The 115343-nt window shown below is 43.1% G+C and carries 95 protein-coding genes and 2 pseudogenes (1 of these 97 running past the window's edge); 50 read left to right on the forward strand and 47 right to left on the reverse strand.

Annotated elements, in window-relative coordinates:
• Window positions 1-84: 84 nt before the first annotated feature.
• Together OCV36_RS18385 and OCV36_RS18390 are read right to left on the reverse strand one after the other, a co-directional pair.
• On the reverse strand, window positions 85-1563 hold the full coding sequence (locus OCV36_RS18385; RefSeq protein WP_054547077.1) for a peptide MFS transporter: 1479 nt from the start codon (window positions 1561-1563) through the stop codon (window positions 85-87).
• Between the two features lie 462 nt (window positions 1564-2025).
• Window positions 2026-3396: an L-serine ammonia-lyase gene (locus OCV36_RS18390; protein ID WP_135457533.1), complete on the reverse strand. Its 1371-nt coding sequence runs from the start codon at window positions 3394-3396 to the stop codon at window positions 2026-2028.
• A 357-nt stretch (window positions 3397-3753) separates the two neighbouring features.
• On the opposite strand from OCV36_RS18390, the gene OCV36_RS18395 reads away from it, so the two are divergent.
• Window positions 3754-4632 carry a YdcF family protein gene (locus tag OCV36_RS18395; RefSeq protein WP_135457535.1) on the forward strand — a complete coding sequence of 293 codons (879 nt, stop codon included), beginning with the start codon at window positions 3754-3756 and terminating at the stop codon, window positions 4630-4632.
• Between the two features lie 4 nt (window positions 4633-4636).
• On the opposite strand, the gene OCV36_RS18400 is transcribed toward OCV36_RS18395, so the two are convergent.
• Both OCV36_RS18400 and OCV36_RS18405 read right to left on the reverse strand, forming a co-directional pair.
• Complete coding sequence (locus tag OCV36_RS18400; RefSeq protein ID WP_135457537.1) at window positions 4637-5314, reverse strand: hypothetical protein; 678 nt, start codon at window positions 5312-5314, stop codon at window positions 4637-4639.
• Window positions 5315-5515: 201 nt separating this feature from the next.
• Complete coding sequence (locus tag OCV36_RS18405; protein WP_017075802.1) at window positions 5516-5776, reverse strand: putative hemolysin; 261 nt, start codon at window positions 5774-5776, stop codon at window positions 5516-5518.
• A 369-nt stretch (window positions 5777-6145) separates the two neighbouring features.
• On the opposite strand from OCV36_RS18405, the gene OCV36_RS18410 reads away from it, so the two are divergent.
• The 7 genes from OCV36_RS18410 (at window position 6146) to OCV36_RS18440 (ending at window position 14661) form a co-directional block, all read left to right on the forward strand.
• Window positions 6146-6664 (forward strand): NUDIX hydrolase, encoded by a 519-nt coding sequence (locus tag OCV36_RS18410; protein ID WP_135457539.1) that lies wholly within the window; start codon window positions 6146-6148, stop codon window positions 6662-6664.
• A gap of 555 nt (window positions 6665-7219) precedes the next feature.
• Window positions 7220-9331 carry an LruC domain-containing protein gene (locus OCV36_RS18415; protein ID WP_135457541.1) on the forward strand — a complete coding sequence of 704 codons (2112 nt, stop codon included), beginning with the start codon at window positions 7220-7222 and terminating at the stop codon, window positions 9329-9331.
• Between the two features lie 12 nt (window positions 9332-9343).
• Window positions 9344-9838 carry a hypothetical protein gene (locus OCV36_RS18420; protein WP_135457543.1) on the forward strand — a complete coding sequence of 165 codons (495 nt, stop codon included), beginning with the start codon at window positions 9344-9346 and terminating at the stop codon, window positions 9836-9838.
• A 252-nt stretch (window positions 9839-10090) separates the two neighbouring features.
• Window positions 10091-11854, forward strand: a complete 1764-nt coding sequence (locus OCV36_RS18425; RefSeq protein ID WP_135457545.1) for an ABC transporter ATP-binding protein — start codon at window positions 10091-10093, stop codon at window positions 11852-11854.
• Window positions 11848-13632, forward strand: a complete 1785-nt coding sequence (locus OCV36_RS18430; protein ID WP_135457547.1) for an ABC transporter ATP-binding protein — start codon at window positions 11848-11850, stop codon at window positions 13630-13632. Before OCV36_RS18425 ends, OCV36_RS18430 begins: the two co-directional genes overlap by 7 nt.
• Before the next feature lie 222 nt (window positions 13633-13854).
• Window positions 13855-14175, forward strand: a complete 321-nt coding sequence (locus tag OCV36_RS18435) for a hypothetical protein (RefSeq protein WP_135457549.1) — start codon at window positions 13855-13857, stop codon at window positions 14173-14175.
• A 51-nt stretch (window positions 14176-14226) separates the two neighbouring features.
• Window positions 14227-14661, forward strand: coding sequence for a hypothetical protein (locus tag OCV36_RS18440; protein WP_135457552.1), 435 nt, complete (start codon window positions 14227-14229; stop codon window positions 14659-14661).
• A gap of 137 nt (window positions 14662-14798) precedes the next feature.
• Here the strand turns inward: OCV36_RS18440 and OCV36_RS18445 are convergent, their stop codons facing one another.
• Window positions 14799-15266: a cytochrome b gene (locus OCV36_RS18445; RefSeq protein WP_237297911.1), complete on the reverse strand. Its 468-nt coding sequence runs from the start codon at window positions 15264-15266 to the stop codon at window positions 14799-14801.
• Window positions 15267-15591: 325 nt separating this feature from the next.
• On the opposite strand from OCV36_RS18445, the gene OCV36_RS18450 reads away from it, so the two are divergent.
• The gene (locus OCV36_RS18450) at window positions 15592-16431 is read left to right on the forward strand and encodes a tetratricopeptide repeat protein (RefSeq protein ID WP_135457554.1); all 840 of its coding nucleotides are present in this window, start codon (window positions 15592-15594) and stop codon (window positions 16429-16431) included.
• A 146-nt stretch (window positions 16432-16577) separates the two neighbouring features.
• Entirely contained in the window at window positions 16578-17834 is a 1257-nt protein-coding gene (locus OCV36_RS18455) for a peptidoglycan DD-metalloendopeptidase family protein (protein ID WP_135457555.1), read from the forward strand.
• A gap of 298 nt (window positions 17835-18132) precedes the next feature.
• Here the strand turns inward: OCV36_RS18455 and OCV36_RS18460 are convergent, their stop codons facing one another.
• Both OCV36_RS18460 and OCV36_RS18465 read right to left on the reverse strand, forming a co-directional pair.
• The gene (locus OCV36_RS18460; RefSeq protein WP_017075792.1) at window positions 18133-18453 is read right to left on the reverse strand and encodes a heavy metal-binding domain-containing protein; all 321 of its coding nucleotides are present in this window, start codon (window positions 18451-18453) and stop codon (window positions 18133-18135) included.
• A gap of 60 nt (window positions 18454-18513) precedes the next feature.
• On the reverse strand, window positions 18514-19440 hold the full coding sequence (locus OCV36_RS18465) for a LysR substrate-binding domain-containing protein (protein ID WP_135457557.1): 927 nt from the start codon (window positions 19438-19440) through the stop codon (window positions 18514-18516).
• A gap of 91 nt (window positions 19441-19531) precedes the next feature.
• Between OCV36_RS18465 and OCV36_RS18470 the strand changes: the two genes are divergently transcribed.
• A complete protein-coding gene (locus tag OCV36_RS18470; protein WP_135457559.1) occupies window positions 19532-20551 on the forward strand; it encodes a DMT family transporter in 1020 nt (339 codons plus the stop codon).
• A gap of 66 nt (window positions 20552-20617) precedes the next feature.
• Here the strand turns inward: OCV36_RS18470 and OCV36_RS18475 are convergent, their stop codons facing one another.
• Window positions 20618-23641 carry an HD domain-containing phosphohydrolase gene (locus OCV36_RS18475; RefSeq protein WP_135457561.1) on the reverse strand — a complete coding sequence of 1008 codons (3024 nt, stop codon included), beginning with the start codon at window positions 23639-23641 and terminating at the stop codon, window positions 20618-20620.
• Window positions 23642-24016: 375 nt separating this feature from the next.
• On the opposite strand from OCV36_RS18475, the gene OCV36_RS18480 reads away from it, so the two are divergent.
• The 5 genes from OCV36_RS18480 (at window position 24017) to OCV36_RS18500 (ending at window position 29166) form a co-directional block, all read left to right on the forward strand.
• Window positions 24017-25339, forward strand: a complete 1323-nt coding sequence (locus tag OCV36_RS18480) for a GGDEF domain-containing protein (RefSeq protein WP_135457563.1) — start codon at window positions 24017-24019, stop codon at window positions 25337-25339.
• A 157-nt stretch (window positions 25340-25496) separates the two neighbouring features.
• Window positions 25497-26243, forward strand: coding sequence for a phosphatase (locus OCV36_RS18485; RefSeq protein ID WP_017075787.1), 747 nt, complete (start codon window positions 25497-25499; stop codon window positions 26241-26243).
• Window positions 26244-26424: 181 nt separating this feature from the next.
• The gene (locus tag OCV36_RS18490) at window positions 26425-26820 is read left to right on the forward strand and encodes a cytochrome b562 (protein WP_135457565.1); all 396 of its coding nucleotides are present in this window, start codon (window positions 26425-26427) and stop codon (window positions 26818-26820) included.
• Window positions 26821-27165: 345 nt separating this feature from the next.
• A complete protein-coding gene (locus OCV36_RS18495) occupies window positions 27166-27516 on the forward strand; it encodes a hypothetical protein (RefSeq protein ID WP_135457567.1) in 351 nt (116 codons plus the stop codon).
• Between the two features lie 111 nt (window positions 27517-27627).
• Window positions 27628-29166: a PepSY-associated TM helix domain-containing protein gene (locus tag OCV36_RS18500; RefSeq protein ID WP_135457569.1), complete on the forward strand. Its 1539-nt coding sequence runs from the start codon at window positions 27628-27630 to the stop codon at window positions 29164-29166.
• 111 nt (window positions 29167-29277) lie between these two features.
• Here the strand turns inward: OCV36_RS18500 and gloA2 are convergent, their stop codons facing one another.
• Window positions 29278-29661 carry an SMU1112c/YaeR family gloxylase I-like metalloprotein gene (gene gloA2, locus OCV36_RS18505; protein WP_135457571.1) on the reverse strand — a complete coding sequence of 128 codons (384 nt, stop codon included), beginning with the start codon at window positions 29659-29661 and terminating at the stop codon, window positions 29278-29280.
• Entirely contained in the window at window positions 29661-30593 is a 933-nt protein-coding gene (locus OCV36_RS18510) for a LysR family transcriptional regulator (protein ID WP_135457573.1), read from the reverse strand. The genes gloA2 and OCV36_RS18510 overlap by 1 nt, the downstream gene beginning before the upstream one ends.
• Before the next feature lie 274 nt (window positions 30594-30867).
• On the opposite strand from OCV36_RS18510, the gene OCV36_RS18515 reads away from it, so the two are divergent.
• Window positions 30868-32112: an MDR family MFS transporter gene (locus tag OCV36_RS18515; RefSeq protein WP_135457575.1), complete on the forward strand. Its 1245-nt coding sequence runs from the start codon at window positions 30868-30870 to the stop codon at window positions 32110-32112.
• Window positions 32113-32152: 40 nt separating this feature from the next.
• Entirely contained in the window at window positions 32153-33007 is an 855-nt protein-coding gene (locus OCV36_RS18520; RefSeq protein ID WP_135457577.1) for a helix-turn-helix transcriptional regulator, read from the forward strand.
• Here the strand turns inward: OCV36_RS18520 and OCV36_RS18525 are convergent.
• Window positions 32981-33712, reverse strand: a complete 732-nt coding sequence (locus tag OCV36_RS18525; protein WP_017075779.1) for an EAL domain-containing protein — start codon at window positions 33710-33712, stop codon at window positions 32981-32983. The two genes, OCV36_RS18520 and OCV36_RS18525, sit on opposite strands and share 27 nt — an antisense overlap.
• A 384-nt stretch (window positions 33713-34096) precedes the next feature.
• Here OCV36_RS18525 and OCV36_RS18530 point away from each other — a divergent pair, with 384 nt between their 5' ends.
• The 3 genes from OCV36_RS18530 to OCV36_RS18540 all read left to right on the forward strand — a co-directional run bounded on the left by OCV36_RS18530 (window position 34097) and on the right by OCV36_RS18540 (window position 37503).
• A complete protein-coding gene (locus OCV36_RS18530; protein ID WP_017075778.1) occupies window positions 34097-35290 on the forward strand; it encodes a glycine C-acetyltransferase in 1194 nt (397 codons plus the stop codon).
• A gap of 110 nt (window positions 35291-35400) precedes the next feature.
• Complete coding sequence (tdh, locus tag OCV36_RS18535; protein ID WP_004730216.1) at window positions 35401-36432, forward strand: L-threonine 3-dehydrogenase; 1032 nt, start codon at window positions 35401-35403, stop codon at window positions 36430-36432.
• A gap of 210 nt (window positions 36433-36642) precedes the next feature.
• Complete coding sequence (locus tag OCV36_RS18540; RefSeq protein ID WP_135457579.1) at window positions 36643-37503, forward strand: hypothetical protein; 861 nt, start codon at window positions 36643-36645, stop codon at window positions 37501-37503.
• A 99-nt stretch (window positions 37504-37602) separates the two neighbouring features.
• Here OCV36_RS18540 and OCV36_RS18545 read toward each other — a convergent pair whose 3' ends face one another.
• The 3 genes from OCV36_RS18545 to OCV36_RS18555 form a co-directional block, all read right to left on the reverse strand.
• Complete coding sequence (locus OCV36_RS18545) at window positions 37603-38829, reverse strand: DUF819 family protein (RefSeq protein ID WP_017075776.1); 1227 nt, start codon at window positions 38827-38829, stop codon at window positions 37603-37605.
• A gap of 528 nt (window positions 38830-39357) precedes the next feature.
• A complete protein-coding gene (locus OCV36_RS18550) occupies window positions 39358-41280 on the reverse strand; it encodes a monovalent cation:proton antiporter-2 (CPA2) family protein (RefSeq protein ID WP_135457581.1) in 1923 nt (640 codons plus the stop codon).
• Complete coding sequence (locus OCV36_RS18555) at window positions 41280-41897, reverse strand: NAD(P)H-dependent oxidoreductase (protein ID WP_029225147.1); 618 nt, start codon at window positions 41895-41897, stop codon at window positions 41280-41282. The genes OCV36_RS18550 and OCV36_RS18555 overlap by 1 nt, the downstream gene beginning before the upstream one ends.
• Before the next feature lie 303 nt (window positions 41898-42200).
• On the opposite strand from OCV36_RS18555, the gene OCV36_RS18560 reads away from it, so the two are divergent.
• Complete coding sequence (locus OCV36_RS18560; RefSeq protein ID WP_135457660.1) at window positions 42201-43277, forward strand: threonine aldolase family protein; 1077 nt, start codon at window positions 42201-42203, stop codon at window positions 43275-43277.
• A gap of 122 nt (window positions 43278-43399) precedes the next feature.
• On the opposite strand, the gene OCV36_RS18565 is transcribed toward OCV36_RS18560, so the two are convergent.
• Window positions 43400-43525, reverse strand: a complete 126-nt coding sequence (locus tag OCV36_RS18565) for a hypothetical protein (RefSeq protein WP_017075772.1) — start codon at window positions 43523-43525, stop codon at window positions 43400-43402.
• A 294-nt stretch (window positions 43526-43819) separates the two neighbouring features.
• Here OCV36_RS18565 and OCV36_RS18570 point away from each other — a divergent pair, with 294 nt between their 5' ends.
• Window positions 43820-44254: a YccF domain-containing protein gene (locus OCV36_RS18570; protein WP_017075771.1), complete on the forward strand. Its 435-nt coding sequence runs from the start codon at window positions 43820-43822 to the stop codon at window positions 44252-44254.
• Between the two features lie 98 nt (window positions 44255-44352).
• Here OCV36_RS18570 and OCV36_RS18575 read toward each other — a convergent pair whose 3' ends face one another.
• The 3 genes from OCV36_RS18575 to OCV36_RS18585 all read right to left on the reverse strand — a co-directional run bounded on the left by OCV36_RS18575 (window position 44353) and on the right by OCV36_RS18585 (window position 47057).
• On the reverse strand, window positions 44353-45276 hold the full coding sequence (locus tag OCV36_RS18575) for a hypothetical protein (RefSeq protein ID WP_135457662.1): 924 nt from the start codon (window positions 45274-45276) through the stop codon (window positions 44353-44355).
• Between the two features lie 207 nt (window positions 45277-45483).
• Complete coding sequence (yiaY, locus tag OCV36_RS18580) at window positions 45484-46632, reverse strand: L-threonine dehydrogenase (protein ID WP_017075769.1); 1149 nt, start codon at window positions 46630-46632, stop codon at window positions 45484-45486.
• Window positions 46633-46871: 239 nt separating this feature from the next.
• A complete protein-coding gene (locus OCV36_RS18585) occupies window positions 46872-47057 on the reverse strand; it encodes a hypothetical protein (protein ID WP_017075768.1) in 186 nt (61 codons plus the stop codon).
• Window positions 47058-47270: 213 nt separating this feature from the next.
• On the opposite strand from OCV36_RS18585, the gene yjjG reads away from it, so the two are divergent.
• Both yjjG and yddG read left to right on the forward strand, forming a co-directional pair.
• Entirely contained in the window at window positions 47271-47945 is a 675-nt protein-coding gene (gene yjjG, locus OCV36_RS18590) for a pyrimidine 5'-nucleotidase (protein WP_135457584.1), read from the forward strand.
• Between the two features lie 123 nt (window positions 47946-48068).
• Window positions 48069-48998 (forward strand): aromatic amino acid DMT transporter YddG, encoded by a 930-nt coding sequence (yddG, locus tag OCV36_RS18595; RefSeq protein WP_135457586.1) that lies wholly within the window; start codon window positions 48069-48071, stop codon window positions 48996-48998.
• 51 nt (window positions 48999-49049) lie between these two features.
• Here yddG and OCV36_RS18600 read toward each other — a convergent pair whose 3' ends face one another.
• Window positions 49050-49946, reverse strand: coding sequence for a cation diffusion facilitator family transporter (locus OCV36_RS18600; protein ID WP_102554138.1), 897 nt, complete (start codon window positions 49944-49946; stop codon window positions 49050-49052).
• A gap of 281 nt (window positions 49947-50227) precedes the next feature.
• Between OCV36_RS18600 and OCV36_RS18605 the strand changes: the two genes are divergently transcribed.
• Window positions 50228-50578, forward strand: coding sequence for a hypothetical protein (locus tag OCV36_RS18605; RefSeq protein WP_102554139.1), 351 nt, complete (start codon window positions 50228-50230; stop codon window positions 50576-50578).
• A gap of 49 nt (window positions 50579-50627) precedes the next feature.
• On the opposite strand, the gene OCV36_RS18610 is transcribed toward OCV36_RS18605, so the two are convergent.
• Window positions 50628-51506, reverse strand: coding sequence for a LysR family transcriptional regulator (locus OCV36_RS18610; protein ID WP_017075763.1), 879 nt, complete (start codon window positions 51504-51506; stop codon window positions 50628-50630).
• Between the two features lie 161 nt (window positions 51507-51667).
• Here OCV36_RS18610 and OCV36_RS18615 point away from each other — a divergent pair, with 161 nt between their 5' ends.
• The 3 genes from OCV36_RS18615 (at window position 51668) to OCV36_RS18625 (ending at window position 55142) form a co-directional block, all read left to right on the forward strand.
• Window positions 51668-52267, forward strand: coding sequence for a class I SAM-dependent DNA methyltransferase (locus tag OCV36_RS18615; RefSeq protein WP_029225145.1), 600 nt, complete (start codon window positions 51668-51670; stop codon window positions 52265-52267).
• Between the two features lie 338 nt (window positions 52268-52605).
• On the forward strand, window positions 52606-54177 hold the full coding sequence (locus OCV36_RS18620; RefSeq protein ID WP_135457588.1) for a YjjI family glycine radical enzyme: 1572 nt from the start codon (window positions 52606-52608) through the stop codon (window positions 54175-54177).
• Between the two features lie 50 nt (window positions 54178-54227).
• Window positions 54228-55142 (forward strand): YjjW family glycine radical enzyme activase, encoded by a 915-nt coding sequence (locus tag OCV36_RS18625; RefSeq protein WP_135457590.1) that lies wholly within the window; start codon window positions 54228-54230, stop codon window positions 55140-55142.
• 81 nt (window positions 55143-55223) lie between these two features.
• On the opposite strand, the gene OCV36_RS18630 is transcribed toward OCV36_RS18625, so the two are convergent.
• The 5 genes from OCV36_RS18630 to yccS all read right to left on the reverse strand — a co-directional run bounded on the left by OCV36_RS18630 (window position 55224) and on the right by yccS (window position 60778).
• Entirely contained in the window at window positions 55224-56135 is a 912-nt protein-coding gene (locus OCV36_RS18630; RefSeq protein ID WP_135457592.1) for a LysR family transcriptional regulator, read from the reverse strand.
• A gap of 78 nt (window positions 56136-56213) precedes the next feature.
• Complete coding sequence (locus OCV36_RS18635) at window positions 56214-57473, reverse strand: hydroxymethylglutaryl-CoA reductase (protein WP_135457594.1); 1260 nt, start codon at window positions 57471-57473, stop codon at window positions 56214-56216.
• A 162-nt stretch (window positions 57474-57635) separates the two neighbouring features.
• A complete protein-coding gene (locus OCV36_RS18640; protein ID WP_135457596.1) occupies window positions 57636-57956 on the reverse strand; it encodes a hypothetical protein in 321 nt (106 codons plus the stop codon).
• A gap of 121 nt (window positions 57957-58077) precedes the next feature.
• Window positions 58078-58263, reverse strand: a complete 186-nt coding sequence (locus OCV36_RS18645) for a hypothetical protein (RefSeq protein ID WP_135457598.1) — start codon at window positions 58261-58263, stop codon at window positions 58078-58080.
• A 331-nt stretch (window positions 58264-58594) separates the two neighbouring features.
• Window positions 58595-60778 carry a YccS family putative transporter gene (gene yccS / locus OCV36_RS18650; protein ID WP_135457600.1) on the reverse strand — a complete coding sequence of 728 codons (2184 nt, stop codon included), beginning with the start codon at window positions 60776-60778 and terminating at the stop codon, window positions 58595-58597.
• A gap of 175 nt (window positions 60779-60953) precedes the next feature.
• Here yccS and helD point away from each other — a divergent pair, with 175 nt between their 5' ends.
• Both helD and OCV36_RS18660 read left to right on the forward strand, forming a co-directional pair.
• The gene (gene helD, locus OCV36_RS18655; protein ID WP_135457602.1) at window positions 60954-63029 is read left to right on the forward strand and encodes a DNA helicase IV; all 2076 of its coding nucleotides are present in this window, start codon (window positions 60954-60956) and stop codon (window positions 63027-63029) included.
• Between the two features lie 82 nt (window positions 63030-63111).
• The gene (locus OCV36_RS18660; protein WP_017072570.1) at window positions 63112-63462 is read left to right on the forward strand and encodes a VOC family protein; all 351 of its coding nucleotides are present in this window, start codon (window positions 63112-63114) and stop codon (window positions 63460-63462) included.
• Window positions 63463-63594: 132 nt separating this feature from the next.
• On the opposite strand, the gene OCV36_RS18665 is transcribed toward OCV36_RS18660, so the two are convergent.
• Together OCV36_RS18665 and torT are read right to left on the reverse strand one after the other, a co-directional pair.
• Complete coding sequence (locus tag OCV36_RS18665) at window positions 63595-64050, reverse strand: methylglyoxal synthase (RefSeq protein WP_009844869.1); 456 nt, start codon at window positions 64048-64050, stop codon at window positions 63595-63597.
• Window positions 64051-64110: 60 nt separating this feature from the next.
• Entirely contained in the window at window positions 64111-65202 is a 1092-nt protein-coding gene (gene torT, locus OCV36_RS18670) for a TMAO reductase system periplasmic protein TorT (protein WP_135457605.1), read from the reverse strand.
• A gap of 94 nt (window positions 65203-65296) precedes the next feature.
• Between torT and torS the strand changes: the two genes are divergently transcribed.
• Complete coding sequence (gene torS, locus OCV36_RS18675) at window positions 65297-68329, forward strand: TMAO reductase system sensor histidine kinase/response regulator TorS (protein WP_135457607.1); 3033 nt, start codon at window positions 65297-65299, stop codon at window positions 68327-68329.
• A 133-nt stretch (window positions 68330-68462) separates the two neighbouring features.
• Here torS and OCV36_RS18680 read toward each other — a convergent pair whose 3' ends face one another.
• The 3 genes from OCV36_RS18680 to OCV36_RS18690 all read right to left on the reverse strand — a co-directional run bounded on the left by OCV36_RS18680 (window position 68463) and on the right by OCV36_RS18690 (window position 73940).
• A complete protein-coding gene (locus OCV36_RS18680; protein WP_135457609.1) occupies window positions 68463-70817 on the reverse strand; it encodes a fatty acid cis/trans isomerase in 2355 nt (784 codons plus the stop codon).
• Window positions 70818-70961: 144 nt separating this feature from the next.
• Entirely contained in the window at window positions 70962-72623 is a 1662-nt protein-coding gene (locus OCV36_RS18685; protein WP_135457611.1) for a VRR-NUC domain-containing protein, read from the reverse strand.
• 78 nt (window positions 72624-72701) lie between these two features.
• Window positions 72702-73940 (reverse strand): L-lactate MFS transporter, encoded by a 1239-nt coding sequence (locus tag OCV36_RS18690; protein WP_135457613.1) that lies wholly within the window; start codon window positions 73938-73940, stop codon window positions 72702-72704.
• A 595-nt stretch (window positions 73941-74535) separates the two neighbouring features.
• Here OCV36_RS18690 and OCV36_RS18695 point away from each other — a divergent pair.
• Window positions 74536-74916 (forward strand): hypothetical protein, encoded by a 381-nt coding sequence (locus OCV36_RS18695; protein WP_017074076.1) that lies wholly within the window; start codon window positions 74536-74538, stop codon window positions 74914-74916.
• Window positions 74917-75518: 602 nt separating this feature from the next.
• Entirely contained in the window at window positions 75519-76043 is a 525-nt protein-coding gene (locus OCV36_RS18700) for a prepilin-type N-terminal cleavage/methylation domain-containing protein (protein ID WP_135457616.1), read from the forward strand.
• A 170-nt stretch (window positions 76044-76213) separates the two neighbouring features.
• On the opposite strand, the gene OCV36_RS18705 is transcribed toward OCV36_RS18700, so the two are convergent.
• On the reverse strand, window positions 76214-77329 hold the full coding sequence (locus tag OCV36_RS18705; protein WP_135457618.1) for a GGDEF domain-containing protein: 1116 nt from the start codon (window positions 77327-77329) through the stop codon (window positions 76214-76216).
• A gap of 10 nt (window positions 77330-77339) precedes the next feature.
• Entirely contained in the window at window positions 77340-77837 is a 498-nt protein-coding gene (locus tag OCV36_RS18710) for a hypothetical protein (protein ID WP_135457619.1), read from the reverse strand.
• 210 nt (window positions 77838-78047) lie between these two features.
• Between OCV36_RS18710 and OCV36_RS18715 the strand changes: the two genes are divergently transcribed.
• Genes OCV36_RS18715 through OCV36_RS25555 form a run of 3 tightly spaced genes read left to right on the forward strand, consistent with a single transcriptional unit; the run spans window position 78048 to window position 80995 of the window.
• Window positions 78048-78809 (forward strand): substrate-binding periplasmic protein, encoded by a 762-nt coding sequence (locus tag OCV36_RS18715; protein WP_017074072.1) that lies wholly within the window; start codon window positions 78048-78050, stop codon window positions 78807-78809.
• Window positions 78809-79435, forward strand: a complete 627-nt coding sequence (locus OCV36_RS18720) for a hypothetical protein (protein WP_135457621.1) — start codon at window positions 78809-78811, stop codon at window positions 79433-79435. The genes OCV36_RS18715 and OCV36_RS18720 overlap by 1 nt, the downstream gene beginning before the upstream one ends.
• Window positions 79436-80995, forward strand: coding sequence for an HD domain-containing phosphohydrolase (locus tag OCV36_RS25555; RefSeq protein WP_390903448.1), 1560 nt, complete (start codon window positions 79436-79438; stop codon window positions 80993-80995).
• 116 nt (window positions 80996-81111) lie between these two features.
• Here OCV36_RS25555 and OCV36_RS18730 read toward each other — a convergent pair whose 3' ends face one another.
• Both OCV36_RS18730 and OCV36_RS18735 read right to left on the reverse strand, forming a co-directional pair.
• Window positions 81112-81528, reverse strand: coding sequence for a TetR/AcrR family transcriptional regulator (locus OCV36_RS18730; RefSeq protein WP_017074070.1), 417 nt, complete (start codon window positions 81526-81528; stop codon window positions 81112-81114).
• A 29-nt stretch (window positions 81529-81557) separates the two neighbouring features.
• Complete coding sequence (locus OCV36_RS18735; protein ID WP_017074069.1) at window positions 81558-81902, reverse strand: YajD family HNH nuclease; 345 nt, start codon at window positions 81900-81902, stop codon at window positions 81558-81560.
• A gap of 276 nt (window positions 81903-82178) precedes the next feature.
• On the opposite strand from OCV36_RS18735, the gene yghU reads away from it, so the two are divergent.
• From yghU to OCV36_RS18760, 5 genes are all read left to right on the forward strand, one after another.
• Window positions 82179-83036: a glutathione-dependent disulfide-bond oxidoreductase gene (gene yghU, locus OCV36_RS18740; protein WP_135457623.1), complete on the forward strand. Its 858-nt coding sequence runs from the start codon at window positions 82179-82181 to the stop codon at window positions 83034-83036.
• A gap of 331 nt (window positions 83037-83367) precedes the next feature.
• Complete coding sequence (locus OCV36_RS18745; RefSeq protein ID WP_135457625.1) at window positions 83368-84504, forward strand: hypothetical protein; 1137 nt, start codon at window positions 83368-83370, stop codon at window positions 84502-84504.
• A gap of 16 nt (window positions 84505-84520) precedes the next feature.
• Entirely contained in the window at window positions 84521-85426 is a 906-nt protein-coding gene (locus OCV36_RS18750; protein ID WP_390903449.1) for a metal ABC transporter solute-binding protein, Zn/Mn family, read from the forward strand.
• Window positions 85427-85428: 2 nt separating this feature from the next.
• Window positions 85429-86226 (forward strand): metal ABC transporter permease, encoded by a 798-nt coding sequence (locus tag OCV36_RS18755; RefSeq protein WP_167853047.1) that lies wholly within the window; start codon window positions 85429-85431, stop codon window positions 86224-86226.
• Between the two features lie 151 nt (window positions 86227-86377).
• On the forward strand, window positions 86378-86701 hold the full coding sequence (locus OCV36_RS18760) for a DOPA 4,5-dioxygenase family protein (RefSeq protein ID WP_017074063.1): 324 nt from the start codon (window positions 86378-86380) through the stop codon (window positions 86699-86701).
• 109 nt (window positions 86702-86810) lie between these two features.
• Here OCV36_RS18760 and OCV36_RS18765 read toward each other — a convergent pair whose 3' ends face one another.
• The 5 genes and pseudogenes from OCV36_RS18765 to OCV36_RS18785 form a co-directional block, all read right to left on the reverse strand.
• Entirely contained in the window at window positions 86811-86963 is a 153-nt protein-coding gene (locus OCV36_RS18765) for a hypothetical protein (RefSeq protein WP_009844874.1), read from the reverse strand.
• Window positions 86964-87051: 88 nt separating this feature from the next.
• Entirely contained in the window at window positions 87052-88344 is a 1293-nt protein-coding gene (locus OCV36_RS18770) for a sensor histidine kinase (protein ID WP_135457630.1), read from the reverse strand.
• Complete coding sequence (locus OCV36_RS18775) at window positions 88344-89015, reverse strand: response regulator transcription factor (RefSeq protein ID WP_017074060.1); 672 nt, start codon at window positions 89013-89015, stop codon at window positions 88344-88346. The genes OCV36_RS18770 and OCV36_RS18775 overlap by 1 nt, the downstream gene beginning before the upstream one ends.
• 8 nt (window positions 89016-89023) lie before the next feature.
• A pseudogene (locus OCV36_RS18780) lies at window positions 89024-89935 on the reverse strand (sterol desaturase family protein).
• An 11-nt stretch (window positions 89936-89946) separates the two neighbouring features.
• Window positions 89947-90564: a hypothetical protein gene (locus OCV36_RS18785; protein WP_135457632.1), complete on the reverse strand. Its 618-nt coding sequence runs from the start codon at window positions 90562-90564 to the stop codon at window positions 89947-89949.
• A 180-nt stretch (window positions 90565-90744) separates the two neighbouring features.
• On the opposite strand from OCV36_RS18785, the gene OCV36_RS18790 reads away from it, so the two are divergent.
• Genes OCV36_RS18790 through OCV36_RS18805 form a run of 4 tightly spaced genes read left to right on the forward strand, consistent with a single transcriptional unit; the run spans window position 90745 to window position 97082 of the window.
• Window positions 90745-91632 carry an ABC transporter six-transmembrane domain-containing protein gene (locus OCV36_RS18790; protein WP_167853045.1) on the forward strand — a complete coding sequence of 296 codons (888 nt, stop codon included), beginning with the start codon at window positions 90745-90747 and terminating at the stop codon, window positions 91630-91632.
• Complete coding sequence (locus tag OCV36_RS18795; RefSeq protein WP_135457636.1) at window positions 91622-92800, forward strand: efflux RND transporter periplasmic adaptor subunit; 1179 nt, start codon at window positions 91622-91624, stop codon at window positions 92798-92800. The genes OCV36_RS18790 and OCV36_RS18795 overlap by 11 nt, the downstream gene beginning before the upstream one ends.
• The gene (locus OCV36_RS18800; RefSeq protein ID WP_135457638.1) at window positions 92797-96009 is read left to right on the forward strand and encodes an efflux RND transporter permease subunit; all 3213 of its coding nucleotides are present in this window, start codon (window positions 92797-92799) and stop codon (window positions 96007-96009) included. Before OCV36_RS18795 ends, OCV36_RS18800 begins: the two co-directional genes overlap by 4 nt.
• Complete coding sequence (locus OCV36_RS18805; RefSeq protein ID WP_135457640.1) at window positions 96006-97082, forward strand: helix-turn-helix domain-containing protein; 1077 nt, start codon at window positions 96006-96008, stop codon at window positions 97080-97082. The genes OCV36_RS18800 and OCV36_RS18805 overlap by 4 nt, the downstream gene beginning before the upstream one ends.
• A gap of 115 nt (window positions 97083-97197) precedes the next feature.
• On the opposite strand, the gene fruA is transcribed toward OCV36_RS18805, so the two are convergent.
• Genes fruA through fruB form a run of 3 tightly spaced genes read right to left on the reverse strand, consistent with a single transcriptional unit; the run spans window position 97198 to window position 101094 of the window.
• Complete coding sequence (gene fruA, locus OCV36_RS18810) at window positions 97198-98958, reverse strand: PTS fructose transporter subunit IIBC (RefSeq protein WP_135457642.1); 1761 nt, start codon at window positions 98956-98958, stop codon at window positions 97198-97200.
• Between the two features lie 15 nt (window positions 98959-98973).
• Window positions 98974-99951, reverse strand: coding sequence for a 1-phosphofructokinase (pfkB, locus tag OCV36_RS18815; protein WP_135457644.1), 978 nt, complete (start codon window positions 99949-99951; stop codon window positions 98974-98976).
• 9 nt (window positions 99952-99960) lie between these two features.
• Window positions 99961-101094 carry a fused PTS fructose transporter subunit IIA/HPr protein gene (gene fruB / locus OCV36_RS18820; protein WP_135457645.1) on the reverse strand — a complete coding sequence of 378 codons (1134 nt, stop codon included), beginning with the start codon at window positions 101092-101094 and terminating at the stop codon, window positions 99961-99963.
• Between the two features lie 373 nt (window positions 101095-101467).
• Between fruB and cra the strand changes: the two genes are divergently transcribed.
• The gene (cra, locus tag OCV36_RS18825; RefSeq protein WP_135457646.1) at window positions 101468-102472 is read left to right on the forward strand and encodes a catabolite repressor/activator; all 1005 of its coding nucleotides are present in this window, start codon (window positions 101468-101470) and stop codon (window positions 102470-102472) included.
• 83 nt (window positions 102473-102555) lie between these two features.
• Here the strand turns inward: cra and OCV36_RS18830 are convergent, their stop codons facing one another.
• The 4 genes from OCV36_RS18830 to nirB form a co-directional block, all read right to left on the reverse strand.
• Window positions 102556-104346, reverse strand: coding sequence for a bifunctional protein-serine/threonine kinase/phosphatase (locus OCV36_RS18830; RefSeq protein WP_135457648.1), 1791 nt, complete (start codon window positions 104344-104346; stop codon window positions 102556-102558).
• 183 nt (window positions 104347-104529) lie between these two features.
• Window positions 104530-105999 carry a NarK family nitrate/nitrite MFS transporter gene (locus tag OCV36_RS18835; protein ID WP_135457649.1) on the reverse strand — a complete coding sequence of 490 codons (1470 nt, stop codon included), beginning with the start codon at window positions 105997-105999 and terminating at the stop codon, window positions 104530-104532.
• Window positions 106000-106141: 142 nt separating this feature from the next.
• Window positions 106142-106486 carry a nitrite reductase small subunit NirD gene (gene nirD, locus OCV36_RS18840; protein WP_017106415.1) on the reverse strand — a complete coding sequence of 115 codons (345 nt, stop codon included), beginning with the start codon at window positions 106484-106486 and terminating at the stop codon, window positions 106142-106144.
• A gap of 139 nt (window positions 106487-106625) precedes the next feature.
• Window positions 106626-109208 carry a nitrite reductase large subunit NirB gene (nirB, locus tag OCV36_RS18845; RefSeq protein ID WP_135457651.1) on the reverse strand — a complete coding sequence of 861 codons (2583 nt, stop codon included), beginning with the start codon at window positions 109206-109208 and terminating at the stop codon, window positions 106626-106628.
• Window positions 109209-109709: 501 nt separating this feature from the next.
• Between nirB and OCV36_RS18850 the strand changes: the two genes are divergently transcribed.
• The 3 genes from OCV36_RS18850 (at window position 109710) to OCV36_RS18860 (ending at window position 114705) form a co-directional block, all read left to right on the forward strand.
• Window positions 109710-112265 carry a molybdopterin oxidoreductase family protein gene (locus OCV36_RS18850; protein WP_135457653.1) on the forward strand — a complete coding sequence of 852 codons (2556 nt, stop codon included), beginning with the start codon at window positions 109710-109712 and terminating at the stop codon, window positions 112263-112265.
• A gap of 420 nt (window positions 112266-112685) precedes the next feature.
• Window positions 112686-113624: a DUF4268 domain-containing protein gene (locus tag OCV36_RS18855; protein ID WP_135457655.1), complete on the forward strand. Its 939-nt coding sequence runs from the start codon at window positions 112686-112688 to the stop codon at window positions 113622-113624.
• A gap of 190 nt (window positions 113625-113814) precedes the next feature.
• Entirely contained in the window at window positions 113815-114705 is an 891-nt protein-coding gene (locus tag OCV36_RS18860; protein WP_135457657.1) for a hypothetical protein, read from the forward strand.
• A 371-nt stretch (window positions 114706-115076) separates the two neighbouring features.
• On the opposite strand, the pseudogene OCV36_RS18865 reads toward OCV36_RS18860, so the two are convergent.
• A pseudogene (locus OCV36_RS18865) lies at window positions 115077-115343 on the reverse strand (IS110 family transposase); it runs 758 nt beyond the window's last position.

A 115343-nucleotide genomic window follows, 5' to 3' on the forward strand; every position in this document is an offset into this window, starting at 1 on the left:
CAGTCAAATTTCTTATCTATATGGCTAATAAAAAAGCCCTTTAGAAAACTAAAGGGCTTGATGTATCAGATTATTAGAACGTGATTAGCTGTTTGCTTGCTTTAGTTCAATCGTTTCTTCAGCCGCTTTCGCTGCTTCTAGCATCTTGCGAATGATGAACGATGCAGCCATTGCGATACCTACCATCACTACCGCTAAAACGGTTAGCATTTGGAAGTAATCGCCGTAAACCGTCTGTACGATTTCTTGCGTGATTTGTTGACCTTTCTCTAGTGCAATAGACGTTGAGAATACCGCGCCAACAATGCCTGATAGTGCGATTGCAACAGAGAACAAGCTTACTGAGAAGTTCTCGATGTGCTTAGGTGCTACAGACAGGATGAAGGCTACAACCATTGAACCAACAATAACTTCACCAAACGCTAGGAAGAAGTGAATAGCTAGGAACACTTCTGGGCGAATCAGTACATCGTCACCAACGGTAGTCACAGCCATTGTTAGAATACCGAAAGCAATCGCAGTAAGGATGAATGAGAAACCTACTTTCGTTGCGGTAGAAAAGTTAATGTTTTTCTTTTCTAGGTTAGAGAAGGTACCCGCGATGATAGGGCCAGCAACCATACACCAAAGTGGGTTCATTGCCATTGATGCTTCAGGAGCTACAGGGATGAAGCCGAATAGGTCACCACGCATTGTGTTGATCGCTACCATTGTCATCGAAGTCATCATCTGTCCGTAGTACACGAAGAAACATGTCGTCAGGAATGTGATGATTAAGATAGTGCCCATTTTCAACATGTCTGATTTCTTCGATTTCATCATCAAAGAAACAAAGTACATGATTGCTGCGCCGCCAATTGCGTAAACGATGTTTTGGCCAATATCCATGTTAGAGAACATGAAGAATACCAGGCCAATCATAGCTGCAGAAAGACCAAGGAATGCAGCCCAGTTTTTAGTGCTTACAGGTTTTTGATCGATTTCAGCACTTGCTTCAACAAGACCTTTGCGAACAAAGATCATCATTAGAAGCGCTGCGCCAGCAAGAACAGCTGAAAGAAGGAAGCCACCGTGGAAACCCACAACAAGCACTAACATAGGGAACAAGTATTGACCTAGAAGGGCACCAATGTTGTTTACCGAGTAGTTGATTGGGTAGCAGTTTTCGAAATCTTCTTGAGTTTTGAACGTGCGTTTGTAAAGACTTGGGTAAGAAGGAGACATCAAACCACGTGCATAACTTGCTAGAGCAATACCACACAATGCCATTGGCACATTAGTAGCGGCTGCACCTAGCACGAGTAAAACATAACCACTTGCGAATCCAAGAAAGGCAATGGTTAACGATCGGTATGCGCCTAAAAACTTATCAGCTATAAAGCCACCGGCGATAGCAAATAGCGGACCGATTGCAGAGAAAGCACCAACAACCATCATAGTGTCGGCTTCATTGTAGTTAAGATCTTCAAGGAAGAAACGAGTCAAGATCACCATGACGCCATAGAACGAAAGTCCAAACATCATTTGGCAGAACATCATTGATTTGTTTAATCTATTCCACATTATATTATTCTCACTTTTATATTAATAGATAGTGTAATCACCTAATTATAATATCATTAGTAGCAAGACATAAAATGAAACATTTACCATAACCGTTACTTTGCTCTCTTTATCTTTTCTTATCTGAGGATTCATATTTCTCATGTATGAAAAATGAAATGTTAGATTTTGCTAATGGATATATAGCTGTATGAAGTTTGACCAATCTCATTTGTGGCTAAGTAATGAACTATTAAAGGGAAAATTAGCGACGATCATCTTGTAAAACTTTTCAAGTGAGTATCACTTTCAATTGTTCGTTAGAATTTAGCCATGAAAAAAGCCAGCTTGGCAGCTGGCTTTGTTTGGATATTGGAAACTAAGTTTTTAATAATGCGGCCTGAATGAGAGCTCTTTTAGTCGAATAGCTTCATTGCACTTCACTATTTGTAGTATTTCACTACTCACTTCATCGCATCTCAACTATTCACAAGGTGGCGCCATGTGGATCACCGCTAAACCACCTAAAGAAGTCTCACGGTACTTCTTGTTCATGTCTTTACCTGTTTGGTACATGGTTGCGATAACCTTGTCTAACGAGATAAGACACTTGCTGGTGCGTTTTAGCGCCATACGTGATGCATTGATCGCTTTCATTGCACCCATTGCGTTACGTTCGATACATGGCACCTGAACAAGCCCACCGATCGGGTCACACGTCATGCCCAGTGAGTGTTCCATTGCTATCTCAGCGGCAATACAGATTTGCTCGTTGCTACCACCGCGCAAGGCCGTTAAACCTGCGGCTGCCATTGAAGAAGATACACCGACTTCACCTTGGCAACCTACTTCAGCACCAGAAATCGAAGCGTTAGTTTTGTACAAGATGCCAATCGCACCAGATACTGCCAAGAAATCTTTCAGTTGCTTAGTGTCTAACTCTTTGATGAAACGATGGTAGTACATTAATACTGCGGGAATAACGCCGGCTGCACCATTGGTTGGTGATGTTACCACTTGGCCGCCCGCTGCATTTTCTTCACTTACAGCAAAGGCAAACAGATTGATCCAATCCATGATCTCCATTGGATCGTTTTCAATTGAGGCATTCGCTTCTAACTTTTTCAAAAGAGCAGGTGCTCGACGTGTCACTTCTAGCCCGCCGTCAAGGATGCCTTCGGTGTCAAAGCCACGTTGCATACACAGAGACATCACCTTCCAGATTTGGTCAGCTTTCTGGTCAATCACATCCATATCTTGGAAAGAAACTTCATTGCGCAGGATTAAGCCACCAAGGCTAAGTCCTTGGTGTTCAGATAATTCAAGTAATTGATCGGCAGAAGTAAAAGGGAATTCAACTTGTGTTTCTGACTCTGATTTGCCGTTTTGTAGCTCATCAGCGGTCGCTATAAAGCCGCCACCGATAGAGTAGTAGGTTTCCATATCCAACAGGTTACCGCTTACGTCGAAGGCAGAGATCGTCATGCCATTCTCATGAAGTGGAAGGTTGGTTTTGTGGAAGAGTAGGTCGCTTTCTACATCGAAATGAATGTCGTGGTTGCCGCTAACCATTAAAGACTTATCTTCAATCGCTTTACGCATGGCTAAATTAGCGCTGGTTATTTTGATCGTATCAGGGCGATTACCAAGCAAGCCTAATAGGGTCGCTCGGTCTGTGTGGTGACCAATACCTGTTAGTGACAGTGAACCGTATAAATCGATTTGAATACGGGTAACTTGTTCAAGTACCGATTCAATCTTTTGGGTAAAATTAAACCCAGCAATCATTGGTCCATTGGTGTGGGAGCTGGAAGGCCCGACCCCGATTTTGTAAATGTCAAAAATAGACAGCATAGTAACTTCCTGTGAAGACGGTTCGATGAACGAACTCTGTGTAAAATTTGTATTTCGTCAGTTTCACTTTGTTGAGTGTTCGTGTTCTCTGGGTGAAATAGTTCTTTGATTGAGCTTGTTCTTTGCTTGAAACGTCTCTTTTACTGAAACTCGTGTTAACAAGCGTAGAGCGATGAAATCCAAGATCGTGCTATTTTGTTTTACAGCTGCACGTTGACTCTTGTGTGGCTTATTGTGTTGCTATCAATAGTGAGCATTATTGCGAGCAACCGATAAGAATTTCAAAATACTTTTGTTAATAAGTATTGTATACATAATTCACTCCATCTAATCATAAAAACGAGACTTGAACATAAAATGAGCATTAATCACCTCCTTATTGTGCTGGGTAAGCGACTTAATGAGAATAAATTGACTGATGAAGGAATCAGTCGTGTTGATGCATTGGTTGAATATCTTGCGGAGCTTTTGGTAGAAGAGTCGAATCAGCAAACTGCTGTTGCATTTTGTGGTGGGGTGATAAAAGGTCAAACAACTTCTGAAGCGGATGCAATGCACCGGTATTTTCGAACTCTGGAAAGCCAGCGAGAATATCCGTTTTCCTTGGTAGCGACTTTGCTTGAGCAGAGCTCGACAAATACGGTTGAGAACATTCAGAACTTAGCTTCAGAGATGATTGAAAGTGGACTGTTTACCCGTGGGCAGAGTCTCAAGGTGACGTTCGTTTCGAATGACTACCATTTACAACGTATTTTCGAGATCCAATCACTAATGGACGAGCAAGGCTTGCTTAAGATTTTGGTCGAGAAGTGCTCTGCACTTGGGGTGGAACTACAAATAGATCGTCAACTAGAAGCTCATGTCGCGGTGCCATATCCTCATCAAAATACTCAAGGGCAATTGTTTCTGTTGATGGATGTGCTGACAACCTATCGAGTTTATCTTGAAGGTGTTTCTGCGGGCACATTTAAGCGAGATTTGGAGTTAGTTAGGGGAGAACCTGAAAGACTATCGTCGGAGGCACTGATAGCTGTAAAGGAGTTAGTAGAGGGGGCCTCTCACTTTGACATCGTCGACAGCTTACTCCCAGTATTGGAGCGCTGTATCCAGCAGACTTCAGTGGGTACCGACATAAAAAAAGTCAGGGAGTACCTAGCATTATTAGATACGAACCTGACTTTATTGAATCGATATTTAGACCCAGAATCGGACCTCACGCACCGCTGGTGGCGTTAAAAGGCTATTTCTTTCTCGTGATACCAATAACGGTCTTTAAACTTGCAAAAGCAATCAAACAATAAGCTAGAAGTTCAGTGCCTTCTTCAGCGATGTTTTTAACCACACGAACGTAATCATCACCCATAACATTGTGCCAAAAACTTCCCATGCCAAACAGGCGAGAAAATACCAACAAGATCATTAGGCCAGTAACCAGCAGGTTCATATGAGGAGAGGCTAGAATCAGCGCCAATTGGTCAATGGTACGCTTACCATTCCTAATAGCATAAAAGATGGCGCTACCAGCTAGAAAAATAGCCGGGTAAACCCACGCGCCGTGTACGATCTTGTCAAACCAAAAATCCATTTCACGAATAAACATCACAGCGAAGAATGCACTAATGAGTAGAGCCGCATGTTTAACCTCGCTTTTTTCTCTTGCGAGATAAGCAAAAGATCCAGATGTGACAATAAGCAGCAACTGCTGCAGCATTTCAGTCACTGAGATTTCACCGACATTGCCATTCAACAATACAAAATCAATGCGAAGTGCAAGGTTCGCAACAATACTAATTGCTAGAACGACTAACGCTGTTTGGCATCGTTTATAGATCACTTGAGAGGTCGACTGCGAAAGAGTGAACTCCGGGAGTTCAAATGACATATGTTTTTGCGTTTTAGTATCAGACTGGTTTTTCATAAATAATTCTGTATGTAAATATGTGTAACAGGCGGGCATTCTATCGGGCGGCAATTTGACAATGTCAGAGAAATGTCAGAAATAAAACAGTGTGCAATTGTTGGGTGTGCGGTAAACCGCTGCCATAACAGCAGACAGTTTACGTAATTTAGAGAATTAAACGAGATGAAACCTTCAAGGTGAGGCTTGGTATTGCAGCGACTAACTTTGTGTTTCTGTTTCTTGTTCCTGATTGTTACGGTAGTACTCCCACTGTTCAATGCGCTCACCGTCTTCGAATACACAGTAAGTTGTGCGTTGATCGTTTTCAGTGACAGTATCTAACTCACCATCCTGTTGAACACAGTAAACCGCAGCCGGGTTAGCGACTGATACACGTTGGCCTTCGCTATATTCTGCATAGTCATTTGCACAACCGCCTAATACAACGACAAATACAGCCATCAAACCAATTTTCTTCATGTTTATCTCCTACGTGATAACTCTAAAAGTGAATGCGTTAAGTTCTACAGAACCAGTTTAGAAGCTCTATGAAATGAGTATATTTTAGATTTCAGAAAAGGTTGTGCTAATTTGGTCAAGATATTGAAATAGGATGATATTTCTTCATGTTTAACTGCTTTTTGAGTGTTGGGTCAGCTAAATTAATTGGCGCGATAGCTAGACTGTGCTCGTTCGATGAATGGCTCTGAGTTGATTATTCTGCACCGATAACCATGAGTTAACGTCGGTGAAATGGAGAGGGGATGTGTGTTTGTGGTTGGTTATGAACCTCGAATCTATTAAAGGGTATGGTATGATGCCGCCAAATTCAGTTGAGCAGTCAGACCCATGAGACATCTAAAAACCACTATCCACCCTGATATTGAACACCTAGACAATAAAACGGTATATAAGCGTAATGCTGCCCGTGCCATTGTTTTAGATGGCGAAGACATCCTGATGCTTTATACAGAGCGCTACCATGACTATACCATCCCTGGTGGCGGTTTAGATGACGGTGAAGACGTGATCGCAGGCATGGTCCGTGAACTGGAAGAAGAGACTGGCGCAAAGAATATTCACAGCATTAAACCGTTCGGTATTTTTGAAGAATTTCGTCCTTGGTATAAAAATGATGCCGACATGATGCACATGATCTCTTACTGCTACTCGTGCAAGATTGATCGTGAGCTTGGTGAAACGGCTTACGAAGACTATGAAGTAAAAAACGGTATGAAACCGGTTTGGATGAATATCCATGAAGCAATTGCTCATAATGAAAAGACCATGGCTGAGAGCCCTAAAAAGGGCATGAGTATTGAGCGTGAAACCTTTTTACTGCATTTAATTGCTAAAGAGATGCTTTAGATTAAAAAGCTTTAGCAAAAAAGCTCTAATACCCATTCAAAATGAACGGTTGTCTTGAGTTGTTCAAAAACTAACTGCTTAACAGTGAAGTACTTTAGGCAGTTTTTTCTAATCATGAAAACTCATACGACTTTTCAGAATTACCTCCTTTGGCTCATCAATATTAATTTATCCTCAGATTATCTAGCGACGATTGTTTGTGTTTATCCCCTTAACTCACGCTTTTGACTTATTGGTTTTCAAGTTGACTTGTATTCCATCAAATTGATTCCTATTTTGAATATTCTCTCTATTTAACTCCCATTTTTATTCCTTATTTGCTTTTTTGTTAATTATTTCAATTGTTTATTGTTGTTTTTGTAAAGGTTAAAAACTTGGCGCTTCTTTTGCTTTATCTACTGAGCAGCTCGATTTGTCGGCACCAAAATAACAAACCACTACCTAGGCTCTCCGAAATCCCTAAGGAAATGGAAAATCATTATTTAATCGTCGTTCAGAGTTCACATACTTTTTTTCAAGGAATTCGCTCTGGCGAAGAAGAAATAGAGGTTTACTATGAGATATAAGCAAGTTATTTCACTTATAACGGTAGCGGTCAGTGTCCCTGTCTACGCAGCGACGGTAGATTTGGATTTTTCTAACCATGTTGAATCAACGAACGGCAGCAGTGGTTGGGCCGGGCCTACCTATGATGGGCCTGACATGCATTTTCTCAACGTCGGCACACACGACGGAAAAGTAATTGACGCCAAAGTATCAAGTAGTGTTTTTGGAGATGCTTCTTTTGTATTCCATGCCCCTAACTACAAAGTTGGTGCAATTCAGCCCTCTGGAGATATCGGCTTTCTCTATCAGACCAACTCTGCCGGGGCTGCAGGCTTAATATACACTTTTGAGTTTTTTGACGGAACAGACGGTTTATCGGGTACGTTTTCTGAACCTTACACGATTCCCGAATTTGACATGATTGGTTACGACATAGATGGGGAGCCTGTGCAGTCAGAGCAAGTTCGAGTTTTTAAGAGCGAAGGCTTCTATAGTTATCAGCTCGGTAGTGCTAGTGCGAGTTTGACCGCAGAAGAGAGTGCGGATGGAACTTCAGTGCTCTTCACTGGACCTGGTACTAATTACTCCGAAACAGACACTTCAGGTGCTGTTAAATTTACCTATAAAAACACTTCAATCGTTACTCTACAATTTGAAACCGTAACAACAAGTGGTAGTTCTTTCCCAAATCCAATCTTCTCTGCATTCGACGGAAACTGGGACCTGTCAGGGTTTACAACGCCTATTGAAAGTTCTGACGAATCTGATTTTGGCGACGCTCCCGATAGCTATGGAACATTGCAGGCGAATAATGGGGCTGAACATGCCATTTCTTCGACGCTTTATTTAGGAGTTAGCATTGATGCTGATACCGATGGTCAACCAGGTGCAGCTTCCAATGGTGATGACCTAGATATTGGTGGCAACGATGATGACGGTATCGCCTTGTTGTCCAACCTAGAGATCGGCTTAGACAGTCTAATCAACGTTAACGTAGTGGGCAGTGGTTACCTTCAGGCTTGGGCTGATTGGGATATGGACGGGACTTTCGATGATGATGAACAAATATTGAAAAACCATTCTGTAGTCAGTGGAAGTCAGGTTGTTGCGATTCGCGTTGGAGATGAAGCCTCCGTTGGTTTAGTGCAAACTCGATTTCGTTTAGCGAGTAGTCCTAATATTCCAAGTGATGGTTATGTTGGCGATGGTGAGGTAGAGGATTACGTATTTAACGTCACTGACGCAGGAACTACGGTTCAACACTCTAATTACTACACTGCAGCCTTTGAAGATAACTGGCCAGAGGTTGGTGATTTTGACTTGAATGATGTTGTGGTTTACTACCGCACGACCATAATCAGTAAAGATGATGTTGTGCTTCGAATGGACGTAACAGGAACCATAATGGCTTATGGCGCATCTTACGGCAACGGGTTGGGGTGGAAACTAAATGGTTTTGACGAGTCAGATGTCGATCTTCAAACGTCTAGAGTACAAAGAAATGGTGTGACTCGTGTTGATATCTCTCCGTTTACTGGAGAGGACAAACAAATTGCATCGCCGGGAGGTGATCTCGTCGTGGTGGCTTCTTTGAACCTCAAAAATGATTTGCCTATTCATGGTGAATGTATGTTCCACCGTACTAACCCTTCTTGTAGTCCGTCTTTGGAATCCGAACAAATGACGTTCAGTATTTCGTTGCCATTTATCGCTGGAAGTGAACCAACGGTGAGTTCACTGATGCCGTTGAGTGGTTTTGACCCGTTCATCTTTGGAGCAGGAGAAGGTCAATACCATGGTGATAGCTTCGCTACATCTCCGGGCAAAGACTTAGAAATACACACAGCAGACTTCCCTCCAACATCTAGAGGTACGTTGGTCAGCGACTTCTATGGCATCGCACAAGACGACTCTGATCCTTCAAGTGACAAATATTATCGAACCACGCAAAACATGCCTTGGGGAATCTTGATTTCATCGCCATGGAACCACCCGTCAGAATATATTGATATCAGTGAGGCATACCCAGAGTTCGCAGAGTGGGCTACATCCGGTGGTGTTTCTAAACCAACGTGGTACCAAAACCCTAACGCCAACAAAACTTGGTCAACGGAAGACTAATCAGGAGGATTTATGAAAACAATCAAACTAATTTTGAGTGGTGTGACCCTTATGTTCCTTTCTGCTTGTGGCGGCGGCGGTGGCGGAAGTAGCGCTTCATCCCCAAGCTCTGTTGTTCCACCAAGCAATACGCCAGCAGCGGGAAATACCGCTGTAACGTCTGCATCAATGCCGATACAACAATCTTTGAAATCGGTTGAGCTATCTATACCTGAAGGCTTTGATTTTTCTACCGAGAGAGAGGTTTCTGTTAAAGTTGATGTGGCGAGCTCGCAAAGCACTCGAGGATTCATGACTATCTATACTGAGTTCAATGGAGATGTTGTCGACTACACATCACAAGTGTTGAGAAGCCCAATCAATGAAGACATTGAATATTCAACGACGCTTCTGATACCGAATCATGTTCAGAAGGTTTGGGTTGAAATCTGGTACCCGTCGGCAATAGGAAGCGAAGTAAAACGTTCGGTAGACATTGTGAATAACAACGTAGAAGTTCTTCTTTAGTCTTTATGGATTGCTAAAATTATTTGCCGCCATTAAGGCGGCAAAATTGTTTCAGAAGTCGTTCTTTTTCGCCAGTACCGATATTCATAATGTCCTAAGGAATCGACAAAAATGAATGTGGTTGATATTGTCAACTAAGTGTTTTTGATGTATCTTTACCTCAATGATTGACCAATCTCGCCCGATCAAATGATCAAGCATCAAATAAAAAACGGTTAAATCACCGTGAGCCTGCCCTTAACAAAGAATACTATGAATAAAAGACAGTTTATTGCCCATTACCTGCGCATGAATCGCACCTCTTACTTGTTGGCGGTTGTGTTCATTTTCCTCGTCAACTGGTTACAAGTTGAGATCCCTCGTTATATTCAATTAGCCATCGATTTGATTGATGATGCCTCTTCAAGTGGTCATCAGCAGCTTCAAACCTACGTCTGGATCGTGGTTGGTATGTCAGTCGCCATGGTTGTGGTACGTATTCTGTCTCGTATTTATGCGCTTAATCCCGGGCGAATCACAGAGGCTGCACTTAAAAGTACGTTACTACAAAAGCTGAATCGTTTGCCGAATAGCTTTCATGAACGTTTTGCTTCTGGTCGGTTAATATCCATTATTAATAATGACCTTGGCGGGATACGCTTGTTGTTTGGTGTCGGGTTCCTTCAGTTCTTTAATGCGCTGCTTGCATTGTCACTGACACCTCTTTACATGTGGCGTATATCCCCGGAACTCACGCTCTACTCGATTATCCCTATCTCAATCGCTTTTGTGATTTTTCGAGTGGGTTTTAAGCGTATGAAAGCGCTGCATTTAGAGCACATGAAACGTTTACAAAACCTGTCCGCTCAGTTGATGAGTTACCTGTCAGGGATTGATTTGATTAAGAGCCAGCAGATGTCACCTTGGGCGAAATCTGAAACCGAGAAACTCAACCAGTTATTGCTTGAATGTCGTTTAAAGATCACTCGTATCCAAGTCTTCTTCATGCCTGTGCTTGATTATGCCAATGACCTGATGAAAATCATAATTCTTGGGTTGGGTGGTTACATGTTAATGAGACAAGAGTTAACTCTAGGTGAGATAACGGCGTTCCTGACTTACTCGGTTTTACTCGCAATGCCATTGATGCAGTTAGGTAGAATCGCAACGATTTATCAGCGTGGCATGGTGGGTATTCAAAGTGTGCAAACTATTCTCAATGCGAAAGTTCCAGAGCTTGATGAAGACAAGCTGACTGAACTCGATGTGAAACCTCTGAAGGGAAAAACGTTTTCTATTCGTAACCTTAGCTTTCGCTATTCTGGTGAAGAACGAACGATTCTCGATAACATCAGTTTTGATATTCCAGCGGGTAAGAAAATCGGCGTATTAGGGGGGATTGGTTCGGGGAAAACGACATTAGTAAACTGTTTGAATCACCATTTGGATGTTCCTGAAAGTTCTGTTTTTCTCGGTGACAGAGATGTAACCAGTTTCTCACGCAGCGATCTGCGTCGCTATGTTAAAACCGTTACTCAAGACCCTTATCTGTTCTCCGCAACTGTCGAAGATAATATTCGTTTTGGTAGTTCTGACACTGAATTAGCGAAGAGTCAGGTTGATGAAGTTTTAGAACTGAGTCAGTTAGCCAATGATGTCACACGTTTTGAACATGGCGATCAAACCTTAGTCGGTGAGAAAGGCATCATGCTGTCCGGTGGACAAAAGCAACGCCTCAGTATTGCGCGAGCTTTGCTGCAACCAACTGATTTAATCATCATGGATAACGTTCTATCTGCGGTTGATTATGAAACCGAGAGAAAGATCTTAGAAGGTTTGTTCACGCGCTTAGAGAACCAGTCGGTTCTTGTAGTGTCACACCGTGTCAATGCCCTTGAGTATATGGATGAAATTATCGTGCTAAATGAAGGCAAGGTGATTGCAAAAGGTGACCACACCACGTTATTAAAAACGTGTGCTTATTATTATGAAACATGGCAATTACAGCAGAATGAAACGGAGGCCGCAGCATGTTAAAAGGTGTTGATCTTAAGTATCTTAAGCACTTTTTTAAGTTTGCTAAGAAATACAAAGGTTCTGCGATTCTGGGGATCGCCATGCTTCCATTCTCAGTCATCACTAGCTTGTTGTTTCCGTGGTTAATCATTCAAGTGATCGATGTTCATCTGAGCCAAGGCGATATGGATGGGCTGCTCGAGTATGTTTTCTATATGGTTATTGTTCTTGTGGTTAGTTATGTAGTGGATACCATCTATTCGTATAATCTGCGTAAAACGGGCCAATACACGATAACAGACATGCGATCTGTACTGTTTGCTCGCGTGCTCAAATTGCCGCGCAGCTATTTCGATAATACGCCTATTGGGGTAACGCTTTCCCGCCTTACGAGTGATTTAGAAACCATTGGTGAAACGTTTATTCAGTCGGTCGTTGGGTTAGTAAAAGACAGTATCAACACAATAGCTTTGCTAGTAATGATGTTCTTCATTGATTGGCAACTAACACTGATTGTATTAGTTATCATGCCGCCAGTGATGTATTTGACGGTGTACGTGCGTAACCGACTCCGGGCATTGTATAAGGTTACCCGCTCTACGTTAGCTCGTGGTATTGGCTTTTTACAAGAAGTCTTGTTTGGCATGAAAACTGTTCAGATGTACCGAGCGGAAGAGCAAGTAGAGCAACGATACCAAAGCTATACGGACGAGTTTCTTAGAGCGCAGAAAAAGATTAATAAATACGATGCGATTTTGTTTTCGTTTATTTCAGGTATTACCTCAATCACTATCGCGATCATGATTTGGTATGGATCTGAGCAAGTTATAGAAGGGGCATTGACTCTAGGCGTGCTGATCGCTTTCATCAACACCTTGGAGAAAGTGTTTGTACCGATTCGTGATTTTACGTCGCAGATTGCTTCAATTCAGAGCTCATTTGCCGCGTTCGACCACATTGAAGAGCTGTTTGTTGAGCCGACTGAAGAAGAAGGGCGTAACTTATTGCCATCGAACAAGGTTGAACAACAGTTAAAAAACTTTGTAAGCCTTGAATTTAAAAACGTGAGCTTCCGTTACAAAGACGATTCTCCGTATGTTTTAAAGAGTGTCTCTTTTATGCTGGAGAAAGGGCATCAAATCGCACTTGTGGGTTCGACTGGTTCGGGTAAGTCTACGATTTTACGCTTGATATCTAAAACCTACCAAGACTATGAAGGTAGTATTCTGTTGAATGGTATTGAACTGTCACAGATTTCAAGCGAAGACTCTGCGCATCTTTTTTCGATGATGATGCAAGATGTCCACCTATTTGAAGAGACGATTCAGTTCAATATTGCATTGGGTAAATCACACCTATCTAGAGCTGAGGTTGAACAGGCTGCTCGCTATGTTTACGCCAATAAGTTTATTGAACAATTGCCACAAGGGTATGACTTCCAATTAGAGAAGAACGGCTCCAATTTGTCTGTTGGGCAAACACAACTTATCTCATTTGCAAGAGCGGTCGCTCAAGGTGGGCAATTGATGATGCTTGATGAGGCAACCAGTTCGGTGGATTCCATAACCGAAGATCTCATCCAAAAAGCGATGCAGCGTCTGTTTAAGGAAAAAACCGTGATTGCGATTGCGCACCGTCTGAGCACCGTTCGCCACTCTGACACGATTCTAGTACTGGAAAAGGGTGAAATTGTTGAGCAAGGCAGCCATCAACAATTGGTAGCTCACAATGGAATTTATGCTGGGTTGTTGAAGGAATCGATTGTAGAAACGAGCGATTACCAAGTTACGGAGGCTTGAAATTAGGCGTCGTTTGATGAGACGGATTGCTCTGTCCATGCTTTAGCCGTTTCTATTGTTCTCTAATATTCCCAATAGCTTAGGGAAAATAAAACATATTTTACGATTATTAATATGTTATGATCTCCCTACTACTAAAGGGGTGTCTTTGGGCATCAAAATGTATGCAAGCAAAACGTAAGTGCTTGTGTCAGTCACTTTCTGGCGAATATGGAATCGAAAATGTTGTTGGAAGAAGTTGTAGAAATTATTGAATTAACCGACTCAGACCATTTATCTCAAGCAATGGAGCTGTTTAACGAGCATGGTTTTGTTGACGCTGAGTCTTTGCCTTTTATGAACGTTGTTTTTGAAACGGCACCTGATCAACTTGCGAAGAAGCTGTCGCAGATTGGTTTTAAAGGGTTAGTGAAAGTCGAGAAGAGTGAAGACGCATCTGGTTTCATCATTGTAGATGCTGGGCGTATTCAGCCACAAAACTCTACTCAGTTAAAAGACTCTGTTCAACAGCTAGACTCTATTCAGCTAAGTAAAAGTGCGTAATCAAAAAACGCCTATTCAGTCATACCAATAGTGATTATTTGAGGTAACACCGTGACAACAGCGACCGTATCATCAACAACTCAACACATTACCAATGAACATGCGCTTTTAGGTGCATCGCTATTAGCGTCTCAAAAAGTTGAGTTGGCTCTGTTCAGTGTTATCTCTAAATTAGCTAAAGCACTATCAAAAGAGCAGCAACAGTCATTAGGTTTGGATTTGGATACCTTTTTAAGGGAGAAACCAAGTGAGCAAGCGACAACGCTGAGCCACTACGAACAGGCGTTTGGTGAGCTACTTCCTTTGAAGGCAAATGAACTCAGTGATTTCATTTACCACAGAAACTTGGTAACTCGTGGTTTTTGGCGAGTGACAGGGGCTGATGTTAAAGGCGGTGAGAAGCTTGCGAACCCAGAGCTGTATTTAAAAGAGTTCTTGGCTAAGTGTGAATACTGGCAAGTGATGCTCGATACTCAAGCCAAGTAATCGAATCGAAATAAGAAAGCCATAGCGAACATGCTATGGCTTTTTTGTTTGTGTAAATCGTGCTGAATTTTTTAAAGCAGATGATTGCATTGAAGACTCAACACATCACCGCTATTACTTTCAGTTTCCCCCAAAACTTAAAGCATCATCTTCAATACATAGTTCCTAGAGACATAATGATGCTTAAGCGCGGCGCTAATATGCAAAACAATTAAACAGGCTAGGGCAATACAACTAGCACGATGTAAATAGAAAAAGAAACTATTGATTGCAGGGTCGGTAATTAGATTATTGACCGTCGTTAACCAAAATAGAGAGTAAGGTTCCTTTAGCATCAAATAACCGGTGCTGAAAACCATGAACATCACTAGGTACATCAAGGAATGAGCAAGTTTGGCTAAACACTGTTGTCCTGTTGGTATCGAGACGGGCATGGTTGGTGATGAGCGAAAGTGGCTCCAGATATAACGTATAACGAGCAACGGTGTCGCAATAGTCGCCAATGACATATTGAGTACCGACAGAAAAGAAAACAGTTCCGGATGGCTGGTGACATAGTGCATCACATACCCTGCGACTGTAGCGTAGATGATGACGGATGCCATGACCCAATGCAGCACACGGCTCATTAAATCGTATCGTGGATTATTCAAATTAACCTCGCTCTGATTATTATAAATATAAGACTCAATTGGATGCTATAAATCAACCATTGGTATATTCGCATCACGAATTAATTATATAGAACAGTAATACTTGGTATTTTTCTTAATTAGAAATTAATGATGTTGCTTCAAGTGTTTTATAATTATCAATGATGTTTTAGAGTGTTAATTCCAATACGAAGAAGACAAGTCGGCTGACTTCCTAGCTTGTCTTGTCATTACGAGATACAGTTACACAAAGATTAAATATATAAGGAATGTATAAATGCTTCGAATCCTATTGATTGCGGTGTTCTCACTGGTCACAACCATGAGCTTTGCAAGCGAGGAGGTTAAATACTCAGAAAAAGAGTATATAGACCGACCATTGATGGAACGATACATCTTAGATGAATTGAAGCAGCTGCGAATGGAACAGCAAGATCTTGAAAGACGCTTAACTATTCAGATGACGGATCGAGAGCTTTCAGTGGCCGATAAATCGCTGAATTACGCAAACGTAACCGTGACTTATTTCTTCTACATTATCGCAGGTGTTGCTTCTCTTATCGCGTTAGTGGGGTGGCAATCACTTAAAGAGCTCAAGCACACCACCAAAGAAATGGCCGATCAGCGATTGAATTCGATTGCTCAAGACTATGAGAAGAAATTCAATATTCTTGAAAGGGATCTTAAACGCAAGACCCGAATCATCTCGGAAAACAACCGAGAGATTGAGATCATCAATGAGATTCATAACTTATGGTTGAGAGCGCAAAATGCGCAAACGGCAGAGCAAAAAATTGAAATCTACGATGAGATATTAAAGGTTCGTCCTGGGGATCTTGAAGCGTTAACCTATAAAGCGGATGCTGCGATGGACATGCAGGAATATCATTGGGCAATGAGCCTGTGTAACCGCGTACTAGAGGTGGACGATCAAAATGCTCATGCCTTGTACCAACGCGCTTGTGCTTACGCTAGATTAGGTGCAGAAGGTCAAGCTATCGATGACTTAGAGCGTTCTATTCAAGCGAGTGGATCAATGAGAGAGCTATTAGCTGAAGAGCAAGACTTCGAGATGCTACGAGGCTTAGAGCGTTTTGAGGCTCTTTGCGAAGAGTAATTCTATGTAACATGTTGGGCTACGTTAGCCCAACATATTTTTACTGTAGATACAGAACGGTTTCTTACATTACGTTTATTCTTTTCACTTAATTGTTATGTTATAACATTTAAATGAGTTCATTATTATAAACCGTTTAATCTTTTATGAAGTTCCTTCGCATCGGCCTGATCATCGTAGCTATCAGCGCATTCTCACTTTCTGCTTTTTTGTCTTTTCAATCCGAATCGACAGAAGAGATCTCAATTCAAATAACGCCTTATCAAGGCTCTCAAACGCCTGATAAAGGCAACATCAACCCGAAATCTAGCTCAAGTTCACTGGTTAAAATTCATTACTTTGTGAAAGTAGGAGACACACTCAGCAATGTTTTCTCATCGTGGAGCTTACCTTATGAGACGGTTCAAAAGGTATTAGAAGCAGATTTAGAATCTTTGAAATTGGATACCATCAAACCTGGTGATCATCTAGAGCTGCTTTTAGATAGTGAATCTAAACAGTTGGTAGAGCTGATCTACCACGAGAGCTTAGTGGAGCAGGCTGTTTATACAGAAAATGATGACGGCAGTTTTCGTTATCAATTCATAGAAACACCTGGGGAATGGAAAGAAAAACTGTATGAAGGCACGGTACAGGGGAGCTTTTCGATGTCGGCTCATCGAGCAGGATTAACGACTTCCCAGATAGCCAACATCACTCGAACACTGAAAGATAAAATCAACTTCTCAAAAGAGCTGAGAGCGGGTGATAGCTTTAATGTGTTGGTTAATGAACAGTACACGGATGACCACTTAACGGGTAAAACCGAGATTCAAGGGATATCAATTAAGTTGCGAGGTAGAGAAGTTGCAGCGTTTCTAGCTCCTGATGGACGTTTCTACGATAGGAAAGGGAACAGCCTTGAACAAGCTTTCAATCGCTATCCAATAGACAGTCAGTTCCGAAGAATTACTTCGCCATTTAACCCGTACCGTAAACACCCGGTGACAGGACGTATATCTCCGCATAATGGTACTGACTTCGCAACACCCGTAGGGTCGCCAGTCTATTCAACCGGCGATGGTCGAGTTGTGGCAATTCGTAATCATCCGTACGCAGGGAAATACTTGGTGATAGAACACAACAGCGTTTATAAGACACGTTATTTACACTTGAGCCGTTTCTTGGTTAAGAAAGGCCAACAGATTAAGCGAGGTCAAAAAATTGCGTTGTCTGGTGCAACAGGCCGTTTAACCGGACCTCACTTGCACTTTGAAGTGTTAGTACGTGGAAGAGCAGTCGACGCAATGAAGGCTAACCTACCAATGGCAAGTTCTATTCTGCCAGAAAACAAGAAAGAGTTTTTGGCTAGAATTGCTTCATTTGATGGCCTTATTGCGGATCAACAAAGCCGTGCTAGTTGATTAAAAGCCGTGCTAGCTGATTAATAGCAAACGGTAATCTAATCAATAACCATCTCTATCGATAGCTTGTTTAGTCGACAGTTTATTTCGTAGCTCGCTTATTGGCGAATTAAATAGATAAAAACGTTATTGACTCTGTCTTTCCCCCTTGCCATTTGACGAGCAGGGGGAAAAGCAGGAAGCGTGGATAAGTTAAGCCGCCAGTTCTCGTTTACTCTATTAAGTAATAGAGCAATAAGGTAATTGAATAACTGACTGATAAATAATTGAGCAACTAAGCAATTGACCAACTAAGCAATTAAGCCACGATAACCGCTGTACCGCTCGCCGATACCATTAGCATGCCATTACCCGTTCCTAGTACCTCGTAATCGATATCTACGCCCACAACCGCGTTCGCGCCTGCTTCAATGGCTTTTTGTTCTAGCTCTTTGAAGGCGTAGTTACGTGCTTTCTCTAGTTCTTTTTCATAAGTGCCAGAACGCCCACCAACAAAGTCGCGGATTCCTGAAAACATATCTTTGAAAACGTTAACGCCTAGAATGGCTTCTCCTGCGATAACCCCTTTGTAATCGACAATGCGCTTGCCTTCGACTGATTGTGTGGTGGTAATAATCATAATAGCCTCTCTTGTCCGCTTGTTGAGCTTCTACTCGCTGCATGGATTGATAGTTTGGTCTTATTCTTGAGTATCATCGCTCAATGTTGTCTCTGAGTGTGTGAATTCATGCCGTAACCATGCTCTCAGTTTTAGCACACTTTCTTGTTTTAATTTGTTTTTTGGGCAAACAAAGTAGAAATCTTGGTGTGGATTAGCGACGGGTTCACCCAGTTCCACTAACATGCCGTGGCTGATGTCATCTTTCACAAACAAGCGATGCGTAACCAACACTCCAAGAGAACGAATCGCAGCTTGCACGGCTTGAATGGATATATCGAATGTTAGGTTGCTATGAAATGCGGGCATTGGGATTTGATAATGATCACACCACACTTGCCAGTCGTGCTTTCGTCTAGGGTTAAATGCGCCAATGGTTGGGTTCTGTTTCACAAGTTGCTCAACGCTCAGTCCCGTTTGGTTTTTCAACAAGGTAGGGCTACACACCAATACCAGATCATCATCGCCTAATTTCTCGCTGTAATAGCGATCCCATTCGTTAGGTTTGCCATGGACAAGGGCAATATCGACACCTTCCTGCTCGATATCAAAAGGGCCGGTTAACGTGGAAATACGGATATCGAGCGAGGGAGCAAAGGCTTGGAAGTCAGGCACTCGGGGGATCCACCAGTGCATCGCGAGTGAATTGACCATATTGAGTGTAATGCGGTGATCGTTCGGCGTTCTGGCAAGTTCTTCGGTGGCATCTATGATTTGCTCAAGTGCAGGAGCGACTTTTCGGTAATACCGTTTACCCGCGGCATTAAGAACGACGCGACGACCTACTCGTTGAAATAGAGGCTTATTAACCAGTTGTTCTAATGACTTTATGGCTTGGCTTACCGCAGAGTGACTGACATACAACACGCGTGCGGCTTCGGTCATGCTGCCAGTTTCAGCCACAGCAATAAAAGCATAAACGGATTTAAGCGGAACGAGTTTTTTCATTGGTAAGTTTTCCTTACAGTTATGGTTAATATTACTCGCTATTTTTCATCACGTCACGCTTCTAAAATAGGTGCCATAGGAGGTGATAATTATGTCTGATATTACCAAGGCGACGACTTTTATGTTGTTGTCGACATTCAGTTTGTCTTTAAGCGGCTTAGTGGCTAAATACCTATCTGAAACCATGCCCATTTCGTTGCTGAGTTTTGTGCGTTTTTTGTTGCCCAGTCTGTTTCTATTTCTTTTTCTAACCTTTTACAAAATTAACAAACCGACACGAGAGATGTGGAAACCTTTAGTGATGCGGGCGATCTTTATGGTGGCTTGTCAGTGGTGTTTCCTTACGTCATTGCAAACCTTAACGCTTGTGGAAGGCGTTGTGTTGTTCAGTACAGGTCCTCTGTTTATTCCATTGTTAGAAAAATTAATATTTGGAACAAAAATTCATACAACGACTGTGGTTTGTTTATCGGTAACCTTTGTTGGTGTAGTGATGATGGCAGGGGATTGGTCTCAGTTTGAGTTTGATTCGGAATTCTTTAGGCCTGCACTGTTGCTAGGATTGTTAGCGGGAATGTTTAATTCGGGTTCGCAAGTGAGTTTGTATCGAGCCTCCAAGACCAGTCTCACGCCAGCAGAGCTAAATGCATGGACGTTTCTAGTCGCAGCCATACTCGTGATACCAATGGTTTTATTTACTTCCATTTCTGTTGTGCCTGACGTACTTGATACTAATGGGGGGTATGGCGTCTTAACAGCTTTGCTGTCTATTGATGGTTTAGGTTGGATTGGACTTGGAGCATTTGGACTCGCGTTGTTTACCATTAATACGCAAATCTTCCGCTCTAAAGCCTATAAACTTGCAGAAAGCGGCTCTCAACTCGCGCCCTTAATTTTTACTAACATGCTATTCAGTGCGTTATGGCAGGGATTGTTCTTTGATGATGTCTTCTCTACTCAGCAGCTCATTGGTATTAATCTGATTGTCGTGGCAAGCATTACCAATACACTACTGGCTAAAAGGCAATATAAAGTTAAAACCAAGCAACTCCCAATAACGACAGTGAATGCTTTGAACTCAGAGGCGTTAGGTTCTGTCGCTAAAAGTTAAAAGTTAAAAGTTAAAAGTTAAACGTTAAAAGTTAAACGTTAAGAATTCATGGCTATTGGAAAATACCTAGAACAACGAGCGTATGTACTCTTTTACTCGGTCTATGTGCTTCTTCTGATCAATCTCGGACTGTTGGTTAGCTTCAAGAAATCGCTCTGCGTATTTGTCGTAGATTTTGTTCTCCAAAAATAGCAAATACAGTTTTGGATCGATATGGCCGCTGGTGGCCATGTCGGTCATGATATTGAGCGATTCGTCTAAGTGTTTGCCTTTCTTGTAGGGACGGTCGCTCGAGGTTAGAGCTTCAAATACATCGGCAATCGCCATGGCTCGAGACGGTAAAGGCAATTGATCCTCGTTTAGGCCTCTTGGGTATCCCTTACCATCGATACGCTCGTGGTGTCCGCTCGCGATGTCTGGAATGTTTTTGAGATAAGACGGATAAGGGAGCTTATTGAGCATGGTGAAAGTCTGAATGATATGGTCGTTGATCATGAAACGTTCTTCGTCGTTTAATGTGCCACGACGTACTTTCAAATTATGCAGTTCACCTTGATTATATTTTACTTCTCCGGGTTTAAGGACGAACTCTTCTTGCCACATATCTGCAGGGTTAAAGCCATTATCCCACTGTATTTTATGTTCTGGTTTATCAGCAAGTAACGGCTCCATCACAGGTAAAATAGGCTCTTTGCTATTTGATGGCTTCTCGTTTTGCTCTGTGATGTTCTGTTGAGTGTTAAACCTCTCTTTTTCAGACCAAGATAACCCTAATTGATCGTCTAATGTGCGCTTCCATGTACGTTTTGCTATTTGATCTAAGCGTGCAAGCTGCTCTTCCGTCATAGATTCACCGCCCAGGTTGCACTCAGCAACGAAGGCAAATTCTTCATCTAATTCTGACAAGTTTTGTTCGAGTACTTTAAGCTGATCTTCTTGAAGTGCCCCGTTAGCTATGGCTTTCCAATAGTCGGTTTCCGCTTGTTGCTTTAACAGCTCGAAGCGCATGCGAACTTCGTGGATTCGGTCATAAATCGTTTCCAGTTTTGTTGCTTTGTCCACCACATATTCTGGTGTGGTGACTTTACCGCAATCGTGAAGCCACGCAGCAAGCATCAATTCTTCCCACTGCTTATTATCTAATGAAAATTGCGGGTAATAACGGTCATCATCAATGGTTGCTTGGGTTAGCCACTTGGTCAGTTCTGGGACTCGTTGGCAATGGCCACCTGTGTAAGGTGATTTGGTATCAATCGCCGATGCAATCAGCTCGATGAAAGCATTGAGCATGTTTTTCTGTTGCTGCATTTGGTCGATATTGTCTTTAGCTATTTCAGCAAAACTGAGCAGCTCTCTTAAAAAGGCATGCTTGTCGGCCTGCATCTTGGTGATCGGTCTTTCATAACCAATGGCAACAATGCCGACCAACAGTTTTTCGCGGTTCAATAGTGGAAACAGATACAGGTCTGAATTGAAGATCGAGTCTTGATAATAATTAAGAACGTTGTCTTCGCGGCTTAGATGGATGGTTTCGCCTGCTTTCAGTTGGCATAGTAACCAAGGGGTATGCTTGATGAAGTCATTGATGTCCGCTTTAAAAGGAATAATGGCGAGATTAGCAGCCGTATCAAACACATCTTTTTCTTCTGACTGAGTGAAAAGCACGATGGTTTCAGCTTTGGTAATTAAATAACTTTGGTGAGCAATGTTCTTAGCGAGTATCGAAAATTCCTGATTACCCGCCGTGTCTCGAAGTAGGGTGATTAAATCATGAAGTGTGTGCTCCATGAGTTCGATAGAGTGGGTGAGGTTCGCTACTTCTTGAATCATGCTTTTGGGATAGTGGGTTCGTCTGAAATCAAATCGCGCAATGTTGTCTGTGAGTTGCATGAGTTGCATGAGTGTATTGAGTGGTTGAGATAAGCGATTCGCCACAAACCATACGATGCCGAAACAGATAAACAACATACCAATTGCAACAGCCACTTGCTTATCACGCATGGAGATGAGGTCAGCCAGCAGATCATTGTGTGGTGTTGCTTCTGCCAAATATAGCGTGACATGTTGAGTGAGCTCGACAGGTGTTAACGTTAATGCCCAAGTATTTAAATTGTACTCCACGTTTTTTAGGTTGAGATTAAACTTCTCTTCATCCGAGATAAGAGGCCCTAGTACGGATGCTTTCAGAGCTGCCATCTGCTCACGTTTAGGTATGTTAAAAAAGCTTGGATCTTGTTCGCTACCCGATACTTTTCCTACAGGGTGATCACCTAGTTTTCCTTCCTGATTGGTTTGAGGGTTTAGGTTAGGTATTGATAGATCAAGTTGATGCTCGCCAAGAAGGTTAAAGTGTTGGTCGAACAGAGCCAATCGGGTTTGCGGAGAATAGGCCAGCTTACTGATTTGAGAAGAGAGAGATTTTAGCGTGAAATCGGCACCAACCACATGTTTACCATCGGCTGAGCGCCTAGAGAGCGTAATACCATTGGTTTGTAGAAAATAGAAAAGATAAGGTTCTGAAAGTTGTATCGAGCCATCGGATTTTGCGTTACGAAACCAAGGTCGAGTGGTGGGGTTAAATTGGCTCTCAGACTGCACCGTTCTGATTACTTGATGTGCACCATCAAGAAAGTTAATCACGTTTTCGCCGTCTAGATTGGTTGTGCTGACCATCATGGTGGCCTTGGATGGCGCATTGTTTTCAGCTCTTTGTTTAATAGACGTCAAAGGACGAAAAATCCTGAACTCACCATTATCAGAACCATAAAACAAAGCCACTAAATTGGTATTCTGTTTGAAGATAATATCGACTGACGCCAGCCAAGACTCTTTTTCAATTGAAGCGGTTTGATGATCCACAAACGGGCTTACCGCCATCACATTTAAGGTTGTGATAACAGGCGCAATGGCTTGTTTAAATATCGATTCCAGCTTATCGCGATGTTCGTTGCTCACTTCGCGCACGGTACCCAATAACAGATCTTGAGAATGACGATAGCTTATCGATATCAAAACGGTACCGACCAGTGTTGTCAAAATTAAGAAAAGGCTCGTGATGTGGATACTCAGCGGATATCGTCTTCGTCTCATCTCTCATTCCGGTTTGTTAACTGGTTTAAGTATTGACGAACTTGGGTAGGTTGCAAAAAATTGGCTTAATTAAGGCGATAACATGAAGAGCTTTACTCACATTTACTCAGAGAGATAATAGCAAAGCCCTATGTTTAAGCCCTAAGCCCTGCTTTCAGTTGGTAAGGTTGTTCAAAGGTGTTGGACATCCTTTTTGTCGTTTGTGAGAACAATATTATCGACTAGGATTTATTATTTTTGGCTAAAAAAATCAGAGTAACCAGTATTTTTGGGGATTGTATTAATTGATAATTATCATGTTAATATCGCCTACTATTTTGCACATCTATACCGTTATCTAGGTGCTGTATTGTGTTGAGCCTAGAAGGAACAGTAATGACGTTAGAAGCATATATTCTTAATGTAGGAATATATTCAATTTTCCCATTGTATTTTGCTACGTTAAAAAATCGCGTACGTACAGCGGCGTTTTATAACTATCTTAGTATTGTACTTTTGGTCGGGGGGCTTGCTGGTGCAGTCTATTCATTTCCGTTATCCGAAACTCTAAGTATTTCAGGCGGAAATATTGCTTATGGTGCATTCATGATGAGCACTATCATGCTCATCATTATTGAACGAGATTTTAGTACCTTTAGACACATGTTTCAGCTAGTAGTGGTTGTAGATTTGATTGCCTTTGTTGGTTTTAATTTTATGGCTTGGTTGTTGGAATCGGAATATGTGTTGAATCCTTTTGGAATCCCTTTCAATATTTTTGATGTATCAATGAAAGTACTTGTACTTGGGGGAGCTTTAATTCTCCTCGAAATATTGTTATTGATGTTCATTTTTACACAAGTAAGTAAGTTCCTTTCCAACCTACCTGTGTTGGCATTCATCTACACGTTGGCATTTGTTTTTATCCTCTGCTTGGATGGGGTACTGTTTCCTCTTTTAGCTTTTGATTTAAGTCCTCAGATCGTTCCTATCATATTCGGAAATATAATGGGTAAGTTGTTGATCGCGGCTAGTTATAGCGTCCCAATGCTCGTCTTTTATTTTTTGTTTAGAGGCGATTTTGCCAAGTTTGTTAGTTCGCCACTCTCCATAAAGGATTTGACTAAAGCACCTAGAAAAGAATTACTGGAAACCTTGTATCAATATGAGCTGCGTGATGAGCAGCTACAGAGAGAAAAACAAGATCTTCAAAAGATAGCACTTTTTGATGAGCTCACTTCTCTTCCTAATAGACGTCAATTTAATCAAACGTTTGAATCTGAATGGGCTCGATGTGAACAAGAAGGGCAAGCTTTAACCTTAGTGATCGGTGATATTGACTTTTTTAAGCAATACAATGATGCGTATGGCCACCATCAAGGTGATGTCTGCCTCAAACAAATAGCAAAGCTTTGGAAGCAAATCTTTAAACGGCCGTCAGACCTTGCAGCTCGAATCGGGGGGGAGGAATTTGCCATTGTATTGCCAAATACATCAATCGAACAAAGCAAAGGTCGCCTTAATTCATTCTTAAAGGTTTTACACGATCAATCGATTTCTCATAGCTCTTCACCAATTGCTTCTCATGTAACGATGAGTATAGGCGTTGCTCAATGTATTCCGGCTAAAAGCACGTCACCAAATGATCTGTTTATGCTCGCTGATGAACGCCTTTACCAAGCAAAGAATAACGGACGAAATCAGGTTATTGCCGATTAAATTAATTTTAACAATTCTGAATGATGAACAGTATATAATTGCAAATTACCCAGCATCAAATTACGAAGGTGTCTGCCGGACATTTTTTGAGGAAGCTGTATTATTCCAACCCAATTTGGAATTGATTGACTAGACCAAGCGATGAAGGCATTGATTTATGGAATTAAAAGTTGATACACACACCCACACATACGCAAGTGGTCATGCTTATAGCACGTTGATCGAAAACGCCAAGTCGGCGAAGCAAAACGGGCTAGCCATGTTTTGTACTACTGATCATTCAGAGTCTATGCCAGGCGCTCCACACTATTGGTTCTTCAGTAATCAGCGTGTACTTCCTCGTTTTATTGAAGAGGTTGCTATTATCCGCGGTGTTGAGTCGAACATCATGAACACACAAGGTGAAATTGATATTCATCCTAGTGTTGATAAGAACTTAGATTGGGTGATTGCGAGTTTTCATGAGCCAGTTTTTCGCCCATCGGATGTCGCTACTCACACAGAAGCGCTGTTGAATGTGATTAAGGGCGGCCGAATCGATGCACTTGGCCACTTAGGGAATCCGAATTTTGATTTTGACTTTGATTCCGTTATTCAATGCGCGGCAGAACATAACGTCGCAATCGAAATCAATAACACCACACTGAAGGGCAATAGCCGTGTTGGTAGCGTCGATCGTTGCTATGAAATAGCGAGAATAGCGAAAGCCAAAGGTGCATTTATTACCACAGGAAGTGACGCACATTTTTGCGTCGATGTCGGTGGATTAGATCTTGTGTCTTCACTACTCGATGAAGTGGGCTTGGATTCGAGTAAAGTCATTACTCATTCGCCCAAGCAGTTTCTGGCGTTTCTAGCATTACGCGGTCGTCAATCTATCGCCGAATTTTCAGTATTTGAGTAATGGACTGACCGGTACTTTTTACTTTCTAGTCATTGATTAGCTAGTTAGCTGATTTGCATTTCGACACAATCAATTTTTGTGCCTGACAGATTTTTGTATACACTAGCCGAAAATAATAAAGTCGAAGTGCCACATTACTGTTGGCTCTAACTTCAAAGACACCGCTTCACTTGGAGAAACAATGAAAACTCGCTCAATCCTTTTATCTGGCTTAATCGCTGCTTCAGTATTGTCTGGCAACGCATTTGCGAATGTCGACCTTAAGAAAAACATGCAAGAAATGAAGCTTGCATTCAAACAAGCTGCTGAAGCTCAAAGCATCGAAGAGATGCAAAAACCTATCGTACGAATTGATACGCTAGTTGCTGAGCTCAAAACGGGTGTTTACCCAATTGAGAAAGAAGAACACTTCATGGAAGGTTTCAAAAAGATCAGTGCATCGATTGATAGCATTGAGAAGAAGCTAGACGAAGGTGAATTTGAATCAGCACAGCAAGAGCTTCGTACTATCGATGGCCTTCGTGAAGAGTATCACGAGAAGCGTAATCCAAGCATTTGGAGCAAGATCTTCGGTTAATTTTCTAATCAATTGAGTTTGCTTGTTAGATATGTATCAAAGAGATACGTAACAAAGAGCAAAGCCTCAAGATTCGATTTCTAAAACGCTGTCTTACATTACCCTCATTAGAGGAAGGTGTAAGGCGGCGTTTTTTATTGTCTTTTTTCTAAACAGTTTACTGCTATTTTTCTAGACATTTTAATGCTAATAGGTGCGTAACATTTTCTTAGCTCTGGTGCTGTAACGAGTTTTTAACGAAAAAGAGTGTGCGTTAGCTTCAATTTTTTAACTTGATGTTAATCTTTACGTTTAACTATATTCCAAGTCCCTCATAATAAGGGAAATTTATAAATATTTGGAATAATGCGCCGAACCTCGTTCAACGTCTCCATGTTATTAGCAACAGCATTAAGCTGGGTACTAGTAACGTTAATGCCTGTTATCAATGCTCATGGTAATAGTGCGGGAGTATGGGCGTCGTTATGTACGGTCAACGGCTTTGAACTGGTTCAAATAGAAGAAGGCGAGCCGAGTACTCACAAAGGTAAACCGTGTCCGTTTAGTCATTTTTCCACATTCCACCAAGACAAATTTCCAACTACACTACTAACAACTCGACAGAGTTCTATTGTCTCTGACAGCTACGCTTTTTTGGCTCTAAGCGAACGCTATACGAGGCAAGCCCCGCGCGGCCCTCCCTTTGATATTGCTTAAACCTAACCCACTAAAATAATTAAAAAATACAGTATTAAGTAAAGTTAACCATGCTCAGATTACTTTCTGATTTTTCAGAAGGTATGTTTGCGTGTGTCAAAGGAAATAATAATGTTGAGAAATGAATCTCAAAGCTCTGCGAAAGCACAAGCGACTTCGCAGTCTACAAGCAGTGCAACAGCCGGTTCGGAAACCAATATAAAAAGAAAAGACCGCAATAAAACTCTCTACTTCCTCACTTGGCGCTGGCACTTCTATGCCGGGCTATTCGTTATCCCATTCATGTTGATGTTGAGTATTACTGGTTTGGTGATGCTGTTTGACGATGAAATCGAATTTGCTTTCCATCAAGACGCGATTGAAATTGTTGTATCGGGCGAACCGATCAAGGTGTCACAACAATTAGCTGCGGTACAAAATCAATACCCACAAGGTACGGTGACACAGTTTGTACCTAGCAAAGTCCCTGATCTTGCGAACCGATTTTCTGTATCACTTGAAGATGGCACTTCCTTTTTCGCCACGGTGAATCAATACACTGGCGAAGTGGTAGGAGAAATTCCACGCAGCGATAGCCTGTATCAACTCGCGAATGACATCCACGGCACTTTGTTGATTGGTGATTGGGGTGATTACCTCATTGAGGTTGCAATCAGCTTGTCGATCCTTCTGTTAGTGAGTGGAATCTATTTATGGCTTCCTCGAGATAACGCAAGCCGTGCTGGTTTTCTTAAGCTTAGATTTACCTCAGGAACACGTGTTTTAATGCGTGACCTGCATGCGAACATCGGTGGAACACTATCATTCATTCTTCTGTTATTTATTCTATCGGGATTATCATGGACCGGCTTTTGGGGCGGTAAACTTGTTCAAGCATGGAGCACCTTTCCTGCTCAAATGTGGGACGATATTCCTCTGTCTAGCGAAACGCATGCTTCTTTAAATCACGGGTCTGAAGAGGAAATGCCTTGGAACCTAGAGCAAACTCCACTGCCTTTGTCTCAAGATAAGCCGTCAGAACACGTACATCATGCAGAAGAGACATCTGAATCTCATGACCATTCGAAGATGGGTGAAGAGCATTCTGAGCATTTAGTTTTAGCAGCGAGTAATTTCTCGATTGATGATGTGATAGCAAAAGCTCGAGCTCTTGGTTTTACGCAGTATAAAGTCAATTTCCCTCGCTCAGAAACGGGCGTTTACACCGTGGCTGCCAATACCATGGGAGGTGACATCATCGATCCAACCCTAGATCGCACGACTCACCTCGACCAATACTCAGGTCGTATTTTGGGAGAGGTTACTTGGCAAGATTACAACTTCATCGCGAAGACGTTAGCTGTTGGTATTTCATTGCACCAAGGCGATATCAGTATTATTAATAAACTTCTAAATGCCTTGTTCTGCATTGCGTTCGTCGTGGTGTCGGTGACTGGTGGTGTGATGTGGTGGATGCGCAGACCTTCAGGCCAAAGAAAGCTTGGGACGCCACCGAAGTTTGGTGATGCAGGTTTATGGAAAGCAGGCTTAGTGACGGTGGTTGTTATTTCGGTTCTGTTTCCACTCGCGGGTGCAACGATTGTGACTGCAATGCTATTGGATTGGTTACTGTTTTCACGCGTTGAGAGATTTAAGACGGCATTGAGTTAATTGATATAAAAACTGACCTTCTTTCTGAGGAGGTCAGTTTCATTAATCAGATGGGTGATTCCTTTGTGAGGAATACTTTAGACTTGATTCAGCTCTAGATTTGATAAAGCTTTAGATCTGATAAAGCTCTAGCGGCAGGCCGTCTGGGTCTGCGAAAAACGTAAATGATTTCCCCGTATACTCATCAACTCGAATCGGTTCGACTTCAATGCCTTGTCCTTCCAAATAGCTTTTGGCATGTTGAACGTCATCAACACAAAAAGCCAAATGTCTCAGCCCTTGAGCTTCCGGAAAGCTTGGTCTTTCAGGTGCATGAGGGAAACTGAACAATTCTATTTGAGCACCATTCGGCAGTGCTAAATCAAGTTTGTACGATTGGCGCGCTTCGCGATAATTCTCTGCAATAACTTCTAGCTTTAAAATCTCGGTATAAAAGCGCTTTGACATTTCGTAGTCTGAACAGATGATCGCAGCGTGGTGGATTCCTTTCAGCATTAGTTTATCTCTCCGGCCAACTTATCGCTCAAGTGCTCCATTGCGTAATCGATGAACACACGCAGTCGAGCAGGCATGTACTTGGTTTGAGCAAACTGCATCGCGATTGCGCCGTGGTAGTTACTCTTGATGGTCCAATCTTCTAGCACTTGCACAACAGAACCTTCAGTCAGCGCATCTTGAATTACAAAGTCATGGAAAATACCCACACCAAGTCCTTCTTTAACGCCTTTTAGTCTCATCTGAGAGTGGTTTACAGCATAACGCCCACTGACAGGCACTGTGTAAAATTCATCCCCTTTGAGAAAGTCCCAGATGTGGTCTTTATCTGTTTCAGCAAGATATAAGCAGTCGTGCTCTGAAAGCTCGGTTGGGTGGTGAGGGATTCCTTTAGCGTCAAGGTAGTCAGGGCTTGCGCACAGTACGAGGTTCGTTTTCCCTAGTTCTTTTAAAACCAAGCTCTCGTCTGGTTTATCGGTAAGACGAAACGCGATGTCGATACCTTGACGTAAGATATCGATGTCGCCATCAGCGGCTCTTAACTTAAGTTGGATCTCAGGATATTGATTCAAGAAAGGAACGACAAAGGGTTGTAATACCGAATTTAAGAAGGCTTCTGGCGCCGCCACCGTGATTGAACCTGCAGGATCCGTATGATCGGAGGTCGACAGTTCAACAGCCTGTTGCGCGGCATTTATCATAACGACACTTTGATCGTAAACCAATTGTCCAGCTTGGGTGATGATTAAGGTACGAGTCGTTCGTTCAAACAGCTTTACTGATAAGGCTTTTTCCAAGCGCGTGATCAATTTGCTGAGTGCTGAAGGCGTCACGCCCAACTGTTTTGCAGCAGCAGTAAAACTCCCTTCGTTTACCACTAAAATGAAGGATGCGAGATCTGGGAGTAGGGCAATCAGTTTTGGGTTGATCATAACGTTCTTTACTGGGTTATTTGGAAGGGAAATCCGAAGAGTAGATGAGTATTTGTTACCTTCTATCTATTCTTTTAATGCCTTAATTATACGTCAAACGGCATTTAATATTAAGTGCAGTGTTATCTATGGTTTTCCAGATTTTTTCATTATGTGGTAAGCATGACCTGCTGTGTTTTATAAAAACAGTTTTGAGCTCTTTATTTATACAATTACATACATATACTGGCACGATAGTTTTATGTAAATCATTAGGTTAGATAAAGGGAGTTTTATGGATCAATCAGAAAGCCTATTTCAGAAACAAAGAGTCAAAAGGTTTAATTTTTCTATTTGGACCGTATTAACCGGAACTCTACTCGCTCGTACGAGTTACTTTATGGCTTGGCCATTTCTGATTGTGTTTCTTTATGAAGATTATGGTGCATCGGCAATAGAAGTGGGCATGATGCTCGCGACTTCAGCTGTCGTTGGTGCTGGAGCTGGGCTCTATTCGGGTTATATCTCCGATAAAGTGGGTCGAAAGTGGGTCATGGTACTTGGAAGCTGGGTTGCCGCTATTGCTTATTCGGGTATTGGCATTGCCAACGAGATTTGGCAGTTCTATGTGTTAATCATGATGACAGGTCTAATGAGGCCGATGATTGAAGCACCAGCAAAAGCGGTAATTGGCGATAATCTTGACGATTTGAAAGACCGAGAATTGGCGCTGAATGTTCGTTACTTCTTGTTAAATTTAGGTGGAGCTTTGGGGCCACTTATTGGTATTACACTGGCTCTCGCACATCCACAAAACCTATTCTTTGTCGCGGGTGCTACCTACGTTGTATATGGCTTTTGGTTACTCGTCGGCATCGAAAGAAAGGGAACATTTACTAAGCCTGACATCTCACAACTTCCCAACTTTACAGCAACACTAAATGTGATTCGCAAAGACAATATTTTTGTTAAGTTGATGATTGCTAACTTTATTATGATGTTTGTCTATGCTCAAGTAGAGTCATCGATTCCACAAGTTATTGTTCGTTCATCAATAAGTGATGCTGCTCATTTAATCGCAAGTTTAGTGCTGGTGAACACCTTAACTATTATTGTGTTTCAATTTCCAATGTTGAAGTGGTTGGAACATGTTCCTTTATTTGTACGGACGCGAATTGGAATGTTCTTGATGGCGGTGGCTCAAATCGGCTTTCTACTTACACCTAGTGATTGGGCTCTAGGTTGGGGGGTGGCTTGTTTTATATTGAGTTTAGGAGAGGTCATTGCATTTCCAACGCTTAACGTTCAAATCGATCGCATGGCACCCCCTCATTTACGAGGTTCCTATTTTGGCGCTGCAGCACTTTATTCTCTGGGTTTTGCGATTGCCCCGTTAATTGGTGGAGTAGTTATTGAATTGTTGAGTCCGGTTTGGTTATTTGCGGTTTGTTTTGGACTATGTTTAGTGATGATCTGGTTATACTGGCTTGCAGAGCACACTGAAGATACCGTGGAAAGAGCCCCAATCACACAAAGCTAGATCTAATGGTCTAGGTACTGTCTAGAGAGCGTGAAAGAATATGGATAAACAGAACTTTTCTCAAGAACTGAAACGGTTAAGGGAAGAACATCCGTTATCACAAGAAGAACTTGCAGAGGTTCTCTCTACATCTCATCGCGCATTTTCAGGCGTTAACCAGGTTGCGGTCAGTCAGTGGGAGCGAGGTAAGACGCTGCCGAGTTTTGTTCGTCGATTAGGTATCGCGAGTTTCTTTCAACAAGAGTATGAGTTTTCTGTTGATGAGATGATTCAAGTAAAAGCAGCAACCAAAAAGATGGATCGCCCTTTCAACGTTGATATTGGTTATGACTACGAGGTTACTAGCGTTGAGTCATACAACATGAGTTCACTTCCGGTGAAAAGACTGAAATCGATTCAAGGGATGCACTTTAAAACCTATGGCAAAGACTTTATCGAGGTTGCTCAGCAGCTCGGTGTAAAAAAAGAGGATATGCAGGTTCTTTGCTTCTTGTTCGAGGGGGTGATTATTGGCCATGTAGTTTACGATGGCGTCAGTAAGATGCTTTGTAGTGTTGGTGCAGTTAGCGTTGTTATTCGACGTAAGATCTTTGCTCACATGGCAGATAATTTAGCAGGCACTGAGTTTCGATTTCCTACCATTGATCCTGCTATGTGCCAGTTTCTGTATGACCTCTACTTAGAACCTTACATGAGCAAGCTTGGCATGCCATTTTTCAAGGCAGATATAAAGAAAGTGGTGAACAACCCTTTTTCTCAGAACATCCAAAACAAACACGATATCTATTTTAAGTACATCCGTTACCACGACCTAAAGCAGAAGAAAAAAAGCGTTGAGTTTGTCTTAAGTGAGAGCAATAAAAACGATCTACATAACCAATCTAAGGTCAGTTAAAGGTAGCGGTTTCGAATACAAGAAGCCTTGGTAGCGATCAAAACCTAACTGGTGGATCAATTGGCGTGTTTCATTATCTTCAACGCCTTCTGCCACGGTTTCAATTCCAGACTTCTTGCAGTACGCCAAAGTTCGTTTCACTAAGTCTGAACGAGATGGTTCAACGCTATTCACAATTGATTTATCAAACTTCACTTCATCAATATTAAGGCTCATCACTTTATTTAAATCTGAATGGCCGACACCAAAGTCGTCAATTGAGATTTTTACGCCAAGGGATTTAAAGCGCTTTATCTGATCACAAAGTTGCTCGTCTAATTGATCATTCTCACTGAGTTCAAAGGTTAGCTGATTGGCCTTGAATGAAGCATTCCAAAGTAACTCGCGAACCTTTTCCACGTTATCAGGGTTAGCGAGGACCTTCTTGCTGATATTCACGGCAAGGCCTAAGCGTGGTGAGAGCGATTTTATCTCTGTGAGCGATTGTTCCAATACACTAAAGAAGATTTCTTCTTCGTACCCCAATGCAAATGCACGATCAATAAACACACCCGGAGAGAAAATACCTTCTTCTGGGATGTCTAAACGGATCAGTGCTTCTACGCCAATGACTTTTTCGACACTTGGTTCAACCTTTGGCTGATAAAAGCAGGTGTACCAGTCGTTCTCGAAAGCTTGTTGTATGGTGTGGTCGGATAGGGTCATTTGCTTAGCTTCTCATCTTATGTCGTTTGTATAGCGGCGCTGCTGCTGCACATTCTGAGAGAAACTGGCAATCATCACTATATCGTTCTGAGATGAAAAATTCATATTCGATATGAAAGCGAAATTAGAAGGTAATTGATGGAGGGCTTGCGTTAAAAAGAACAACATTGAGGCGTTAATGTGCCCTGTGTCACTAGGATGAACTATTATTAGTGCCTGTGATTCATTAATGTTTTTCCAACTAGAGGGATAATCGAAAAGGGCATGTTCAACTAGAATAGAGGTATAAGTTTTACAGTGTAAATGATCGAATTGAAATCGTTTGCATCCCCTACATAATGCGGCGCACGATGCTGCTGAATAATAACTAGGAAGGAATAGACAATGTCTTCTGCATTTTACCAACAGATTCAAAATCAAATCGAAGAAGTTAAAGAAGAAGGTCTTTACAAGTCTGAGCGCATTATCACTTCTGCTCAAAAAGCAGCGGTTTCTATCTCGACTGGTGAAGAAGTACTAAACTTCTGTGCAAACAACTACTTAGGTCTTGCTAACCATCCTGCTCTTATCGAAGCTGCTAAAGATGGTATGGATCAGCACGGTTTTGGTATGGCTTCAGTACGTTTCATCTGTGGTACTCAAGACTCTCACAAAGAACTAGAGCAAAAGCTATCTACGTTCCTAGGTAAAGAAGATACTATCCTTTACACATCTTGTTTTGATGCGAACGCTGGCCTATTCGAAACGATTTTAGGTAAAGAAGACGCAATCATCTCTGACGCTCTAAACCACGCATCTATCATCGATGGCGTTCGTTTGTGTAAAGCTATGCGTTTCCGTTACTCGAACAACAACATGGAAGAGCTAGAGCAACAACTTATCGCTGCTAAAGAAGCGGGTGCTCGCAATACATTAATCGTAACTGACGGTGTATTCTCTATGGACGGCGTAGTGGCTAACCTTCCTGCTATCTGTGACCTTGCTGATAAGTACGGTGCACTCGTTATGGTTGATGACTCTCACGCTGTGGGCTTCATGGGCGAAAACGGCGCGGGTACTCACGAGTTCCACAACGTTGTTGACCGTATCGACATCATCACAGGTACGCTTGGTAAAGCAATGGGTGGCGCTTCAGGCGGTTACACTGCTGGTAAGAAAGAAGTGATCGACTGGCTACGTCAGCGTTCTCGTCCATACCTATTCTCTAACTCTGTTGCACCTGCAATCGTGTCTGCGTCTATCCGCGTTATAGATCTTCTTGCAGAATCTGGCGACCTACGTACTCAACTATGGGAAAACTCTGCTCACTTCCGTACTCGCATGGAAGCTGCTGGTTTCACTATGGGCGGCGCTGATCACGCAATCATCCCAATCATGCTGGGTGATGCAAAAGTAGCGGCCGAATTTGCAGAGCGCGCACTAGAAAAAGGCATCTACGTTGTCGGTTTCTCTTTCCCTGTAGTACCAAAAGGCCAAGCTCGTATCCGTACGCAAATGTCTGCTGCACACTCTCGTGAGCAACTGGATCGCGCAATCGATGCGTTCATCCAAGTTGGTAAAGACATGGCTATCATCTAATTTTAAAGGGATGCCTTATGCGTCCTTTGATTAGATAGAGCAACACCTAATAGAACATATAGATTTTTGATTCTCGCCTTACAGTTAGGCGAGATGAACTGGATAACATTATGAAAATTAAAGCACTTTCTAAGCTTAAGCCTGAAGAAGGCATCTGGATGACCGAGGTTGAAAAACCTGAAATGGGTCATAATGATCTTCTTATCCGTATTAAGAAAACTGCAATTTGTGGTACTGACGTACATATCTACAACTGGGATGAGTGGTCACAAAACACAATCCCAGTACCTATGGTAGTAGGTCACGAATACGTGGGTGAAGTTGTTGGCATCGGCCAAGAAGTTCGTGGTTTTGAAATCGGCGACCGTGTATCTGGCGAAGGCCACATCACATGTGGTCACTGTCGTAACTGTCGTGGCGGCCGTACTCACCTTTGTCGTAACACAACAGGTGTTGGTGTTAACCGCACTGGTGCGTTCTCTGAATTCCTTGTGATCCCTGCGTTCAACGCATTTAAGATCCCTGCAGAAATCTCTGACGATCTAGCATCAATCTTTGACCCGTTTGGTAACGCAGTACACACAGCGCTATCTTTCGACCTAGTAGGCGAAGACGTGCTAATCACTGGTGCTGGCCCAATCGGTATCATGGCTGCTGCTGTTGCTAAGCACGTTGGTGCTCGCCACGTTGTAATCACTGACGTAAACGAATACCGCCTAGATCTTGCTCGTCAAATGGGTGTAACTCGCGCAGTAAACGTGATGGAAGAGAAGCTTGAAGACGTAATGGCTGATCTTGGTATGACTGAAGGCTTCGATGTAGGCCTAGAAATGTCTGGTAACCCATCTGCGTTCAACAGCATGCTGACTAATATGAACCACGGCGGTAAGATCTCTCTACTAGGTATTCCACCATCAGACATGGCAGTAGACTGGAACCAAGTAATCTTCAAAGGTTTGGTTATCAAAGGTATCTACGGCCGTGAGATGTTCGAAACTTGGTACAAGATGGCAAGCTTGATTCAATCCGGCCTAGATCTAACACCAATTATTACTCACCACTACAAAGTGGACGACTTCCAGAAAGGCTTCGACATGATGCGCTCTGGTATGTCTGGTAAAGTAATTCTAGATTGGGAATAAGCCAAAGGAGTAACTACTCCCGAGCTTCCTGATTAATTAAAAATGCCTCAAAGCGATTTGGGGCATTTTTGTATCCATACTTTGTCTGTTTCTTTATCTAGGCTTCGCTAATTCCCTTCTGTCACTTAATGGCCATTTTACTGTCCAGTAATCTCTAAAATACTCAATAAGCAGTTACACCTTATTGTTTTACTATTGAAGAGAGGGCTCATGGCTTGTAAACCACTTGCACTGATAATAACTGGAATATTATTAATGCCGAATTTTGCTAGCGCTAATGTTGACATTTCGAAAGCCGAAAGTGATCAAGCAGCAGAACAGGCAGCAAAGGAACTTGCAAACCCAAACACAGCTTACGCTAGCCTCAATCTAAAGCTTCAGTATTCAGGTGGTTACGATGGAGGAGGAGGTGCTTTCGCGACCGTCTTACAGCCGACATTGCCGCTTCCAATGGATAATGGTGATAAAGTGATTTTCCGCCCGGCTATCTCTTATGTACAGAACGATTTCTATATGGATACACCAGCAAGCTCGCAGCATATGGATCAGTCCGGCGTTACAGACATCTCATTTGATTTAGCTTATGCGCCTAAAATGGAGGGCGGTACTATTGTCGCTTTCGGTCTCTTTGCTTCTTTGCCAACGGGCAGTAATGACTTAACGGCTGATCAATTTGCTGTCGGGCCTGAGTTTATGTTCGGTAAGGCGAGTAGTGAGCGAGTTGTTGGTATGTTCCCAAACCACTTGTATGGTATTTCTGGAGACGGAGCCGACCATTCTGATACTCGAATCAACAAGACATCGACACAAGTCTTTTGGGTGGAGATATTAGGAGGAGGTTGGACGATAGGTTCTGCGCCGACATTCTCGTATGACTGGAATAAGGATCAGGCGGAAATTCCGTTAAATATAAGTGTAAGCAAAACAACGGTTTTGAATGGGCGTCCTTGGAAGTTTGGAATTGAAGCGAATTATTACCTTGAGAAAGACGAAGAAACGCGTCCAGATTTTATGTTGAGCTTTAATATCAGCCCAGTTGTGGAAAATAAGCTGGCGTCTTTGTTCGATTAAGCCGTTATTTGAAATACAGTTTTAGAAACGAAAAAGGCTGAACGATCATCGTTCAGCCTTTCTTGTTGTTGCTTTAGCCATCTTTGTTTTAGAGGCTTATTAACCTAGTGCAGCAGCCTGCATGATTAGGCCACAGATGTAAGCGCCGTATGTACCCAGTGCATAACCAAGTACGGCCATTAGAATACCTACTGGAGCTAATGCTGGATGGAATGCAGCAGCTACGATAGGAGCCGATGCAGCACCGCCTACGTTCGCTTGGCTACCTACTGCCATGAAGAACAGTGGTGCACGAATTAGCTTTGCCATCACAATCATGATAATCGCGTGAATAGTTAACCAAGTGATACCGATGAAGAAGTAACCAGGGTTATCCAAAATAGCCGTGATATCCATTTGCATACCAATGGTTGCAACTAAGATGTAGATGAATGCTGAGCCTACTTTAGATGCACCACTGTGCTCAAGGCTACGTGTTGATTTGAAGCATGAAGCGATCAGCGCAAACGTAGTCACCATTACGATTAACCAAAAGAACCCAGAAGTCAGGCTGTATTGCGCTAGCTCAGGAGCGTTAGTTGAGATCCATGGTGCGATCATGTCACTGAAAAAGTGTGCTAAGCCCGTAAGACCGAATGCAATGCCCGTGATCTTCATTAGATCAGTCGTCGTCGTGGGGCGAGCGTTTTCTTCTTGGTACTTAGAAACGGTTTCTTTTAGGTCTTCGATAGATGAAGTATCGGCTTTTAACCACGCATCAATCTTCTTCTGACGGCCAGCCATAATAAGTAATATTGCCATCCAAATGTTGGCACAGATTACGTCTACAGTAATCATCGCAGAGAACAGTTGGTCGTCTACTTCAAACACTTCTTTCATTGCGGCTTGGTTTGCACCACCGCCAATCCAAGAGCCTGCAACCGTTGTTAGGCCACGCCATACATCACCAGATACAAGGTCAGGGTTTATTTGGTCGATGATCAAGATAGCCAATGGGCCACCAATGATAATACCGACAGTACCTGTCAGGAACATGATGACGGCTTTTGAACCTAGCCCAAAGATTTTACGCAGGTCCGCAGAGATGATCAGTAAAACGAGTGCACTCGGAAGCAAGTAACGGCTTGCAACAAAGTACAGTTTAGAATTCGACGCATCGATTATGCCGAAGCTGTTTAGTAAGGAGGGAATGAAGTAGCAAAGTAATAGACCCGGAACGAACGAGTAGAACTTTTTTAAAGCGCTATTTTGGCTGCTTTCAGAAACGAAAACGGCGCCAAGAATAACGGCTAACATGCCCATTATTACAGCATCATTGGTAATCATTATTATTTTCTCCTTTAAGGTGAGCGTAAACGCCTCACTTTTTGAAGTGCAGGACTATACCGATAAGCTCGATCCGTTACAAATTGTAACGATAGACATGTTTTGAAACGTTTATGTTAATTTTTACGAGTTGAATTTGTAAGTATGATGTCTTATTTATTCGGGAGGTGAATGATTGTGTGGCGAGTTGTAAGCTAGGGTTCGATATATGCAATGTAACTCAACCCATAGAAAATGGACGTTATGAATTAGCCAGATCTTTAGGTGGTTAAATTTACCGCATAATACCCACTTAACTTATGTGGTTTATGCGTCGGTGGAATGTTTCAATAATGTAAAAAATGAATTCATTTTTGCAGAGTGATTAGAAATTAAAAATAATGGGTAGATCACATAAATTCTAGGGATTACCTATCTAGAATACGCTGTCTAGGCCCATAAGGTGTTTTGTTCGGGCTTCGGGAAAGGTATGGGGAAAGAAAAAGCGGCTCAAGAGCCGCTTTTTAAATTGTGGCTAGGAACGAATGCTTAAGAGTCTTCTTCTTCAAAGCCGTCTGCATAACCTTTCGGTGGTGGTGTCCAACCACGTTCGGAGCGAGAATGTTTGTCTGAACGGTCTTTTTTCATGTCTTCTTTCATCGCTTCTTCCAGATGAATGAAGATTTGTCGGTAGTTATTGTCGTAACGCGGGTTCTCTTCCGCTTCAGCCCAAGCTTGATAGAGCTTTTCAGACTTACGGCTTTCAACACGTTGATAAGTCGATTTTTGCTGCTCAACAAAAAACGGATGATGCCCAAGAGATCGCAAGGCTTGTGCGCCCATTTCAAGTGCTGAATGGTACGTTTCAGATTCCACAAAATCGGCGCCAGCTTCTCTTAAGCGATAGCTATGACCACGGTCAAATGCACGCGCCAAGATTTTCACCTTTGGATACGTGTGTTTTACGTATTTAACTAATTCGACGCTAGAATCTTGATTGTCGATAGCGACAACAAGCATTGCAGCTTCTTCGATACCTGCGGTATGCAGTAAGTCGTGACGAGCTGCATCACCAAAGTAAGACTTGATATTGATGGAGCGCAACAAGTCCACTTGGTTTGCTTGATGATCCAATACTACCGTATTGACGTCATTTGATACTAACAAGCGGTTTACGATCTGACCAAATCGACCGATACCGGCAATGATGACTGTACCTTTCTCTTCGATTTTGTCTTCTTCTCGGTCGTTCGATTTTTGCTCGTAACGGGGCAGTATGACTTTATCAAACAGAATGAAGAGACCTGGAGTTAAGAACATGGAGAGGGCTACAACCAGTGATAGCGTTTGAACAATATCCGCAGGCAACACATGGTTCTGTGCTGAGAAGCTCAGTAGTACAAAACCAAATTCACCCGCTTGAGCCAAGCTCAATGTAAATAGCCAACGGTCGCTGTTTTTGATTTTAAAGATCAGCGCCAGTGTGAACAGCACCAATGCTTTAAGTGTCATTACGCCGAGTGTTAAACCAATGATGAGCGCAAAATCGTTAAACAAAACGCCAAAGTTGATACCTGCGCCTACTGTGATAAAGAACAATCCAAGCAATAACCCTTTAAACGGGTCAATGTTAGATTCCAGTTCGTGTCTGAACTCACTGTTTGCGAGTACCACTCCTGCCAGGAAAGTACCTAGCGCAGGCGACAGGCCAACGAGACTCATCAACGCGGCAATACCAATCACCAACATCAGTGCTGTTGCAGTGAAGATCTCGCGCAAGCCAGAACTCGCAACAAAACGAAATAATGGGCGACTTAAATAATGGCCACCTACTACCACTATCGCGATTGAAGCCGTAATAACAAGGCCATATGCCCAGCTTGGCAAACCTGCAACCAAACTGAGTTCATCATGGTGTGCAGCGGTTTGGGCGGCACTTTCTGCCAAAGCAACCAATTCAGGAAGAGCTAACAAGGGGATGAACGCCAGCATTGGGATAACGGCAATATCTTGGAATAAAAGCACCGAGAATGCGTTTTTGCCACCTTCTGTTTTAGATAGGCCTTTCTCATTGAACGTTTGTAGAACAATAGCTGTCGATGAAAGCGCAAAGATCAAACCAATAGTCAGAGCGATCGTCCAAGGTTGTTCGAAGAACAGTGCAATCCCCATCACGATAGCGGTCGTTCCGCCAACTTGAAGGCCACCAAGACCCATCAATCGGTTTCTCATCGCCCATAACATCTTAGGTTCCAGTTCTAGACCGACTAAGAACAGCATCATCACTACACCGAATTCGGCAAAGTGTTGAATGGTTGTCGTCTCTTCACCAACCAATCCAATGATAGGCCCAATCACAACGCCAGCGATTAAGTAACCAAGTACCGATCCGAGCCCAAGTCTTTTGGCGATGGGGACTGCAATCACGGCGGCCACTAAATAGATAAATGCTTGTAGAAAATATCCCGTCATTATTTAACCTCAACCATTAATTCTTTCACAATGTGGTTCAACTTTTCTGCCTTGCTGGCCCTTTTGATGTTGATATCACCTGCAACCAACGCTTTTAAAAGCGTTCTGTAACTATCGACATGTTGTTGAATACGGTTTTCTTCTAATGCGGTACGAGAACCAAAAAGCGCAAAAGGTGCAAGATAGTTCATTCCACACAAAGAGGCGGTTTGTTCAATTGGGTGAAGCAGTTCTCGAATGGTGAAATGGTTGTAGCCATCGCTTTGGTACGCATCTTTCTTACCGCCAGCGGTGATGCAACACAGTAAATTTTTGCCTTGTAATTCGTTGCCATCGGTTCCGTAAGCGAAACCATATTCAAGAACGAGATCTTGCCACTCTTTAAGAATTGCTGGTGTTGAGTACCAATATAAAGGGAACTGAAAAATGATGATGTCATGGTCCAACAGGCGTTTTTGTTCACGATCGATGTTGATTTTGAAGGTCGGATATTCGGCATAGAGATCGACACACGTGACACCGTCAACGCGTTTGGCTTGCTCAAATAAGGGTTTGTTAGCTTCAGAGCGATGCTGAGAAGGGTGGGCGAATAGCACCAAGACTCGATTTTTCGACATATAGCCCTCTTTGTCCATTAACGAATAATATTTATTGGAATTATAGATATACAATAATAGAAGAATGGTTGAACAACAACGAATTAGCCCATACTTATCTATTTAGATGCGTGTGTTTTTAGGTACTTAATTATATAAAACATCCGTCAATTTGAGTATTCCCGGCACAAGCCGCCGATGACTGAGTAAAACTAATTATTCACGAATAGTAAAAGCGAATATGGACATTTTATGTCACCGTTGGCGGGTAACGTAAATAATTCAATAACCCTACATAGAACAACAATGAATAAAGGAAAAACTATGAGCATGGACTTGCGTCAACAATGTGATTTGTTGCTTTCCGGTCACCTAGAACCGACTCCAGCACAAACATTCGCTCAGATGGCTGAATGGTGTGAAACGCATGATGTCACTCACGATAGCTACGGCGATGGCGAGTTTATCGAGAGTTTTGAAAAAAAAGTTGCCGATTTACTCGGTTATGAAGCGGCTGTGTTTGTTATTACGGGCACCATGAACCAACCAACTGCATTAGAAATTGCGTGCCAAGAGAAAAGAAACCCAGTAGTGGCGATGCATGAATCGAGTCATATTATGCGCCATGAACGCCAAGGATATCAGCTACAAAACCGCTTCAACGTACTTCCAGTAGGTAACGTATTTCGCACTTGGAATGTTGATGACTTAAAGGCGTGGCCTGATGAGATTGCAGCCGCTCTATATGAATTACCCATGCGTGAAATCGGCGGCCAATTACCAGAATGGGGTGAGCTTGAAGCTATAAAGCAGTACTGCAAAGAACAATCGATTCATCTGCATATGGATGGTGCGCGTTTGTGGGAATGTGGTGCGTATTATCAAAAGCCATATAACGAGATCGCTAAAGGGTTCGATTCCGCTTATGTCTCTTTATACAAAGGGTTAAATGGTCTTGGCGGTTCACTCTTGTTGGGCGATAAAGCCTTTGTAGAAAAAGCATCGGCGTGGATGAAGCGTCAAGGTGGCAATGTTTATCACCGCACGCCTTATGTGGTGTCAGCAGCAATGCAGTTTGACGAACGGTTAGCCTTGATGCCTTCGTTATTTGAGCGAACAAAGCAGATCTACCAAATCTTATTAGACTATCCTCAGTTCACGGTAAATCCGCAGCAACCTCAGGTCAACATGCTTCATCTATATTTACCTGTGAGCTATGAAGACGGCATTATTGTGAGAGATAACATAGCGAAGAAACATAAGATTTGGATAGGAAACCCAGCTATTAGCGAATTACCAAACCAATGTAAGATTGAATGGTATGTTGGTGATAACTTATTAAATTTGCCTGATCATGAGCTGATCGACATTCTAGATTTTATTAGCGAAGAGCTGATTTGATTACAGAAGATCTGACTACAGAATAACTGATCGAATTGGAATTGAAATGGATACAGGAAAGGGTTCCGGTATCCATTCTTGCAATCTAGTGTCTACTATATGCACTAGGATAACAGGCTCTGTTACATATACTGGTTGATGTACACGTCAACTAAGAACATGAATACAGGAACCGTACTGAGAAGTCCGAAGAAGACGATTGGCACCCAGTTTTTTATTTTCTTTTTAGGTTGCTCAGTGTTGTTCATAAATTCGGCCTTCAATTAGTTGTTGAGTCGCACTGCTTGCTACAATTTCCGATACGCTATGAATAGATGAGCGTGGGGAACTGTTTAACAGCAGGTTATAGTTACGTTTATGGTATCAAATAAAATGGTTGAGCCCTATGCGGATTTGACGTTTCGTGGCGTACATCAATTACAGAAAATGTAGGCGATTCATTAGCAGTTCATAAAGACTCAACAATAATGAACCTATTAGAACAAATATTGCCTTACTCGGCATATTAAATAAACAGTATTCAAAGATTTGGAGAAGACAACATGAGAACAATAGGAAACATCATTTGGTTTCTATTTGGTGGTGTATTTATGGGACTGGCTTGGTGGTTCTTCGGACTGCTCGCATTCCTCACCATCGTTGGTATTCCATGGGGTAGAGCGTGTTTTGTAATGGGTAATTTCTCATTCTTCCCATTCGGCCAAGAAGCGATTTCACGTGATGAACTGACTAATGAAACTGACATTGGCACCAGTCCACTCGGTATGATCGGTAACATCATTTGGTTCTTATTTGCGGGAATCTGGCTTGCGATTGGTCACATCATGTCAGCAGTAGCGTGTTTCATTACTATCATCGGTATTCCGTTTGCGATTCAGCATCTTAAGTTAGCGGTTATCTCATTAGCGCCAATCGGTAAAACGGTTGTCGACAAGCGTGAAGCAGAAGCTGCACGAGTAAGAAACTATAAAGGTTAATTCCTACAGATACGTTTGTTATTTCCAATTAAGAAGCACATCGTAATGATGTGCTTCTTTTGGTTCTCTGGTCTGTGAATTTACAAGGGAATTAGGGATTAAACGTTATTGAACAAAACTTCTAACCTAAGCGTGATATTGGCTTCTTCAATGTGTTTCTCGTAAGGTTCGCGCTCCCATTGGTAACGAGGGGTGAGTTCATAAAATAACCACTCTTTCCATACGTTTTCCCGGTAAGTAATCGACACTTGTGAGTATTCATAATGATTGTAAGGTTCATTGGTTGCTGTAATCGTCGCGCTATATTGCAGAGCTTGATCTTGAGAAAGGTAATGATATAAGGTCAAGCCTGAGCCATATTCCCATCCTTTTAAGTCATCGTTATAACCTGCAAAGTTCGACCATCGAGCCAAGAAATCATCACTTAGTGAAAGATCAAAATCGATATCGGTGATCTCTCCAGTTTTCTGTTTTTCTTGGTAAACACGTTGGGTAAACCTGAACACAGCATCTGTGGTCAAAGGGTAGGTAAAACGGTAGCGGGCTTCAATTCGTGGACGTAATGTCGCTTTTATATTGAAGCTACTATAGCCTTTTGCATAAGCGTCATAGCGTAAACCTAATGCACTTTCTAATTCTTCTGAGTCGTTAGGAAAAAAATCCAAGAACTCTTCATCACTGACAGATTCATATATTAATTTAAGGCGTTTACTCACAAAAGGAAGGTGTAAACGAGCTTTAAGCTTTGTGGAGTATTCTACTTCGCCACCCTCGGAGTAAATGAAATCGTTGTACCAACGGACTGACGTACCAGCTCTTGCATCTTCGGTAATGCGGTCATCGACAAAAAAATTGTCAAACCACAGTGCAGGTTGGCAAAATTTACTGTTTAGGAAGTGGTAGGCTTTTTCGACAGGCACATCTTCTAACGGCTGGCTGTGGCACTCGTTTTGTTCCTCTGCCTGAGCAGAGTAGGAGACGAGTGAAGCCAATAATGAAGTGTTAACTATCCAACGACTCAATGGAACCTGTTTGTTATTTGACATATCAATAGGTTAACTATAACCAAGCGATAGAAATAATGCGACTTTTTAGTGGTTTATAACGGTTATCAAAATAAAGACGGGCAAAAGAAAACGGACTCAAAAGATGAGTCCGTTTGTGTTTATATTGATTTGTGTCTAGAACCACATTGAACTGAAAAACGCCAACAGATACTAGGATCTAGATTACATTGCTGCTTCAAAGATCGCTGAAATTTCTTCGTGAGTCGCTTGTTTAGGGTTAGTAAAACCACAAGCGTCTTTTAGCGCATTGTCTGAAAGTGTTGGGATGTCTTCCAGTTTAGCACCAAGCTGTGCGATGCCTGTTGGAATGTTCACGTCGTTTGCTAGTTGAACAATTGAATTGATAGCGGCTTCTGCACCTTGTTCTGGTGTCATACCTTCAACATTTACGCCCATAGCTTTGGCTACGTCACGTAGGCGCTCAGGACAAACCTGCGCGTTGTAACGTTGAACGTGTGGAAGCAAGATAGCGTTACATACACCGTGTGGAAGGTCGTAGAAACCACCTAGTTGGTGAGCCATTGCATGAACGTAACCCAGTGAAGCATTGTTGAACGCCATACCCGCCATGAACTGCGCGTAAGCCATTTGCTCACGAGCTTCAATATCATCGCCATGTGCAACTGCTGTTCTCAGGTGAGCTTGTACAAGTTCAATCGCTTTGATTGCTACGGCATCTGTAATTGGGGTTGCTGCGATAGAAACGTAAGCTTCAATTGCGTGTGTTAATGCATCCATACCCGTAGCTGCAGTTAATGATGCAGGCTTAGCAAGCATTAACTCAGGATCGTTTACTGAGATAAGTGGTGTTGTGTGCTTGTCAACGATAGCCATTTTAATGTGGCGAGCTTCATCTGTAATGATACAGAAGCGAGTCATTTCAGATGCTGTACCTGCTGTAGTATTAATAGCAATTAATGGCATCATTGGCTTTTCAGACTGATCAACGCCTTCATAATCTGAAATTTTTCCGCCGTTAGAAGCAACCAGTGCGATACCTTTTGCACAATCGTGCGGAGAGCCACCACCTAGAGAAACAACAAAGTCACAATCATTGTCAGTAAGCAGCTCAAGACCGTCTTTAACGTTAGTGGTGGTTGGGTTTGGTTGAGTGCCATCGAAGATAACGGCTTCAACGCCACGTTGACTAAGAAGGTCTTGTACCTGTTTTACTACACCAATTTGGTTAAGGATCTTATCCGTAACGATCAGACCTTTTTTGAAGCCTTGAGACTGAATGCTATCAGCAGCATCTTTCAAACAGCCAGTACCCATGAAGTTGATTGTAGGGATATAAAATGCAGTAGACATTGGAAAACTCCGTTAATTATGATTTTTTAATTTCCTATATGTTGTCGGCAATCAAGTGGTCGACCATTGATCTGGAACAACTTTGATTCCGAACTACCACTTTGTGGCTATGCGTTGTGATAGGGCTCATATAGCAATCGTTTTTATGGTTTTCTTATGTGTTTATTGTCACTAATGGATATCGAACCATTGATTGATTTAAGAGCAGAATGGAGCTCTATAACCATGAAAAGTAAAGACTATTCACTCAAACTCGGTTCAAGTTCAGTTTGTGTCGATGGTTTGCTTGAGTCATCGTTACCTTCAATTTGAAGTTGTTGTGGCTCATCGGTATCTAAGGCGTCAGGGGTGCTTTCTGGTTCTTCATCATAATATTTAACAAGGAACGGGGTTAGCATTACGGATGACGGTAAGAAGTGCTTCATGGTACCTCCCGGTACTTAGGTGTATTTCTTGTATGGTATTGGTTTAATATGTGGCAAAATTTGCGATACATCATGACTTGCTGCTTGTTTTCTATAAATTCGTAGAACTATATTCAGGCTCACAAAATTGATAGTAGAATGCACACTTGGCCTTTGAGGCAACGAGAAAATAAATACAAGCACTGCTCAACAGCGCGAATAATAGGAAATAGAATGAAGTACGATTGGATATTTTTTGATGCGGATGAAACCTTGTTCCACTTTGATGCATTTCAAGGAATGAAGTTGATGTTTTCACGCTTTGGTGTGACGTTCAATGAGCAAGATTATTCGGATTATCAAAAAGTTAATTTGCCACTTTGGGTTGATTACCAAGATGGGAGAATTACCGCTGCTCAGCTTAAACATACGCGCTTCGAAGGTTGGGCTGAAAAGCTAGACACAACGACTGCGACTCTCAACAGTGCATTTTTAAATGCAATGGCTGATATTTGTACCTTGCTTCCTGGCGCGAAAGAGTTGATGGAGTCTTTAAAAGGCAAAGTGAACATGGGGATCATTACTAATGGTTTCACCGAGCTACAGTCAATCCGTTTAGAGCGAACTGGAATGACTGAATATTTCGACCACGTCATCATTTCTGAGGAAGTGGGTGTTGCTAAGCCTGATGCAGAGATCTTCGAACATGCACACAAGCTTATTGGATTGCCATCGAAACAAAGAATACTGATGGTAGGGGATAACCCACACTCTGATATTTTAGGTGGATTAGATTTTGGTATTGAAACTTGTTGGCTAAATAGCCAAGAAAAAGCAACGCCAGATGGAATTGATCCTCACTACCAAGTTAAGTCTCTGTCTGACCTACAAGCCCTTCTGTTCGCATAGTCGTTAGTGATTTTTTGACTTCATAGCGACCCATCAATAGCCAAATGCAACACTGTATTTGGCTAGTTATGTCGAATTTGATTGGCTATTAAAATTAAAATTAAAACTAAAAAAGGAAGAGTTGTGCTGAAAACTCATCGCTATAGCTGCTATGGCATTGCTGCCATTTTATTGTGGAGCTGCTTAATCGCGCTGTCTCGCAGCGTTTCAGAACAACTGGGCCCAATTGGTGGCGCGGCCAGTCTTTATACAGTGAGCGCACTGTTGTTGGTCTGCGTTATGGGTTTACCTAAGCTATCACGCTTCTCTAAATCGTACTTGATGATAGGTGGTGCATTATTCGTTTGCTACGAGATCTGCTTGGCTCTGGCTTTAGGAATGGCAAACAACCGACATCAAGCTTTAGAGATGGCCGTTATCAATTACCTTTGGCCTGCATTGACGGTGTTGTTTGCGGTACTGCTGAGCGACAAAAAGATCAATTGGTTGGTTTATCCAAGTATCTTTTTGGCATTTTTTGGTGTGGCTTGGAGCATCAGTGGTGATCACGGTCTTTCTGTCGATCAAATTGCTGCGAATATTGCGACGAATCCTAAAACGTATTCTATGGCGTTCTTTGGTGCGATTATTTGGGCGGTATATTGTAATTACACCCAGCGTGTTGCCAAAGGGCAGAATGCGATCGTGCTTTTCTTTATCGCTACGGCGATCACTCTGTGGATCAAATACGCATTGAGTGATGAAACCGGCATGGTAATGACAACAGGTGCAGCTATTGACTTAGTGCTTGCTGGAGTTTGTATGGGCGCAGGCTACGCGCTTTGGAATACGGCAATACTGGGAGGCAATATGGTTTTTCTCGCGACTATGTCTTACTTTACGCCAATCTTTGCGACCTTACTTTCTTCTGTTATTTTAGGTTTGTCATTGAGTATGACTTTTTTGCAGGGTGTTTGTATGGTTACCGTTGGTTCACTGGCTTGCTGGTGGGTAACCAGAGAAAAGCCGACGGCAAAGGCATCGGCTTCTGAAAAGGCTTCATCTCAGTCTTAATTTGAGTTTATGTTCTAGCGTGAGGACTGTCCTCATTTGTTAGGTGGAAGTTTAACTCGCTATATTGAGATTTAGTTGAAGCTCATAAGGCATGTTAGATAGGCGTCGCTTAAGTTGGCGGCGCGTACGTTCAATATCATCGACAGCAATAGCTTGTTGATCGTTGCTATGGATATCAACGTTAATTCTTAGTTCAGGCCCAACCTTCGTTACACCCATTAACTCTAAATCTTGCTCAGCATCTTTGTCTACTGCGATCACATTCTTATCTACTGCGTCACAAATATCTTTGGTTGCTGACATCATTAACAATTCGCGCATTGCTTCTCTTAGCATGTCGAAAGGTACTTTGATGAAGTAGAAAGACATAAGTAACATCATCATTGGATCTGCATATACTGCATATTCTGCCAACGGAGAAAATGTAATTACCCAAGCCGCCACGAAACCTGCTGTTACCGCTACACTCAGCAGCGTATCCATTTGCCACTGTTTAGACTCAGCTTGAATCAGTCCTGAAGATATACGCTTACTCTTATTAGCGATGTACCACCAAGCGTAACCACAGCCCAACACGTTAAAAATACCAAACAGAGTGGCGATAGAAGCGTCTACTTCACGACCGCCTGTCATTAAGGCACCAATCGCTGAGTAAAGTGAATAACCAACCACAAGCAGAATAACAACAGCTTTAATTGCGATAACAATCGGTTCGATGATTGCTCGACCAAATGGGAACTCAGTGTCTGAAGGGCGGTTAATGTATTTCGAAGCAGCTAGTGACAATAAAGTTAACAGTAAGCTGATAAGAGAATAAACACCGTCAAATACTATGACTATCGAGCCAACGAGAAGACCCAACACCAATCCGCCAACTGCGAAGCCTGATGCTAAAAGGGCTGAGAACAATAGTACTCGATTTTCGTTTTGGCTTTTCCTGTCACACATAAAATTTTCCAGATGTTTTTGATAACTTCATTGTTCTAATATTGAGCTAACTTTACAAACCTTATCTGGTTACGTTTATAAGTCTTATTTGAAACGCCTATTTAATTCTTTGTAATTCAAATGTTTAAGTCTAATTCTGGGTGCCAATAAAACTGACGTTGACTGTTTTTTGGGGATGATGTGCAAGTGAAATTAGATCGTTTATGATTAATAAAACATATCAGTTGCAAGCATCCTATGGTTTGTGGGATTGGGCTGTGATTACAAAGGAGTGAATAAATATGAAGTTTGACGATGTCAGCGATAACGAGTTATGGGTGATTGCTAACCCAATTATGGATAACTTGATGGAAGGTTCAACCAAGGTTGATCATGCTCAGCATTGCCGAGATTTTACTCAGCGAATGAAAGATATTGTTACGCCTGAATACTTAGAAAAGGTGTGCCACCATTATCAGCACAGCAATGGTTTTTTTGCTGAACGTGAGTCTGTCGCGCTGTTTAGGCGTTCTGACTCAATCGCCTTTGTGTGGAAGCAAGCCTACACAATTGCTAAAGGTGAGTTTGTGGCTGAGATGGTATTGGTTGAAGAAGACGGTCGTTACTTAGTTGATCATGTAATGGTTTTCTAGCTTCTAGCTTTGGATATAGAAGATATAGACTTATAAATCAAAAGTATAATTAGAAATCAAATAGATAGTCGCTTATCTTATCTGCTAACCAATTCATTCCTGGATGTTCCGCCATACCCGCAGCAGTGAACATACAGTAATCTTCTTGTGTTAGACCGTAAGTGTGCTTGATAACAGCTAGCTCCTGATCACGCAGTAAATGGCGAATTAATGGTTCAGGCATTACGCCCCAAGCTTCTTCACGTAGAATCGTATCTAACATAAAGTCGAAGCTAGAAAAGCCGATATGACGGCGAGAGAAGGGCTCAAGCTCCGGATTATCTTTTTCATTGAGATAAACCATGGTCGCTTGCATCGAATTTCTCAATACCTCATCAGAGACTCGTCGCATCGCACTTAAATCATGTCCTTTCTTACACACAGACATCATTCGAATTTTACCGAGCGGGTTGTAGATAATTCGAGGGTCATCTACTCGTTCATAATCGACCCCAAATGCAAAATCCACTTGCTGAGTTTCAACAAGGTTTGCCAAGTCGCCACTGGACGCCAGAACGAAGTTGAATGAAGTCGAAGGGTACTTGTTATTGAGTGCATGAGATAAATTCTGCCACATTTCATCGGGTAATGAGTCGTCGCGGGCAATCCATATTTCTGCGTTGAACTCGCCAGATACGTGGAGACAAGTTTGTTTAATTCGTGCGGCTGTCACCAACATGCCTTCACAGTCTTTGTAGATGGCTTTACCTGCTTCGGAAAGCTCGACGTGATTTCCGCTGCGTACGAACAATTCAACATCTAACTCTTTTTCCAAGGCTTTGATCGACATGCTAAGTTTGGTTCGGTTGCATTCAAGCTGGCGGGCAGCTTCAGAGACTGATCCTAAATCAGCAACAGAACAAAAGGCTTGGACTTGAGAAAGGTTCATTTCATTTCCATATTGAGCGGGTGTCGGTGCATATTATCTGAATATTGTGCTGACTATCTTAGAAATAGTCCATCATTGCATGATAACTCTATGACGAATTGACTAATTTGGTTTATTCTGGGCAAGTTCCGAACCTACAAGAAGTAAAGATGGAGGCCATGATGGCGAAACAATGGGACGAATACGCCGTTGATTGGGATAAAGATCCCGCGACCGCAGTATTCGCACAGTCCGTATTTGACCAGTTAACACAGCTCGTTGATTTAAACGGAACCCGTGTCCTTGATTTTGGTTGTGGTACAGGACTACTCAGCCAAAAAATATCTCCTTTAGCAAAAGAGATCATCGCACTTGATATCTCCGAGGGGATGATTGAAGAGTTAGATAAGAAAGAGTTACCTAACGTTGAACCGGTTGTTGATATTTTATCGCGCGGGCTTGCAGCACTGCATCCAGCATTCAGAAACCAGTTTGACCTAGTGGTAGCCTCTTCGGTGTGTGGTTTTATCCCGAACCTACAAGACACAGTCAGCCTTATTTACACGCTGCTCGAAAACGATGGCACGTTTGTACACTGGGATTGGTATCTAGAGAACGACAGTGAAGACTATGGTGTAAGCCAACAGCGCTCAGAGAATGTATTGAGTGCAGCCGGTTTTTCTGTTGTTGAGGTATCGACCCCGTTCTCGATTGACACGCCACAAGGTACTTTAAAAGTATTGATGGGTGTTGGACGCAAGCAAGTGCTTCCTTATCTGTAATCCTGTGTATGCCTAGAGCTAGCCTCGGTAATGCTCATCTAAAATAACGAAACCCACATCAACGATCTTAAGGTCAGTTATGTGGGTTTTCTATTTTTAGTCGTTTGTGTTTCAAATAGGCGAGCACTGTGAGTGCTTTTCAATATCTTCACTATCACTATCACTATCAACACCAACGCTGGCTTCTTCCTTCCCATTTCGTTCATAGATAAACCAATTTCAGGCAATTAACAAATCACTCATTTCCATTTTGGAAATATAGTGTTGCATACATTTCATTAGTGGAAACATAAGCGTGAGATATAAAATAAGCCCATAATAAAATAAAGGGTTTAATCATGAGCCATCAATCTTCGTCATCTACTTCTTCACCACTTTCAGAGCAACAACAGCGCTTTAGCAATATCATTTCAGATGCTCACCTGTCACCAAAACAGAAGTCGAGCTATCTTGCCTTAGAAGCTGAAGCGAGCCTACCGTATATGCCGGTTAGCAATGAAGTAGAGCAAGCCTTACAACAAGGTGTGCTATGTGACATGTTTGAAGGGCACGCACCATTTAAGCCGCGCTATGTACTTCCAGACTATTCTAAATACTTACATCAAGGCTCAAAGTATTTAGAGCTTAGCGCGGCAACTAATTTCGATGAAGCATTGAACATGCTTACCATCCTTTACCACCATGTTCCGTCTGTGACATCAATCCCGGTATACCTAGGTCAGTTGGATGATGTACTGATGCCATTTGTTGGCGGCTTGACGGATGAGCAGGTATATCAAAAGCTTAAGCTGTTCTGGATTATGTTGGACCGCACACTGCCAGATGCCTTTATGCATGTGAATATCGGCCCGACTGACAACATTGTGTGTCGTACGATTTTGCGCGTAGATGCTGAACTGAAGCAGATCGCACCAAACCTAACCTTTATGTATGACCCTGCTGTGACACCTGATGATCTACTTCGTCATGCGGCAAGCAATATCTGCGAGTGCAGTAAACCACATATCGCAAACTATCCAGCGCATGCCGAGGCTTACGGCGACAAGCGTTTTGGTATTGTGAGCTGTTATAACTCGCTTCCTTTAGCGGGGGGTTCTAACACCTTAGTTCGAATGAACCTAAAAGAGGCAGCATTGCAATCTCACAGGAGCGATGACTTCTTAAACCAAGTGTTGCCAAACTACAGTGGCATCATGATTGAATTGATGAACGCACGTAGTCGTTTTTTACATGAAGAATCTAACTTTTTTGAAGGCTTCCTGACCAAAGAAGGCCTGATTGAAGAAGATCGTTTTGCGCCAATGTTTGGTATTTACGGCATGGCTGAAGCGGTTAACATCTTAATGGAAAAAGAAGGCCAAGCAGGGCGCTATGGTCACGATGAACAGGCTAATCAACTTGGTCACCGCATTTCTGAAAAGCTGGCTGAGATCGTTGAAAGCTCTGAAGTAAAGTATGGGCTCGAGGGTAAAGCTCTGCTGCATGCTCAAGGCGGTATTAGTTTAGATGAAGATGTGACCCCGGGTGTCCGTATTCCTTATGGCACCGAACCTGACCCAGTCTCTTACGTTCGTGCTACCGCGGGTCACCATAAGTTCTACACCTCGGGTATCAGTGACATTCTGACCATCGATGAAACAGTGAAATCAAATCCTGAAGCGATGTTTAACCTGTGTAAAGGCGCGATTCAGGCGGGTTACCGTGAGTTCACTGCCAACGTTGCATCAAACGATCTGGTACGCGTAACAGGGTACATGGTTAAGTTATCTGATATTGCAAAATACGACGAACAAGGTTCACGTACCAATACCACGTTCTTAGGTGCTGAGGCTGCGAAGAACACGGGCATATTAGAGCGTAAACCTCGCGTGGCGAGCTTAGAGATGTCGCCGACATACGAATTGCTTTAACGTGCGTGTGTTATGTGTGTGAGGCGTTTCGAATACGAACAATGTGAATTATGAAAATTTCTGATCTAACAACTCAAATGGCTAGGGTTAAAAATAATAAGACAGAAAAACAAGCGAAGGTCAGCCGTGTGCTGACCTTTTCTTGTGTTGACGGCCCGGGAAACCGCTTGGTGCTGTTTCTTCAGGGCTGCAATTTTGACTGCATTACTTGCCATAACCCGCATACAATCAATCACTGTAACCATTGTGGAGAGTGCGTAAGTGGCTGCCCGAGCAGTGCTCTGAGTCTTGTTGAAGGCAAAGTGAAGTGGGATCCGGTAGCGTGTACCAACTGCGATCAGTGCATCGATATCTGTGATCATAAGTCGAGCCCTAAAATCACCACGATGGCGGTATCAGATGTGCTTGAACTGGTTAGGCACAATCAATTCTTCCTGAGCGGTATTACCATTTCGGGTGGCGAGGCGACCATGCAATTGCCGTTTATCATCGAGCTATTTCAAGCGATCAAAAGCGATCCGAAATTGGCACACTTAACGTGTTTTATTGATAGTAATGGTTCCTTACCTAAACAAGGTTGGGATAGGGCATTACCTTACCTTGATGGTGCGATGATCGACCTAAAATCGTGGCAATCTGAAACGCATCAATGGTTAGTGGGAAGAGGTAACCATCGAGTGTTTGAAACCATTAACTACTTGGCTGATAAAGGTAAGTTACATGAAGTTCGGTTGCTGCATATTCCAAATAGAAGTGATCTCGAAGACGAAATAGAACAGGTTGGAAATTACCTGAAGGCGTTGCCAAGTGATGTACGAATTCGCCTAAATGCGTTTCAGCATCATGGTGTGGTTGGCGAGGCGTTGGAATGGCCTAAATGTACGAAGAAACAGATGCAGAGCTTTCACGACAAGCTCTACACGATAGTTCAAAGGCCAATGCAAACCCCAGAGGTTTATAGCTAGTCTTTACGTTTGTGGTGTTTAAACAGACCATCAAGCTTCTAAGAACGTTAAGTTTCTAAAGATATTAAGCTACTAAAAATATTAAGCCTCTAAAAACAGGTCACACAACCATTTGATCGCTTGATCATTCATATTGGGTTTATTCCACACCAAACTATACGCCACTTTTCCGTAGTCAAAAGGAAGCGGCTTACTTACTAATCCTTGTGCTTGTTTTGCTTGTTCAGCCCATTGTTTAGAACAAGTGAACAAGAAGGGCGTATGGTGACACAATACGGCGGCCGCACCAAAATCCGCTACTGATATCGCCATATCTCTTGGCTTATGACATTGCACTAAGTTTTGCTCAAAGTAAGGCTTGGAGAGTTCGTTATCTAAGATCCCAATATGTTTAAAGTCTAAATAACCTTCAACAGTCAGTTCTTGTTGGGCAAGAGGGTGCTGTGATCCCATTAAGCAAACCATCTCATCGGGAAGAATAGTTTCCCAAACCAGCTCTTTGTTATCTGTCGGAGGTTGGGAAATATCATGAGGTAACAAGATCAAGTTGACCTTACCGCTGAGTAAAGCATCAAAGCCGAGTTGCTGCTTGGAATAGATATTGAGCTTAGCTTTTGGGGCGAGTTCGGTGGTGATTCTACTGATCTTAGAAGCGAATACTTCAAAAGTGCTTTCACGCATCGAAAGTGAAAAACTGCCTTGGTATTTTTGAGGCGAAAAGCTCTTTTGATGAAGCAACCCATTCATGCTTGAAAGAATCGCGTGAACAGTGGGTGCTATCTCCAAGGCAAAGGGAGTAGGGATCAGCTTAGTGCCATCTCGATAAAAGAGCTCATCATTGAGGATGTCACGCAGCTGAGACAATGTCTTACTCACACTCGAAGGGCTCACACACAGTTGCTCTGAGGTTTGAGTAACACTGTGCGTGTTTAGCATAATATGAAGCGCAGTGAGGTGTTTAAGGCTCACTCTAGATAAGTGTAAGTAATCCATTTATGACTCACGCATTCAGAGTGGCTTGTGATCTTGCGTAATCCACAAAATCTCACAAGCCAAATTGGATAAAGGTTATTAACGAGCCAATTTATGATGAGCTCGCGAAAAGTGACCGGCGCAAAACGCGCCTACAATCGATAGTTCACCCGCTAAACATAATGCAGCACATACCTCAGCTAAGGCTTGCGATTTACCATTGCCGTGAAGGCCAAGTAAATCTAGACATGCCTTTTGGCTTGGCAGACCAGTGCCGCCGCCTACTGTACCTAGCATTAAATTAGGCAGTGTTACGCTAGCGTATAAGCCACCTTCTTTGTTGAGCTCCATACGAGTCATACCAATCGCCGATTCAGCCACGCAGGCTGCATCTTGGCCGCACGCAATGTAGAGCGCAGCCAATGCATTAGCATAGTGGGCATTAATGCCGATAGTACCACTCAAAGCGCCACCTACAGTGGTCATCTGCCCAAACTGAACCATCTTTTCAGGCGTGGTATGCAAGTACTTAGCAACAAGCTCTGGGGATATATTCACTTCAGCGGTGACTTTTTTACCACGAACGCTACGCAGGGTTTGGGTATTGGCCTTCTTGTCACCTGATAAATTGCCATCAAGAAAAGCATGGTCGGGCTTCACTGGGGTATTTTCTATGATGAACTCAAACACCGCATTGGTCGCGATGGTCACCATATTCTGACCTGAAGCATCTCCGGTTAGAAATTCAAACACTAAGTAAACATGGTTGCCTTCGATGTTGATATTGATGTCGGTAAGTTTGCCGTGTGAAGTAGTAGATTCAGCTAAGGTTTTAAACTGTTCATATTGGGTCACGGCCCACGCTACAAATTGACCGGCTTCAACTAACCCTTGGAATGCGAAACCAGGGGTACGTGTCACACCTTCATTCAGCAGCATTGCACTCGCACCACCGCAAGCGGTAAGCAGCTTAGAACCACGGTTATAAGACGCTACAAGCGCAGCTTCCGTAGTAGCTAACGGTACTAGGTAATCGCCTTTAGCAAATAGGCCATTGACTCTTAGCGGACCAGACACACCGACTGGAACCTTCACCGTCCCAATAAAGTGCTCAATGTTCTTTTCGTACGCTTGGATCTGACTTTGCGTATGAGGATCGAGCAGTTCTTGTTGTGATTCTAGGTTATCGAGAGCAGCCCAACGACGCGTTAGATTCTTTTCTGTCAGGTACGGGCTGGGCGTCAGCTTATTCACTGGCTTTTCAAAATGAGGCTGAAGCTTTTGTTCTAATTCGTCTGCGGAGATGTCGCCTCCTAAAATAGAAACATAGTCACGGCGATGCAGATTTAGTTTTGGCATAAATAGTATGAAGTATAGTTTGTGCAGCAAAATTGGTTTGCGCTGATTCTACCGAGTAAAAAACCAGAAACAAGCGCCTGATATAATGAGTTACAGTTTGTGTGGTTGTAATGACAAAAAGGAGCGAATGATTTCTAAAAAGTGGTGATTTGAGGTGGTGTTCTAAATATGGATGTCGAGAAGACTGCCGATGGCTTTGTTTTGACGATCAACCACACTGGCACCCACGCGGTTGTAATTTGCGCTTTGTGTCAGTTTTATCAAGGCATCACTTGAGGATGAGGCAGGTTCAGGTTCTTTGTCTTTAAACGAAATGGATTGTTCAGGCCCTATTTGATTAAAGCTGAAGTCGCTAGTTTGGAAAGAGTTGTCAGATTCGAGAGATTGCTTAGAGGCTTGGTTGAGCTCGATTGCGGCTTCTTCAGCCATGTTGGTTGACTGCTGAATAATGGCGTAACCAGATTGAATACCAGATATCGACATAACAGAACCTTTTATTGACATATGGGCTGAGTCTAGGTGGACGATATATTGAGCGCAATGATGATTTGGTAAAACTTACTATGAAACGGTGAACTTAAGCTAAAATAGTGACGTCTGTCTACTAATTAAACAGTTCATTTAATACGTTTAACTCTTCATCGGTAAGAAGGGATGGCTTATCGGTTATAAGATTGCCGTCGATCTCGCCTTGAAGTGCCTTAAGCTGCTGAGGGTTAAGAAGTTGTATTTGCTCCTTAAACGCTTCAAATTGTTGTGTATTCATAGTGTGACCTTTGTTCAAATCCATATGCCCTATAGAGCATAGCCTACTGATTCGGAAAATCAAACAAGATTAAGTGAATATTAAATGAAGTTTGAGTGTTCCTAAAACTAAGACAACTATAAATTGCTCTGGTTGTTTTTTGTCCGAGAAATGTTAGGCAAAGTTATGGTTTGGTAAATCAAAGTCAGAAAATTCTTACAATGTGAAAATCGCTTAGCCCTTGCAGCACAAGGGTAGGCAAGAAGTTGCTCTATCTTATTTGGGATATTGATAGAGCAAACGATAATTACAGGTGATGATAAAAATGTGATCGATTTGGGTTATCTTTTTGTTTTTACAGTATTTTGTTTGTTGTTCAAGAAGCTTCTTTGTCGATCGATTTATCTATCTTAACCTTGACCGCAAATTTGGTCGCTAAAGTATGCAGTTCTGGAAGCATTCGGTAAATCAAATGCAGCTGTTGTAGGACCATTCTGACAGAGCTTTCATCCTCTTCTCGCCACTCGCTTAAACGCTTATCAAGTTCAGGATCATAAGAATTTTTAACTTCACACTGCTCTTGATGGGAATAGAGCTGGTCATTGAGAGCGTCGAGGTGCTCATGTATGACACGATGCGCGTCCAACACTAACTTATGTGTGGATTCATCATCGATACGAGTACGATGCGCTCCTAAGGCAGAAATATAGCTCAGCAAGGCATGATTGAGCGTGAGGAATCGAAAACTTTCATCTTCTGAAGTCCGATATTTACCAGGCTCAACCAACATGCTGCTGATGGCGACCGTAAGGTTTGCATCGTTATTGTGTGCGCTACGACGGGCAATACGGTAATTAAGGGTGTCTTTTTTACCGACTCGATATTGGCCAATGATTTGTGCCAGATAATTTTTATTAGAATCGAGGGCATCCGCCATGACTTTATGTAATCGCTTAGATTGCCAGTCTGGTAATACGTAAATCACCGCGAGCACGGCGAGAGCACAACCAATAAAGGTATCTGCCAGCCTTGGTAGTACGACAGCGTAGCCTTCTCCAAGCTGATTAAAACAGAACAGTACCAACAAGGTAATGAAGCCTGTTGCGAAGCCGTAGTTATTGATGCGGAATGCAAAGAACATAACGCCACTGATAACAATGAAGACTAGCTGGCTCTCTTGGGAAGGGAAGAACGTCAGTAACGGAACCCCAATCAATAAGCCTGCCACCGTACCAATGACACGCGCTGTCAGCTTTTGTCGCGTTGCGCTATAGTTTGGCTGACAAACGAACAGCGTAGTCAGTAGGATCCAATAGCCACGCTCGATATTAAAACCTTGGATGATCCCGTAACCGAGCGTTAACGTGATTGCCATACGAATCGCGTGTCGAAACAACATTGAATCAGTATGAAAATTAGCTCTAATCTTTTGCCACATTGCCTTTAAGGTGTGCGGATTAGTATCGTCCAAGACGCCTTCTTCTAGCTTCTCAGCATCTGGGTTACTGATATTCGAGAGCTGTTTTTCAACGGTGGCTAGGTTATTGAATAGGTAATTTAATTGATTCAGCAGCGACTTCCATTCGGGTTTGTTCTGTTGCTGAAGGTGGTTCAGTGAAGACATTAACTCATCAAGCGCCAGTACAGATTTATCACCATGTTGATATTCCGCACCCACTTTAAGTGAGCTCGCCACTTCTTTACAGGCGGTTGCTTGTGCTTCTAACAGATACTTAAAGCGAAACAGTACATCAGAACGTTCGAAGTGTTTAGCTAACTCTTGATAGCGGTAATGGCTTGAACTCACACGTTCGTGAATATCTTGCGCGATGAAATAGGTGTTTAGGAATCGGTCACTTGGGCCATCAATATGCCCGCGTTTGGAGCGGTTAAGCAGCGTTGCTTTACACATGTTGAGTGCATTAACGGTGCTAGCATTCAATTTGGCTTCAATAATTCGGTGTGGTTGTGGGATAAGATCAGAGACAGGGTAGAATAGCTCTGCCTTGGACCCCATATAGGTGCCGATTTGGTCGAATACGTTAGCAAGGTTTTGCTGTACGGGTTGCATTGGCCAGACAATCTGCCAAATCATCGACATGAAGTAGTACCAAGCCGCACCAGTCAATAGCAGTAGTGGTTGAAACCATAAGTTGGTGCTTTCGTGGGCACCAAGCATGGTATAGATAGCAACTAACAGAGAACCGAATGCAATGCTCGCGTATTTCGGTCCAATCGCGCCTAGCATTATGAATGAAAAAGTCGAGGCGAAAAGACCTAATGCGAACAGCCAAGGTGTGTTGAATAGCAACTCAATGGAAAAGGCAGCGATAGCAAAACAGATGAACGTAAGGGTGAGTGCTTTCAAACGGCCAGTAAAGCTGTCGTCACTTTCCGCAAGAGCGGCAGCGATGACACCTAAAATGAGTGGGGTGATGAGTGTGTTTTGTTCATAATACCAAGCAGGGACCACAACACCGAGTAGGGTGATGAGTATTAATATGCTGTAATTTATGGTTTTATTCGCCCAATAGAGGCGCAATTTGGCAGAAAAGTCCACAGTCGCTCACTTGACACACTAAAACCATAATCCTAACAGAAATCAAGCACAAGAATTTGATACTTATCCATAATTGTCCCTAGATGGTCATGAAAGCGTCGATAAGATGTGAGATATTATTAATTCTCATTGCATCATGATATAAATTCAATATTCCTAATTAAGAGCACCTCCAATGCAGCTAAGCGCTAACAAGACTGCACAGTTTTTTATTCAAAATGAATATCATCAGGTCGAACTTGATGGTCCACGTCTACTGTTGTCTTCAGTAGGCAGTGAAGAACGTATCCCGTTTACTATTTGGAGTGGCAAGATCGCGATAAAGCGCGGTTTGTTTTGGGGATCGTTGCAGTTTTTTGCTAATCAACAAGATGGCAAACAACGCAGTTGGTTAGTACAAGGCTTGCCTTGGGATCAGTGTCGTCAATTTGCACGTGCCTCGGTTGGTGCGTATCAGAAATGGCATGACACACAGTGTGAACAACTCGCAGAGCACGTCCCTCAATGGGAAGCCGAATTGACGCGTCTGGAGCAACTTCCTGCTTTCTTACCGCATTCTAAAGTCAATACTTGGGTCGATATGGTCAACTCAAGTTTAGACAATATGACAATGACACTAGAAGAAGCAGCACAACGCATGCCAAACCGCTTTGCTCGAATGCAGCCATGGTTGTCGGAAACTGAGATTAAACAAGCTGAACGAAACCAACAATGGCTAGAGACCGAAAGAAAAAACTGGGAAGTGTTGTTTGCACAATGTGAGTCGTCCCCGTTGAACTTGTCTCAGCAATACGCGGTTTTGATGAACGACGACCATAACCTCATCCTTGCTGGTGCTGGGTCAGGGAAAACCAGTGTTCTGACGGCTCGCGTCGCCTATTTATTGCAAAGCCATCAGGCGCAAGCTGAAGAGCTGCTATTACTTGCTTTTGGTCGTGAAGCCGCTGAAGAAATGAAACAACGCCTCGACAGCAAAATTGGCTTATCAGCAGAAAAGGTTCAAGTCAGTACTTTCCACCAATTAGGTTTGAAGATACTTAATCAAGTAGAAACCGAACGCGTTGTTATCTCTCCTCTAGCGCTGGACAATAATCAACGCCAAGCATGGTGCATTGATTGGTTGAAGAAGCATTGGATGACACCGACCAACTTCAAGCGTTGGCAAAAGCACCTGTCTAAATGGCCAATCGCGTACCTGACCGGTGATGACGAGCTTGGCAGCCACGTTTCAAATCTCAAATTGATTGGTTGGCTTGAAAAACAACTTGAGCAGTTGAACGCGTCGGGCTTATCGAAGAAAGAAGTACAACAACAACTAATCGACCATCGAGACTACACACGTTTAAATAGTGAGCTTTCACTATGTTGGCCATGTGTTACCGTGTGGCAGAAAGCGTTAAAAGAAGAGAATCATATCGACTTCTCGACCATGATCAGCCGTGCGACTCAATATGTCGAGAAGGGTAAGTTTGTCTCTCCTTGGAAGTTCATCATGATTGATGAATACCAAGATATATCTCCTGATCGTCTTGCTCTGGTTGAAGCGCTTTGTAATCAATCGAAGGCGCAACACCAAGCCTCTATCTTTGCTGTGGGCGATGACTGGCAGTCCATTTACCAGTTTGCGGGCGCTGATGTGGATTTGACGACCGGCTTCAAAGACCGTTTTGAGAGTTCGACCATTCATCATCTAGACACCACATATCGCTTTAACAATCAGTTAGGTGCGGTCGCTAATCGCTTTGTACAAGAAAACCCGATTCAATTGCCGAAGGACCTGAACAGCTTTAAGCAACAGAAGCAGAAGGCGGTGTACAGTGCGCCAAGCAAAGAAGTAGAGAAGATTCTCGATCAATTGAACCGACAGTCGAAAGGTAAAGCCAATAAGTCGGTGATGTTGCTTGGGCGTAACCATTACCACAAACCTGAATTGCTGGAAGATTGGAAAAAGATCTTCACTTCGATCGATCTCAGATTTATGACTTGTCACGCCAGTAAAGGTAAAGAGGCGGACTTTGTAATTATACTTTGCGTTGACGAAGGGCAGTTCCCTGCCAAGAAGAAGCAGCTTCATATTGATGGCGCGTTGACTGAATCGTCAGATGTATTCCCTTATGCTGAAGAGCGACGGTTGTTCTACGTGGCAATGACGCGAGCGAAAGAAAAAGTATGGATTACACACAGCGGTGATGGTTCTGGCTTCGTACAAGAACTTCATGGTTCTGATTACCCGGTCGTTCGCAAAAAGTAATGTTATTTGAGGTGACGGTCTAAGCTTAGATCTTCAACTCTCCCTCCCTATTATTAGTAGGGAAAGGCATAAGGATATGAATATGGAACATGGTTCAATCAATTACATTGAATTCGCAGCGCGAGACATTTCGGCGACTAAGGCATTTTTTAGCCAAGTATTCGACTGGGTTTTTGAAGACTATGGCCCTGAGTATTCTGCTTTTGAAGGTAAAGGTTTAATGGGTGGGTTTTATCTAGCAGATTTGGCTTCTGATACTAGCAATGGTGCGGCGCTGATGGTTTTTTACAGTAAAGATCTTGAGCAAACTAAGCGCGACGTTATCACTGCTGGTGGACAAGTAAATCGAGAGATTTTTAGCTTTCCTGGTGGGCGTCGTTTCCACTTTAAAGAACCGAGTGGTAATGAGATGGCGGTGTGGAGCGATAACTAGCTTCGTTCCAAAGCATACAGCTACTTTTACCAAGCGTTACAAATAATTAAGCCTGCGATAAAGCAGGCTTTTTTAGTTCTCGCGTATTGCCGCATCTATATCCAATCCAAGAGTGAATACAGATGAAGGCGGTTAAGTACGCTCAGCTAAATACGCTTCGTAATCTGGTATTTCGATGATGACTTCTTCTTCAAGTAGTGAAGAGTTGAACAGGAAGTTTGCGGTAGCACGGTTGGTTGCGACAGGAATGTTCCATACGCTCGCAATACGAAGTAATGCTTTTACATCTGGGTCATGAGGCACTGCATTCAGTGGGTCCCAGAAGAAAATCATCATGTCGATTTTTCCTTCAGAGATAAGTGCACCCAGTTGTTGGTCACCACCCATAGGGCCGCTGATCATACTCTTAATCGCTAAGCCCGTTTCTTTACTTAGTAGAGAACCCGTAGTGCCCGTTGCATAAAGGAAGTGCTTCTGTAGTTTTTCTTTGTTTTCTTTGACCCATCTTAGTAGCTCAGGTTTGAAGTGGTCATGAGCGACCAAAGCAATGTTCTTATGCGTTGGCATAGTACGCGTAGTTTTTTGCATGAATGTTCCCTAAATGATTGTTTCGTTTTTATTGTTTTGAGTTCTTTAGCGAATATAGCATTAAGGATTCACACTGAATACCGGACGAAACTCAGAAGGTGACAAAGAGTCGGCGATAACTTGATCTTTTAACGTTGCAGGAGTGAGAGCCTCTATAGTTGGCGCACTGTGTATCTCATAGGGTTGTCCACGTAAGTAACTGACGGCTTGTTTTACGGATAAACGACCTTGCTCGACCATTTTATCTGTGGGCGCAAAGAGAACCTTATTACGCAGTAAGCCTCGGTAAGTTCCGTGACTCAAATAACTTGAAATCAACCCAATTTCTTTGGTTTTACCTGCCGCTCGTAGTTCACTGATCGCCGCTTCTATTGCGACCGCGCTGCCTACAATATATTTGATATCGGGTTGCTCGATGACTTGTTGGACGAGGTTTCTTTGCAGTTCTTTGTCATTATCTGCCCAGTAGCTGATGGCAATCGTCACATCACTTGAACTTATCGCGTCGTAGAAACCCAGTGCCACGGGTTTAGTGCCGCCACTGGATTGAGGCCCAAGTAATAGCGCAATAGGGGTCTTACCCGATCCTTTGGGGTGTAATTTTGCTAAGTATTCACCGACTTGGAAGCCCATCTGATACCAATCAACGCCCACAGTGCCTTTCAATACCTTTTGTTGTTCTTTACTCACCGTTAATTCATTTACGGTCGCGAAAACAGGCGTTGATCCGACCCAATTTGTGAGGTTATCGTGATAAGCGTCCGGTGAAACCGTGCCCAAAATAATGGCGTCAGCCCCCCATTTTGTACAAAGCACTAATTGAGAGGCTTGCTTGGCAACGTTGGGGTAACCGCCAGCTTCCAATACTCGGAATTCTACTTGTTGCTTCTCTGCTTCGGAAACCATGCCGTAATTGACAGACAACCAATATGAATCTTTAAGATGAGGATAAATCGCGCAAATTTTCTCTTTTTGCGATGTAGCCGTGGCCGGTTTTATCGGACTTAAAGGCTCGTTGGTATTATTCAGAAGTTCGCTGTCACTACTCAGAGGCTTGTTAGCATCACTTAAAGTTTCACTAGCACGAGTCGAAGTACTCATCACAACAAGTAAAGATAGAAGAAATTTTGAAGCAAAGTGTTTAGAAAGCATGAATTGCCATTTTGTTGGTTTTAGATAAGAAACACTGCAAAATATAGCGTATTCTGCATGGGTAAAGAAGAACGTTTTTAAGGTTTAGGAATATATGTTGTTAGCTTCAGCAAGTATTGGACGCAAGCTGCTGGCCTCATTTTTAGTGATGGCGATGCTCGTTCTTTTGTCTGCATTGATCGGTGTTTCTGGATTTAGCTTTGTCGCAAAAACAGAGAGAAATGTTGTCGATTCGGCACTGCCTGCAATGATTGAAGCTCGTCAGGTTTCTGAATTGAGTAATCGTATCATCTCGTCGGTACAAACACTCTCTAACGCTAGAAATGAAGCTGAGAGAAAAGAAGCGGGCACTGTTTTGTTTGGCCAACTCGAGGCATTGCTCCAACATATTAAAGAGTTGGGTGTTGATAGCTTTGACTCTGAACTTCTAAATAAACTCGAAAACAATGTCCAGAGTGTTATCAATACACTGGCTGAACTGGGTGTTTCTGTTGAGCGTAAGCTTTGGCTAAACAAAGAGCTATCTACTCGTGTCGAAGAGATGCGTTTACTTGCCGAAGAGCTTGAACAACTGACTCGCACGCAAGTTCTGAATACTGCCACCATTGCAGTTGCCAATGTTACACATATTTATGATCTGCTAGAAACCAAAGAGACAGAGAAAGCCTACCAAGCGCTAGATGCATTGGTTGAAGTTGACCTCGACCTATCTGAACGCCTGCATGAATTGCATCTTTTAGCCTTTAAGATGCTTAACCAAATTGAAGAAACTCAAACGGTGACCAATGTTGAGCGCATTCATCAGATCCAAACTGAATTCGAATCCAATCTCAGAATTATGGTGCGCCGCGTAAAAGCGGTTGAGGATCCCACCCGCTCTGCGCAGATGTCGCAGCTTCTCGAAGAGCTTAGAAAGCGCCAAGTGGTGTTTGATATATCACTAGAGCAATATGAAAACACCAAGAAGTCAGAGTTTCTGATGCAGAATACTCTGCAGTTGTTTTCGCAATTGAATACCACCGTCAACCAACTTATTGATGACTCAAATTTGAGTACAAAGAAGGCGGTGGATGAGCTGACATCAACGCTGAGTTTGGCTCAATGGTCGCTCTCTGTTATTTCGATTATCGGCCTCGTTATTGTTGCCTTTATTGTGTGGCGTGTCGTTTATATTTCAGTAGTGAAACGCCTCACGGAGTACTCCTCTGCGTTAATGTCGATCGCACAAGGGCGACTTAATATTGATATCTCAGTAAAAGGTAATGATGAACTCGCGCATATGGGCGAAGCCATTATTACTGCAAGAAACACGGCTCAGGCTCTGCAAGTGGTGGCGGTAGGTGAAGCTAAAGCAAAACGAGAACTTGAAGAGCACAAAGAGCACCTTGAAGAACTGATCACTGACCGTACTTGCCAACTGCAAGAGACCAATGAAAAGCTGAATGTCGAGGTGAGTAATCACGCCAAGGCTCGCAATGCGGCAGAGCAAGCTAGCCGTGCCAAGTCCGCTTTTCTTGCGACCATGAGCCACGAAATCAGAACACCAATGAACGGAGTGTTGGGTACTGCTAGGCTGCTCAAAGATACGGGGTTAGATCCGTTGCAGTCAGGCTATGCCGATATCATCAACCGCAGTGGTAAGAACCTATTAGCTATTTTGAATGATGTTCTTGATTATTCGAAGATTGAAGCCGGTCATCTAGAGATCCGAATTGCTTCATTCGATCTTCATCAAATGGTTCAAGATACATATCAGTTAATGGAAGGTCGCGCCGCTGAGAAGAAGCTTGAATTTAACTTCCATATTGAGAGTGATGTTCAACGCTATTGGCGTGGCGACGTGACTCGAATTAGTCAAATATTGAATAATTTAGTTGGCAATGCCATCAAGTTTACCGATAGCGGTGCAGTGGATATCTTTATCAATCTAGATGTACAAGATGAAAATCGTGTGATGTTTGAGGTGTCAGATACGGGTGTCGGCATCCGAGCCAGTGAACAGAAGTGTTTGTTTGATGCATTTAGCCAAACGGATAGCGGTCGCAATAAAATGGGCGGCACGGGCTTAGGTTTGGCAATCAGCAAAAGCATTATGTTAGCCATGAACGGCGACATCGGTGTTCATTCCGAAGAAGGTGAGGGTAGTCAATTCTGGTTCTCCGTTCCGCTCGAAGTAGGTGAGAAAATTGAAACAAAAGTGACAGTAGTCGAAACCTGTATTCGTGCGAAAGTACTTTTGATTGAAGATAATCCGGTGAACTGCATTGTTGCAGAAGGTTTCTTACATAATCTGGGTCATGAAGTTGTGATTGCGACGACAGGTAAAGAAGCTCGTACTATTTTTGCCGCTCAAGCGTTTGATATTGCGCTAGTTGATATTAACCTTCCTGATTGCGATGGAGTGGAGTTAATCCAACAACTAAAAGACATTGTTGTCGTTTCATCAGATGTCCCAGAACAGTACACACCGCCGATGGTGGCGGTGTCTGCACACGTTTTCAACGAAGAAGTCGAAGGTTATTTGGCATCAGGTTTTGATGGGTTCTTACCTAAACCATTGGAAAAAGAAGCTCTGTCGCAACTCATTGTGACTCAGCTAGACGGAAAAGCCTTACTGCTCCCGCAACCCGACCCAGATGATGCAATATGCAAAGGCGTAAATAAAACCAATAGATTGCACAAAGCCAGCGAACAATGCCAAGGCAATGATCTTTATTCATCTCAGATGGCCAGTGTGGTATCTGATTCAGCCTCGGGAATGAACTCTCGCAAACCAGACGAAGGAGAAATGACAGTGACACTCATTGATAGCAAAGTAATAGAAGGCGACTTGTCTATTCTTGGTTTGGAGAAAATGAAGCAAATCGTTGGGCTATTTGAAGACAGTAGCCAGCAGACTTTACATGAATTGATTCAAGCAGGTGATGCCAATAATGGGCGAGAAGTCAAATCACTGGCTCATAAGTTGAAAGGCTCTGCGGGTAGCTTAGGTTTATCTGCGTTATTGAATCTCTGTCATAGCATTGAAGCAAGTGACGACCCATTGCAGGAATACAGAGACTGTAGTGAGTCTTTGACTCAACTGACGAGAGACTCTTTAGAGGCACTGAAGCAACACGTTTTATAACGCTCATTTATAAGCTTTAAACCGTTAACTGTGATTAGTTGGCGATGATATAAAAAATCCGCTGAACGAGACCTCGTTCAGCGGATTTGTCTTTTAGCGGTCCAAAGGTTAAATGGAGCCTGTTTGAGGTAAATTATCTATTCTCAAAGCGGTTGTAATCGAGCAAACCAAACTCTACTGGCTGGTCTTGTTGATACCAACGATGCACACGGTCACTAAACGGCCAGAATTCACTAGAGCTGCGTCTGACGGCAAACTTATCAAGTAAAGCTACATAGTCTTCTTCTGAATTAAGCTTTTGTAACGTCGATACTAGAGTGGGTATCTGTTCTTCTGTTAAAGATAGATAAGCGGCTGGGTAACTTCCTACAACGCCTCGCACTAACGTTAAATCATCGTTGGCGTAATCTCTGTTGCCTTCTTCATTGAACAAGCTTGAAATGTTGCTGTGCGCATTATTGTGAATGAGCGTAAATAACTGCTCTTCACCGTTTTTCCCCTCAATCATGATCATAATTAATTGAGGTACATGGCGTAAGGCTTCCCCTCGAATTAAATTGACTTGATTCAATAAGGCTTCATTTTTCTTGCCAAAGCCTGTCTCGACGAGATCGAATCGGTTATCGAGTACGGGTGCTAACTTTTCTTTAATCATGTTAAACAGTTCGCGTTTAGGATCTGCTGTTTTGTAAACGACACTGGTGGGTTGATCGAAAGGCGCGATGTTGCGTTGTAAGAAGTCACTCAATTGGCCGCTTTGGTTTTGGTACCAACTTGAATGCTCAATGTGTCGGACATCTTTAGGTAGAAGGGTTAAGAAGTTACTTTCACCTTCCAAACGTAAGAAATCCATAAACATGCGGGTAATGAGCTGATGGCCAAAGTTACCGTAAACATCGAACCCAGCGACAAGAAGGTAGTGGATACGTTCTAATAAAGCATAGTCAAGAATCCAAGCTGTTTTAGGTTGCGGGCCTACTAACCCTTGTACGACAGAGGCACTATCAAAGTGTCTAAATACAGTAAGTGCGGCATTATGGTTAGTTCCATCGCCATCCCAAATGATGTTGGTGTCTAGGTGTACACCGCTCTCAAACCACTGATTAGTGAAATCAGATTTAGCATTTAAGTAACGTGCTTGTTGTTTCGAGAATTTTACCCAATTTTTCATAGGAACAGTGTTGCTCGTTAGTTCGCTAGGTAATTTTAGGTTCTTCTTTTGGCTTGCATAGAACTGGTTAATTTCCGGTAAGTTTGCTTTTTCCGGGTCAATGAAGACAACCCAGAACCGGTCGTTAATTACGTTGAGTGCGAGTTGACCACGGCATACAGGGCCTTTGATAAACGCCATAATCGTATTCTGAGCGTTATCCAACATGAAGTTAAAGCGAGAGTTAACGGGTATCGCCTCGAATGAAGTCATAGGGTTTGCGGATACATCTATATCGTAGCTAGGCAGTTGTTTTACTTTGTATTCCGTATCAATAAACCATGTTTTCCAGTTTTGTAAACGCTCTTTGTTAAGTGCGAAAGGCATGTGTGTTTTGTCGACAATCGTGCCTTGTTCGGGAATGAGTCGGTAGTAAACGCGGTCAACCTTTGGGTCACCGTAAGGGCGGCGAGTGCTGATTCGTTGAACGACTTGGCCTGGTGGTGTTGTAGAACGAACAAGCGTAAAGAAGCGAGTTGGCTGCGATAGGTCAGAGAAATACAAGTGTGATAGAAATAAGTGTTCGTAGATGTAACGAGCGGAAAGTTGGCTTTTAAGGTCACTTTTGTTGAAAAGGCCTTCATAGGTATTGACCAACTTTTGTTCGCTATCATTGAGGGGAACATGGTCATTCATCAGTGCACCATTTTCCAGCCAACTCATCAAGGTAGCGTATTCCGTTTTATCTAGGTTAGGCATACCATAGGGCATTCCCCAGGTAGGGTAATCTCTTTCATATTGAGCATATTCTTCAATAGTTGGACATTGTTGATCGCGATCTGTCGAAAAGTCGAAGCCTTTTAATTGTGTTTGATCTGGAAGAGGGTGGTTTTCTTTCTGGATTAACATACGAGAGACAAGACCTGCATCGAGGTTTGCTGTTGAATTCTGCATACGTTCGTTAAGCACTGGGTGGAAACGCGCGTCGCGCCACTCTTGTGTGGTTATTGCATCTTCAAATAAACGAGTCGGGGCTGAGGCCGTTAAACGAGTGCCTTGGTAGACGAGTGCTTTGCTCGCACCTCTGTCTATGCCTTCGACTGAAGACATTTTGAGTTGGCACGGTGCATCGTAACACGCGTGACAAACTACACAGCGGCTATCAATGATGGGCTTCACTTCGTCAATGAAATGTTGTGCTTGAGCCGAGAGAATAGGGGCATGGCGGTCACGAACTTGCTGCTTACCAAACAGCTGGTCGAAGTTTAAACCCGCGTAGACGGCACAACCTGAGAAGACACTAACAAAAGCTAAAATGAAGAGTTTTTTCAAATTCATACGTATTTAAATATTAGACATTTTCTTTAATTATATCGAAAATGATTGAAAATGCTCATGATCTAATGATTTTGTAGACAAGATTCGAATAGGATGGAATAGCCAATCAATATGAACTTCTCGTTGTCATGCGTATTCAGTGGGTTATTGATTGACGTAGCAGACCGAAAACGGCACTTCAAGGCGCGCAAATTCTTTTATCCATCGCCACTGGTTGTCTTGCAGTTTATCTCCTGGCCCTTTGACCTCAATCCAATGAAATTGATCGTCCTTGAACGCAATCAAATCCGGCATCCCCGTTCGGAACAACTTAAGGTCACTTAGAATTACTTTGAAGAGATCGACAACTAGTGCATTTGAAATTGAATCTATGCTGTGTTCGATAAGAGGCTTAGGAAAATGACTCCAGTGAACAAATGGGTTAGCAATACCGTGTTTTTGGTCGTAGATATCAAGCAACTGGTTTAGCCCGTGCTCGGATATGGCTTGGAACACGGCTTCTACTTGGGCGGCTCGTTTTTCGACAAAATCTGAATGGTACAGATCCAGAGGTCGATGTTGGTAACGGTTGATAAACGCGCCTTCAACATCTGAGAAAATCACATCCCAGAAAGCCAAACCGAACAAGCCACATAAAAAACTGTTCTCAGAAAAATAGACATCCCAACCTTGGTTCTCAAAATGCTGCTTTACTGCAAGCTCAACTCGCATTTGGCTTAGGTCTAGATCCAGCTTTATCTGATCGCAATTTGGTTTTGAAGGGCGGGGAACCTTGTGGACTTTCTTTGTAGATAACATTTGTCTGCGCAATAACCTCTGCTCAAGCTTAACAGCGACCTCCAACTCTGACACATCCGATGGAGTAGTTTGCATTTGCGTGACAATGTCACACATTGAGTCTAACTCATCTTGCTTGTCATAGATGCGTGCAAGTCGCTCTCTGCTCGGAGGAAGTACAGATTGTTTGAACCAAAAGACAGCTTTGTCGTTTTGGTTAAGCCTTTCAAGATCGCGTGCAATATCGTTGATCAAACGAGATCTTTTTCTGGCTATGCTTTTGTGATCCGATTCAGCGGGTATCGATTGTAAAAGATGTTCAAGAAACTCAGAGTCTTTACGATCGCCCTCAAAATACAAGCGTTGTACATCGCGCATTTGGAGTAGCTGGTTGAGTTGTTCTCTAGAGGTGAAAAAGCGGCGTTGCTTGCTTAATGCGTAGTTTTCGAAGGTATTGAGCCCAAGGTCGCTTAACACGAACTGGCTTAAGTCTTGATATGTATTGGCGAAGAACAGTAACAATAAGACATCGATAACTTGAGATTCAACAACGTAAATGCAATCAAACGACAAGCTTTGGAACTGTTCAAAAGCTTGGTGTTCAAGCAAAGCTAAGAGCTCATCTTTCTTCGCTGTCTTATTGTTCTTAAGAAACGGGAATGCGCTGAACAGCTCTGGCTTAGTCAGTAGATGCAATCCTAATTCAAGATCACTAATGATGAGGTTATGTTGTTCAGTTGGGTGACTTAACGTAACGAAGCTCGACGCGTTTAGCTCTTGCAGGGCGCTTTTCAGATTTGGGATCTCAACGTAGTCGAGTTTGTCGTTTCGAAACCAACAGCCTTTACGAGAGAGCAGGCGAACCATCAAACATTGGATTGGAATAGAAAGGCGCTGGTATTCTGACAGCCAACGGTTTTCATCGTCACTCGTAAGATCTGGGTAGAGCGTTTGGGCGTGTTCAACCAGTCGATTGAAGTTGTCGAGATAATAAGTAGGGGAGAGCTGAGGAGTGGTTTCTATTGTCACTTAATAAGTCACTTGATACAAAAAGAGCCTAACCCTAAGGTTAAGCTCTTCAGTAACAAATTCAATCTTTTCTGTTGATTAAGCTTGTGATGCTTTTAGTTCAGCAACTTTAGCTTCAGTGATTGGCTTAGTGATGATTGCAAGAACAATACACACTGCCATCATAACTGCAGAGATTGTGTAAGCTAGGCCGTAACCTTCGCCATTTGCCATTGAGAAACCAACAATTGCTGCGCCGATAGCGCCGCCGATACCCCATGCCGTGTAAAGCACGCCGTAGTTAGTACCGTAGTTTTTCAGGCCGTAGAATTCAGCAGTTAGTGTTGGGAATACTGCTAGAAGCGTACCGTAACCAACAGCTGCGATAGCCGTACCGATGATTAGCGTGAACTCAGAGTTGAACGTAGCGAATAGAGCCATGTTCGCGCCTTGTAGGATGAACGCTAGAAGTAGAGTACGTACGCCACCGATCTTATCTGCAAGCATACCTGCAGCAACACGGCCGCCTGAATTGAATACTGCAAGGATAGACGCTAGGTACACTGCGTTTGGCAGGTTAGCTTGAACACTAGCAATCGTAGTGATGTTACCAATGATCATCAGGCCAACAGATGCAGCAAATGCGTACATTACCCATAGAGAGTAGAACTGAGGAGTCTTCAGCATTACTTTCCACGTTAGATCTTCAGTCTTCTTAACCGCTTTAGGAGCTTGGCCTGCTTTAACTTTAGGCTCAGCTGGCGTGTAGTCTGCTGGTGGATTGTTGATCGTTGCTGCTAGAGGGACTGCAATCGCAAGTACACCAACACCAAGAATCATAAAGCTTGTTTGGATACCCATGCTATCGATTAGCGCAGATGTTAATGGTGCCAGGTAAATAGCTGCAAGACCAAAGCCTGCTGCGATTAGACCGTTAACCATACCTTTCTTAGAAGAGTGGAACCACTTCATTGCTGATGGAGAAAGACATGCGTAACCGAAGCCGATACCAGCACCTGTCATCACACCGAACGTTAGGTTTAGCATCATAGGAGTCGTAGCGAAACCAGAAGCAATCATACCTAGGCCAGTAAGTGCTGTACCTAGAATAAGGATCTTACGTGGACCCATACGGTCTTGTAGGATGCCTGCAACAAGAAGGCAAACTGAGAATGTGATAGTTGCAATAGCGTAAGGTGAAGATGCTTCAGCAGCACTCCAACCAGCTTCAGTCACTAGCGCTTTGTTAAATACACTCCAAGCATACAGGATGCCAAGACAAAGGTTGATACAGAAGCCTGCCAGCAGGATACGTGATGCTTTATCAATCTTGCTCATTTTTATTCTCAGTTCTGTCATAAGTTAAGTGAGAGCCACTTAACTAAAGACGGGTTATTGTGATTATTTCTTCAAAATTAGTTTGCGTTTATCAACAGATGGCGCAAAAGAGCGCGGATTATAACCAATAAAAATGTGATTGGAATCTCTTTTTCCATTTTTGATAAATAAAACAGACATTGTTAATGAATTGTTTTTTATTGGTTTTGCAGTTGTGCTTAATACCTTTCGGTTTTGTGATTTTTGAGCGTTATCGTTCTATTCTTAAGGGGATTTTTAAAAGAGGTACTACCAGTTGGTGCGTATACCGTGCGGATATCACAGAGTTACAAATAATTTTAATTAATTTCTAAGGTTAATTTTGTGTAACAAAATAAATCAAAATAGAGCTTTGCCTATATGAGACAAGGAGTAACGGAGTTTTATTAAAAACAAAATGTTAACTAATTGTTAAGGTGTGTTTTTGTTGGCACCTTTGCTTACATTTTGTTCAATCTGAGGGGTTGTGTTGTTGAGAAAAAGTGGGAAAATGACACGCAAACTGAGATTCCAAATTTGAAAGGATGCGTTTCCAACTAATGGCGAGGCGAGTATTATGAAACTGTTTTTAATTCTATTGATGTCAATTTCTGGTGGTTTAGCGGCAGCTGACCATATTCACTCTTTCTTGTTCGGCTTCTATATCGCTGCATTGGCAGTGGGCAGTTGCTACTGGCTTGCATTCCGCAGCACCCGTTTCCCACAGTTAGCTTTAATGCTACTGATGTGTGGCTTTTTTGCGAAAATTGCCGTGACGGTTGTTGGTGTTTCTTGGGGAATCTCGAACGATATTATTCAATCGCCGTTCATTTTCTCATTGTCATACCTGTTCTTCTTAGTCGTTGTTACTTACGTTTGGTTTGCATACCGCGACAAGTTAACTCTAAAAAAACGCGCTAAGCAGGTAGAAGACTCTCGCAAACAAGCAGCGGTATAATTGCAAAATTAATACAGAATTCTATAAAGAGCCTTCTTCGGAAGGCTCTTTTTGATCTTGTCTGAGCTCAAAAAATCAGAATTTGAGTACCTTACCTAAAATTGCATTATTGAAATAATATGTGTTTGACGAATTGCTCGTCAGGTGTTTATCATAGTAAAAAAGGATAGTGTCCTTTTTTTGTTTTTTGCTTACGCCAGAGAGATGTGCAAAAGAAATGCTTATTAAATTGGATAGTTGTAGTTGGAGTAGTCGTTAGTGTTCAACAATGAAGTACAAGATCTATTGATATTGCTCGTTTTTCTTTTGCTCGCTTTGTTGTTTCTTAATGGCTGAATTGATTCATATTAAAAAATCAATGTTGCGAGGAGTGAGTTCAAATTATGTGGCTTGGTATTTATCAACCTGTGCTTCAAAAACATTTGAAGTATGAGGCTAACTACATTGATAGGAATACACCACTCGAGACCAAATGAAGCAGACGAAATCAAGTCGAGCTAAAGTTCGATAATGGTCCCCTTATTAAAAAGAATCGAGAGTAAAGATATCAGTGAAAAAATTAACAGGAACAAGGTAAATAGCCATGTGTGAGGTTAATCATTATGTATAAAAACAAAGGCTTTACCTTGCTTGAACTTGTAGTAGTGATAGTCATCCTTGGGGTGTTGGCAGTGACTGCTGCACCTCGCTTTTTGAATTTTCAGAGTGATGCAAGAAACGCGTCATTGAAGGGGCTAAAAGGAGCTGTTGAGTCTGCAATCAACTTATCTTATGGAAAAATGCTAGTGGCCAATGCAGAAGGGAATCCTATAACTAAAGGGGCTTCGGCCGCGGCAATTATACCTGGTTGTGGTGATTGTACTTTTTGGTACGGATATTCCCCCGCGGATGTAAAAACGTTGTCCATTTTGGTTGACGGTATTGAAGTTGATGGTTCAGGCGATTTTGTTCTGACAGACGTACAATCTAACAATAACATCAGCAATGCTTATTACGTGGAAATAACCTTCCCTAACAATATGCTAAATGGCAGCCTTGTGAATGATTCATGTTATTTAAAATATGAGTCAAGAATGGGTGTTCCAGTAGATGCTAAACCGGTTCTTGATTTGGTTAGTTGTAACTAGGCGATTTGTTACGTCCAATGTTCTTGCTTATGTATCGGTTAGGGAAGACCGTTTGCCAAAATACAAACCAACCTCCACCCTTGATTGGAAATTGGGTGCAGATGTAAAGTGCAAATATTTGCACTATTCAATTGCTCTCTAGTCAGAGTATAGACAAGTAAAAATCTTGTTTAACTTTGATAAAATGCATAATTGTTGAGTTGATTGTGCTTCTCCGATTTTGCTTTGTACATCGCAGAATCAGCGGCAGACATGAGCTCTTTTTCTGATGGAAAGTGTTTTTGTTGGTAGATGGAAATACCTGCGGAACACCCAACTTGGATTATGTTTCCTTCGAGCTCAATCGGTTGGCTTATCATTCCCATTATCCGAGTTAGTGCAACTTCAATGTCTGCACGATGCTCAAAATTAACAATAATCAAACCAAACTCATCACCTCCGAGTCGTGCAAAAGTATCAGAACTTTTTATCGATTTTTGCACTCGCCTAGCAATGATTTTGAGAAGCTGATCCCCTGCATCGTGTCCCAAAGTGTCATTAACTTCTTTAAACCCATTTAAATCTAAAAAGCAAAAGCCAAGAGGTTCACCTTTTTCTATCTGTCTTTTTAGTGCCGTTAAGCAGTATTTCCGGTTTTTAAGCCCAGTAAGGTAGTCGGTTTCAAGGTTAAGTGATTTTACTTTGAGACTACGAGTTAAATAAGTGATAGCGGGAATTGTTATCGCAGCGCCAATAATCGCCATATATATCGCATACAACAGGCTTTTTCGACCATCTTTTATCGCATTCACAAATTCAGAGAGATCATAGCCCTTGAGTTCATACAACACCACGTCATCATAAATAACCTTTATGTTGGAGACCGTATCCAAAATTTCAGGTAAATGTTGTCGCCAATTTTCTTGCGACAAAAGCGTATTATAGTGGTGGTCTAATTGTTCAATGTGATTAGCAATCGAGTCCTTTGCATAACCTTGAAATCTTTTGAATACGTTGGCGTCTGTAGTCAAGAACTCATAGTTAACAATAAGGAAATCAATCCTATTCTTTATTTTTTGAGGCGAATCTACATCATTGTATATTGTGTCTGACACTTCCATTTCCAGTTCATGAACTTCTCTTCCAAATCGCCAAGAAGCCCAATAAGAAGCTTTTATCAATTCGATATATTTTACGGTTTCACGGTCATGTTCAGAGTGTGCTTCATTGATTCTCAACGTAACGAACAGTAATAAGGTGAAGAAGATTGCTAATGCCAAGCTTCTTTTGACTTTGTCATGTTTCACTGCTTTTTCCTCACTCTTCAAAAACAACAATTTTATTGGCAAACCAGACTAGGTGGTAAGCAAGTGACAGATCTCGCATAGCTTGGTCGTTGAGGTTGTTTAAATCACTGATCACAGTAATAGGCCCTTTTTGCCTAATGGATATTGGTTGTCCTTCGTCTTTATACGCTAAGAAAAAGTGTGTGTTGGCAAGACTGTCTTGAGTAAATGTCGCTTTGTATCCATTTGCAGCGACGATCTCAATACAGCGTATGTTCAGAGATGGTTCATGATGTTTGAGCAAATCTTCCAGATAGATTCCTTGGTAAGCTCGTTTCTCTTTTCGCCAAGGCAGTGGTGTCGAAAGTTGGTTTGGGGCTATTTTTGTTAGCTCGTCCATTGTGTAATCGTAGGTTACATCTCTACTTTCAAAACGTATTTTCATCACGAGTGATTCATCTAAATGGGTTTGTGCTGGCGCTTTAACAGCTACAAATAAAATGATCAAGAGGATGTATACTACTTTCACGGACGTCGTCCTTTTTTGTTTTGTTTTTGTTTGGCTTGTCAAAGTATCAACAAGAACTATTAAGTTAACTGAACAGATTGGTGTGCGTTATATTATTATAAAATTTCGGTAACTTTACAATGGTCATTGTAAATATGTTGATTTTATCATCAAATCTGGCTGTTTGTTTTGACTGGATTGGGTGGTAGAGAATGAACAGGAGATCAAAACTTGAAATTAGTATGGCAAGCAGTCGTTATCTCTATGAGTTTTATTTTCTCTATAAAGGTACACGCACAAATACAGGCGAATGGCGACGTTGATGTACTCAATGTTGCCTTAATGAATGAAGATAGGTACCCCTATTTTGTCAAACCGAAGTTCGGAGCCCCTGAGAAGGGGGTCTATATTGATCTTTTGAATGAAATTGGAGAGATGACGGGAATCCGCTTCCAGTATCATTTTTTCCCACAGTCGCGGGTTCGACACCTAATGAAATACCAGAAGATGGATGTTGAACCTGGGATAGCGAAAGAATGGCGAACCGAACTTCTTGAGCTTGAGAATAGTGTGTACAGCATTCCGTTGTATCGAACGTCTGAAGTAGTTATCTATCGGCGTTCTCACTTTGAATCTCCACCCAATACGTTGAGTGCGTTTAAAACACTGACTTCTTGTTCTGTTTTAGGTTTTTATGACGTAAACATTGGGGGTTCAGACAAAGACAGTATTACAGAAAATAATTCAACAAAGATGCTCGAAATGGACCGTTGTGACTATATGTTTATGCCTCTAGTCATCGCAGAAGCTAAAGAGATCAACGAGCAACTCATTGGGATCACAAAGCCAATGAAGCATTTTGACTTAAGAATTAGATTAACAAAAGTGAATGAGGGGTCTCTTCCTAAGATTAATGAGGCAATCAAGTTTCTACGATCTCAAGGTTACATCACACAATTATTTGATAAGTATAAAAAGTTAGGTGAGTCCTAATGAGCAGGTTGAAAATGACACACTTGCTCATTGGTTTAATGATCATCTTAAGCTTTTATTTGATTTTCTTATTGATAATTCAGGATTCAAATGGCCATTTAAAGGCAAGAAACACACCGTTAAAAATAGCTGCAAAAATATCGGATTTAGTCGCTCCTCATTTATACAATTTGGATGCAAAAAACCTGAGGATGACGGTTGAATCGATCATTACTCACAACGAATCGATCAATGCACTCGATATAAAAGATGTTGTAAGCGGGAAGAGCGCATTGACGTACTTCAAGAGCGAAAACAATGCCTATTTCAATCGTTCTATCGATGAAAATGTACGTTTGTATTCGGATTACGCCAACACTGATATTGTTTATGACGGATTGGTCATAGGTACAGTGCATCTTTATATCTCTGATGATGAACCTTTAACGGATGACCGTTTCCATATTGGATATTATGCGGCTGTTTTTGTACTTGTTATATTGCTTTTATCAGGCATATTTCATGCGGCTCTAAAGAGATCTGATGCAAAACTATCGAGCTTTGATATCAACTCAAATAAGTTTCTCTATTCATTTCTAATCTCCATCATATTTTTCGTCATGATCGCAACGGCTGTAAGTTATTGATTGATTGATTCTAGTCGAAGTTATGCAATCGAAAGAACGAGAAGTGACCTTAATAGCGTTGTTCGTGGTTACCAAGAAGGTGTTGAAAACAAAGTTAACTTGATGAGAAGTACTTTTGACTTCATCACTTCAACCGACGAGTTTATCAACGTGTTTGATGAGCTCATGATTACGCGAAATGAACAGGTAAACGTATCAATACAAAACAATCAGAACCGACTAATTCAAGTCTTCAAACGGTACGCAAACTTACATATCGGGGGAAACAATGCATTCGCGGTATTAAATACCAAAGGGTCAGTGTTGACTCACTATGGGGATAGCGTTGTTTATGATGAATTTAATGTGGATATATATCCGTATTTTCTCGAAGCTCTTCGGGGACGAGCATCAATATTCTCGATAGGGGCTTATTACGACCACATTGAACAAGACTACAAAGGAAATTTGTTTTTTTCTACTCCAATTGTTAAACAGAAATCCGGAGAAATCGTTGGTGTAATTGTCAGTGAAATACTGACCGATGAGTTGTTTTTCCCTGATGATTACAAAAAATACTTTCAAAATACGGGAGAGATGCTCGCAGTTGATACGTCGGGCATTGTGATATCGCGTTGTAAGAAAGGGAATTGTCTAGGTAATAAGAAAGACGGAATTATCGCTATTTCACAGCCGCCGAGTAATGGTGACATTAGTGATATGGAGCGTACAACAGATTACCAAGGAACTAGGGTGTTTGCTGTTGCAAGTAAGCAAAGTACGTTTCAGGCTAATTTTATAGCGAAGGTCGATGTTGATGAGGCACTAACTGAGCACAACGACTTTCAGTGGGCTTTGATTATCATTACATCCGGTATGAGTGCTTTTGTTATTTTGAGCCTCGGCTTTACATTGATCATCGTTAGAAAAGTGACGGGCAAACAAGTCGCGTTAAATCGAAGTTTGATTGAGCGGTTGGGTAATGCTGCTGAATTTAAAGATAATGATACCGGGATGCACGTGGTTCGAATGAGCCATTACGCAAGAATTGTCGCAGTAAATTATGGCTGTACAAAGCAATGGTGTGAAAACCTATTCACTGCTGCGCCGATGCACGATATCGGGAAAATAGGGATTCCAGATAAGGTATTACATAAACCAGGCAAACTAACCACGCAAGAGTGGGATGTTATGAAAGCACATCCTATATTTGGAGCGAAGATTATCGGAGAACATAGTAGCCCTTTGTTGATCATGGCTAAGGACATTTCGATAGCACACCATGAGAAATGGGATGGGTCCGGCTATCCTTACAATTTAATGGGCGAGCAAATCCCTTTATCAGCACGAATTATTGCAATAGCTGACGTATTTGATGCATTGACCACCGTTAGGCCATACAAAGAAGCATGGAGTGATGAGAAAGCGATAGCATTAATAAAGTCAGAATCCGGGAGCCACTTTGATCCAGAAGTCGTTGATGCCTTCATACGGTCGATTGACGAAATTCTACAAACTAAAGATCAGTATCGCGATATTCAATGTGACCCAACGACCCAAAATCATCTTAAACAAATGTAGATTTAATTGATTTGAAAATAGGCCACTGAATTAGTGGCCTATTTGGTGTGCAGAGCAGGGTGACGACTTTGCATAAAGGTTGGGGCTAGATAGGTTTTTCTAGCTCAAATGCAATGTTACGCGTGAATTACGGCGTAGCCGACACACTTGTAAACACAACTTTTAACCTCTTGTTCATCACCTTGTATTGAATCAAATAGGCCTTTAACACCATCAAGCTTAGGTATTATTGGACCCGCAGTTAGGATTGCTTTCTTAAACCTTGAATTGTTGTCGAACGCCTCAGTCCAAGATTGGTAGAACGCCTCTGCTGATTCAAATTTGAGTGGTTGTTTGATGATCTCTACATACTTTGATACTAACTCTAAAGCGAGATCTTCCTTACGCTTGAAGTGTGTATTGATGCCACTACGTGAAATAACCGCTTGTTTAGACAACCGGGTAAATGTTGCAGCATCAAAGCCTTCATTCAAGGTAATATCAAAGGCCGCCTCAATAATTCTTCTTTTTGTATTTTCTGCTTTTTCGCTCATTCGCTACGAACCCGAACTTTAGTAGAAAGCTATTTCTTCATCAATTTTGCTAGATCGGCAAATGGATTGTGCGTTGCTGATTGATGATCGTCTAAACGGGCCTTTGCATCAACGCCGTAGCGGTCATGGTCCGTGTATTTTGAGTGCTCATGATCGTGACAGTACAGGCACAATAGTTCCCAGTTACTGCCGTCTTCAGGGTTGTTTGTATGGTCGTGGTCCACGTGGTGAACGGTAAGTTCTCTTAAGTTTGAGTAAACAAATTCACGTGCACATTTACCACAAACCCATGGGTACAGTTTTAGAGCCTTTTCGCGGTAGCCTTTCTCTTGGCGAGCGTACGCTGCACTCGATCCTGTAAAATCTGAAGACATTGTCAAATTCCTATTTATTGTAATACGCCGATTTTATCACAGCTTTCTTGAAGCTGTAGAAATGTCGTCACTAAATCAAGCTTTGCACTAACCAACATTTGAGTGGGCTTTTGAGCGCTCACTTACCTTTTGCATAAGACTCCTTTGAAAGCGGGTTATGACTTTCTGGAATAAGCCATGCTTAACAGTTTGAAAATAAATCGTATTTAGGGGTTTTAACTCAGAGTCGGTGACCTAATATCAATTAAAGCTACCCCCTATTAATAAGGAAATATCATGTCAGAACAATACACTCCGCCAAAAGTCTGGGTTAACGACACCGATGGTGGAAATAAATGGGCGAATATCAACAGTCCAGAATCTGGCGCTCGGTTTGATAAAGCTCTTTCCGTTGGTGAACATGCTTTACAGCTGTATTCTCTGGGAACACCTAATGGCCAGAAAGTGACTATTCTGTTGGAAGAGTTACTAGCGCTAGGTGTAAAAGAAGCTGAATATGATGCGTACTTGATCAATATTGGTGAGTCGGACCAGTTTTCTTCTGGCTTTGTTGGCGTAAACTCAAACTCGAAGATTCCAGCTCTTGTTGATAAATCTGGCGATGAAGATGTCAATGTTTTTGAATCTGCGTCTATCTTGATGCACTTAGCTGAAAAATTTGGTCACTTCTTACCTAAAGAGGGGGCGACTAGAACGCAAACTATCAACTGGTTGTTTTGGGCGCAAGGTTCAGCACCATTCCTCGGCGGTGGCTTCGGTCATTTTTATTCCTACGCTGATGAGAAGCAAGAGTACCCCATTAACCGCTTTGCGATGGAAGCGAAGCGCCAACTAGACGTGTTAGACAAACAACTGGCAAATAACACCTTTGTTGCCGGTGAAGAGTTAAGTATTGCTGATATCGCTATCTGGCCTTGGTATGGCAACCTTGTACTAGGCAATATATATGATGCAGCAGAGTTTCTACAGGTTGAGTCTTACACCAACGTGGTACGCTGGGCTAAGCAATTAGAGGCGCGTGAAGGCTTCCAACGCGGCCGAGTGGTTAACCGCTCATGGGGCGAAGAATGGGAACAAGTACCCGAGCGTCATAGCGCTGAAGATATTGATCGTGTTTTAAAGCTACGCCCGTAGTTATTTAAAGCAATAGTTACAATACATCGCTAGAGTTTGTTTTCGGTTGATTCGGATAGCAAACTCTAGTTTTCAGTTCGATCGTTTCTTGTCATTCCTATTCTCTAATTCCTTTTTCTATAAATATCCTCTTCGACAGTTCTCAATCCCGAACCAATATTTTTCATTTTCAACTCATTTATCTTATTGATTAATAAGTACTTAGCTTGTTATCTCTCGATTGGTTGCTTTGCTTTCTAATACTTTGTTACATTTCAGAGATTAACAAATTATTGTTATGTTATAACATAACAATAATTGATCGATAATGTACTTTTAAAAGGAAGATGTTGTGAATAAGAAATTGGTTTCTCTAGCGGTTGGTAGCATTCTCGTTTCCCCTGTTTTTGCCGACACGCTGTCGAATCCTCAGATTGGTGTTGTACTTGATGGTTATTATCAAGATGGGCAGCGTAATAACTCTGAACGAGAAGAAGGTTTCGGCCTTGGTCATACTGAACTTAATATGTCCGCCAATATTGACGACAAGTTTTATGGTTCGTTAACGACGGTAATCGAGACTCATGATGATGAAACGGAATTGCTATTAGAAGAAGCTTTCATTGAAACATTGACGATGCCTTACGGTTTAAGCATTCGAGGCGGACGTTTCTTATCTGATTTCGGTTACCTGAATAACCAACACATGCATACCGATAGCTTTGTTGCGCGTCCTGCGGCTTACCGTACTTTCTTGGGTTCGCATTATTACGATGATGGTGTTCGTGCAAACATTGTTCTTCCTACAGATCTGTATGTGAAGTTTGGTATTGAAGCGCTAAGTGGTAGCAAGATGTCTTCTGTTGATGATGCATCAGATGTGGGTGTTTACACTACAACTCTTAAGCTGGGTGACGACTTTTCAGAGTCATCAAGCTGGCAGTTTGGTTTGAGCTACTTACGCAATGAAAATGGTAAAGTTCGTGAGTTTGGAGACCATGATCACGGGCATGACCATGACCACGATCATAGCCACGGCGCTGCTGTAACTGGCTCAAACCTATACGGTGCTGACTTTGTATGGAAGTGGGCTCCAAACGGTAACTACAAGTACCAAAACTTTACGCTTGCGGCTGAGTACATGTTGTTAGATGGCATCGTTGATGACAAATACAAAAATGATGCGGAATCACCAGATACGCTCGCAGGCTACTATGTATCGGGTGTCTACCGATTCAGCCCTAGTTGGTCAGCAGGCATGCGCTACGGTGAAGCGGAAAGCTATGATGGTCATGCACATGGTGACCACATGCACTTTACTGCAATGAACGACAAAGAAGCGGACGCAATGGTCGCTTGGGATTCGTCTCATTTTGGTACAGTTAGAGCACAATACTCTCGCGTTGAAAACCAAAGTAAAGATACAGACAACGTATTTACGCTTCAGTATGTGATGACCTTTGGGGCGCACGGTGCTCATGCATTCTAGGAAACTCCTACTTACAATGGCAGCAGGTGTTGCCATTGTATCCTCATCTATAGTTGTATCTTCGCCTGCGATGGCGTTGAACATCTTCGTCTGTGAGCAAGAGTGGAAGGCTCTGATACATAACCACGCTCCTGACGCCAACATCTACTCGGCGACTACAGCTAAGCAAGACCCGCACTATGTTCAGGCAAGACCGTCACTTATTGCCAAGATGCGCCAAGCCGATTTGGCGATGTGTTCTGGTGCTGAATTGGAAGTGGGTTGGTTGCCGATGTTACAAATACGAAGTGGTAACCCAGCCGTACAAAATAACGCGTCGAGCATGCTGTATGCGAGTGACTTTGTACGCATGTTGGATACTCATGATCATGTCGATCGCAGTATGGGCGACATTCATGCACACGGTAATCCTCACGTACATTTTGCTGCTAACGACATTATTCCTATTTCCAGAGAAGTAACCAAACGGCTGCAAGCTATCGACCCCGAGAATGCGCATATTTATATGCGAAATGGCATGAAGTTTCGTGCCCATTGGCGTCAAAAGATCGCAGATTGGGGAAGCAAAATTGAACCGTTACAAGGAAAGAAGGTAGTTGGTTACCATGCTACCTACCGCTATCTATTTGATTGGTTAAAGATAGAACAGGTTGCTGACTTAGAACCTAAACCGGGGATATCGCCGACTACATCACACCTCCAGTCACTGACGAAGTTAGACCCGGCCTCGTTTGATGCGATTGTGTATTCATCACATCAAGATCAGCGTCCAGCCAATTGGTTTAACCAACAAACCGGTAAACCTATGATTCAGTTACCCCTTACGGTTTCAGAAGGTCAGAGCCTAGATGAGATGTACGAGCAAGTGATCGATGAATTGTTGGATATGTTGGTCGATTCAGATATGTCTCAGAGATCGTGATGTTGATGGAATATAGTTGGCTGGCACCTGCAGTTTTGTGTGGCTTAATCGCGTTAGTCGGTAACATTGTACTTGGGGAGCAAGTTCTCAAGCGACAAATTATTTTTATCGATTTAGCGGTCGCACAAGTCGCGGCTTTAGGTGCCGCTTTGAGTCAGTATTGGCTGAGCCGTTATGCGTTGTTTAGCGGCTCTTGGCTTGGCGAGATGATTGGCCCGTGGGTTATGTCATTACTGCTTTGCGGACTAATCGCACTAATGGATAAGCGTTACAAACAACACTTAGAACCTATGATAGGCAGTTTGTTTGTGGTGTCTGCTTCGCTAGCTATTCTATTGGTCAGCAAAGATCCTCATGGTGCCGATTTTATCCAAGGCATTCTCAACGGGCAGTTATTGTGGTCTACCTGGGATGATGTGTGGCCGTTGGCAATAATCACGACTGCAATGTTGGTGTTGATTCGCGTAAAGCCTGAGTTTATGCAGGGTAGTGGTTTCTATCTCATCTTTGCTATTCTGATGCCGATCACCGTGAAGCTGACAGGGATTTATTTGGAGTTCGCTTTGTTGGTTATCCCGGCATTGTGCGCGGCCGCATTAAAAGGCCTACGTTTTTTCATCGCGAGTATTGGGATTGGAACGGTTGGCATTTTATCGGGATTAGCTATGTCGGCTTATTACGATTTACCGAGTGGTGCGAGTATTGTCATCATGCTGTTTTTAGCGGGGCTAATCTTTAATATTGTGTCCCAGTTGATTAGACGTAAGTGCATGGCTAGTTCGACAAAAACTTGCTTTTAGCTGAAGGTTTTACTTGGTAGTGATTGCGAGTGTATACGTGGACATGGAGTATTATTTAGAACCAGAAGCGTTGGCATATTATATTTAGATTTAGCTATTAAAGGCGGTTTAGGTATAAAATCGCAACATCATAATTCTAAAGGATGGTGCCATGTACCACGGTCATATCTATTTCCCTCTGCGATTTGCAGAGCAAGCAGAAACACTGCGTCAGAAGATCCTATCAGAACGTAAAGATGTGTTAGAGACTTTCCCATTAATACAGCGTTTGGTTGGCCCACATAAGATGCCAATGTTTGAGATTCACTTTGTGAACAAAGAGTCGGGTATTATTGAGTGGCTTGAGCAAGAGCGCGGTGATATGTCGGTTCTAATTCACCCAGTAACAGGTGGTGAAGAAACTTTGGATCACACAGTACGAGCGACATGGCTTGGTCGTGAGCTGGGTGTATTTGAAGACACGCTAAGTAGCTAATTTAATTCGCGCCCGACAGTACGTACCTAATCAACGTACTTAGTAAATATCGTTGCTGTCGGGTGTGCCAGATTCACTAACTTTTTGAACTATATTCTTCTTTAAATAACTAGCTTCTCCAGCTATTCCCTAGTAACAGCGATACCGCTACTGAAACACCTAATGCGATTAAAATATTAGGTAAGTAAAGTCCCCAAATCGCGACACAAACTGCCACTGTTACAACAGCCCACAATAGCGTTTCTAATATCCAAGTGCCCATAAAATTACTCCTAACTAGATTGTGCGACTAGCATAACCAAGCAAGGGTAAACTTTTGGTCACCATCAAATAACCATTTGGGCAAATCGCTACAGCATGACTTTAACGATGAACTCATTGTTGTTGGTTTTATGAGTAAACTGCCAACCTTGGTTCTGACAAACGCGATCAATGAGCTCTAGGCCGATACCAAAAGAGGTTTGCTGTTCAGAACCGTTTGCCATATTTGGATCTTCCAAGCGGTTGATTACCTCGAATTGCTTTTCTGTCAGCGTAATGCTGATAGATCCGCTGCCACCATGTTGAAATGCATTTCGGACTAGGTTGGTGATCACAACATCAGTTAACTCGCGGGGGAGGGCATGTTCTTGTTGAGCAACGTTGATTTGGATATCTACTTCTTTGTTTTTTAAAAGGTAACGTTGACTTTCGATAATGTTATTGAGCAGGGGCTCTAGCTTGATTTGCTCATAGTTGGTTTCCATTTCGCTATTACGACTCATCCACAGCAGAGTCGTCACCAAGGCTTTCATGTTGGTGGCTGAGCGTTGGATTCGCGCTACCGCCCGTTGACCACTATTAGGAATGCTTTCAGACAACCGAACCAACATATCGCCACTGGCTGAAATAGTAGCAATAGGTGTTCTTAACTCGTGGCTCGCGGCTCTTAAGAAGAAGCTCTCACGTTCATTGGCTTGACGTTCACCTTGAACGCTTTTAACAAGTTGCGAAGCTAACTGGTCGATTTCTTTATAGCGAAATTGAGTTAGCCCTTGGGTGTTGTTCACATCAAGAGATTCAGACCATTTGGATAAGGTAATGATCGGTTTGGTGACTCGGTGTATCAGAAGGCGAATGATCAAAAATACCAAGAGTAAAAGGGCACCGATAGCGATAAAGGCGTTGTTAATTTGAGCTACAGAGTCAGGCGGGTTTAGCTCGAATAGATTCAAGTAAATCGCTTCATCGTATTCAGAAATGATGTACAAAACTTCTTCTCCACCTGAAATATTATGCTTGGCGGCGTAGAGATATTGCCCTGACTCATTGTTCGATGAAGGCGCGTAGTGTTCATAAATAGCGTCATTCTGAAATGCTTTCCAGTCAAAGGCTTGCTGAAACTTAGTTGGCACATCTGAGTTGTTTAGAAACGCTTGAAACGTTGGGTTTTGATAGTGCGGTAGTTGCCCTGTTTCGAGGTAATGTTGTTCTGCGACTTCTAATTCATACAGGAATCCATACTTTGTCGATTCATTGAGGCCAATTTGGTAGCTTTGAGACACCATCAAACTGTAGATGGCGGTGAGCAACACGACGATGCCAAATAAGTAGAGGTAGATATCACGTTTAATGCTGACCCGATTCATCGTCGCCTGTTTCATTATGGCTCCTCGTGCAATACGACACCGATGCCGTGTACGGTATGAATTAGCTTTGAATTAAAGGGCGCATCAACTACTTGGCGAAGTTTAAACAAATGTGCTTTAACGCTATCAGAACTTGGCATTTCATCTTCCCATGCTTCTTCAAGCTTGGCTTTGCTCACCACATTAGGGCTGTTTCGCACTAACATTACGAGCATTCGCCAGCATACAGGAGAGAGCTTCAATAGCTTGTCGCCTCTAACAGCTTGGTGCTTGTCCAAGTCCAGTTTGAGATCCGCTACCGACAGAGAAGTCACCGAACCTTGAGAACGACGCACTAGCGCCATGAGCCGTACTTTTAGCTCTTCCATTGCAAAAGGCTTCACTAAATAGTCGTCCGATCCAACCTCGAAGCCAGCGATCTTGTCTTGCAACGTATCTCTCGCCGTTAACATCAGAATGGGTGTAGTAACGCCTTGCTGTCGAAGTGACTGACACACATCGAGTCCATCCATTTTAGGCATGTTGATGTCGGTGAGGATAATGTCATATTGCCCCTCTAAGGCGAGGTTAAGCCCTGCTGCGCCGTTATAGGCAAAGTCGAATTCAAACCCATCGAGTTCCATATAATCTGCAATGGCTTCTGCTAAGTCACTGTCGTCTTCAATCAACAGGGCGTTAATGCTCATAAGTATCCTTACTTTGTTTCTCGTTCTCTTTTCCAAGCCCAAATAGGCGGCTGAATAAGAAGTTGTAATCGGTAGTTCCAATTTGGCGCATGTCATAATTGTTGGCACAGTTTAACGTAGCCGTGGAAATATACCTTAAATGGGTTCACAGAGTTGATTCGAGGAATGACGCCATAGGTGACTTCTTGCTCTTCTTTGGCAAAAGTACCGAACATGCGATCCCAAATGATCAGTATTCCAGCATAGTTTTTATCAAGATACTGTTTGTTGGTCGCATGGTGGACTCTGTGGTGTGAAGGCGTATTAAACACCGCTTCGACAGGGTGAGGAAGTCGTCTAACGGTTTCAGTGTGCAATAGCGTTTGGAACAGCTGAACAAATGTTTCACACATCAGGACAACAAATGGGTTAAAGCCAAGCAAAATGAGTGGCAGATAAAAGAAGAATGGGAATAACCAATCTAATGGCCCAAAGCGATAGGCGACCGAAATGTTAAAGTAAGGCGAGCTATGGTGAACTGAGTGGGTTCCCCATGCGAAACCGTTGCTGTGTAGGAAGCGATGCTCCCAATAGTATGCTAAATCAGCCAGGATCAAACAACCAAGAATAGTCCAACCTGTTATCGGCAGTTGAGTCAGACTAAAGTTCTCGAAAGCGTAAACAAAAGCGCCGATATAGGCTAACCCGACAAAGAAAACAGTCACCAACAAGAAAAATAGTGTGGCTAAGTTCGTCGCACTATCACCCAGCATGTTCCAGCTGAGTTTTTTCTTAAACGCATAGCGGATAAGTTCAAATATAAACAGACCCAGAGCAAGCAATAGAAAGTTGTCATCGACCCAACTCTCGGTAAAGATGATGCTCGTTTCTGTGAATGTTTGAGAGAGAAAATTCCCAATGCTATCCATAGTGAAATCCATAACTAAATCCTTTACTGGTTGTTCTTATAGTAGACGTATAATTCACTAGAATCTGGCAACCCGTGCTGATTCAGTTGGTGGCGTTCTATCACCATGTCCACTTCTTTTAAAATCGCGATACCTTCCCAAGCTTGAGCTAATTCTAGTTCTGTATGTTCACCTTTACTGAGTAGAAGCGTGCCTTTGGCTTTGCTTAGGACTTTAATTAAGGGTTTGTTTTTATTTAATTTTGATTGCTGAGTCGGGAAGCCAATCGTGATTGTCGCTTCGCTGAAATCTAGGCTGATGTCTTGATAGATCACGATGACTTGTTGTTGTGCGATCTCTTCGTCATCGGATTCGAGGTTCTGGTAGAAGTCCACCCATAACTCAGGAACATCCTCTAATGGAATCGTCTTACTTAAACCTTGCAGGTAAGTCGTGTTTGCAGTGACTTGTGGTTTTGCCTTTACCGACTTGTCTGTTGATGGCTTACTTATTGATGACTGTTTCTTTGAGGACTTGTTAGTTGATAACTCAGTTATTGGCTGCTCTGTCGACGCATCCGCAATCGCAGGTTGAATATGTAATCCCCCCCAGACAAGACCAGTAATACCGACTGTCGTGAGTAGTGAAGCGAATAATTTCATGCTCTTTCCTTGTTGTTCATTTTTCTTATCAAGGACAGTAAAGGAGGTGAGGTAAACAAAAGGTAACCGATCTAGTTACTAAGCGAGTCTGTCGTCTAATTTGTTAATACAGCAATTTGGGACACTTTTTTCCATGTCGGATTGGTAATACTGGCGCCATATTCATTTATGGGCTCAATAATGCTATTCAAACATCCCATCTCTTTGCTGACGGTTATTCGGCTTAACCCATTAAAGGTCTCTGTGACTTGGCTAATGGTGCTTGCTGAAAATGTGATGCTAATTCTGCTACCACTGTTTATTGGTTATGCCATCGACGGTGTGTTAAATCAGAGCTTTCAACCTTTAATGATGTTGGCACTGATTCTAATTGTTCTGGTTATCATCAGTGTCATTCGCCGTTTTTATGATACCCGTGTTTACGGTGCTATTCGGGTAAAGCTCTCGAATCTTGTTGAGCGTAACCTGCGTGGCTTATCTATTTCGACCAAAGACGCTCGATTAACGATGTCTCGCGAACTGGTCGATTTCCTAGAAGACGATTTACCTTCTTTGATGACGGCAGTGGTTCAGCTTGTCGCAACCGTGATTATCCTCTCTACATTCCATTTTTCATTGGCACTTTGCATGTTGTTCGCTGGGATTTCGATGCTAGTTATCTATGGTGTCTTCCATCGGATGTTTACGCGGCTTAATGGCAAGTTCAATGACCAAGTTGAACAGCAGGTTAAGTTATTGAGCGGTGCTCGTTTGTCTGCATTACGTTCGCACTTTGAGCGCTTAAAACAGTGTGAAATCAAGTTGTCTGATACTGAAGCTGTTGTCTACGGGCTGATTTTTATTGTGTTGTTTGGCGCGGTCATCGGAAATTTATGGATGGTGAGCCAACTTATTGAGCCGACCGCGGGGCAAGTGTTCTCCATCGTTACCTATTCACTGGAGTTTGTTGAAACCGCCGTGATGCTGCCAATTACGCTACAAACCCTTTCTCGCCTTACTGAAATCAGTCAGCGACTTAACCACACCTCAGTCCAACAGGCTACCAAGGAGATGCCTTATGAAATTTAAAAAGCCACTGTCTGTATTAGTCGGTTGTGCAGCCATCTTTATCGCGTTGGTTGTCGTTGATGAATTGGAGCCTAAAGCTGCCCAGCCAGTTAAGAAAGAAGCGGTACTGGCTCCAGTTATGGTTTTAGAGGTGACACCATCAGAGCATAAATCGATGTTAACGATATTAGGCTTAACCGCTGCTCGTTGGCCTGTGCAGTTGAAAGCGTCCAGTAGCGCGCAATTGAAATGGTTAGATGAAAGTATCGAACCTGGACATTTGGTTAAAAAAGGCGATGTGTTGGCAAGGCTGGATACTAGCGCGGTTGATGCGAACTTGGCTCAGGCGTTGAGCTCATTAAAACAAGCAGAATTGGAATTGAAGCAAGCTAAGCATGAGCAAACGGTCGCGTTAAAAATGCTGAATCCGAAAACGAGTTCGTCTTTTGCTCGCAGAGAGCCTCAATTACTTGCAGCGAAAGCCAATCTGAAACAAGCGAAACAGGCTTACCTAAGTGCACAGAAGTTGTTGGAAGAATCAGTGATTACCGCGCCCTTTGATGCTGTGATCATGAAACGCAATATCAGCCCGAGAGAGTGGATAGAGGCGGGGCAAGTGACTTTTGAATTGGTTGCCAGTGATTCGATTGATATCGAGTTACCTATCTCTGAAATGCATTGGCAACAAGTCCAAGCCGCTCTGACAGAACCGAGTATTACAGTAGTGAGTCGTTCTGGGAGTCAGTGGCCTGCCAAAGTGCGCTATGTGTCTCCGCAAGTTGATTCGCTCACTCGCCAAAGACAAGTCGTACTTTCGGTTGAGGCGCCTTATCAAAGCAAGCCAAGACTGTTTCCAAATCAGCAGGTTCAGGCGGTGGTTAATCTTGGGTCGAAGGATAACGTGGTCAGCGTGCCTTTGAGTGCGATGACACGAGACGGATATGTGTGGACGTTAGACAACAATGATCGCCTACGTAAAGAGTCGGTATCCTTGATTGGGCAAGGTAATCAGGTGCTCGACATTCGGTTTAATCAGCAAAGTGAACAGGTTCGCAGAGTGGTGCAATATCCACTTTCTTCGATGTTAATTGGTAAGCAAGTCGAGCCTAACTTTTATCAAGATGATAGTTCAGAATCCATGATCACGAGCCAATCTGATGATGAACGGATTGAGGAGGAGAACCAATGAGTTGGATGACCAAATGGTTTATCAATAATCCTGTGGCTGCCAATTTGTTGATGATGGCGATTGTTATTAGTGGTGTGCTTGCGTTCGGACAATTGCGTGTCGAGTCGTTTCCACAAATCGCACCCTCTTCCATCAGTATCAGCGTTACTTACCCTGGCGGCACGGCGCAACAGATCGATGAGAGTGTCACTCAACGAATAGAAGAGTCAATTAGTGGTATTGCAGGCATCAAGCAGATCACCAGTCAGTCGAGTGCTGGGATTTCTCAGGTCATGGTCCGTAAAACCAGTAGCACCGATTTAGACAAGCTTTTGGACGATATTCGCAATCAAGTCAATGCGATCAATGGCTTTCCTGTGCAAGCAGACAGGCCACAAGTTGTGCGAAACGAATTTACCAATTTAGCGGCGTTTGTGGTGGTATCTGGGCCGAGAACCGATGACGAACTGCAGCCCATCGCCAAGCAAATTGAACAAGCGCTGAAGAAAAATCCGCGTATCTCGAAGGTATCAAATAGGGGAGCTCGCACATCTCAATTGGTTATCGAGCCAGATCCTGACCAACTGAAAGCGTTAGGGTTGAGCTTAGAAGATCTCGCAGAGCTCGTTGAGCAGCGTTCGCTTGAGACTCGTAGTGGTGAACTGATTAGTGACAAAGGTCGAATGGTGATTCGTGGTGACGGTTACGCTGATGATTTGCAGAAGTTGAACCAACTTGTTGTGATTTCAGGAAGCAACGGAAAAATACTGCTGGGAGACATCGCCAAGCTAAGTCGTGGCTACCAATACAGCGGTTCTATCGTACGTAACAACGGTTCTAACGCCATCGCGCTATTGGTCAGCACGAGCCAAACCGACAACCTGCTTAAAGTCAGCGAAGCGATCAGTGAAACACTGGATACGCAACGTGCAATTTTGCCGTCGGATATTGAGTTGAATGCCATGGCCGACATGGCGCCTTACATTGAAGACCAGCTATTTCGTTTGAGTGAGAATGCGTGGCAAGGCTTATTGATCGTCGTAGTTCTACTTGGGATCTTTCTTGAAATTAGGCTCGCCTTTTGGGTCGCAATGGGTATTCCAATTGCGTTGACTGGAACGTTGGCAGCAATGCAGTTGTTCAACTACAGCATCAACGACATCACTCTGTTTGGCTTTATCTTGGTACTCGGTGTGCTGGTGGATGATGCGGTTGTGGTAGGTGAAGCGATACATGAAAAACGAACGGGGAACGTCGGCTATTCTTCTAACATCAATGGTTTCTCAAATATAAACGGCTCCTCAAATCTAAACGGAAAGACAGCCGCTTGGCAGGGCGTTAACTCAGTATCAGTGGCAACCGTGTTTGGTGTGCTCACAACCATCGCTGCGTTTTCTCCAATGTTATGGATTAATAACGAGCTAGCCAAAGTATTGGCTGGGTTTTCAGCAGTGGTGATCTTTGCGCTGATATTCTCGCTTATCGAAAGCAAGTTTATTTTGCCGTCACACTTGGCTCAGCTTTCTGTGAAAAAGCCATCAACAGGTATCTTCGTCAAGGTTCAGAATACTGCTCAAGGCGGACTGCAGTGGTTTAATCTCAAGATCTACAAGCCAGTATTGGAGTTTGCACTTGGCTACAAAGTCGCGTCCCTGCTTGGGTTTGTGGCGGTTATCTCACTGGCTTATGGTATGTGGTCTAACGGTGCGATTCGCAGTACGTTGTTCCCTGAAATTCCGGGGCGTTACATCACCGCGGTTATTGAGTTGGAAGATGGCGCACCACTGCCTTTACAGCGCCAAGCCTTGTTGCAAGTAGAGCAAGCAATGACACAAGTAGAAAAAGGCTTGATGGACGATTACCCATTACAGGAAAAGCCTGTTGTGAACCTGCTTGCTTGGTCTGATGGCTATGGTGAAATTGAAGTGACGGCTGAGCTTACTAACGAATCCTTAAGCTCACTGCCGGGTAATTTATTGTTGAAGCGATGGAGAGAAAACACAGGCCAAATAGAAGGCGCATATTCGGTTAAGTTCAGCGCGGCAGAGGAACCAGCAGGTGGAACATTCTTAACGATCTCTTCCAATGATCGTGAGCTTGCTTCCCTAGTTAGCGAGGAGCTAGCGGATACTTTGGCTTCGTTGAAAGGCGTATCGGATGTTTACGATGATGGTCAGGATGGTTTACCGCAAGTACGCTTGGTATTGAATCAATATGGTCAGCAGCTAGGGTTAACGCAAGCGAAACTGGCTCAGCTAGCAGGTGAAGCGTTCGGCGAAAGGGAAGTTCATCGCCTATTAGAAAATGGACAAGAGACCAAGGTGTTGCTGCAATACTCAAGAGATGAGCGCAGAACCTTAGCTCAGCTACAACAGGCAATTATCATGTTACCTAATGGCGGAAGCGTGATGATGGGTGATATTGCTGAGTTTCGTCATGAGCAAGAACCGCAAGTGGTTTACCGCCGCGACCGAGAACAAGTGATCAACCTGTATTGGAAGCAGAATCGAGACCTCCAATCACCAGAGAAAACACGTGAGCAACTCGAAGATACGATTGAATCTCTGCACTTACAGTTTCCAAGTGTGACGATAAAAGCGGGCGGCGAATTTGAAGAGATAGGTGAAGTGTCGAACGGCTTCAAATCAACGATGATTCTAACGCTCATCATGATCTACATTTTGTTGGCGGTGCCCTTGAAGTCCTATTGGCAACCGATGATCATCATGGCGGTGATACCGTTTGGTTTTGCAGGCGCGATTTTTGGTCACTACTTAATGGATTTACCCATAAGCATTCTTTCGATGTTCGGCATGATGGCTATGACAGGTATCGTGATTAACGACTCGCTGGTGTTGATCACGCGCTTTAATAGTGAATATCGCCAAGGCGTACCGTTACAGCAAGCGTTAGTCATTGCGGGTACTAGCCGTTTAAGGGCAATTTTCTTAACCACCATTACCACTGTGTGTGGATTGTTGCCATTGCTAAGCGAAACCGCAGAACAGGCGCAATACTTGAAACCAGCGGCAGTATCTTTGGTGTTTGGTGAGTTGTTTGCTACTGCGGTGACTCTGATTTTGATTCCTGTGCTGCTTGGTTTGTTTTGTCGCAAGCCGCCGTTGGTTGAAAAAGAACTAGATGAAAAAGACTTAGGTCAAAAAGATTTAGTCGAACAAGAGTTACGCGTAAAAGATCCACTAGAAGAACTCACTTTGGATCGCTCGTGATTGATTTTATAAAGGACAAAGACGATAGTGAAACCAAGCTACCTGATCTATTGAAGACATCCGATTCATTGAAGCCATCTGATTTATTAAAGCTATCCGACAGTAAGGCTAAAGCCAATGTACCTGAGACCCAAGACTGTATGACGCAAGAAAACAAACCTGCTTTGCATTTGGTGCCAGCTTTTAAACTGGTGCCAGAGATTGCATTGATTGAATCTTTGCCCGAGCATCTTCAGAAACGCTTTACGCATGCACTGAGGTTGATGCATCAAGACTGGGCTGAACGCCGTACGTGGGAAGATATAGCGACCGAGAGCGCAATTTCGCCATACCACTTTCATCGTCAGTTTACGGAGTTGTTTAATGAAACACCGGGTCAGTATCTAAGTCGTGTTCGATTACAAGTCGCGGTCGGCTTGCTACTTAATGATGAACCGTGGAGTGTCATTGAAATTGCTCAATATTGCGGCTTTTCATCATCTCAATCTTTAGGAAAGGCATTGAAGCGTGAGCTCGGTGTTACCGCAAAACAAGTTCGAAAATTAGGTTCTCAAGCAACACCTAAGGAGACCGCGGATTTCATTCAACAACTCGCGCATCCAGGTTTACAGTCATCAATAGAAAAAGAACTCGTGCAATCTATGCCAACAGAGTTGGTTTGGTATCCAGAGCGGGGTATGAAAAAGATCAAATTGGATGACCCTGATTGGGACACGGTGTTTGAGTTATATGGCCAAAAATCGACACACTTGATGAGTACCTTACCGATCAAGCAAATGAGAAACTCTTGGGGCGATATCGACGCTGAAATTGGGAACTGGCATGTGGCCAAAGAGCGTTATGATAGGGTGATTCCCGAAGGATACTACTTGTGTTGTGAGGTCTATCTCGTTTCGGATGTGGCGTACAGCACAGCCTTAGAAGCTCTGTTTAAGGCGGTTGAGCAACAAGGTTTGAAGTTAGATGTGCAAGGTTATTTGGTAGAGATGATTCGCCAGATCGACACGGATGATGTGGAAGGCGTGACGTTCTCTTTTCAGTTACCCATTTTAACCACGCAAGACAGCGAATAATAAAAAGGCTCCTCAAATGAGGAGCCTTTTTATTATTTCAAGGAGCTGTTTTACCAAGGAACAGTTTATCAGAGCCTCTGTTCGACGGGTTTAGCCGTTAAACAGAGTAGGGGGATTAAGCCTCTGCTGTCACTTTATCGCTGCTCATCTTTTTAAGAGCTGCGTAACCGAAGCCTGTTACTGCCGTACCTGCTGCAATCGCCACTAGGTACATAAGAACCGGAGAGATAGCACCAGGAATCAGTAGTACGAACAAGCCGCCGTGTGGAGCCATTAGCTGTGCGCCAAACATCATTGATAGTGCGCCAGTTAGTGCACCACCTGCCATACAAGCTGGGATAACACGCATTGGATCTTTCGCTGCGAATGGTATTGCACCTTCAGAGATGAAACATAGGCCAAGAACGAATGATGCTTTACCTGCTTCACGCTCGCCTGCTTCAAACTTGTCTTTCACTAGGAAAGTTGCAAGGCCCATACCTAGAGCTGGAACCATACCTGCTGCCATGATTGCTGCCATTGGTGCGTAAGTTTGCGAAGCCAGTAGACCAACACCAAATGTGTAAGCGGCTTTGTTTACTGGGCCACCAAGGTCGAAACACATCATTGCGCCTAGAATCACACCCAGAAGAATCGCGTTAGACGTTCCCATGTTGTTTAGGAAAGTTGTCATTGCGCTCATCACGCCAGAAACAGGGCCACCCACGATGTAAACCATCACAAGACCAGTGAACAAACTCGCGATAAACGGAATGATCAGGATTGGCTTGAGGGCTTCCATGGATTGTGGAAGTTGAACCTTGTCGGCAATGAATTTCGCTGCGTAACCCGCAATGAAACCTGCTGCGATACCACCTAGGAAACCTGCGCCCGTTGAGCTCGCCAGCATACCGCCGATTAGACCTGGAGCCAGACCCGGACGGTCAGCAATTGAGAATGCAATGAAACCAGCAAGAACAGGAATCATCAGTGCGAATGCAGAACCACCACCGATAGTCATCAATGCTGCTGCGAGTGTGCCTTCTTCTTTAAACGCTTCAATACCGAATACGAAAGAGAGTGCGATGATCAAACCACCTGCAACGACCACTGGAAGCATGTGAGAAACACCCGTCATTAGATGTTTGTACACGCCTTTCTTCTCGTCAGCAGGTGCTGAATTTGAAGACGCAGTGTGTTGGTATGGTTTAGCTTCTGCGAACGCTTTTTCCATCTCTTGCTTTGTTTTCTTAAGCGCAGGACCCGTTGTCGTTTTGTATAGCGCTTTGCCGTTAAAACGATCCAGAGGAACATCGATGTCTGCCGCGATGATAACAAGGTCAGCGTCGGCGATTTCTTGGTCTGTCAGTTGGTTCTTCGCACCTACAGAGCCGCGAGTTTCCACTTTAATTTGGTGACCTAGGCGTTTGCCTTCTGCTTCAAGCGCTTCAGCGGCCATAAAGGTGTGTGCAACACCAGTCGGGCAAGCGGTAATCGCTACGATCTTTTTGCTGCCTGTGCTTGCTGTTGTAGAAGAGTTTACTGAGGTGCCAGTCACTTCCACTGTAGTCTCAACTTGAGAAGCGTCTAATACCGTTGCTTGTGCTACCGCTTTCTCTAGAAATGCTTTTGCATCAGCTGTGCATTCAGAGATAGCCGCTTGGTACACTTTCTTGCCGACAAAGCGCGCTTTATCAACGTTGGTATTGGCTGCGATAACCACAACGTCGCTACTGTCGATAGTGTCTTGCGATACGGTTGAGTCAGGTAGCACGCTTGATTGACATTCAATAGTGGCGTTCCAACCCAGTGCTTTTGTCGCTTGCTCTAACAAGCCTGCGGCGATGATGCTGTTTGCTACGCCACTAGGGCAAGCTGTGATAATGGTAATATTCATAATAAACCTTTTGTCCTATTTGCTTGTGTCTAACTGGCTAGTTGGAGCACTAAGCGACTGTAATTGGATATTTTGTAGTACTGAATCCAGCTCTTGTTGGCTGGTGATGCCCACGCCTACCTGTGAAACTGCTAGAGCAGATAGGGCGGTTGCGAATTTAATAAGTTCTGGTTTTGGCATCTGTTGCATGTGACCCCAACATAGGCCAGCAACTAAGGTGTCACCTGCGCCTACAGTGCTTACCACTTGCATACGCGGCGGTTGAGCATGTAACCATTCACCTTGGTTTAGCCACATCACGCCTTCTGCGCCAAGTGATACCACGATGTTATCGATGCCTTTTTCACTCAGGGCTTGGCCTGCGTGTTGGCATTGGTCACGTGTTGTCAGTTCGGCATTGAACAGCTGAGAAAGCTCTTCATCGTTTGGTTTAATCAACCAAGGTTGTGCATTGATACCGGCTTTAAGTGCGTCACGGCTGCTGTCGAACAACACTTTTTTACCTAGGTCACGCAAGCGTTGTACCCAAGAAGCGCAAAGATCTGGCGATACGCCTTGTGGCAAGCTGCCTGCAATCACGAAGTAATCGTGTGTTTCAGCAAGCTCTAACAAGGTTTCTTCAAACGCTTTGATAGCGTCAGCATTAACAGGAACACCTGGGAAGTTGATGTCGCTTACTTGGCCTGAGTTCTCTACCAATTTCACGTTGATGCGGGTTGCACCGTCGACACGGATAAAGCGGTCAGTTGCGCCCATCTGTTCAAACAGGTGGCAGAAGGCTTCTTCGTTATTGCGGCCAAGAAAACCTGTTACGGTCACTTTCGCGCCAAGCTCTGAAAGCACTTTTGCTACGTTTACACCTTTGCCTGCTGCATGCAGAGAGCCTTTGTTAACTAGGCTCACTGAACCCACGTTAAGTGCGTCGATAGCGCCAGTTAGGTCGAGAGCAGGGTTTAGCGTAACGGTAACGGCTTTGATTTGTTTATCAGACATATCGATTCCTTAACCTTCGCCAAGGCCTGAAGCGATAGCTTTGCCAATCGATTCAAGTGCTTGTGCTGCATCATCACCTTCAGCAACAAATTGAAGCTGGTGGCCGTGTTTAACGCCAAGCGCGATGACTTTCATCAAGCTTTTCGCGTTCACTTCTTTTCCGTCACCATCTAGGTTTGAAACGCGGATTGTTGATTCGAATTTCTTCGCTTCAGCGACTAGCATTGCGCCCGGACGAGCGTGTAGGCCGTGTGCGTTTTTGATTTTGAATACTGCGCAGTTGTCATCGTCTTGAGAAGCTGTAGAAACCGCTTCACCTTTTAGAAGACCAATCACTTGTGCAATATCAGCGGTTAACAGTTGTTTCTGTTTACCTTCGAAAACCATCTTGCTTAGGTTTGCCAGAATAGATTGGTGCGCGCTGTTACAAGCGGCGAATGCTACTAACGCTTTAACTGGTGTGCCTTCGTATTCACAATGGTTTGCGGTTGAAACAAACGATACGCCAGTGCGAGTTACGCCTTTATCGCTGCCCAACAACCAAAGGCCTTGGCCTAGGTGAGTCGGTGTTTTTGTTACTAGGTCGGCAACGAATGCGTTGTCAGTACAGCCTGTATTTTTCAGTAGGCCGCCTGCAACTGCCGACATTTGAACCATGTCGCTTGCAGGAAACAGTAGCTGAACCAAAGAAGCATCTAGGTCGGCTTCTAGCTGAACTTCGCCGTTAAGTAGGGCGATGATTTCGTCTTCTGATTTCGCTTGCTTTAATTTATCTTCAACACCGTCAGCCGCTAGCACTTTGGTCAGTTGCTTAAGAATGCCTAAGTGCTCGTCTGATTTCGCCGCAATACCAATTGCTACGTAAACACGGTTACCGTCTGCCCAATCAATACCTTCAGGGAAGTGGTGTACCGCAACGCCTGTCTCTTTCACTAGGCCACGAGTGTCAGTGGTTCCGTGAGGAATCGCGATGCCGTTACCTAGGAACGTTGAGTTCTGGTTTTCACGGTTCAGCATTCCTTCAACGTAACCAGAGTCAACTAAGCCTTTCGCGGTTAGGTCGCCAGCAATGTTCTGGATAGCTTTGAATTTGTCATCGGCCGTTTGACCAAGAGTGATGTCAGATTTTGATAATTTAAGCATGGTGCCTCTTTAGCGTATCGCTTGAGAATTTGTGTATCGCTACGATTCAGTCTAGAGCAAGATTTATGGAGTTTAACTCGTTGCCTTATGCTTGCTGAATCGGTTCAGCATTCAGTGTAAAAAAATTCAGCAAAGCCGATTTTGATATTCAAAATAGTTTTGCTGCGTGTTGTAATTTCAGTTTCGTTAATAACGAGAAGTTGAATCACAACAAATGACGCTCAATCCATTCAAAAGGATGATTGAAGTCACTTTTCAGATTTTGCTGAATCCTTTCAGCTTTTATACTGAATCGATTCAGCATATAATTCAACTAATCCGAGGATCAGATCATTGGTTATATGATCCTACGCACAAAATACAGGTCACCCATATGACACTTGATGAAATTGCTAAATTGGCTGGAGTATCGAAAACCACAGCCAGTTATGTCATCAACGGCAAGGCGCAGAAATACAGAATCAGTGAAAAGACTCAGCAGAAAGTCATGGCGGTTGTGGAAGAGTATAACTACCGACCAGACCATGCTGCTTCGTCATTGCGCGCTGGCAATAGCCGTTCATTTGGTTTGATTATTCCTGACCTGGAAAACAGCAGTTACGCGCGTTTAGCAAAACTGATAGAGCAGAACTCACGTAAAGTGGGCTATCAAATACTGATTGGTTGTTCTGATGATGATGCTGAAACCGAACGCAAAGTAGCGGAAGCTTTGGTGAGTCGTCGTATTGATGCGTTGTTGGTGGCGAGCTCAATGCCAGACGCCAATGAGTTCTACTTGAAGCTGCAAAATTCAGGCACACCCGTAATTGCGATTGACCGTCCGTTGGATGACGAGCATTTTGCTTGTGTGATCAGTGAAGATTTCGAAGCTGCGTTTGAGCTGACCCATTCGATTCTCGATGAAAGTATTCATAGCGTTGGCTTGATAGGTGCATTGCCAGACCTAAATATCTCACGTGAACGCCAACTGGGTTTTGAAGCAGCCAACAAAGCGTATGCTCAGCAAGTTGGACTCTCAGAAAGCAAATCTACAATTGTGGGCTATGGTGAACACTTTGACAGAGAGTCTGGGCGTGCGGTTTTTGAAGAGTGGATAGCTAAAGGCACGGTTCCTGATGCGATTGTCACTATGTCTTACACCTTACTAGAAGGTGTACTGGATGTGATGGTTGAAAAACCGGAATTAGTTAATCAGGTGAAGTTGGCGACTTTTGGTGATAACCGACTGCTCGATTTCTTGCCTTTTAAGGTCCATTCACTTCCGCAACAGTTTGAAGTGATTGCGGATAGTGCCTTTGCTCTTGCTTTGAATGCTTCAGCTAAACGTTACCAAGCGGGTATTGAGTTAGTGCCAAGAAGCTTAGTTAGGCGAGGCTAAGTGCCATTAGTTTATACGAGACTAGACTAGACTCGTTTTGTTTAGATTAAGCTAGGTTAGATTAGGCTAATTCGTAAACGTATCTAGCTTGGGTTTAACAATAAACCCAGTTCTACGACCGCAACAATGCCGAGCAACAAAGCCAACACTTTCCAAAACTGGATTGGATTTCGGTTTATCAAAGGTTGCTTGGCTTTGCTTTTCACCAAGCTTTGGTTAGGTGTGTAAAGGTCGGCCACAAAATCCCCTAACACTTGATGGCGTTCGCTTGGTGATTCGGCACAGGCTTTTTGCAAAACCAAATCAACCCAAGCTGGTATGTCAGTGCGCTTTTGAGTCAGCGGTTGGTATTCCCATTGATGGTGACGAGATTGCTTGAGCGATTGTGCAGACATCTCAGGATAGGGCAGTTCGCCTGTGAGCATTTCATACCCGATGACCGCGATAGAGAACAGATCCGAACTTGTGGTCGCGGTATTGTGCTTTATGGTTTCCGGTGCAATGTAATTAACGGCACCCAACGGTACTGAGTCTTGCTCTGATTTACTTCCTTCTTCAATTCCTCTTACTAACACAGCTCCAAGGTCGATGATTTTAATCTCGCCATCACGTTGAATCATGATGTTTTCAGGTTTTAAGTCTCTGTGCACCATATCCGCACGTTGTAGCACTCGGATACCTTGTGTGATTTTATCGAGTATATCGCGCACCTGTTTGAGTGAAGGTTTTGGATTGTCGTACATCCACTGTCTCAGCGTGATGCCTTCTACCCATTCGCAGATTTGATATAGGAATTGCGAGTGTTCTGGCGTTGGGTAGACCTTCATTACTTTCTTGTTGTTTAGCAGGATTCCTGCCCATTGTTCGTTAAAAAAGGTGCTCAATTGTGCGGGGCTATCGTGGTATTGAACCGACGGTACTTTCAAGACGAATTCGGTTTGTGTCTCTTTCTGCATCACACGGTATACATGGCTTCTTGAACCTGCATACAACACTTCAAGTACCATATAGTTGTCGATGCTTTGCCCAAGCTTTAAAGCGGGTGGGATAGCGCGCTTGGCAAGCTTTTCATGGAATTCAATAAGTGATGGTTTAGGAAGGTGACTGACCTGCACAATCAAGCAGCTCACGTTATCGGAACTATTGTAGCCTAAAGCGGCATTGCAGATCGTTTGTGCCGCGTATTCGAAATCCGCTCCTGGTTTGTCGATGTGATCCTTGAATGTGTTGGGCGAGACAAACTCGTGTACGCCATCAGATGTCAGGATAAAGCAGTCGTCTTTCTTAATAGGAAGCGTTTGATAGTCAACGTTGAGCTGATTATCCATACCCAAAGCTCGAGTTAGGTAATGTTTCTGCCCCATGTTCTTACGAGTGTGGTCACGTGTCAGTTGGCGTAATTCTCCATCTCTTAATAAGTAGATACGGCTGTCGCCAACGTGGAATATATGTGCGGTGTTGGATTTTAATATCACGCTGCTAAAAGTCGAAACGAGCGCATTGTGGTTCACTTGTTGTGCGGGATGAATATTAGAAACAGACGTGTTGAAGAGCCAAGAATTGAGCGAGGTTAAGACCTTTTGCGCCGAGCGCTGAATGCTCCAGCTTTTTGGAGTGGCGTAGTAGTCATCAATAAACTGCATCACGCTGGTGTGACTGGCTTTTTGGCCGTGCTCACTGCAACTTGCGCCGTCTGCAATGCAAGCAACACTGCCTTTTAGCTCTTGCTCAGCGCGAGTTTTAGGGTGTTTTACAATGATGGCGTCTTGGTTTTCATCACGTACGCCTTTATTCGAATAACCACCAAACTTCAGCGTCATTTGGTTGTTTGACTCTGGCGTGGTGACTTGTCCTTGGCTGAATGAAATTGTCATAACTGGTCTTCTTCTTAACTGCCGTCTTCTTAACTGGCCGTTTTCTCATCTGCTTGAGAGCACATCTGAGAAAGAACAAAAGCTCTAGTGAACTTAGAGCCTTTGAACGAAGCACCTAGCGTTGATGTATCTGCTAAGGTGCTTCTCCCGATTCAATAATATCAATGCTTCATAGTACTGAGACTAGTTTGAAACATTAATCAGCGTGACACTGCCATCGTCGTTCACTTCGGCAATTTGACCGTTAGGCTCTTCCATGAATAGTAGAGTCACAAAGCCAAGTATGGCGGTCGCAGCAATCACTAAGAAGAAGGTTTGGTAGCTCACGAAAGACAGCACTGTTAGGTAAACTACCGCACCCACGTTGCCGTAAGCTCCAGTCATACCCGCAATCTGACCTGTCATGCGTCGTTTGATTAGAGGAACTGTCGCAAATACCGCACCTTCACCCGCTTGAACGAAGAAAGAACACGCCATGGCTGCTACAACGGCTAGCCATACAGGCCATGTGCTGTCTACTTGACCCATTGCGAAGTAGCCCACAGCAAGACCAATCGTTAGAATAAGCAGTGTTGGTTTACGACCGAATTTATCTGAAATCCAACCACCACCAGGGCGAGACATTAGGTTCATAAAGGCATAAGCCGATGCAACCATACCTGCAAGAACCGGTGTTAATTCAAAGGTTTCAGAGAAGAACAGTGGCAGCATAGAAACAACAGCCAGTTCAGAACCAAATGTCGCGAAGTACAGTACGTTAAGTACCGCAACTTGCTTGAATTTGTACTGGTGAATCTCTGGCACTTCTTCTTTAAATACGTTTTTGTTCACTTTCCAAACTTGCGACACTTCGTACACGTAAAGCGCAGCTAAACCTGCATACACAGAGTAAACCGCCATGTCAGACAGCATGTTGATGTTGGTTGGCGATAGCTTCCATGTCAGTAGCGCTAAAGCGGCATACATCGGGATCTTCATAATAAGTAAGAAGAAAAAGTCACCCTTTGATGTTACTTCCATCGCTGTTACTTGAGCAGGCTTGAAGTAAGTCGAACCTTTTGGTGTATCCGTTACGTTTTTGTAGAAGACAAAAGAGAACGCTAAGCTCATAAGGCCAGTAATACCGACCGCATAACGCCAACCGTCTTCGCCACCAAATGCTAGAGCCAGAGTTGGAAGCGTGAATGCTGCCGCTGCTGAACCGAAGTTACCCCAACCGCCGTAAATACCTTCTGCGGTACCCAGTTCATTGTGTGGGAACCACTCAGACACAAGGCGAATACCAACGACGAAGCCAGCGCCAATGAAGCCAAGTAGGAAACGTGCAATAGCCGCTTGAATGAAAGAGTCTGCCATCGCAAACATAAAACAAGGGATTGAACAGATTGCGAGTAGCGACGAGTAGACCAATCTTGGGCCGTATCTGTCGGTTAACATACCCACTGCGACACGAGCAGGAATGGTTAACGCAACGTTGAGGATCAGCAGTGTTTTGATCTCTTCGGTGGAAAGGCCAAGCGAGGTTTTTACCATTTGCAGTAGTGGGGCAAAGTTGAACCACACAACAAAGGTGATAAAAAAGGCCATCCAACTTAGGTGTAAGGTTTTCATCTTACCCGTAAATGAAAGCAGCGAAAATTTTGTGTTATCCATGGTTTAAATCCTTTAAATCTGGAAAATTACCCGGCTTTAGCTCGTGCGTTACTTCCGAAATTCGAACGCATTAATGTGGCTAAACCCTGTGCCGAAATTGCTTACGCTGATAAAGCGTTTATATGATGATGTCGGCGATTAGTTAACTGGCGATAGCAAGCGGTGCGAGAACCTGTACTTGCTCTCCTTGCTTGCGAACTTCAAATTTCACGAGCTTGAGATCGGGTTGTTCAAGGCACGCGCCAGTTTCTAAGTGGTAATGCTGCTTGTATAAGGGCGAGGCTACGTAAGGCTCACCGCTTAATGAACCAATGATACCACGTGACATAACATTCGCTTTGCCGACAGGGTCGTAATTAGAGAGCCCATAAAGCGTGTCGCTGCGCTTGCAGTAAAAAATAGCCACTTGGTTATCGTCTACTTTGGCGCAAATTCCACCATTTGGGGTTAAGTCCCGGGTGCTACATACGGTTGTCCAATTTTCCATGACTTTCTCCTAGTCAAAACATAAAACTAATAATCAATTCAATTAGGGTGATAGCCGACAGCGGTTTTCTTGGGCTGCGCCACTGTCGACTATCGATATTGGGTTGAGTTGTCACTGATTCACTCACCAGCAATTCGGCTTACGAAACTTCCGTGACTTCGATTTGGTCTGCGTTGGTTAGTATTTCATCGCGTTGTGAATCTGAAGAAGAGCTCAAGCTCGGCTTAGGAAAACGCTGCTCTCGTTCTTTAATGAATGACAGGCTAGTGTCCATCTCTTCACTGTTGATGTAGTGCTGGAAGCGTTTCATCTTTTCAGGGTTTTCGATGGTGGTTTTCCATTCACACTGGTATTTTTCGATGTTGAGGGCGATATCGGCCTCAAGTTCTTCAGCAACATTGAGCTTGTCTTCAATCACGACTTGCTTGAGATATTCAATGCCGCCTTCAAGGTTTTCCATCCATACCGATGTACGCTGTAGACGATCCGCGGTTCGTGTGTAGAACATCAGAATGCGGTCGATGTATTGCAGCAGGGTGGTTTCATCAAGGTCGGTAGCAAAAAGGTCACCATGGCGAGGGCGCATACCGCCGTTACCACAGATGTAGAGGTTCCAACCTTTGTCGGTCGCGATAATGCCGAAGTCTTTCGATTGCGCTTCTGCACATTCACGAGTACAGCCAGAAACTGCAAACTTGGTTTTATGTGGCGAGCGTAGCCCTTTGTAGCGGTTCTCTAGTCGAATCGCTAAGCCTACGCTGTCGTCGATACCATATCGGCACCAAGTGCTACCCACACACGACTTAACAGTACGAACCGACTTACCGTAGGCGTGGCCTGTTTCGAAACCTGCATCAATCAGCTTTTTCCAGATGATAGGCAGTTCGTTAAGCTGTGCACCAAACAAATCGACACGCTGACCACCGGTGATTTTGGTGTAAAGGTCGAACTCTTTCGCGACCTCGCCAAGCACGATCAATTTGTCAGGTGTGATTTCACCGCCTGCAATACGTGGCACAACTGAATAAGTGCCGTCTTTTTGCATGTTGCCGAGGTAGATATCGTTGGTGTCTTGCAGTTCAATGTGCTGATCTTCGAGGATGTAATCATTCCAGTAAGAAGCCAGAATAGAACCGACAGCAGGCTTACAGACGGTACAGCCTAATCCATTGCCATGAGAATCCAATAGCTCATCGAATGTCTTGATTTTGTTGACGCGGATAATGTCGGTAAGTTCTTGACGAGAATACGCAAAGTGCTCACAGATATCGTTTGAGACTTCCACACCAAGGTTGCTTAGTTCACTGTCTAAAACTTGTTTAGCAAGCGCAGAACAACCACCACAACCCGTTGAAGCATTGGTTGTTTCTTTTAATGCAGCCATAGTGGTGCAGCCTGCAGATACGGCGTCTTTGATATCGCCTTTGGTCACATCAAAACACGAACAAATCACGGCGCTATCAGGCAGAGCTTCAACGCCCATTGCTGAGCCAGAATCGTCCGCGAGGTTTGGCAGAATAAGCACGGATGGATTTTCAGGAAGAGGCATATCATTTTGTTTGATTTGCAGTAGTGACCCGTAAGCCTCGGCGTCGCCCACCAATACTGCACCAACAATCTTTTTACCGTCAGCTGAGATGATAAGGCGCTTGTAAACTTGCTCGATTTCGTCGTTATAAGTATACGATTGAGCACCTTCTGTTTGGCCGTGTACTTCGCCAATACTGGCTACATCAACACCAAGCAGTTTGAGCTTGGTGCTCATGTCGGCACCAGTAAACGCAGCGTCGCTCGTTCCGTCCGATAAGATATGCGCAGCCGCGACTTTCGCCATCGAATAACCGGGTGCCACTAAGCCAAAGATCTTGTTGTCCCATAGCGCACATTCACCAATCGCGTACACGTTGTCGATGTTGGTTTGGCAATGATCGTTAATCACGATGCCGCCACGTTCACCAATGGCAATATCAGAGCTACGAGCTAGGGCATCTTGAGGGCGAATACCCGCAGAGAACACAATCATATCGGTTTCGAGATGAGTGCCGTCGGCAAAGTTCATACGGTAGCGAGCACTCTCACCCGCGACTATCTCAGAGGTTGCCTTCTCGGTGTGAACTTGGACGCCAAGGTCTTCAATTTTTCTGCGTAAAAGCGCACCGCCACCGTCATCTAATTGAACGGCCATTAGGCGAGGCGCGAACTCTACAACATGGGTTTCCAAGCCAAGGTTTTTGACTGCGTTTGCCGCTTCTAAGCCAAGCAGACCACCACCAATCACTACGCCCGATTTACTGCCTTTGCTTGATAATTCAATGGCGTCTAAATCTTCGATGGTGCGATAAACGTGGCAGTGTTCTTGGTCGTTACCGGGAATAGGGGGAACAAAAGGGAATGAACCGGTCGCTAGAATCAATGTGTCATAACTCTCGGTATGTCCTGATTCAGTCACAACGCACTTATTTTCAGTATCCAGTTGAGCGACTCTCGCGTTGAGAAGGTAATTAACGCCATTGCTTTGGTAATACTCTTCGCTGGTTAATGCCAAATCTTCGGCATTTCCGCGCTTGAAGTAAGCTGTAAGCTGAACTCGGTCGTAGGCCAACCTAGGTTCTTCGCTGAAAGTAATCACATCAAACTCATCACTTTCTGACTGCAATATGTTGTCGATAAATTTGTGTCCAACCATACCGTTACCAACGACGACGATCTTCTTCTTGCTCATAATCCATTCCTTATTCTCGGCTTCATTGTTTATAGCGTTAACGTTTATAGCGTTTAACTTCTAATGGTTAACAAATGAATACCGGGTTGAGATTCCACTCAATTCATCATTATCAAGAAAACAAAAATTGTTTTTCTAACTCTTGGTTTCTAGTGGAGCAAGGAGGATGCCAAATTATAATTTAGCAAAATAAATAAAATTTAATTAATACTTTTCAATCGATTAAGATTTTCAGGGGGCACGCAATTACCCCTAAAGTGGTATGTAATTTTTTTGTTAAATTTATGGAAATGAGCGTTTGTGGTGCAACTTTCTGCAAGATGGTGCAAAAAATAAGTTTTTTATATCAAGCATTCATTGGGAACTGAGTTTTAATTATTTTTGTTTTATTAAGCTGTTGTTTTTATTTGGTTTTTGTTGTGCTTGCGATTCTTTGGTTTAATGGCGTGTTATTTGCTTGATCTAAATAAATACAATTATGGATAATTGAGCGAGAAACGGATGAGTGATTCAAACAGTGGTTGGATAAAATCGACATGTGCCTATTGTGGTGTTGGCTGCGGAATAGAAGCGAGGCCCACTGCATTAGGTAAGCTTGAAGTGCGCGGTGATAAAGAACACCCGTCGAATTATGGAAAGTTATGTACTAAAGGCATTGCTCTAGGTGAAACCGTAACGCCTTTAGGTCGTCTTACTCAGCCTACTCATATTCAGAATCAACAAAAACATGAACTCGCATGGGATGACGCCACTCAATTGGTCGCTGATAGGTTTAACCAAACCATTGAAGAGTTCGGCCCTGATTCAGTTGCGTTCTATGTCTCTGGTCAACTGTTAACAGAAGACTATTACGTTGCTAATAAGCTGATGAAAGGTTTTATTGGTAGCGGAAACATTGACAGTAACTCAAGGCTTTGCATGGCATCGAGCGTTGTTGGACACAAGCGTGCATTTGGTAGCGACACGGTGCCTATTTGCTATGAAGATTTAGAGCAAACCGACTTGGTCGTGATTACTGGCTCAAACTTATCATGGTGTCATCCGGTTCTTTTTCAAAGGTTAAGAGCGGCTAAGCAAGCGAATACCAAACTGGAAGTGATCGTCATAGATCCTCGTTATACCGACACATGTGAAATAGCAGATCAGCATTTAGCGATTGAATCGGGCTCTGACGTGGCCTTGTTTAACGGGTTACTTTCATACCTAGCCGATAATGACGTACTTGATGAGGCCTATATAAGCAAACATACAGAAGGCTTCCAACAAGCGATTGAGTCAGCAAAGAAGTATGTTTACCACGCTGATTCAAACATCAATTCAGAGCAAAGCGTCAGCCAATTGACCGGGTTAGCGGAACAAGAGGTTGAGCGCTTCTATCGCGCGTTCGCATCAAACAAAAAAGTAATCACTATCTATTCTCAGGGCGTGAATCAGTCGAGCCAAGGCTGCGATAAGGTGAATGCCATCATCAATTGCCATTTAGCCACCGGAAAAATCGGACAAGCAGGTATGGGGCCTTTCTCTGTGACCGGGCAACCCAACGCAATGGGCGGTCGCGAAGTGGGTGGTTTAGCGAATACGCTAGCGGCGCACTTTGAGTTTGGGAGTGAGGAATCACACCAAACGGTGAGTAACTTTTGGCAAACCGATAACTTAGCAACCAAGCCCGGTTTGAAAGCCGTCGAGTTGTTTGACGACATGCTTGAAGGCAAGATCAAAGCGGTGTGGATTATGGCGACCAACCCTGTGGTGAGCCTTCCAGACAGTGCGAGAGTGAAAGCAGCGCTAGAAAACTGTCCATTTGTGGTGGTGTCAGATTGCATTGCCGATACTGAAACCACTCGTTTGGCTGATGTAGTGCTGCCCGCGCAAGGGTGGAGCGAGAAGTCGGGCACCGTGACCAACTCCGAGCGTCGTATATCAAGGCAGCGCCGCATATTGCCAAGCCCGGGTGAAGCTAAACCTGATTGGTGGATGATTAAAGAAGTGGCGCAGAAAATGGGTCATAAACATGCCTTTGATTATCGTCATGAAGGGCAGATATTTGAAGAATACTGTCAAATGACGGGTCTTGATAATACTGACGGTAAAACGCGAGACCTGTGTTTAATAGGTCTAACCAAATTGGACGACAAAAGTTATAGCGAGCTAAAACCCCAGCAATGGCCCGTACTAGAATTACAGCAAGATATCGTAAATAAACGAATGTTCACTGATGGCGAGTTTTTCACTAAGTCAGGAAAAGCCCAGTTCGTTGCGGTTGAACATGCTTTACCATTAACGACATCGTCACCAGATTATCCGCTTATAATGAACAGCGGACGAGTGCGCGATCAATGGCACACCATGAGTAGAACAGGGCTTGCCTCATCACTTGGAGACCACACTCCCGAACCGTTCATTGCTGTTCACCCTGAAACCGCCAAGAAATTTGGATTGGAAACGAGCACAAATCAAACCAACCAGGTTGTTAAAGTGAAAAGTGCTCAAGGTGAATCTCAAGCGCGCTTGGTATTAACCCAAGAGATGCGTAAAGAGCAGGTGTTTATGCCGATCCACTGGAACGGCACCACGGCCAAAGACAGCAAGCCGTGTGACTTGATTTTACCTAACACTGATTCCAATTCAGGGCAGCCAGAGTTCAAACACACACCTGTGATGTTAGAGGCATGCGCTTATCGCAGCGAAGCGGCACTGGTCAGTGATAAGGTGATGGATTGCAGCAGCTTTGATTACTGGGTTAGGCAGAAAGTCGAGGGCGGATTTTTGTATCGTATCTCGTCATCTAAGAATCCTATGGAGTTGGTGATTCAGCTTGCCAACACACTGGATGAATTACCTGAACCCAACGCAGAGGCGGTTAAATCACTCCATTATCACGGCAATAAATCGTTCAAGAACTACGGTTCAGCCAAGCTTGGTGAGTTTGGCGTGAAACAAGCGTTCGTGGTGAACAGTAACCTAGATCATGAAAGCATCGAATGGCTGGTGGAATGCCTAACCCGAGAAGCCGATGAAGAATTCGAAGCCGAGTTTTTGAGTACCATGGCGAAGTAGTTACTACCTCACATTCATCCATACCTATAGCGTAGACGCCGACAATCATGTCGGCGTTTTTGTTTGAGTGTATAGCCCCCAATATGTGTCAATTCATTGCCTGAACTGCGGTTCAATCATCATCCAACCCAAAGACTTAGGTCAAAACTGCCTAGGTTTGGTCAGTAAATCACCGAATAAGGTAACGACTAACTCACACATTGAGGTGTTTTCTGCATTTTACTGGAACTATATAGAAAATTTCTGCTTTTCGTCATGTTTGATAAAGCAGTAATCAGGTAAGGTTCTGTTATTAAATGGGTTATTAGACAGAGCCTGAACTGTTTAGATTACTAGACAGAATTGTTTCAGGGACAAAATACAGAATTATTCTGTCTAATATAGCTGTTATATGCCATTCAGAGAAAATAGGAAGTACGTATGTTTGGTGAGTTGAAGAAAGTCCCATTACGAAGTATTTGGGCACATGAAGCGCAAGATTTTACACCTTGGCTAGCGGAAAACATCGAAGAATTGGGAAATGCTGTAGGTTTGGAGCTTGAGCTAGTTCAAGAGGAAGCGAGCGTCGGGAATTTTTCTCTTGATATCTTAGCCAAGGATCTTGGGTCAGCCGAAAACGTCATTATTGAAAATCAGTTTTCTCAAACTGACCATGACCACCTAGGTAAGTTACTTACATATTCGGCTGGGTTCGACGCTTCGTTCGTCATTTGGGTTGCTGAAACAATTCGTGAAGAGCACCGTCAAGCTCTAGACTGGTTGAATCACCGAACTGATAGTCAGACGCAATTCTTTGCAGTTGTTGTTGAGGTTATTCAAATTGACGAGTCAAAGCCTGCTTTTAATCTAAAACCTGTAGTATTTCCAAACGAATGGCAAAAGAGCAAGTCTTCGAACAAGTCTGTTCAAAAAACGAGTGCCAAATCTGAAAAGTATCGTGAGTACTTCCAAGAGTTGATCGATGAGCTTCGATGCGAGCATAAATTTACCTCAGCTAAGGCTGGTCAACCTCAGAACTGGTACGCATTTGCTTCTGGAATTACTGGTATAAATTACGGTGCAAACTTTTGCCAAGGCAATAAAGTACGTACGGAACTTTATATTGATTTTGGCAATGCTGAGCAAAACGAGTCGTGCTTGAACTATTTGCTCGAAAGCAAAGATGAAATTGAAGATGAATTTGGAAGTGAGCTTTCTTGGGAACCAATAGATGGTAAGAGGGCTACTAGAGTGGCTGTCTATCGTGATGGTTCAATATTAGACGAAAGTAATTTATCAGAGATTAAACTATGGCATATTAATAACCTAATTAAGTTCAAAGATTTGTTTGCTAAAAGGGTTCGTAAGCACTTGAAATAGGCATATAACAAGAAATTTAAGAGTGATTCACAACGCTTGGCGCTCTCACTTCAAGCTAGTTTAGTGTTTATGGCACAATGGTTTAGGTAAGGTGGCTAGCGTTGTCCACACCTTAATTTGGCGTTAGGCGAATCGGTGATCCGCTTTTGTATACTGTATTTTTCGAAAAGTTATAACTAATGAGTAATAAATGACATCCAAATATTTTGACCCTCAAAAAAGTTTTTTACACCTACAAGTTGTATGGGGGGCAATATCTGCGCTGCTTACTTTCGCAATAGTAATAGCTTTAGTCATTATTTTTAATACATCGCTTGTATGGGATTTGTCTGCGAATGGATTTAATTACTTTATATTTGTATTTCGCTTTCCTTTAGGAATACTGGCAATGATCATCCCAATTGTTGCATTACTTGCTGCTAATCATCGCTCTGAACAGACTAAAGAACAAATAAAGGCTACGGGACTCCAGAATAATTTTTCTAATTATTATAAGCATCTTGAAGAGTTTGTTAAATATTCACAGGAAAATTTAAAAGATATTCAAGACTTAGATTTTCGTTTAATTCATAAGAGAATTTACCCAAATTCTCAGGAAGGGGATTACGAAATATGCAGAGAGTTATTTCAAGCTTTAGAATCAAGCTCTACTTTAATATCAGGAATTTCTGAGAACTACCCTAAAGACTTCAATGAGGGGATACCTCAATCAGATTATGAAAAATATATTGGGTTGGTAAATAAATTAGGATCTTACCTAGGGAATAATTCTGGTAGATTTACGGCTATTACAAGCGATCCCTTTGACACATATGCAAAAACATATTTAAAGCAATCTTTACTGTTTTTGGAAAGAATTATTTATCTATGTACTTTAATTGAAAGAATGTGCCACTTCACGGTAGACTTCAAAAGTAAAAGCCAACCCTTAATAGGGTTTAATTTTAATGTTAACGAATTCAATGTTATTGAAAGTGGCGATGATGACGAGTTAGATCCATTTGATTATCAAGCTCCAAGAGATTTTGATGAAGTTAATCAAGTGTTTATTGAAAAACTGAAAGAAAACAAGGTCGCGTAATTTTAATGAATATTCGCCTAACAAAGCATTTAAAAGTGATTCGTAATGCTTGGCAGTTTCGCTTCGCTCAAGTATAGCCAAGCGTCACCCACTCCTTAATGCGGCCACATGGATTCCCCCGGTTGTCAAACATCCGCTAAACTTATGTTGATGGGTTTTGGACTGCCGCTCTACATTCGGCCTACTTATCGACGATTCGTATACGTCGTGGCCCTGATGACTTTGCGCGACTGCGGTGCCTTATTCGTTAGATGACATCTAGTGCGTCCGCCGCATTAACAGGCTCTCCGCAAGTGGTCTTAACCTATCTCCATCATTAGCGTCTGCAATGACCCGGTGGGTTTAACTCTTTATGCTGCTTAGGTTTCTACTTAAGCAGCATAGTTTTCATATTCGGTTTGATTGTGTAAAAGCGACCATATAATCCGTGCGTTCTTCGCGGCAAGTGCCACTATCGCTCGTTTCATTCCTCTCCGCTCTAGAACGCCTCGACACCACTGACTTAACTTATCTTGCTTGTCGCCAAGGTTGGCAATCACGGTCCTTGCCCCGTGAACTAATAGTGTTCGCAAATATTTGTCGCCGTGTTTGGTTATCCGCCCGAAAGGAGGCTTTCCTCCTGTGGAATATTGCTTTGG

This window comes from Vibrio echinoideorum, assembly GCF_024347455.1.
GTDB lineage: Bacteria > Pseudomonadota > Gammaproteobacteria > Enterobacterales > Vibrionaceae > Vibrio > Vibrio echinoideorum.

Coding starts and splice junctions, on each gene's coding strand:
- OCV36_RS18500 (WP_135457569.1), top strand. CDS start 27,628: ATGTTGAGAAATGAATCTCAAAGCTCTGCGAAAGCACAAGCGACTTCG.
- OCV36_RS18630 (WP_135457592.1), bottom strand. CDS start 56,135: ATGGATTACTTACACTTATCTAGAGTGAGCCTTAAACACCTCACTGCG.
- OCV36_RS18600 (WP_102554138.1), bottom strand. CDS start 49,946: ATGTGTGACAGGAAAAGCCAAAACGAAAATCGAGTACTATTGTTCTCA.
- OCV36_RS18605 (WP_102554139.1), top strand. CDS start 50,228: ATGAAGTTTGACGATGTCAGCGATAACGAGTTATGGGTGATTGCTAAC.
- OCV36_RS18450 (WP_135457554.1), top strand. CDS start 15,592: ATGCTTCGAATCCTATTGATTGCGGTGTTCTCACTGGTCACAACCATG.
- pfkB (WP_135457644.1), bottom strand. CDS start 99,951: ATGTCTGATAAACAAATCAAAGCCGTTACCGTTACGCTAAACCCTGCT.
- OCV36_RS18550 (WP_135457581.1), bottom strand. CDS start 41,280: ATGACGGGATATTTTCTACAAGCATTTATCTATTTAGTGGCCGCCGTG.
- OCV36_RS18720 (WP_135457621.1), top strand. CDS start 78,809: ATGAGCAGGTTGAAAATGACACACTTGCTCATTGGTTTAATGATCATC.
- yiaY (WP_017075769.1), bottom strand. CDS start 46,632: ATGTCTACTGCATTTTATATCCCTACAATCAACTTCATGGGTACTGGC.
- OCV36_RS18610 (WP_017075763.1), bottom strand. CDS start 51,506: ATGAACCTTTCTCAAGTCCAAGCCTTTTGTTCTGTTGCTGATTTAGGA.
- OCV36_RS18695 (WP_017074076.1), top strand. CDS start 74,536: ATGAAACTGTTTTTAATTCTATTGATGTCAATTTCTGGTGGTTTAGCG.
- OCV36_RS18480 (WP_135457563.1), top strand. CDS start 24,017: ATGACGTTAGAAGCATATATTCTTAATGTAGGAATATATTCAATTTTC.
- OCV36_RS18665 (WP_009844869.1), bottom strand. CDS start 64,050: ATGCAAAAAACTACGCGTACTATGCCAACGCATAAGAACATTGCTTTG.
- OCV36_RS18570 (WP_017075771.1), top strand. CDS start 43,820: ATGAGAACAATAGGAAACATCATTTGGTTTCTATTTGGTGGTGTATTT.
- OCV36_RS18795 (WP_135457636.1), top strand. CDS start 91,622: ATGAAATTTAAAAAGCCACTGTCTGTATTAGTCGGTTGTGCAGCCATC.
- OCV36_RS18555 (WP_029225147.1), bottom strand. CDS start 41,897: ATGTCGAAAAATCGAGTCTTGGTGCTATTCGCCCACCCTTCTCAGCAT.
- cra (WP_135457646.1), top strand. CDS start 101,468: ATGACACTTGATGAAATTGCTAAATTGGCTGGAGTATCGAAAACCACA.
- OCV36_RS18625 (WP_135457590.1), top strand. CDS start 54,228: ATGAAAATTTCTGATCTAACAACTCAAATGGCTAGGGTTAAAAATAAT.
- OCV36_RS18835 (WP_135457649.1), bottom strand. CDS start 105,999: ATGGATAACACAAAATTTTCGCTGCTTTCATTTACGGGTAAGATGAAA.
- OCV36_RS18460 (WP_017075792.1), bottom strand. CDS start 18,453: ATGATTATTACCACCACACAATCAGTCGAAGGCAAGCGCATTGTCGAT.
- OCV36_RS18765 (WP_009844874.1), bottom strand. CDS start 86,963: ATGGGCACTTGGATATTAGAAACGCTATTGTGGGCTGTTGTAACAGTG.
- OCV36_RS18525 (WP_017075779.1), bottom strand. CDS start 33,712: ATGACCCTATCCGACCACACCATACAACAAGCTTTCGAGAACGACTGG.
- OCV36_RS18850 (WP_135457653.1), top strand. CDS start 109,710: ATGAGTGATTCAAACAGTGGTTGGATAAAATCGACATGTGCCTATTGT.
- OCV36_RS18405 (WP_017075802.1), bottom strand. CDS start 5,776: ATGAAGAAAATTGGTTTGATGGCTGTATTTGTCGTTGTATTAGGCGGT.
- OCV36_RS18855 (WP_135457655.1), top strand. CDS start 112,686: ATGTTTGGTGAGTTGAAGAAAGTCCCATTACGAAGTATTTGGGCACAT.
- OCV36_RS18775 (WP_017074060.1), bottom strand. CDS start 89,015: ATGAGCATTAACGCCCTGTTGATTGAAGACGACAGTGACTTAGCAGAA.
- OCV36_RS18800 (WP_135457638.1), top strand. CDS start 92,797: ATGAGTTGGATGACCAAATGGTTTATCAATAATCCTGTGGCTGCCAAT.
- nirB (WP_135457651.1), bottom strand. CDS start 109,208: ATGAGCAAGAAGAAGATCGTCGTCGTTGGTAACGGTATGGTTGGACAC.
- torS (WP_135457607.1), top strand. CDS start 65,297: ATGTTGTTAGCTTCAGCAAGTATTGGACGCAAGCTGCTGGCCTCATTT.
- OCV36_RS18520 (WP_135457577.1), top strand. CDS start 32,153: ATGGATAAACAGAACTTTTCTCAAGAACTGAAACGGTTAAGGGAAGAA.
- gloA2 (WP_135457571.1), bottom strand. CDS start 29,661: ATGCTGAAAGGAATCCACCACGCTGCGATCATCTGTTCAGACTACGAA.
- OCV36_RS18455 (WP_135457555.1), top strand. CDS start 16,578: ATGAAGTTCCTTCGCATCGGCCTGATCATCGTAGCTATCAGCGCATTC.
- OCV36_RS18640 (WP_135457596.1), bottom strand. CDS start 57,956: ATGTCGATATCTGGTATTCAATCTGGTTACGCCATTATTCAGCAGTCA.
- OCV36_RS18415 (WP_135457541.1), top strand. CDS start 7,220: ATGAGATATAAGCAAGTTATTTCACTTATAACGGTAGCGGTCAGTGTC.
- OCV36_RS18830 (WP_135457648.1), bottom strand. CDS start 104,346: ATGACAATTTCATTCAGCCAAGGACAAGTCACCACGCCAGAGTCAAAC.
- OCV36_RS18475 (WP_135457561.1), bottom strand. CDS start 23,641: ATGAGACGAAGACGATATCCGCTGAGTATCCACATCACGAGCCTTTTC.
- OCV36_RS18785 (WP_135457632.1), bottom strand. CDS start 90,564: ATGAAATTATTCGCTTCACTACTCACGACAGTCGGTATTACTGGTCTT.
- fruB (WP_135457645.1), bottom strand. CDS start 101,094: ATGCTTAAATTATCAAAATCTGACATCACTCTTGGTCAAACGGCCGAT.
- OCV36_RS18395 (WP_135457535.1), top strand. CDS start 3,754: ATGAGCATTAATCACCTCCTTATTGTGCTGGGTAAGCGACTTAATGAG.
- OCV36_RS18760 (WP_017074063.1), top strand. CDS start 86,378: ATGTACCACGGTCATATCTATTTCCCTCTGCGATTTGCAGAGCAAGCA.
- OCV36_RS18445 (WP_237297911.1), bottom strand. CDS start 15,266: ATGGCATCCGTCATCATCTACGCTACAGTCGCAGGGTATGTGATGCAC.
- OCV36_RS18435 (WP_135457549.1), top strand. CDS start 13,855: ATGTTGTTGGAAGAAGTTGTAGAAATTATTGAATTAACCGACTCAGAC.
- OCV36_RS18790 (WP_167853045.1), top strand. CDS start 90,745: ATGCTATTCAAACATCCCATCTCTTTGCTGACGGTTATTCGGCTTAAC.
- OCV36_RS18410 (WP_135457539.1), top strand. CDS start 6,146: ATGAGACATCTAAAAACCACTATCCACCCTGATATTGAACACCTAGAC.
- OCV36_RS18585 (WP_017075768.1), bottom strand. CDS start 47,057: ATGAAGCACTTCTTACCGTCATCCGTAATGCTAACCCCGTTCCTTGTT.
- yjjG (WP_135457584.1), top strand. CDS start 47,271: ATGAAGTACGATTGGATATTTTTTGATGCGGATGAAACCTTGTTCCAC.
- OCV36_RS18660 (WP_017072570.1), top strand. CDS start 63,112: ATGGAACATGGTTCAATCAATTACATTGAATTCGCAGCGCGAGACATT.
- OCV36_RS18770 (WP_135457630.1), bottom strand. CDS start 88,344: ATGAAACAGGCGACGATGAATCGGGTCAGCATTAAACGTGATATCTAC.
- yghU (WP_135457623.1), top strand. CDS start 82,179: ATGTCAGAACAATACACTCCGCCAAAAGTCTGGGTTAACGACACCGAT.
- OCV36_RS18615 (WP_029225145.1), top strand. CDS start 51,668: ATGGCGAAACAATGGGACGAATACGCCGTTGATTGGGATAAAGATCCC.
- OCV36_RS18620 (WP_135457588.1), top strand. CDS start 52,606: ATGAGCCATCAATCTTCGTCATCTACTTCTTCACCACTTTCAGAGCAA.
- nirD (WP_017106415.1), bottom strand. CDS start 106,486: ATGGAAAATTGGACAACCGTATGTAGCACCCGGGACTTAACCCCAAAT.
- OCV36_RS18430 (WP_135457547.1), top strand. CDS start 11,848: ATGTTAAAAGGTGTTGATCTTAAGTATCTTAAGCACTTTTTTAAGTTT.
- torT (WP_135457605.1), bottom strand. CDS start 65,202: ATGCTTTCTAAACACTTTGCTTCAAAATTTCTTCTATCTTTACTTGTT.
- OCV36_RS18485 (WP_017075787.1), top strand. CDS start 25,497: ATGGAATTAAAAGTTGATACACACACCCACACATACGCAAGTGGTCAT.
- OCV36_RS18490 (WP_135457565.1), top strand. CDS start 26,425: ATGAAAACTCGCTCAATCCTTTTATCTGGCTTAATCGCTGCTTCAGTA.
- OCV36_RS18645 (WP_135457598.1), bottom strand. CDS start 58,263: ATGGATTTGAACAAAGGTCACACTATGAATACACAACAATTTGAAGCG.
- OCV36_RS18425 (WP_135457545.1), top strand. CDS start 10,091: ATGAATAAAAGACAGTTTATTGCCCATTACCTGCGCATGAATCGCACC.
- OCV36_RS18560 (WP_135457660.1), top strand. CDS start 42,201: ATGAGCATGGACTTGCGTCAACAATGTGATTTGTTGCTTTCCGGTCAC.
- OCV36_RS18495 (WP_135457567.1), top strand. CDS start 27,166: ATGCGCCGAACCTCGTTCAACGTCTCCATGTTATTAGCAACAGCATTA.
- OCV36_RS18735 (WP_017074069.1), bottom strand. CDS start 81,902: ATGTCTTCAGATTTTACAGGATCGAGTGCAGCGTACGCTCGCCAAGAG.
- OCV36_RS18565 (WP_017075772.1), bottom strand. CDS start 43,525: ATGAACAACACTGAGCAACCTAAAAAGAAAATAAAAAACTGGGTGCCA.
- OCV36_RS18750 (WP_390903449.1), top strand. CDS start 84,521: ATGGCAGCAGGTGTTGCCATTGTATCCTCATCTATAGTTGTATCTTCG.
- OCV36_RS18390 (WP_135457533.1), bottom strand. CDS start 3,396: ATGCTGTCTATTTTTGACATTTACAAAATCGGGGTCGGGCCTTCCAGC.
- OCV36_RS18400 (WP_135457537.1), bottom strand. CDS start 5,314: ATGAAAAACCAGTCTGATACTAAAACGCAAAAACATATGTCATTTGAA.
- fruA (WP_135457642.1), bottom strand. CDS start 98,958: ATGAATATTACCATTATCACAGCTTGCCCTAGTGGCGTAGCAAACAGC.
- OCV36_RS18545 (WP_017075776.1), bottom strand. CDS start 38,829: ATGATTACCAATGATGCTGTAATAATGGGCATGTTAGCCGTTATTCTT.
- OCV36_RS18385 (WP_054547077.1), bottom strand. CDS start 1,563: ATGTGGAATAGATTAAACAAATCAATGATGTTCTGCCAAATGATGTTT.
- OCV36_RS18730 (WP_017074070.1), bottom strand. CDS start 81,528: ATGAGCGAAAAAGCAGAAAATACAAAAAGAAGAATTATTGAGGCGGCC.
- OCV36_RS18690 (WP_135457613.1), bottom strand. CDS start 73,940: ATGAGCAAGATTGATAAAGCATCACGTATCCTGCTGGCAGGCTTCTGT.
- OCV36_RS18700 (WP_135457616.1), top strand. CDS start 75,519: ATGTATAAAAACAAAGGCTTTACCTTGCTTGAACTTGTAGTAGTGATA.
- OCV36_RS18465 (WP_135457557.1), bottom strand. CDS start 19,440: ATGAAAAAACTCGTTCCGCTTAAATCCGTTTATGCTTTTATTGCTGTG.
- OCV36_RS18470 (WP_135457559.1), top strand. CDS start 19,532: ATGTCTGATATTACCAAGGCGACGACTTTTATGTTGTTGTCGACATTC.
- OCV36_RS18515 (WP_135457575.1), top strand. CDS start 30,868: ATGGATCAATCAGAAAGCCTATTTCAGAAACAAAGAGTCAAAAGGTTT.
- OCV36_RS18420 (WP_135457543.1), top strand. CDS start 9,344: ATGAAAACAATCAAACTAATTTTGAGTGGTGTGACCCTTATGTTCCTT.
- OCV36_RS18635 (WP_135457594.1), bottom strand. CDS start 57,473: ATGCCAAAACTAAATCTGCATCGCCGTGACTATGTTTCTATTTTAGGA.
- helD (WP_135457602.1), top strand. CDS start 60,954: ATGCAGCTAAGCGCTAACAAGACTGCACAGTTTTTTATTCAAAATGAA.
- tdh (WP_004730216.1), top strand. CDS start 35,401: ATGAAAATTAAAGCACTTTCTAAGCTTAAGCCTGAAGAAGGCATCTGG.
- OCV36_RS18540 (WP_135457579.1), top strand. CDS start 36,643: ATGGCTTGTAAACCACTTGCACTGATAATAACTGGAATATTATTAATG.
- OCV36_RS18680 (WP_135457609.1), bottom strand. CDS start 70,817: ATGAATTTGAAAAAACTCTTCATTTTAGCTTTTGTTAGTGTCTTCTCA.
- OCV36_RS18860 (WP_135457657.1), top strand. CDS start 113,815: ATGACATCCAAATATTTTGACCCTCAAAAAAGTTTTTTACACCTACAA.
- OCV36_RS18510 (WP_135457573.1), bottom strand. CDS start 30,593: ATGATCAACCCAAAACTGATTGCCCTACTCCCAGATCTCGCATCCTTC.
- OCV36_RS18530 (WP_017075778.1), top strand. CDS start 34,097: ATGTCTTCTGCATTTTACCAACAGATTCAAAATCAAATCGAAGAAGTT.